The 108916-nt window shown below is 74.1% G+C and carries 116 protein-coding genes, 1 tRNA gene, 1 pseudogene and 2 riboswitches (1 of these 120 cut by a window edge); of the genes and pseudogenes, 70 read left to right on the top strand and 48 right to left on the bottom strand.

Going from position 1 to position 108916, the window contains the following annotated elements; genetic code table 11:
• Both LPA42_RS01445 and LPA42_RS01450 read right to left on the bottom strand, forming a co-directional pair.
• A protein-coding gene (locus tag LPA42_RS01445) for an NAD(P)-dependent oxidoreductase (RefSeq protein WP_077940264.1) crosses the window boundary here: on the bottom strand, nucleotides 1–327 show its start. Its footprint begins 339 nt before the window's first position; 327 of the gene's 666 nt are visible here — the first part of the coding sequence; the start codon lies at nucleotides 325–327; its stop codon lies beyond the left edge, outside the window.
• A 36-nt stretch (nucleotides 328–363) separates the two neighbouring features.
• Entirely contained in the window at nucleotides 364–1044 is a 681-nt protein-coding gene (locus LPA42_RS01450) for a DsbA family protein (protein ID WP_077940265.1), read from the bottom strand.
• Between the two features lie 105 nt (nucleotides 1045–1149).
• Here LPA42_RS01450 and LPA42_RS01455 point away from each other — a divergent pair, with 105 nt between their 5' ends.
• On the top strand, nucleotides 1150–1563 hold the full coding sequence (locus tag LPA42_RS01455) for a helix-turn-helix domain-containing protein (protein ID WP_096761750.1): 414 nt from the start codon (nucleotides 1150–1152) through the stop codon (nucleotides 1561–1563).
• A 186-nt stretch (nucleotides 1564–1749) separates the two neighbouring features.
• Complete coding sequence (locus LPA42_RS01460) at nucleotides 1750–2112, top strand: hypothetical protein (protein ID WP_077940267.1); 363 nt, start codon at nucleotides 1750–1752, stop codon at nucleotides 2110–2112.
• Between the two features lie 79 nt (nucleotides 2113–2191).
• On the opposite strand, the gene LPA42_RS01465 is transcribed toward LPA42_RS01460, so the two are convergent.
• Nucleotides 2192–3325 (bottom strand): peptidoglycan-binding protein, encoded by a 1134-nt coding sequence (locus tag LPA42_RS01465; protein ID WP_077940268.1) that lies wholly within the window; start codon nucleotides 3323–3325, stop codon nucleotides 2192–2194.
• A 331-nt stretch (nucleotides 3326–3656) separates the two neighbouring features.
• On the opposite strand from LPA42_RS01465, the gene LPA42_RS01470 reads away from it, so the two are divergent.
• The 3 genes from LPA42_RS01470 to LPA42_RS01480 all read left to right on the top strand — a co-directional run bounded on the left by LPA42_RS01470 (nucleotide 3657) and on the right by LPA42_RS01480 (nucleotide 7189).
• Nucleotides 3657–5357, top strand: coding sequence for a serine/threonine protein kinase (locus LPA42_RS01470; RefSeq protein WP_077940269.1), 1701 nt, complete (start codon nucleotides 3657–3659; stop codon nucleotides 5355–5357).
• 406 nt (nucleotides 5358–5763) lie between these two features.
• The gene (locus LPA42_RS01475; RefSeq protein WP_228986239.1) at nucleotides 5764–6150 is read left to right on the top strand and encodes a hypothetical protein; all 387 of its coding nucleotides are present in this window, start codon (nucleotides 5764–5766) and stop codon (nucleotides 6148–6150) included.
• A gap of 88 nt (nucleotides 6151–6238) precedes the next feature.
• Nucleotides 6239–7189 (top strand): hypothetical protein, encoded by a 951-nt coding sequence (locus LPA42_RS01480; RefSeq protein ID WP_228986240.1) that lies wholly within the window; start codon nucleotides 6239–6241, stop codon nucleotides 7187–7189.
• Nucleotides 7190–7226: 37 nt separating this feature from the next.
• Here LPA42_RS01480 and LPA42_RS01485 read toward each other — a convergent pair whose 3' ends face one another.
• The 5 genes from LPA42_RS01485 to LPA42_RS01505 form a co-directional block, all read right to left on the bottom strand.
• On the bottom strand, nucleotides 7227–7631 hold the full coding sequence (locus tag LPA42_RS01485) for a YchJ family metal-binding protein (protein ID WP_228986241.1): 405 nt from the start codon (nucleotides 7629–7631) through the stop codon (nucleotides 7227–7229).
• A 71-nt stretch (nucleotides 7632–7702) separates the two neighbouring features.
• Nucleotides 7703–8362, bottom strand: coding sequence for a C39 family peptidase (locus LPA42_RS01490; protein ID WP_228986242.1), 660 nt, complete (start codon nucleotides 8360–8362; stop codon nucleotides 7703–7705).
• Nucleotides 8363–8701: 339 nt separating this feature from the next.
• A complete protein-coding gene (locus tag LPA42_RS01495; RefSeq protein WP_228986243.1) occupies nucleotides 8702–9811 on the bottom strand; it encodes a magnesium and cobalt transport protein CorA in 1110 nt (369 codons plus the stop codon).
• 63 nt (nucleotides 9812–9874) lie between these two features.
• On the bottom strand, nucleotides 9875–10498 hold the full coding sequence (locus LPA42_RS01500) for a class F sortase (RefSeq protein ID WP_228986244.1): 624 nt from the start codon (nucleotides 10496–10498) through the stop codon (nucleotides 9875–9877).
• Nucleotides 10499–10580: 82 nt separating this feature from the next.
• The gene (locus LPA42_RS01505) at nucleotides 10581–11066 is read right to left on the bottom strand and encodes a hypothetical protein (protein WP_228986245.1); all 486 of its coding nucleotides are present in this window, start codon (nucleotides 11064–11066) and stop codon (nucleotides 10581–10583) included.
• A gap of 196 nt (nucleotides 11067–11262) precedes the next feature.
• On the opposite strand from LPA42_RS01505, the gene LPA42_RS01510 reads away from it, so the two are divergent.
• Both LPA42_RS01510 and LPA42_RS01515 read left to right on the top strand, forming a co-directional pair.
• Complete coding sequence (locus LPA42_RS01510) at nucleotides 11263–12156, top strand: aldo/keto reductase (RefSeq protein WP_077940276.1); 894 nt, start codon at nucleotides 11263–11265, stop codon at nucleotides 12154–12156.
• A 68-nt stretch (nucleotides 12157–12224) separates the two neighbouring features.
• Nucleotides 12225–13415: a lycopene cyclase family protein gene (locus LPA42_RS01515; RefSeq protein WP_096761751.1), complete on the top strand. Its 1191-nt coding sequence runs from the start codon at nucleotides 12225–12227 to the stop codon at nucleotides 13413–13415.
• A gap of 15 nt (nucleotides 13416–13430) precedes the next feature.
• Here the strand turns inward: LPA42_RS01515 and LPA42_RS01520 are convergent, their stop codons facing one another.
• A complete protein-coding gene (locus tag LPA42_RS01520; RefSeq protein WP_077940275.1) occupies nucleotides 13431–14558 on the bottom strand; it encodes a serine hydrolase domain-containing protein in 1128 nt (375 codons plus the stop codon).
• Between the two features lie 78 nt (nucleotides 14559–14636).
• Between LPA42_RS01520 and rnhA the strand changes: the two genes are divergently transcribed.
• The 3 genes from rnhA to LPA42_RS01535 all read left to right on the top strand — a co-directional run bounded on the left by rnhA (nucleotide 14637) and on the right by LPA42_RS01535 (nucleotide 16655).
• Nucleotides 14637–15119: a ribonuclease HI gene (gene rnhA / locus LPA42_RS01525; protein ID WP_228986246.1), complete on the top strand. Its 483-nt coding sequence runs from the start codon at nucleotides 14637–14639 to the stop codon at nucleotides 15117–15119.
• A 94-nt stretch (nucleotides 15120–15213) separates the two neighbouring features.
• Nucleotides 15214–16434, top strand: coding sequence for a cytochrome P450 (locus LPA42_RS01530; RefSeq protein ID WP_228986247.1), 1221 nt, complete (start codon nucleotides 15214–15216; stop codon nucleotides 16432–16434).
• Nucleotides 16431–16655, top strand: coding sequence for a ferredoxin (locus LPA42_RS01535; protein ID WP_228986248.1), 225 nt, complete (start codon nucleotides 16431–16433; stop codon nucleotides 16653–16655). Before LPA42_RS01530 ends, LPA42_RS01535 begins: the two co-directional genes overlap by 4 nt.
• 105 nt (nucleotides 16656–16760) lie before the next feature.
• On the opposite strand, the gene LPA42_RS01540 is transcribed toward LPA42_RS01535, so the two are convergent.
• From LPA42_RS01540 to LPA42_RS01550, 3 genes are all read right to left on the bottom strand, one after another.
• A complete protein-coding gene (locus tag LPA42_RS01540; RefSeq protein ID WP_077940278.1) occupies nucleotides 16761–16991 on the bottom strand; it encodes a hypothetical protein in 231 nt (76 codons plus the stop codon).
• Nucleotides 16992–17086: 95 nt separating this feature from the next.
• Nucleotides 17087–17965: a pentapeptide repeat-containing protein gene (locus tag LPA42_RS01545; protein ID WP_077940279.1), complete on the bottom strand. Its 879-nt coding sequence runs from the start codon at nucleotides 17963–17965 to the stop codon at nucleotides 17087–17089.
• 123 nt (nucleotides 17966–18088) lie between these two features.
• Nucleotides 18089–18898 (bottom strand): SDR family oxidoreductase, encoded by an 810-nt coding sequence (locus LPA42_RS01550; RefSeq protein ID WP_077940280.1) that lies wholly within the window; start codon nucleotides 18896–18898, stop codon nucleotides 18089–18091.
• A gap of 88 nt (nucleotides 18899–18986) precedes the next feature.
• Between LPA42_RS01550 and LPA42_RS01555 the strand changes: the two genes are divergently transcribed.
• A complete protein-coding gene (locus LPA42_RS01555; RefSeq protein ID WP_077940281.1) occupies nucleotides 18987–20405 on the top strand; it encodes an RtcB family protein in 1419 nt (472 codons plus the stop codon).
• 8 nt (nucleotides 20406–20413) lie between these two features.
• Here the strand turns inward: LPA42_RS01555 and LPA42_RS01560 are convergent, their stop codons facing one another.
• Nucleotides 20414–20842 (bottom strand): archease, encoded by a 429-nt coding sequence (locus tag LPA42_RS01560; protein ID WP_077940282.1) that lies wholly within the window; start codon nucleotides 20840–20842, stop codon nucleotides 20414–20416.
• 123 nt (nucleotides 20843–20965) lie between these two features.
• Between LPA42_RS01560 and LPA42_RS01565 the strand changes: the two genes are divergently transcribed.
• From LPA42_RS01565 to LPA42_RS01575, 3 genes are read left to right on the top strand one after another with little or no spacing between them, the layout of a single operon-like run.
• On the top strand, nucleotides 20966–22480 hold the full coding sequence (locus tag LPA42_RS01565) for an NAD(P)/FAD-dependent oxidoreductase (RefSeq protein ID WP_077940283.1): 1515 nt from the start codon (nucleotides 20966–20968) through the stop codon (nucleotides 22478–22480).
• A gap of 25 nt (nucleotides 22481–22505) precedes the next feature.
• Nucleotides 22506–23441: an SDR family oxidoreductase gene (locus tag LPA42_RS01570; protein ID WP_077940284.1), complete on the top strand. Its 936-nt coding sequence runs from the start codon at nucleotides 22506–22508 to the stop codon at nucleotides 23439–23441.
• Nucleotides 23438–24289 (top strand): alpha/beta fold hydrolase, encoded by an 852-nt coding sequence (locus LPA42_RS01575; RefSeq protein ID WP_077940285.1) that lies wholly within the window; start codon nucleotides 23438–23440, stop codon nucleotides 24287–24289. The genes LPA42_RS01570 and LPA42_RS01575 overlap by 4 nt, the downstream gene beginning before the upstream one ends.
• Before the next feature lie 47 nt (nucleotides 24290–24336).
• Here LPA42_RS01575 and LPA42_RS01580 read toward each other — a convergent pair whose 3' ends face one another.
• Nucleotides 24337–25788 (bottom strand): cryptochrome/photolyase family protein, encoded by a 1452-nt coding sequence (locus LPA42_RS01580; RefSeq protein ID WP_077940286.1) that lies wholly within the window; start codon nucleotides 25786–25788, stop codon nucleotides 24337–24339.
• A gap of 146 nt (nucleotides 25789–25934) precedes the next feature.
• Here LPA42_RS01580 and LPA42_RS01585 point away from each other — a divergent pair, with 146 nt between their 5' ends.
• From LPA42_RS01585 to LPA42_RS01595, 3 genes are all read left to right on the top strand, one after another.
• Nucleotides 25935–27404: a nitrate/nitrite transporter gene (locus LPA42_RS01585; protein ID WP_228986249.1), complete on the top strand. Its 1470-nt coding sequence runs from the start codon at nucleotides 25935–25937 to the stop codon at nucleotides 27402–27404.
• 107 nt (nucleotides 27405–27511) lie between these two features.
• The gene (locus tag LPA42_RS01590; RefSeq protein WP_077940287.1) at nucleotides 27512–28600 is read left to right on the top strand and encodes an S-(hydroxymethyl)mycothiol dehydrogenase; all 1089 of its coding nucleotides are present in this window, start codon (nucleotides 27512–27514) and stop codon (nucleotides 28598–28600) included.
• Nucleotides 28597–29226 carry an MBL fold metallo-hydrolase gene (locus LPA42_RS01595; RefSeq protein ID WP_077940288.1) on the top strand — a complete coding sequence of 210 codons (630 nt, stop codon included), beginning with the start codon at nucleotides 28597–28599 and terminating at the stop codon, nucleotides 29224–29226. Before LPA42_RS01590 ends, LPA42_RS01595 begins: the two co-directional genes overlap by 4 nt.
• 42 nt (nucleotides 29227–29268) lie before the next feature.
• Here LPA42_RS01595 and LPA42_RS01600 read toward each other — a convergent pair whose 3' ends face one another.
• Nucleotides 29269–30114, bottom strand: coding sequence for an MEDS domain-containing protein (locus tag LPA42_RS01600; RefSeq protein ID WP_077940289.1), 846 nt, complete (start codon nucleotides 30112–30114; stop codon nucleotides 29269–29271).
• Between the two features lie 78 nt (nucleotides 30115–30192).
• Complete coding sequence (locus LPA42_RS01605) at nucleotides 30193–31608, bottom strand: FGGY-family carbohydrate kinase (protein WP_077940290.1); 1416 nt, start codon at nucleotides 31606–31608, stop codon at nucleotides 30193–30195.
• Between the two features lie 141 nt (nucleotides 31609–31749).
• Here LPA42_RS01605 and LPA42_RS01610 point away from each other — a divergent pair, with 141 nt between their 5' ends.
• The 12 genes from LPA42_RS01610 (at nucleotide 31750) to LPA42_RS01665 (ending at nucleotide 44128) form a co-directional block, all read left to right on the top strand.
• Nucleotides 31750–32889, top strand: coding sequence for a DUF3626 domain-containing protein (locus LPA42_RS01610; RefSeq protein ID WP_308291140.1), 1140 nt, complete (start codon nucleotides 31750–31752; stop codon nucleotides 32887–32889).
• 196 nt (nucleotides 32890–33085) lie between these two features.
• Nucleotides 33086–33790, top strand: a complete 705-nt coding sequence (locus LPA42_RS01615) for a hypothetical protein (protein ID WP_043969095.1) — start codon at nucleotides 33086–33088, stop codon at nucleotides 33788–33790.
• Between the two features lie 95 nt (nucleotides 33791–33885).
• On the top strand, nucleotides 33886–34194 hold the full coding sequence (locus tag LPA42_RS01620; RefSeq protein WP_077940294.1) for a MazG-like family protein: 309 nt from the start codon (nucleotides 33886–33888) through the stop codon (nucleotides 34192–34194).
• A 117-nt stretch (nucleotides 34195–34311) separates the two neighbouring features.
• Complete coding sequence (fdh, locus tag LPA42_RS01625) at nucleotides 34312–37644, top strand: formate dehydrogenase (RefSeq protein ID WP_228986250.1); 3333 nt, start codon at nucleotides 34312–34314, stop codon at nucleotides 37642–37644.
• A complete protein-coding gene (locus tag LPA42_RS01630) occupies nucleotides 37637–38566 on the top strand; it encodes a 4Fe-4S dicluster domain-containing protein (RefSeq protein WP_077940296.1) in 930 nt (309 codons plus the stop codon). Before fdh ends, LPA42_RS01630 begins: the two co-directional genes overlap by 8 nt.
• Nucleotides 38563–39576: an NrfD/PsrC family molybdoenzyme membrane anchor subunit gene (gene nrfD / locus LPA42_RS01635; protein ID WP_228986251.1), complete on the top strand. Its 1014-nt coding sequence runs from the start codon at nucleotides 38563–38565 to the stop codon at nucleotides 39574–39576. The genes LPA42_RS01630 and nrfD overlap by 4 nt, the downstream gene beginning before the upstream one ends.
• A 53-nt stretch (nucleotides 39577–39629) precedes the next feature.
• Nucleotides 39630–39725: transfer RNA gene (locus LPA42_RS01640), tRNA-Sec, on the top strand.
• 22 nt (nucleotides 39726–39747) lie between these two features.
• Entirely contained in the window at nucleotides 39748–41046 is a 1299-nt protein-coding gene (gene selA / locus LPA42_RS01645; RefSeq protein ID WP_077940298.1) for an L-seryl-tRNA(Sec) selenium transferase, read from the top strand.
• A 38-nt stretch (nucleotides 41047–41084) separates the two neighbouring features.
• Nucleotides 41085–42848 (top strand): selenocysteine-specific translation elongation factor, encoded by a 1764-nt coding sequence (gene selB, locus LPA42_RS01650; protein ID WP_077940299.1) that lies wholly within the window; start codon nucleotides 41085–41087, stop codon nucleotides 42846–42848.
• Nucleotides 42849–42891: 43 nt separating this feature from the next.
• A complete protein-coding gene (locus LPA42_RS01655; protein WP_144082820.1) occupies nucleotides 42892–43611 on the top strand; it encodes a hypothetical protein in 720 nt (239 codons plus the stop codon).
• 58 nt (nucleotides 43612–43669) lie between these two features.
• Nucleotides 43670–43867 carry a hypothetical protein gene (locus LPA42_RS01660; RefSeq protein ID WP_077940301.1) on the top strand — a complete coding sequence of 66 codons (198 nt, stop codon included), beginning with the start codon at nucleotides 43670–43672 and terminating at the stop codon, nucleotides 43865–43867.
• Nucleotides 43868–43942: 75 nt separating this feature from the next.
• Entirely contained in the window at nucleotides 43943–44128 is a 186-nt protein-coding gene (locus LPA42_RS01665; RefSeq protein WP_077940302.1) for a hypothetical protein, read from the top strand.
• A 24-nt stretch (nucleotides 44129–44152) separates the two neighbouring features.
• Here LPA42_RS01665 and LPA42_RS01670 read toward each other — a convergent pair whose 3' ends face one another.
• Nucleotides 44153–44803, bottom strand: a complete 651-nt coding sequence (locus tag LPA42_RS01670) for a hypothetical protein (protein WP_077940303.1) — start codon at nucleotides 44801–44803, stop codon at nucleotides 44153–44155.
• A gap of 194 nt (nucleotides 44804–44997) precedes the next feature.
• Between LPA42_RS01670 and LPA42_RS01675 the strand changes: the two genes are divergently transcribed.
• On the top strand, nucleotides 44998–45198 hold the full coding sequence (locus tag LPA42_RS01675; protein ID WP_077940304.1) for a hypothetical protein: 201 nt from the start codon (nucleotides 44998–45000) through the stop codon (nucleotides 45196–45198).
• On the opposite strand, the gene LPA42_RS01680 is transcribed toward LPA42_RS01675, so the two are convergent.
• The 3 genes from LPA42_RS01680 to LPA42_RS01690 all read right to left on the bottom strand — a co-directional run bounded on the left by LPA42_RS01680 (nucleotide 45195) and on the right by LPA42_RS01690 (nucleotide 46844).
• Nucleotides 45195–45674, bottom strand: coding sequence for a hypothetical protein (locus LPA42_RS01680; protein ID WP_043969109.1), 480 nt, complete (start codon nucleotides 45672–45674; stop codon nucleotides 45195–45197). The two genes, LPA42_RS01675 and LPA42_RS01680, sit on opposite strands and share 4 nt — an antisense overlap.
• Complete coding sequence (locus tag LPA42_RS01685; RefSeq protein ID WP_043969110.1) at nucleotides 45671–45880, bottom strand: hypothetical protein; 210 nt, start codon at nucleotides 45878–45880, stop codon at nucleotides 45671–45673. Before LPA42_RS01685 ends, LPA42_RS01680 begins: the two co-directional genes overlap by 4 nt.
• A gap of 82 nt (nucleotides 45881–45962) precedes the next feature.
• The gene (locus LPA42_RS01690; RefSeq protein WP_077940305.1) at nucleotides 45963–46844 is read right to left on the bottom strand and encodes a universal stress protein; all 882 of its coding nucleotides are present in this window, start codon (nucleotides 46842–46844) and stop codon (nucleotides 45963–45965) included.
• 126 nt (nucleotides 46845–46970) lie between these two features.
• Here LPA42_RS01690 and LPA42_RS01695 point away from each other — a divergent pair, with 126 nt between their 5' ends.
• The 14 genes from LPA42_RS01695 (at nucleotide 46971) to gcvP (ending at nucleotide 60109) form a co-directional block, all read left to right on the top strand.
• Complete coding sequence (locus tag LPA42_RS01695; protein WP_077940306.1) at nucleotides 46971–47717, top strand: SAM-dependent methyltransferase; 747 nt, start codon at nucleotides 46971–46973, stop codon at nucleotides 47715–47717.
• Between the two features lie 122 nt (nucleotides 47718–47839).
• Nucleotides 47840–49027: a PP2C family protein-serine/threonine phosphatase gene (locus LPA42_RS01700; protein ID WP_077940313.1), complete on the top strand. Its 1188-nt coding sequence runs from the start codon at nucleotides 47840–47842 to the stop codon at nucleotides 49025–49027.
• A gap of 40 nt (nucleotides 49028–49067) precedes the next feature.
• The gene (locus LPA42_RS01705) at nucleotides 49068–49535 is read left to right on the top strand and encodes a MarR family transcriptional regulator (protein WP_043969113.1); all 468 of its coding nucleotides are present in this window, start codon (nucleotides 49068–49070) and stop codon (nucleotides 49533–49535) included.
• A gap of 393 nt (nucleotides 49536–49928) precedes the next feature.
• Nucleotides 49929–50495: a CDP-alcohol phosphatidyltransferase family protein gene (locus LPA42_RS01710; RefSeq protein WP_096761752.1), complete on the top strand. Its 567-nt coding sequence runs from the start codon at nucleotides 49929–49931 to the stop codon at nucleotides 50493–50495.
• Entirely contained in the window at nucleotides 50492–51454 is a 963-nt protein-coding gene (locus LPA42_RS01715; RefSeq protein ID WP_077940308.1) for a DUF881 domain-containing protein, read from the top strand. Before LPA42_RS01710 ends, LPA42_RS01715 begins: the two co-directional genes overlap by 4 nt.
• On the top strand, nucleotides 51451–51783 hold the full coding sequence (locus LPA42_RS01720) for a small basic family protein (protein ID WP_007071104.1): 333 nt from the start codon (nucleotides 51451–51453) through the stop codon (nucleotides 51781–51783). The genes LPA42_RS01715 and LPA42_RS01720 overlap by 4 nt, the downstream gene beginning before the upstream one ends.
• Before the next feature lie 10 nt (nucleotides 51784–51793).
• On the top strand, nucleotides 51794–52747 hold the full coding sequence (locus LPA42_RS01725) for a DUF881 domain-containing protein (protein ID WP_077940309.1): 954 nt from the start codon (nucleotides 51794–51796) through the stop codon (nucleotides 52745–52747).
• A 65-nt stretch (nucleotides 52748–52812) separates the two neighbouring features.
• Nucleotides 52813–53193, top strand: a complete 381-nt coding sequence (gcvH, locus tag LPA42_RS01730) for a glycine cleavage system protein GcvH (protein WP_043969117.1) — start codon at nucleotides 52813–52815, stop codon at nucleotides 53191–53193.
• Nucleotides 53194–53403: 210 nt separating this feature from the next.
• Nucleotides 53404–53856: an FHA domain-containing protein gene (locus LPA42_RS01735; RefSeq protein WP_007071101.1), complete on the top strand. Its 453-nt coding sequence runs from the start codon at nucleotides 53404–53406 to the stop codon at nucleotides 53854–53856.
• 50 nt (nucleotides 53857–53906) lie between these two features.
• A complete protein-coding gene (locus LPA42_RS01740) occupies nucleotides 53907–54611 on the top strand; it encodes a MerR family transcriptional regulator (RefSeq protein ID WP_176734447.1) in 705 nt (234 codons plus the stop codon).
• Nucleotides 54612–54834: 223 nt separating this feature from the next.
• Nucleotides 54835–55302, top strand: a complete 468-nt coding sequence (locus LPA42_RS01745) for a bifunctional nuclease family protein (RefSeq protein WP_043969119.1) — start codon at nucleotides 54835–54837, stop codon at nucleotides 55300–55302.
• Between the two features lie 195 nt (nucleotides 55303–55497).
• Complete coding sequence (locus tag LPA42_RS01750; RefSeq protein WP_043969120.1) at nucleotides 55498–56082, top strand: MerR family transcriptional regulator; 585 nt, start codon at nucleotides 55498–55500, stop codon at nucleotides 56080–56082.
• Nucleotides 56083–56168: 86 nt separating this feature from the next.
• The gene (locus LPA42_RS01755) at nucleotides 56169–57053 is read left to right on the top strand and encodes an NAD-dependent protein deacetylase (protein ID WP_077940310.1); all 885 of its coding nucleotides are present in this window, start codon (nucleotides 56169–56171) and stop codon (nucleotides 57051–57053) included.
• A gap of 58 nt (nucleotides 57054–57111) precedes the next feature.
• A riboswitch (glycine riboswitch) is annotated at nucleotides 57112–57210 on the top strand.
• Between the two features lie 76 nt (nucleotides 57211–57286).
• Nucleotides 57287–60109, top strand: coding sequence for an aminomethyl-transferring glycine dehydrogenase (gene gcvP, locus LPA42_RS01760; protein ID WP_077940311.1), 2823 nt, complete (start codon nucleotides 57287–57289; stop codon nucleotides 60107–60109).
• Nucleotides 60110–60274: 165 nt separating this feature from the next.
• Here gcvP and LPA42_RS01765 read toward each other — a convergent pair whose 3' ends face one another.
• Nucleotides 60275–60475: a DUF5999 family protein gene (locus LPA42_RS01765; RefSeq protein ID WP_074476393.1), complete on the bottom strand. Its 201-nt coding sequence runs from the start codon at nucleotides 60473–60475 to the stop codon at nucleotides 60275–60277.
• 147 nt (nucleotides 60476–60622) lie between these two features.
• Here LPA42_RS01765 and LPA42_RS01770 point away from each other — a divergent pair, with 147 nt between their 5' ends.
• Both LPA42_RS01770 and def read left to right on the top strand, forming a co-directional pair.
• Complete coding sequence (locus LPA42_RS01770) at nucleotides 60623–61792, top strand: chorismate-binding protein (RefSeq protein ID WP_228986252.1); 1170 nt, start codon at nucleotides 60623–60625, stop codon at nucleotides 61790–61792.
• 9 nt (nucleotides 61793–61801) lie between these two features.
• A complete protein-coding gene (gene def / locus LPA42_RS01775) occupies nucleotides 61802–62305 on the top strand; it encodes a peptide deformylase (RefSeq protein ID WP_077940314.1) in 504 nt (167 codons plus the stop codon).
• Between the two features lie 12 nt (nucleotides 62306–62317).
• Here the strand turns inward: def and LPA42_RS01780 are convergent, their stop codons facing one another.
• Together LPA42_RS01780 and LPA42_RS01785 are read right to left on the bottom strand one after the other, a co-directional pair.
• On the bottom strand, nucleotides 62318–63088 hold the full coding sequence (locus LPA42_RS01780) for a GNAT family N-acetyltransferase (RefSeq protein ID WP_228986253.1): 771 nt from the start codon (nucleotides 63086–63088) through the stop codon (nucleotides 62318–62320).
• Nucleotides 63089–63096: 8 nt separating this feature from the next.
• Entirely contained in the window at nucleotides 63097–63447 is a 351-nt protein-coding gene (locus LPA42_RS01785) for a helix-turn-helix domain-containing protein (RefSeq protein WP_043969645.1), read from the bottom strand.
• Between the two features lie 99 nt (nucleotides 63448–63546).
• Here LPA42_RS01785 and LPA42_RS01790 point away from each other — a divergent pair, with 99 nt between their 5' ends.
• The gene (locus LPA42_RS01790; RefSeq protein WP_228986254.1) at nucleotides 63547–64158 is read left to right on the top strand and encodes a malonic semialdehyde reductase; all 612 of its coding nucleotides are present in this window, start codon (nucleotides 63547–63549) and stop codon (nucleotides 64156–64158) included.
• Nucleotides 64159–64334: 176 nt separating this feature from the next.
• The gene (locus LPA42_RS01795) at nucleotides 64335–65114 is read left to right on the top strand and encodes an endonuclease/exonuclease/phosphatase family protein (protein WP_228986255.1); all 780 of its coding nucleotides are present in this window, start codon (nucleotides 64335–64337) and stop codon (nucleotides 65112–65114) included.
• On the opposite strand, the gene LPA42_RS01800 is transcribed toward LPA42_RS01795, so the two are convergent.
• Complete coding sequence (locus tag LPA42_RS01800; RefSeq protein WP_228986256.1) at nucleotides 65111–65995, bottom strand: bifunctional 5,10-methylenetetrahydrofolate dehydrogenase/5,10-methenyltetrahydrofolate cyclohydrolase; 885 nt, start codon at nucleotides 65993–65995, stop codon at nucleotides 65111–65113. The genes LPA42_RS01795 and LPA42_RS01800 overlap by 4 nt on opposite strands.
• A gap of 117 nt (nucleotides 65996–66112) precedes the next feature.
• Nucleotides 66113–67123 (bottom strand): tyrosine-type recombinase/integrase, encoded by a 1011-nt coding sequence (locus tag LPA42_RS01805; RefSeq protein ID WP_228986257.1) that lies wholly within the window; start codon nucleotides 67121–67123, stop codon nucleotides 66113–66115.
• Nucleotides 67124–67838: 715 nt separating this feature from the next.
• Here LPA42_RS01805 and LPA42_RS01810 point away from each other — a divergent pair.
• Nucleotides 67839–68168, top strand: coding sequence for a TraR/DksA C4-type zinc finger protein (locus LPA42_RS01810; protein WP_043969132.1), 330 nt, complete (start codon nucleotides 67839–67841; stop codon nucleotides 68166–68168).
• 72 nt (nucleotides 68169–68240) lie between these two features.
• On the opposite strand, the gene LPA42_RS01815 is transcribed toward LPA42_RS01810, so the two are convergent.
• Nucleotides 68241–68969 (bottom strand): SDR family NAD(P)-dependent oxidoreductase, encoded by a 729-nt coding sequence (locus LPA42_RS01815; RefSeq protein ID WP_091286253.1) that lies wholly within the window; start codon nucleotides 68967–68969, stop codon nucleotides 68241–68243.
• A gap of 117 nt (nucleotides 68970–69086) precedes the next feature.
• Here LPA42_RS01815 and LPA42_RS01820 point away from each other — a divergent pair, with 117 nt between their 5' ends.
• Together LPA42_RS01820 and LPA42_RS01825 are read left to right on the top strand one after the other, a co-directional pair.
• A complete protein-coding gene (locus tag LPA42_RS01820; RefSeq protein ID WP_228986258.1) occupies nucleotides 69087–69539 on the top strand; it encodes a peroxiredoxin in 453 nt (150 codons plus the stop codon).
• 66 nt (nucleotides 69540–69605) lie between these two features.
• Entirely contained in the window at nucleotides 69606–70322 is a 717-nt protein-coding gene (locus tag LPA42_RS01825) for a hypothetical protein (RefSeq protein ID WP_077940317.1), read from the top strand.
• Between the two features lie 97 nt (nucleotides 70323–70419).
• Here LPA42_RS01825 and cydB read toward each other — a convergent pair whose 3' ends face one another.
• Both cydB and LPA42_RS01835 read right to left on the bottom strand, forming a co-directional pair.
• The gene (cydB, locus tag LPA42_RS01830) at nucleotides 70420–71418 is read right to left on the bottom strand and encodes a cytochrome d ubiquinol oxidase subunit II (RefSeq protein WP_228986259.1); all 999 of its coding nucleotides are present in this window, start codon (nucleotides 71416–71418) and stop codon (nucleotides 70420–70422) included.
• Nucleotides 71419–71432: 14 nt separating this feature from the next.
• Nucleotides 71433–72842 (bottom strand): cytochrome ubiquinol oxidase subunit I, encoded by a 1410-nt coding sequence (locus tag LPA42_RS01835; RefSeq protein WP_198956783.1) that lies wholly within the window; start codon nucleotides 72840–72842, stop codon nucleotides 71433–71435.
• Between the two features lie 189 nt (nucleotides 72843–73031).
• On the opposite strand from LPA42_RS01835, the gene LPA42_RS01840 reads away from it, so the two are divergent.
• The 4 genes from LPA42_RS01840 to LPA42_RS01855 all read left to right on the top strand — a co-directional run bounded on the left by LPA42_RS01840 (nucleotide 73032) and on the right by LPA42_RS01855 (nucleotide 76820).
• On the top strand, nucleotides 73032–73805 hold the full coding sequence (locus LPA42_RS01840) for a 1-acyl-sn-glycerol-3-phosphate acyltransferase (protein WP_077940320.1): 774 nt from the start codon (nucleotides 73032–73034) through the stop codon (nucleotides 73803–73805).
• Nucleotides 73806–73872: 67 nt separating this feature from the next.
• On the top strand, nucleotides 73873–74640 hold the full coding sequence (locus LPA42_RS01845) for a glycerophosphodiester phosphodiesterase (RefSeq protein ID WP_077940321.1): 768 nt from the start codon (nucleotides 73873–73875) through the stop codon (nucleotides 74638–74640).
• Between the two features lie 18 nt (nucleotides 74641–74658).
• Nucleotides 74659–76047 carry an MFS transporter gene (locus LPA42_RS01850; RefSeq protein WP_077940322.1) on the top strand — a complete coding sequence of 463 codons (1389 nt, stop codon included), beginning with the start codon at nucleotides 74659–74661 and terminating at the stop codon, nucleotides 76045–76047.
• Between the two features lie 86 nt (nucleotides 76048–76133).
• Complete coding sequence (locus tag LPA42_RS01855) at nucleotides 76134–76820, top strand: thymidine kinase (protein ID WP_228986274.1); 687 nt, start codon at nucleotides 76134–76136, stop codon at nucleotides 76818–76820.
• Nucleotides 76821–76839: 19 nt separating this feature from the next.
• On the opposite strand, the gene LPA42_RS01860 is transcribed toward LPA42_RS01855, so the two are convergent.
• Nucleotides 76840–77298, bottom strand: coding sequence for a hypothetical protein (locus LPA42_RS01860; protein ID WP_077940323.1), 459 nt, complete (start codon nucleotides 77296–77298; stop codon nucleotides 76840–76842).
• Between the two features lie 93 nt (nucleotides 77299–77391).
• Between LPA42_RS01860 and LPA42_RS01865 the strand changes: the two genes are divergently transcribed.
• Nucleotides 77392–79125, top strand: coding sequence for an acyl-CoA dehydrogenase family protein (locus tag LPA42_RS01865; RefSeq protein WP_077940324.1), 1734 nt, complete (start codon nucleotides 77392–77394; stop codon nucleotides 79123–79125).
• 4 nt (nucleotides 79126–79129) lie between these two features.
• On the opposite strand, the gene LPA42_RS01870 is transcribed toward LPA42_RS01865, so the two are convergent.
• The 4 genes from LPA42_RS01870 to LPA42_RS01885 form a co-directional block, all read right to left on the bottom strand.
• A complete protein-coding gene (locus LPA42_RS01870; protein ID WP_077940325.1) occupies nucleotides 79130–80131 on the bottom strand; it encodes a tyrosine-type recombinase/integrase in 1002 nt (333 codons plus the stop codon).
• A 13-nt stretch (nucleotides 80132–80144) separates the two neighbouring features.
• Complete coding sequence (locus tag LPA42_RS01875; RefSeq protein WP_228986260.1) at nucleotides 80145–81821, bottom strand: ABC-F family ATP-binding cassette domain-containing protein; 1677 nt, start codon at nucleotides 81819–81821, stop codon at nucleotides 80145–80147.
• A 256-nt stretch (nucleotides 81822–82077) separates the two neighbouring features.
• Complete coding sequence (locus LPA42_RS01880; protein ID WP_077940327.1) at nucleotides 82078–82503, bottom strand: Hsp20/alpha crystallin family protein; 426 nt, start codon at nucleotides 82501–82503, stop codon at nucleotides 82078–82080.
• A 110-nt stretch (nucleotides 82504–82613) separates the two neighbouring features.
• Nucleotides 82614–83402 carry a hypothetical protein gene (locus LPA42_RS01885; RefSeq protein WP_077940328.1) on the bottom strand — a complete coding sequence of 263 codons (789 nt, stop codon included), beginning with the start codon at nucleotides 83400–83402 and terminating at the stop codon, nucleotides 82614–82616.
• 144 nt (nucleotides 83403–83546) lie between these two features.
• Between LPA42_RS01885 and LPA42_RS01890 the strand changes: the two genes are divergently transcribed.
• Complete coding sequence (locus LPA42_RS01890; RefSeq protein WP_077940329.1) at nucleotides 83547–84254, top strand: dienelactone hydrolase family protein; 708 nt, start codon at nucleotides 83547–83549, stop codon at nucleotides 84252–84254.
• Nucleotides 84255–84305: 51 nt separating this feature from the next.
• Here LPA42_RS01890 and LPA42_RS01895 read toward each other — a convergent pair whose 3' ends face one another.
• On the bottom strand, nucleotides 84306–85172 hold the full coding sequence (locus tag LPA42_RS01895; protein WP_077940330.1) for an alpha/beta fold hydrolase: 867 nt from the start codon (nucleotides 85170–85172) through the stop codon (nucleotides 84306–84308).
• Between the two features lie 250 nt (nucleotides 85173–85422).
• Nucleotides 85423–86214, bottom strand: a complete 792-nt coding sequence (locus tag LPA42_RS01900) for an aminoglycoside phosphotransferase family protein (protein ID WP_228986261.1) — start codon at nucleotides 86212–86214, stop codon at nucleotides 85423–85425.
• Nucleotides 86215–86490: 276 nt separating this feature from the next.
• Here LPA42_RS01900 and LPA42_RS01905 point away from each other — a divergent pair, with 276 nt between their 5' ends.
• Nucleotides 86491–87225 carry an alpha/beta hydrolase gene (locus tag LPA42_RS01905; RefSeq protein WP_077940331.1) on the top strand — a complete coding sequence of 245 codons (735 nt, stop codon included), beginning with the start codon at nucleotides 86491–86493 and terminating at the stop codon, nucleotides 87223–87225.
• A gap of 131 nt (nucleotides 87226–87356) precedes the next feature.
• Here the strand turns inward: LPA42_RS01905 and LPA42_RS01910 are convergent, their stop codons facing one another.
• Entirely contained in the window at nucleotides 87357–87704 is a 348-nt protein-coding gene (locus tag LPA42_RS01910; protein ID WP_077940332.1) for a transcriptional regulator, read from the bottom strand.
• Nucleotides 87701–88396, bottom strand: coding sequence for a hypothetical protein (locus tag LPA42_RS01915; protein WP_077940333.1), 696 nt, complete (start codon nucleotides 88394–88396; stop codon nucleotides 87701–87703). Before LPA42_RS01915 ends, LPA42_RS01910 begins: the two co-directional genes overlap by 4 nt.
• 260 nt (nucleotides 88397–88656) lie before the next feature.
• Here LPA42_RS01915 and LPA42_RS01920 point away from each other — a divergent pair, with 260 nt between their 5' ends.
• The 3 genes and pseudogenes from LPA42_RS01920 (at nucleotide 88657) to LPA42_RS34325 (ending at nucleotide 91123) form a co-directional block, all read left to right on the top strand.
• Nucleotides 88657–89232: a maleylpyruvate isomerase N-terminal domain-containing protein gene (locus tag LPA42_RS01920; protein ID WP_077940334.1), complete on the top strand. Its 576-nt coding sequence runs from the start codon at nucleotides 88657–88659 to the stop codon at nucleotides 89230–89232.
• 140 nt (nucleotides 89233–89372) lie between these two features.
• Nucleotides 89373–89728, top strand: a pseudogene (locus tag LPA42_RS01925) (transposase); the annotation flags it as partial.
• A gap of 198 nt (nucleotides 89729–89926) precedes the next feature.
• A complete protein-coding gene (locus LPA42_RS34325; protein ID WP_158229515.1) occupies nucleotides 89927–91123 on the top strand; it encodes a WD40 repeat domain-containing protein in 1197 nt (398 codons plus the stop codon).
• 103 nt (nucleotides 91124–91226) lie between these two features.
• Here LPA42_RS34325 and LPA42_RS01935 read toward each other — a convergent pair whose 3' ends face one another.
• Nucleotides 91227–91730: an NUDIX domain-containing protein gene (locus tag LPA42_RS01935; protein WP_077940336.1), complete on the bottom strand. Its 504-nt coding sequence runs from the start codon at nucleotides 91728–91730 to the stop codon at nucleotides 91227–91229.
• Nucleotides 91731–91863: 133 nt separating this feature from the next.
• A riboswitch (S-adenosyl-L-homocysteine riboswitch) is annotated at nucleotides 91864–91938 on the top strand.
• Nucleotides 91939–91988: 50 nt separating this feature from the next.
• Here LPA42_RS01935 and LPA42_RS01940 point away from each other — a divergent pair.
• Nucleotides 91989–93059, top strand: a complete 1071-nt coding sequence (locus tag LPA42_RS01940) for an adenosine deaminase (RefSeq protein ID WP_077940337.1) — start codon at nucleotides 91989–91991, stop codon at nucleotides 93057–93059.
• Nucleotides 93060–93122: 63 nt separating this feature from the next.
• Here LPA42_RS01940 and LPA42_RS01945 read toward each other — a convergent pair whose 3' ends face one another.
• Nucleotides 93123–93737, bottom strand: coding sequence for a TetR/AcrR family transcriptional regulator (locus LPA42_RS01945; RefSeq protein WP_096761754.1), 615 nt, complete (start codon nucleotides 93735–93737; stop codon nucleotides 93123–93125).
• A 75-nt stretch (nucleotides 93738–93812) separates the two neighbouring features.
• On the opposite strand from LPA42_RS01945, the gene LPA42_RS01950 reads away from it, so the two are divergent.
• Both LPA42_RS01950 and LPA42_RS01955 read left to right on the top strand, forming a co-directional pair.
• A complete protein-coding gene (locus LPA42_RS01950) occupies nucleotides 93813–94961 on the top strand; it encodes an FAD-dependent monooxygenase (RefSeq protein WP_077940339.1) in 1149 nt (382 codons plus the stop codon).
• A gap of 73 nt (nucleotides 94962–95034) precedes the next feature.
• A complete protein-coding gene (locus tag LPA42_RS01955; RefSeq protein ID WP_077940340.1) occupies nucleotides 95035–96201 on the top strand; it encodes an erythromycin esterase family protein in 1167 nt (388 codons plus the stop codon).
• 9 nt (nucleotides 96202–96210) lie between these two features.
• Here the strand turns inward: LPA42_RS01955 and LPA42_RS01960 are convergent, their stop codons facing one another.
• Together LPA42_RS01960 and LPA42_RS01965 are read right to left on the bottom strand one after the other, a co-directional pair.
• Nucleotides 96211–96708, bottom strand: coding sequence for a DUF1992 domain-containing protein (locus tag LPA42_RS01960; RefSeq protein WP_077940341.1), 498 nt, complete (start codon nucleotides 96706–96708; stop codon nucleotides 96211–96213).
• 79 nt (nucleotides 96709–96787) lie between these two features.
• On the bottom strand, nucleotides 96788–97123 hold the full coding sequence (locus tag LPA42_RS01965; RefSeq protein WP_077940342.1) for a cupin domain-containing protein: 336 nt from the start codon (nucleotides 97121–97123) through the stop codon (nucleotides 96788–96790).
• Nucleotides 97124–97194: 71 nt separating this feature from the next.
• Here LPA42_RS01965 and LPA42_RS01970 point away from each other — a divergent pair, with 71 nt between their 5' ends.
• A complete protein-coding gene (locus LPA42_RS01970; RefSeq protein ID WP_077940343.1) occupies nucleotides 97195–98136 on the top strand; it encodes a GlxA family transcriptional regulator in 942 nt (313 codons plus the stop codon).
• A 16-nt stretch (nucleotides 98137–98152) separates the two neighbouring features.
• Here LPA42_RS01970 and LPA42_RS01975 read toward each other — a convergent pair whose 3' ends face one another.
• The 3 genes from LPA42_RS01975 to LPA42_RS01985 form a co-directional block, all read right to left on the bottom strand.
• Nucleotides 98153–98728 (bottom strand): GNAT family N-acetyltransferase, encoded by a 576-nt coding sequence (locus tag LPA42_RS01975; RefSeq protein ID WP_077940344.1) that lies wholly within the window; start codon nucleotides 98726–98728, stop codon nucleotides 98153–98155.
• Nucleotides 98729–98789: 61 nt separating this feature from the next.
• Nucleotides 98790–99617, bottom strand: a complete 828-nt coding sequence (locus tag LPA42_RS01980; protein WP_228986262.1) for an SDR family oxidoreductase — start codon at nucleotides 99615–99617, stop codon at nucleotides 98790–98792.
• Complete coding sequence (locus LPA42_RS01985) at nucleotides 99614–100933, bottom strand: NAD(P)/FAD-dependent oxidoreductase (protein ID WP_228986263.1); 1320 nt, start codon at nucleotides 100931–100933, stop codon at nucleotides 99614–99616. The genes LPA42_RS01980 and LPA42_RS01985 overlap by 4 nt, the downstream gene beginning before the upstream one ends.
• Before the next feature lie 148 nt (nucleotides 100934–101081).
• On the opposite strand from LPA42_RS01985, the gene LPA42_RS01990 reads away from it, so the two are divergent.
• On the top strand, nucleotides 101082–101828 hold the full coding sequence (locus LPA42_RS01990) for a cyclopropane-fatty-acyl-phospholipid synthase family protein (protein ID WP_077940346.1): 747 nt from the start codon (nucleotides 101082–101084) through the stop codon (nucleotides 101826–101828).
• Between the two features lie 20 nt (nucleotides 101829–101848).
• Here the strand turns inward: LPA42_RS01990 and LPA42_RS01995 are convergent, their stop codons facing one another.
• On the bottom strand, nucleotides 101849–102508 hold the full coding sequence (locus LPA42_RS01995; RefSeq protein ID WP_077940352.1) for a TetR family transcriptional regulator: 660 nt from the start codon (nucleotides 102506–102508) through the stop codon (nucleotides 101849–101851).
• A gap of 79 nt (nucleotides 102509–102587) precedes the next feature.
• Here LPA42_RS01995 and LPA42_RS02000 point away from each other — a divergent pair, with 79 nt between their 5' ends.
• Both LPA42_RS02000 and LPA42_RS02005 read left to right on the top strand, forming a co-directional pair.
• The gene (locus LPA42_RS02000) at nucleotides 102588–103928 is read left to right on the top strand and encodes an MFS transporter (protein WP_077940347.1); all 1341 of its coding nucleotides are present in this window, start codon (nucleotides 102588–102590) and stop codon (nucleotides 103926–103928) included.
• Between the two features lie 116 nt (nucleotides 103929–104044).
• Nucleotides 104045–105190 (top strand): hypothetical protein, encoded by a 1146-nt coding sequence (locus LPA42_RS02005; protein ID WP_077940348.1) that lies wholly within the window; start codon nucleotides 104045–104047, stop codon nucleotides 105188–105190.
• A gap of 31 nt (nucleotides 105191–105221) precedes the next feature.
• Here the strand turns inward: LPA42_RS02005 and LPA42_RS02010 are convergent, their stop codons facing one another.
• Nucleotides 105222–106103 (bottom strand): LysR family transcriptional regulator ArgP, encoded by an 882-nt coding sequence (locus LPA42_RS02010; RefSeq protein WP_077940349.1) that lies wholly within the window; start codon nucleotides 106101–106103, stop codon nucleotides 105222–105224.
• 69 nt (nucleotides 106104–106172) lie between these two features.
• Between LPA42_RS02010 and LPA42_RS02015 the strand changes: the two genes are divergently transcribed.
• Together LPA42_RS02015 and LPA42_RS02020 are read left to right on the top strand one after the other, a co-directional pair.
• Complete coding sequence (locus LPA42_RS02015; protein WP_077940350.1) at nucleotides 106173–106766, top strand: LysE/ArgO family amino acid transporter; 594 nt, start codon at nucleotides 106173–106175, stop codon at nucleotides 106764–106766.
• Nucleotides 106767–107097: 331 nt separating this feature from the next.
• Nucleotides 107098–107439 carry an RNA polymerase-binding protein RbpA gene (locus tag LPA42_RS02020; protein WP_007070998.1) on the top strand — a complete coding sequence of 114 codons (342 nt, stop codon included), beginning with the start codon at nucleotides 107098–107100 and terminating at the stop codon, nucleotides 107437–107439.
• Nucleotides 107440–107502: 63 nt separating this feature from the next.
• Here the strand turns inward: LPA42_RS02020 and LPA42_RS02025 are convergent, their stop codons facing one another.
• Nucleotides 107503–108024, bottom strand: a complete 522-nt coding sequence (locus LPA42_RS02025) for an FxsA family protein (protein WP_077940351.1) — start codon at nucleotides 108022–108024, stop codon at nucleotides 107503–107505.
• Nucleotides 108025–108085: 61 nt separating this feature from the next.
• Nucleotides 108086–108874, bottom strand: a complete 789-nt coding sequence (locus LPA42_RS02030) for a polyprenol monophosphomannose synthase (protein ID WP_043969651.1) — start codon at nucleotides 108872–108874, stop codon at nucleotides 108086–108088.
• Nucleotides 108875–108916: the final 42 nt, after the last annotated feature.

Below are 108916 nucleotides of genomic sequence, written 5' to 3' on the forward strand. Positions count from 1 at the left end.
GCGGCGGATGCCCTGCTCGCCCATGACGGTGAGAGTGTGGCGGGCGGCGACGGTCATGAACATCGGCGGGCTGACCGGCTTGGCCCACGGGTTGTCGGAGGCGCGGGCGTTGTTCAGGACGCTGATCACCCCCTCGGTGCCTTCGGCAGCCCGGCGGATGTCGTCGATGTTCGCAGGGGTGCCAGGGATCAGCTCGACGCCGGCCGGTGCCTGCACCTTGTCGGGGTCGCGGACGAGGGCGCGGACGCGGTAGCCGCGCTGAGCCGCGTACGCCAGCACGTGAGCGCCGGTGCGGCCGCTGCCGCCGAGGACGAGGAGGTTGCTCATGGTGATCAGGTGCCTTTCGCTCAGTTCAGGGGTGGATCAGGCGCGCTCGGGGACGGCGCAGCCGTCCGGTCCGCAGACCGGCTCATCGCCGGCGTGGTCGGCGAGGGTGCGGGGATGGCTGTCGCTGTCCTGGGCGCCGGGCACGCCGTAGCGGTCGTCGATGACGATGAACGGCGCGCCGGTCGCCCCCAGGCGCTGGGCGCGGGCCGCGTCGTCGCGGACCTGCTGGCGGTAGCGGCGGTCGGTGAGGGCCTGGCGGGTCTGCTCGCGGTCCAGGCCGAGTTCGTCGGAGAGCCCCAGCAGGTCGTCGGAGGAGAAGACCGGCTCGGCCCTGCCGAAGTAGGTGGTGAAGACCGCGTCCCAGGCCTCGCGGTTCTTGCCCTGGGCGCTGGCGTGGGCGAGGAACTCGTGCGCCAGATCGGTGTTACCCACCTTGTTGTCCAGCACCTGGTACGGGATGAGTCCCTCGCTCTCGGCGAGCTTCTCGATCCGCCGGGTCGAGGTCTCGGCCTGGCTGCCGCCCATACCGTGCCGGCGGAGCAGGGCCTCGCGGACGGAGAAGGTGTCTCCCTCGGGGAAGCTGCTGCTGAGCGGGAACGAGTGGTGGACCAGTTCCACCTCGTCCGCGTGCTCGAACCGCTCGATGGCCTTGGCCACCCGGTAGTTCCCCAGGCCGCACCAGGGGCAGGTCACTTCGGCCCAAATGTCCACCTTCATCACTAACCTCCTTTTCTTACGACTTGTTTGTAACGCAACGATAGGCCAGCATGGAAGGCGGTACAAAAGGCACACCGGTGTTCGTGTCGGAGAGGAATGTGCGTCATGGAGACGGTCGACGGAGCAGAGGCGACGGCAGGAGCGGCGGCGATCGGGCCGTGCGCGGCCATCCCTGTCGAGCACATGGACTTCATCCGCCAGACCCTCGACCGCGTCGGCGACAAGTGGAGCCTGTTGATCATCGCGGTCCTGGAGTCCGGGCCGCTGCGCTACACCGACCTGCAACGGCAGGTCCCCGGCATCTCCCAGCGCATGCTCAGCCTGACCCTTCGCCAGCTCGGGCAGGACGGGCTGATCACCCGCACCGCCTACGCCGAGGTCCCTCCGCGCGTCGAGTACACCCTCGCCCCGCTGGGCCGCGGGCTACACGAGATCGTCACCTCGCTGATCGGCTGGGCCGCCGACCACCACGACGAGATCCGGGCCAATCGCGAGCGCGCCGCCACGACCGGATCCTGACCGCTACGCAGGCGGTCGCGGACGCGATGCGTCTCATCGGCGTTCGCCTGCGCAAGGTCGTCATCCAGTACGACACCGCTCGCTTCCGGCTCGTACCCCACCTGGCCAAGACGCTCAACGTCGCCACCCCCGAGTCCGCAAGCCGGGGTCGATCTGGATCGAACTGCCCCGCCCTCCCGACGCGAAGTGGGGTCGGCCTGCCACGTCCGCATCGGCCACGCCCGTGCCTCCACGGGCCGGCAATCCCGTGACACCCGGCTCGACTCACCGCACTGCGCCGGCATCACCCGGATCTTCTCCGAGAAGATCTCCACCCGCGCGGCGACGCGGCCCGCGCTCGACCAGGCCGTTCATCTCGCCCAGGAGCTCCGCGCCTCCGGCGCCGCGGTCACCCTCGTCGGCCACGAGCACAAGCACCTGTGCCGCGGGCTGGAACTGGCCGCCCTCGCCATGCTCGCCATGGCACTACACCTGCGCAGTGACGAGATGAGCCTGCGCGACATCGCCTCGCAGCTCGTCGTCACCAGGGGAAAGAAGAACAACTGTTGACCCCTGGTCGCGCATCCGTTGGCAACGCCTCGACGCGGCCGGGCGGGTCGGCCGTCGCCGGCCCGCCCGGCCGGGTCCGTCAGGGCCGCCGGAACGACTGCCGGACCACTCCGCCGACGATCGCGCACCACGTGCCCGTGCCGACCTTGCCGTTGGGCGGCAGGCCGTGCAGCCGCTGCACGTCCTGCACGGCCAGGCGGGTGGCGTGGTCGAACTCGCCGGTCACCGCCACGTCGGCGTAGCCCTTCCAGTTGAGGATGAACTGCACGGCGCTGACCGGCGCGCCGCTGGCGTCCCGGCCCAGCTCGGGGGCGAGGGTCTCCCAGGTCGGCGTGGTGAGGGTGGCGTCCACGTCGACCGGGATGCCGTTGCGGGCCTGCCAGTCCTGCACGGCGGCGACGGTGGCGGCGTCGAACGTGCTGTTGACGGGCACCGCGTAGCCCCGGTGGGTGAGCAGGTACTGCACCACCCGCACCGAGGGGGAGCTGACGAACCGCCACAGGTCCGGCCAGCGCCGGGCCGGCACGTCGCCGAGGCGGGTGCCCAGCTCGCGGGCCACCCGCCTGCGCAGATCCGGGAACTGCCGGTAGAACGCCGTCCCGGGGCACGCGGTGGTGCGGAAGTCCCAGTGGCCGAAGATGTCGTGGGCGTGCAGGCCGTACTGCCGGCCGATCGTGGCGCAGAGCCTGACCAGCGAGTCCAGCAGCGACTCCGGCGGGGTCTCGTCGACGTACGTGCCCTCGTTCTCGATGCCGATGGCGCGCCCGTTCTCGCCCGGGCAGTGCGCGGAGACCATCTGCCGGTCGCCGGCGGCCAGCCGTTCGAGGCTGCCGTGCCGGCCCTCCAGCACGTAGCCGCCGCGGCTGACGGTGAAGTGCTGGCCGGTGTCCGACCAGCCGTTGCCGTCCATGTGCAGGTCCTGGCAGTCCCGGGCCAGCTTCACGGCCTGCTCGCGGGAGTAGTCGGTGACGTTCGGGAACGCCATGTGATGCACGATGATCTTGTTGGTGGCGATCTCGCTGACCGAGAGCGGATCGGCCGGCGGCCGGGCGTCCCACTCGTCGCAGCCGATGATCCAGTCGAGGTCCGCACCGGACGCCGCCCGCGCGGAGGCGGGGGTCGCGAGCTGCGTGCCGACGACGGCGACCGTGGCCGCGCCGAGCCCGGCCCGCAGCAGGGTGCGGCGGTCGAGCTCCGGATGGTCGAAGTGCATGGCATCTCCTCTGTGGCCGACGGCGGCGCATGAGTGAAAAGGAGCTCCAGGAGCAACGCGTGATGTGGAGGATATTGCCAACGCGGGTCGCGCGCCAGGGGTCAGTCGCCGCCCCGACGGTCCGGCCCACTTCACCTAGCCTCCTAGGATGCCTTACGCGACGTGCGCCACGTCGCCACAGCCGACCGACACCGGCGCAACGAAAGCACGCCCGGGGAAGGGGATGCAGCCGTTGCGCCGATGGCCCACTGGACGGCGCCGGTCACAATGAGCGGCGTCGGATTCGGGTGTGGGCGGGCCAGCGGCCCGGGGGAGCGGTGGAGACCGTCGAATGAGCGCCAACAGCTGGCTGGTGTCCGGCTACACCGAGGTCCGTGAGCTGGGTTCGGGTGCGTCGGGTCGGGTGGTGCTGGCCACCCACGACGCGACCGGCACCCCGGTCGCCGTGAAGTACCTCGTCGGTGGCCTCGGCGGTGACCCGTCGTTCCGTGAGTCCTTCCGCGCCGAGGCCCGCCTGCTGGCCGACATCGACGACCCGCACGTTTCCCGCCTCTACGAGTACGTCGAGTCGCCCACCGGGGCGGCGATCGTCATGGAGCTGGTCAACGGCGTCTCGCTGCGGCAGATGCTGCGGGCCAACGGGCCCACCGGGCCGGAGGCGGCGCTCTGCGTCCTCAAGGGTTCGCTCGCCGGCCTGGCGGCCGCGCACGACCGGGGCGTGGTGCACCGCGACTACAAGCCGGAGAACGTGCTGGTCACCGCTCAGGGGGAGAGCAAGCTCGCCGACTTCGGCATCGCCATGCCGATCGGCGGGGAGTCGACCACCATCGTCAGCGGCACGCCCCGCTACATGGCGCCGGAGCAGTGGACCGGCGCGGCGGCGGCCCCGGCCTGCGACATCTACGCCGCGACGGCGACCTTCTTCGAGTGCCTGACGGGCCGTCCCCCGTACGACGGGCGGAGCCTGCTGGCCCTGCGTGACCAGCACGCCAGCGCGCCGGTGCCCACCGATCCGGCCCCGCCGCCGGTGCACGAGCTGCTGCGCCGGGGGATGGCCAAGCGGCCCGACGACCGGCCGCAGCCGGCGCAGGTCTTTCTCGGCTTCCTGGAGCAGATCGCGGGCGGGGCGTACGGGCCGGACTGGGAGGAGCGCGGGGTGCGGGAGCTGGCCCGGCGGGCCGCCCTGCTGGCCGTGTTCTTCCCGTTTCCGGATTCCTCGGGCGGCAGCACGAGCGTGGCCAGCACGGTCCTTGGGTCGGACGCCGGGTTCGGCAGGGGGCGGGAGATCCGCACCGGTCGGCGGATGCGGACGGGGCGGGCGCGTACGGCCCTGGTCGGTGGGGCGTTGGTGGCGGCGGTGCTGGTCGGCGGTGCCGGTTACCGGTACGCCTCGGGTGCGGAGCCCGACGTCGCGGCGCCGGTGGAGGCGAAGGATCCGACCGGGGCGGTGACGCCGGTTTCGGGCGGTGGTTCCGCGTCGGTCGCGCCGGAGGTCACGGTGAGTCCGTCGGGCGGTACCCCGACGCCCGCGCCGACGTCGGCGAGTCCGACGGTGGCGGCCCCGACCACGGGTGCGCCGGCCACGACGCGTCCGCCGTCGTCGACGCCGACGAGCCGGCCCACCCGGACGGCGTCGGCGACTCCCAGCCCGAGTGCGAGCACGTCGTCCCCGCCGTCGGATGTCACCGCGCCCTCGGTGGGGTCGCCGAGCACCGGGGTGACGACGTTGGAGCCGGAGAGCTGCAAGTACGGGCCGAGGTCGACGTCGGTGACGGTGAGTGTGACCGACGATCGTTCGGAGGCGGGGGAGTTGCGGGTGACGTTCCGGTACACCGTGGGTCGGTTGTCCACGTCGGTGGGCATGGAGTCGGTGGGGAAGGGCGTCTTCCAGGGCACGTTGGGTCCGTTCGCGGCGCCGGAGACGACGGTTCGTATCCCGGTGTCCGTCACGGCGGTCGACGCCGCGGGGAACTCGGCCGGGCCGGTGGGGCCGGTGTATGTGAGCCTGCAGTCGTTCTGCACGCCGGGTTGATCGCGGGTGGGGTCGAGGTTGATGGGGGGCGGCGGTGAGTAGTCCGAACGAGCCGACGGCGGCGTTGCCTGCCGATGGTGCGCCGACGGAGGCGTTTCCGGTTGGGGGCGCGTCGGTGGGGGAGCCGACCGTGGACCTGGGTAGCACCGTGGGTCTGGGGCGGACGGTGGGTGTGGGGCGGACGCAGGTGTCCGGGGCCGGTTCGGAGGCGACGGTGGCGGGGGCGGGGGCGGGGGCGGGGGCGGTGTCGTCTCGTACCGTCGGGGTTTCCACCGCGCCGGTGGCCGCGGCCGGGGGTGAGACGCGGTTTGGTCCGGGGGTGCCGGTGGGGCCGCCGGCGGCCCCGGCGTGGCCGCAGTCGGGCGCGGGGGTGCGTTCGCGGTCGGTGTGGCGTCGGGTGGTTTCCGTGCTGTCCACTCTGCTGACGGTGGTGTTGCTGGTGGCCGTGGGGTTGTTCCTGTGGCAGCGGCTGAGCCCGTTGGAGATCGAGGGGGTCACGGTGGCGGTGGTCGAGCCGGCTGGGACCCGGTGTGACGTGACGGTGGAGGTGGCGGCGACGGTGCGGACGAACGGCAACGCCGGGACGATCCGTTACCAGTGGTTGCGTTCCGGTTCGCCGCCCGGTGCGTTGGTCAGCGAGCGGGTCGGCCGGGGGCAGCGGTCGGTGAGTCTGCCGTTGAAGTGGTCGTTCACGGGTGTGGGCACGGCTCGGGAGACGGCGACGGTCAACATCGTGGAGCCGTCGGTGACGCAGGCGGGTACGGAGGTTCGGTACGCCTGTCGTCGTCGTTGACGGTCGGCCGGGGGTGCCGTTTTCGCGCGGGTGGGTCAGGGTAGAGCGGACGGGTTGTTCGCTGTCCCTGGTGTGAAGGATCTGTGCGATGAGAGACGATTTCGGCGACGCGGTGGGCGACGTGCTGCGTGGGGTGTTGCTTTTCCTGCCCAGGGCCGTGGGTTTCGTGGTGGTCCTGGTGGTCGGGTGGTTGGTCGCCAAGGCTGTGGTGCGGGTGGTGGGCAGGGTGTTGGCGCGGGTCGGGTTCGACCGGGCGGTGGAGCGTGGGGGGATCAAGACGGCGTTGGCGCGGTCGGGGTACGACGCGAGTGAGATCGTGGCGAAGCTGGCGTACTACGGGGTGCTGTTGGTGACGTTGCATGTGGCGTTCGGTTTGTGGGGGCCGAATCCGATTTCGGATCTGATCGCTGCGGTGGTGGCCTGGTTGCCGAGGGCGTTCGTGGCGATCGTGATCGTGGTGGTGGCTGCCGCGATTGCTCGGGCGGTGAAGGACATCATCAGCAGTGCGTTGGGTGGGTTGTCGTACGGGCGGGTGTTGGCGGGCGTGGCGTCGGTGTTCATCGTCGGGTTGGGGGTGATCGCGGCGTTGAATCAGGTGGGCGTGGCGACGGCGGTGACGACGCCGGTGTTGGTGGCGGTGTTGGCGACGGTGGGCGGGATTCTGGTGGTCGGTGTCGGTGGTGGGTTGGTGCGTCCGATGCAGAGTCGGTGGGAGTCGTGGTTGAGTCGGGCGGAGCGGGAGTCGCGGGTGGTGGCGACGCACGCGCGGGCGTATCGGGCGGGGCGGCGGGATGTGGAGGAGCGGTTGGCTGCGGCGGCTGCGCCGGTGGCGGGGGAGGATGTGGATCGGACGCAGGTGGTGCCTCGGGTGGGTGAGGAGTCGGAGCGTACCCAGCCGGTGGGTCCGTATGCGGGGTCGGAGGTGACGCGGCCGGTTCCGCCGTTGGCGCAGCGTGGTGGCGGGCACGAGGCGGTGGTGGGTGACGATGAGGCGACGGTGGTGATTCCTCGGCCGGACGGGGGTGGTGTCGGCCGGTGAGGTGGGGGCTGTTGGCGTCGGCCCGGGGTGGTGCGGTTCAGTCGGGTTGGGCGTCGAGGTAGACCCAGCGGCCGTTCTCGCGGGTGAAGCGGCTGTGTTCGGTGAGGGTTTCGGGTCGGCCGGCCTGTCGGTAGTGGGCTTGGAAGGTGACGGTGCCGGTGGTGTCGAGCAGGCCGCCGCGTTCGGTGTGGAGGATGTCGAGTCGGGTCCATCGTTGGCCGGGTTCGGGGTGCAGGTGGGTGGGGCGGGTGGAGGTGTGCCAGCTGCGCAGCAGGTAGGCGGTGTCGCCGATGGCGTAGGCGCTGTATCGGGAGCGCATGAGTGCTTCGGCGGTGGCGGCGTCGGCTTGCCCTCGGTGGAGTTTGCCGCAGCAGTGGGGGTAGGGCTGGCCGGTGCCGCACGGGCAGGGGTGGGTTGCCGGGTTGCGGTGTCGTTTCGCCACGTGGTCATCCTGCCGTAGTGGTGCGGAAAGGGCCGGCCCCGGTGGGGCCGGCCCTTTCTGGTGGTTGTGGGTCAGGAGGTGGCGTAGCCGCGGGTGGCGATCCAGTCGGCGAGGTGGTCGACGGTGATCCAGTAGCTGGCCTGGTCGGGGTTGGCCGAGTCGGCGATCTTGACGGTGTGGCCGTTGTCGCGGTAGCCGACGACGCTGATGTAGTGGCCGCCCTCGAAGGAGTGGGTGACGCCGTCGGTGTCGGTGGTGGTGCCGGCGATGTTGGCGACGACTGCGCGGCCGTTGTCGACGGTGCGGACGATGTCGGCCCGCAGGGTGTCGGTCTGCTTGTCGTCGGCCTTGTGGGTGCGGATCTCGACGCTGCGGTAGGCGTCGGGCTTGCCGGTCTCCTTGTTGAGCACGGGGGTGATGTCGTTGATGGAGTTGGTGCCGGCCTCGGTGGTGCCCATCTCCTTGGCCATGGTGTCCACGTCGATGTTCTTGCCCTGCACGCTCAGCGCGTTGCGCGCCGCGGCCGGGCCGCAGTAGTAGAAGTTGGGCTGCGCCTCGTAGCGCACGTCCAGCTGACGCTCACCCGCCGGGCGGCGCTCGGCCTGCACCGACGCGGCGGCCCGCTCCGCGGGAGCGGCCTGCGCGGCCAGCGCCGGACCCGCGATCCCACCAGCGGTGGCGGCGATACCAGCAACGGTCAGAGCGGTACGACGAATCAGATCGGTACGCATGACAGCGTGCTCCTCTGCTCGGGGGAAAGACACGGCGTCACCACAGGGGAAGGGCGGCACCGCGAGAAGACTGGGGGACACACACCCGGCGGCCGGGGGGCGGCCTGCTCGGGGCGTCGGGAGGATGTAACGACCCCGGCCCGTCCGCCATTCCCCGACCCGGGATCCGGGCTGACGGGGCGGGGCTGACCGGGCGGCAGAGCCCCGGTCGCATGCCAGTTACAACGCCCCGACCCCCCACGCCGATTCCGCCACCGCGGTGAGGCGGGCCACGGGACGCCGTGGGATGGACCGGACAGGTGGGTGGTGGGTGGCGTGCCGGGTTGTCGTGGTGGGTGGTCAGAGCCAGCCGGAGCGGCGGAACAGTCGGTGCAGGGTCAGTGCGGCGGTGGCCATGAGCAGGAGTGCGGCGCCGTAGCCGTAGCGCCAGTGCAGTTCGGGCATGTGGGTGAAGTTCATCCCGTAGATGCCGGCGACGGCGGTTTGGGTGGCGGCGATGGCGGCCCAGGCGGCGATCTTGCGCATGTCGTTGTTCTGTTCGACGGCCAGTTGTGCCAGTCGGGTCTGCAGGATCGAGTTGAGCAGGTCGTCGTAGGCGTTGACGCGGTCGACTGCTCGGGCGAGGTCGCCGTCGACGTCGGTGAACCAGCGGCGTAGCGCGGGGGGTGGGCCGTCGGTGGGTGGTGTGGCCAGGGTGCGCAGTGGTGCCTGTGCGGGTAGGACGGCGCGTTTGAGTTCGACGATTTCTCGTTTGAGTTGGTAGATGTGCGGGATGTCGGCGGTGCGCTCGCGGGCGAAGACGGTTTCTTCGAGTTGTTCGAGGTCGGTTTCGACGTGGGTGGCGACGTCGAGGTACTGGGTGACCATGCGGGCGCAGATGGCGTATGCGACGGCCCAGGGGCCTTCGGCGAGGATGGCGCGACGTTGTTGGAGGTCCTGGCGGACGGTGGTGAGTGCGCCGGGTGCGCCGTGGCGGACGGTGACGACGAAGCGGTCGCCGATGAAGATCATGACGTCGCCGGTGTCGACGACTTCGGAGGTGTCGGTGAGTTCGGTGTGTTCGACGTATGCGGCGGTGCGGAGGACGAGCAGGGTGACGTCGTCGTGGCGTTGCAGGGTGGGTCGGTGTCCGTCGGTGAGGGCCTGGGTGATGTGGAATTCGTCGAGGCCGAAGGTGTGTCCGACTGCGGTCATGACGGCGGGGGTGGGGTCGTGCAGGCCGAGCCAGACGAAGGAGTGTCGGTTGCGGCGGCTGTGGGTGTGGGCGTCGGTGTAGTGGGGGCGGCCGGGTTGGCGTTGGCCGTCGACGTAGACGGCGCAGTCGACGACGGCGTCGGGGTTGGTCGGTCCGGTGGCGGGTGGTGTGGCGCGGGTGGGGCGGCGCAGTGCGCGTCGGAGCAGGTCGGGCAGGGTGGTGCGCTGTCGGGTCGGTGCGGGTCGTTGGTCCACCGGTCACCTCCGCCTTGCGGGGACTGACGGCAACCGTAGGGGATCTTCGGGTGGGGTGGTGGGTCAGGGCACGGCGGTGGCGAAGACGATGAGGTTGTCGGGGTAGGTGTGGTGGCGTTGGTCGAATGGGCCGCCGCAGGTGATGAGGCGGAGTTGGGGTGTGGGGCTGGTGCCGTAGACGAGGGCGGTGGGGAAGCGGGTCTTGGGGTAGGCGCGGATGTCGTCGACGGTGAAGGTGGCGGTGCGGTTGTCGGCGCGGGTGATGTGGATGCGGTCGCCGGGTCTGAGTCGGCCGAGGTTGAAGAAGACGGCGGGGCCGGTGTCGCGGGAGTCGACGTGTCCGACGATGACGGCGTTGCCGGCTTCGCCGGGGCTGACGCCGGGGCGGTACCAGCCGGCGGTGGGGGGTGGGCCGGCCGGGGGGACTTCCAGTTGGCCGTCGGTGGTGGTGGCGACGGGGACGATGTCGGCGTGTACGTCGATGGTGGGGATGGTGATGTGCAGGGGGGTGGCGTGGGGCAGGGGTGGTGCGGGGCTGGTGGTGCTGGTGGTGGTGGGCTTGGTGTCGGGTTGGGGTGGTGGGGGTGGGGTGTGGGTTGCGGCGGTGGCGAGGAGGCCGAGTCCGGCGGCGGCGGTGAGGGTGGTCAGTGTGATGGCGGCCCGGTGGGTGTGGTGGGGGGCTGCCACGGTGTCTCCTTTCGGGCAGGTGGGGGTGCCCGCGTCGGTGGTGGCCGGCGCGGGCACCCGTGGCAGGGATGGGTGGTGTGGTTCAGGCTGGTGCGGTGGTGCGGCGGCGTCGTCGGCGGGTGAGGATGAGTGCGCTGGTGGCGGCGGCGGCGACGAGGGTGGTGCCGGTGGCGAGGAGGCCGGTGGTGTCGCTGTCGGTGCCGGTGCCGGCGGGTGCGGCGCCGATCGGGGTGACGGTGAAGGTGGCGCTGCCTGAGGTGGTGCCGTCGCCGCAGGTGGCGGTGACCGTGTAGGTGCCGAGGGTGAATCCGGCGGTGAACAGTTCCGCGCTGAGTCCGCCGCCGGCTGCGGCGGTGGTGGATCGGACGTTCTGGTCCCGGTCGGGTCCGGTGACGTGGAAGAGCGCGTCGCCGGATTTCGGGTTGCAGGTGGAGGTGAGCACGACGGTGCCGCCGACCGGGGTGGTGGCTGGTGAGACGGTGGTGTCGGCGAGGGCGGCGGCGGGGAGCAGGAGTGTGCCGAGGCCCGCGCCGAGCGCTGCCGATCCGAGGATTGTCTGTGCCTTCATACGCGTCTTCCCTCACTTTTCGTCCGCTGTCGCGTGGGACGTCGTTCGGGTGGCCAGCTCCGTGTGTAGCACCGGTGTGTCCCACACTAGGAGGGTTGGGTCCTCGATCCGGTGGGATTGAGAATTCTTCGTTGCCGTCCTGTGGCGGGGGCTGGTGGGGCGGTGTGGGTGGTCCGTCCGTGCCATGATCGTGATCATGAATACGGGGACTGTTACCGCGGACGCCGCGGGCACGTGGACGCTGGGCGATCTCACGGTCAACCGGATGGGTCTGGGCGCGATGCGGTTGACGAAGACGGCGGATGGTCGACCCAGCGACCGGGGGCGGGCGGTCGGGGTGTTGCGCCGGGCCGTGGAGTTGGGTGTCAACCACATCGACACGGCCTCGTTCTATTTCTCGGCGTTGCGTTCGGCGAACGAGCTGATCAATACGGCTCTCGCCCCGTACCCGGAGGATCTGGTGATCGCGACGAAGGTCGGGCCGTCGCGGGACGCGTCGGGGGAGTGGTTGCCGTTGGCGCGGCCCGAGCAGTTGCGGGGGCAGGTGGAGGAGAACCTGCGGCAGTTGGGCCGTGACCACCTGGACCTGGTGTATCTGCGGCAGGATGGTCTGGAGTCGGTGGCGGAGCATTTCGGCGCGTTGGCCGAGCTGCGTGAGGCGGGTCTGATCCGGCAGCTTGGCATCTCCAACGTCCGTCCGCATCATCTGCCGCAGGCGCAGGCCGTCGCGCCGGTGGTGAGTGTGCAGAACGCGTACGGGCTGGGGTACCGGCCGCGTCACGACCAGTTCCTGCGGGACTGCGCCGCGCAGGGTGTGGCGTATGTGCCGTTCTTTTCCCTGGCGACCACGGGCCGGGAGGCGGGCGCGAGCGGCGTGGAGGACGCGGAGGTGCGGGCGGTCGCCGCGGCGCACGGGGTGTCGCCGGTGCAGGTCCGGCTGGCGTGGACGTTGGGGCGGGGCCCGAACGTGCTGGCGATTCCCGGCACGGGCGATCCGGATCATCTGGTGGCGAACGTGGCGGCGGGGGCGTTGCGGTTGACCGACGGGGACCTGACCCGGTTGGAGGCCGTGCACCGGCGCGGCGAGTGATGGTGACGGTGGCGTTGTCGCCGCCGGCCGGTGTCGGGTGGCGGCGGGTGGTGTGACAGCGTGTCGGGGTGAACGATGGCGTGCCGGTCGACGTCGACGTCGCCCTGGTCGGCGGTGGGGGTGCCGCGTCGCTGGTCCTGGCGGCGCTGGACCGGCACGGGCTGGCGGGGTTGCGGGTCGCCGTGGTGGATCCGGTGCGCAGGCGCGGCCAGGATCGCACGTGGGCGTTCTGGGGTCGCCCCGGTGGTGAGCTCGACGGGGTGCTCAGCGCCAGTTGGGGGCAGGTGGAGGTGGTCACGCCGGCTCGCCGGCGGGTGCTGGACCTGGCGCCGCTGCGGTATGCGATGGTGCGGTCCGCTCCGGTGTATGCGCGGGCGGCGGAGGCGGAGCGGCGGCTGGGGGCGGTGCGGTTCGACGCGGCGGTGGCGGGGCTCGACGACGACGGCACGCGGGTGGTGGTGCGCGGCGGGGACGGTGCGCCGCTGGTGCGGGCGTCGTGGGTGCTCGACTCGCGTCCCCGGCCGCCGGCGCGGCCGGGCCGGACGAGCTGGTTGCAGCATTTCCGGGGTTGGTGGGTCGCCTCGGAGGCGGCGTTGTTCGATCCGCGGCGGGCGGTGTTGATGGATTTCCGCACCCCGCAGCCGGGCCGGGGGGTGTCGTTCGGTTACGTGTTGCCGGTCAGCGACCGGTTCGCGCTGGTGGAGTACACCGAGTTCTCCCCGGCCCGGTTGACGGGCGACGAGTACGACCGGGCGTTGCGCGGCTATCTGGGTCGGCTCGGGTGGGATCCGGCGGCGTTGGTGGTGCGGGAGGTGGAGGACGGGGTGATTCCGATGACCGATGCGCCGTTTGCGCGTCGTCCCTCGCCTCGGGTGGTGCGGTTGGGCACAGCGGGTGGCGCGACCCGCCCGTCGACGGGGTTCACGTTCTCGGCGATGCTGCGGCAGGCCGAGCAGGTAGCGGCGGCGTTGGCGGGTGGGCGGGCGCCGGTGCCGGCACCGGCGTATCCGCGTCGGCACCTGTGGATGGACGCGGTGGCGTTGCGGGCCCTGGACACGGGTCGGGTCGGTGGTCCGGAGTTCTTCGACGGGTTGTTCGACCGTAATCCGGCGTCGCGGGTGCTGCGGTTCCTCGACGGTGACACCGGGGTGGTGGAGGATCTGGCGGTGATGCGGTCGAGCCCGTTGGCGCCGATGACGTCCGCGGTGCTCGGTGACGCGGTGGGGCGGTTGCGTGGTCGGCTGCGCCGGCCCGGGTGAGCGCGGGCTCGCCGGTCAGCCGGCGCTCGCGGCGACGGTGTCGCGGATGCGGGCCCGCAGGTGCTGCAGGGGGTCGCCGTCGCCGACGGCGAGACGGTTGCGGGTCGCGGCGACGGTGAGGCCCCACCGGGGGTAGGCGAAGGCGAGGCTGCCGCCGCTGCCGGCGGCGCCGAAGGACCCGTCGTCGTCGATGGAGTAGCCGAGACCCCAGGTCGTTTCCCGGCCGAAGACCCATTCGGTGCCGCGGACGGCGGGGGAGGACACGGCACGCAGCCGGTGCGGTGAGATCAGCCGTACGCCGTCGACGGGGCCGAGGAGCGCGGCGTACATGCGGGCGGCGGCGCGGGCGGTGAGGGTGCCGACGGCGGGCACGTCGACGGCGAGCACGTCGGGTCGGGTGGCGAGGGTGACGTCGGGGCGGACCCCGGGCGGGACGACCCGGTCGAGGTGGGGTAGTTGACCGGCGAACACCTCGAGCATGGTCGACAGGTTGCCGTCTTCCATGCGGGCCAGGCCGGGTTGGGCGGTGGGGTGGACGCCGCAGAGCAGTTCCCCGGCGACGCCGAGGGGCGCGGCGACATCCTCGGTGAGGATGTCGCCGACGCGGCGGCCGGTGACGCGGCGGATCACCTCGCCGACGATCCAGCCGAACGTCCACGCGTGGTAGGCGAGTTGGTGGCCGGGTGTCCACAGGGGGCGGGCGTCGGCGACGATGCCGCACATGCGGTCCCAGTCGGCGAAGTCGTCGAGGGTGACGTCGGCGGGTAGCGCCGGTATCCCGGCGGTGTGGGTGAGGGCGTGGCGCAGGGTGATGTGGTCCTTGCCGTGGCGGGCGAACTCGGGCCACACGTCGGCGATGCGCAGGTCGTAGTCGAGGTGCCCGCGTTCGGCCAGCACGTGTACGACGGTGGCGGTGAGTCCCTTGCCGGTGGAGACGCCGTAGACGCCGGTGGCGGCGGTCATGGGCCGGCCGGTGGTGGTGTCGGCGACGCCGGCGTGGGCGTCGACGATCGGTTCGCCGTGCAGGTAGGCGGCGACCTGTACGCCTGCCTCGCGGCCGGTGCAGACGAGGTCGTCGATGGTGGCGTGGATCTCGGCCCGGAGGTTGTCGAGGCGGTCGGTCACGGTGAGCCACCCTGCCATGCCGCCGGTGGTGGCGCCGCCGGTTTTCTGCCGGCGGGGGTGGTCGGTGCCGGTCGGGGCGGCCGGTAGGTTGCGGGCATGGTGGATGCGGCGGCCGGTGGGGTCGTGGAGATCTGGACCGACGGGGCGTGCAGCGGCAATCCGGGTCCGGGTGGGTGGGGTGCGGTGCTGCGGTACGGCACCCACGAGCGGGACCTGTGCGGGGGAGAGGCGACGCCGACGACCAACAACCGGATGGAGCTGATGGCGGCGATCCGGGCGTTGGAGAGTCTGACCCGGCCGGTGTCGGTGCGGTTGCACACCGACAGCACGTATGTGCGTAACGGCATCACGGGTTGGTTGGCCGGGTGGAAACGCAACGGGTGGGTGACGGCGGCGCGGCAGCCGGTCAAGAACGCGGACCTGTGGCAGCGGTTGGAGGCGGCCTGCGCCCGGCACGAGGTGACCTGGTTGTGGGTGAAGGGGCACAACGGGCATCCGGAGAACGAGCGGGCCGACGCCCTGGCCGGCCGGGGCATGGCGCAGGCGCGGGCGGAGGTGGGGGCGGCCCGACTGGGGTGACGTTGCGTCACGGGGTGGGGTTGTGCCGGGGCACACCGGTGGGTAACGTTGCGGATCGATGGCGTTACTTTCAGTTGTCACGGGAGGTGTCCGCGTGACCGCGACCGCCGCTACCGACCTGCCGCTCTGGCCGGCGTCCACTCTCGATCACGGCCCGTTCGCGCTGCTCGACGAGGAGCAGCGGCATCGGCTCGCGGGGCCGGTGACCCGGGTCCGGCTGCCGACCGGCGCGCCCGCCTGGCTGGTCACCCGGCACGCCGACGTGCGTCAGGTGCTGCGTCACCCCGGGTTCAGCGCCGACCTGGAGCGTCCCGGGTTTCCGCTGCTGCGTCCGCTGCCCCCGCAGTCGGAGTCGGACCGGCAGGGCGGCTTCATCCGGATGGACGGTGAGGAACACTTCCGGCTGCGTCGGATGCTCACCGCCGAATTCATGATCAAGAATGTGCGGCGGATCGAGCCGTTGATCCAGCAGACCGTCGACGCGGCGTTGGCCGACCTGGCCGCGGCGGGTCCACCCGCGGACCTGGTCGAGACGTTCGCCCTGCCGGTGCCGTCCATCGTGATCTGTCACCTGCTCGGTGTCCCCTACGCCGACCACGACTTCTTCCAGGTCCGCAGCCGCACCCTGCTGGACCGCACGACGTCGATGGAGCTGGTCCGGGCCCACGCGCAGGAGCTGCGCGACTACCTGCGTGAGCTGGTCGTCGCCCGGCACCACGACGCCGACGGCGACGACCTGATCAGCCGGCTGGTGCGCGACCGGGTCGCCACCGGGCAGCTCACCGTCGACGAACTGGTCGGCATGGCCCTGCTGCTGCTCGTCGCCGGCCACGAGACCACGGCCAACATGATCGGCCTGAGCACCCTGCTGCTGCTGCGCGAGCCGGGCCGCTTCGCGGCGCTGCGCGAGTCGCCGCACCGGGCGGCCGAGCTGGTCGAGGAGCTGCTGCGCTACCTCAGCGTGGTGCGCACGGGGCTGCCCCGGCTGGCCCTGGTCGACGCCGAGATCGGCGGCCAGGTCATCCGGGCGGGGGAGGGCGTCATCGCGGTGTTGTCGCTGGCCAACCGCGACCCGGAGGTCTTCGACGACCCGGAGGAGTTCGACCCGTACCGGCAGGCCCACCAGCACCTCGCGTTCGGCTTCGGGGTGCACCAGTGCATCGGTCAGCCGCTGGCCCGCGCGGAGCTGCGTATCGCCCTGGTGGGGTTGGCCGACCGTTTCCCGACCCTGCGGGCCGCGGTCGTGCCGCAGCAGGTGTCGACCCGCGACACGTCGGTCGTGTTCGGCCTCAACAACCTGCAGGTGACCTGGTGAGCCAGGTGGGCGTGGTGCGGGTGGCGGTGGACCGGGGCAGGTGCTGCGGGTCCGGCAACTGTGTGGTCGCCGCGCCGGAGGTCTTCGACCAGGACGACACCGACGGGCTGGTGCTGCTGCGGCGGCCCGAGCCGCCGCCGGCGGCGGCCGAGCGGGTCCGCCGCGCTATCGAGGTCTGCCCGGCCGGCGCCATCCGCCTCACGTCGACGACGCAACCCTGACCGGCCGGGCCCGCCGGTGCGGGGGCGGCGGCCCAGGCCGCCCCGCACTCCTCGACGACCCACGACGACGGTTGACGTCGCCGACACCGCCCGCCGGGTGAGAGGTCAGGGTTCGCGGGAAGGGTCGGCGGCGCCGGAGACGGCGTCGACGTCGTAGCCGGCCCGGCTGGTGTCCCGGGCCGGGCGGGCCTGTTCGGCCGGCAGGTCGGCGAAGTCGTCCCCGCTGTCGGTGCTCGTGCGCACCGAATCGCCCGGCGGGCGCAGGGAGGCCTCCATGGCCGGCACGCCGTCCGGCTCGTCGGTGCTGGCACGGTCGTAGCGTCGCTCACTGGTCATGGGGCCCTCGTGCCCGGCTGGCCGGCCCGCAAACGTCCCCCGGGCCGGCGGTGAGCGCCGCCCGGGTCGAGCGTCGGCCGGTCAGCGTCGGCCGGTCAGCGGCGGCGGACCCGGCCTGCCGGGTTCGCGCCGCGGCGGCGGACCGGGACGACCGGCAGCGACCAGTGCGCGGGGCGGGTCACCGTCGCCGGGAGACCGGTGCGGTGGTCGCCCCGGGCCGCGTCGACCTGCGACTGGTGCACGAACAGCGCCCCGCGCATGTCCGCGCCCCGCAGATCCGCGCCCCGCAGGTCGGCGCCGGTGAGGTCGGCCAGCGTGAGGTCCACGCCCCGCAGGTCCGCCCCGAGCAGCACCGCGCCGCGCAGGTTCGCCCCCACCAGGTCGGCCCGGCGCAGGTCGGCGGCGACCAGCGCCGCCCCCCGCCGGTCCGCGCCGGCCCGCTCACCCCGGACCCGTTCGCTCACCCGCACCAGCAGCGGGTTCACCCGCCCCCGGTGCGCGTCGACGTCCACGGCCAGCAGCTGCGCGGCGGTGCCGCCGGCCAGCCGTCGGGTCTGCGCCAGCGCCGCGTCCAGCTCGGCGCGCAGCGGCCCCGGCGCGGTCAGCGTCACCGCCTGCGTCAGGTACCACAGCAGCTCGTGCAGCGGCCGCATCACGGCGAACACGTCGAACATGCGGGTCGCCTCGCCGGGAGCCGCCCGCCAGTCCCGGCCGGCGAAGGTGACCTGGGCGACCCGCTGGCCCGCCCCGAAACAGTCGAAGACGGTGCACCCGGGGAAGCCCCGGGCCCGCAGGTCCCGGTGGATGCCGCAGCGGAAGTCGTCGCCGAGGTTCGGGCACGGCCGCCCGGCCGGCTTGTCCACGGCGAAGTCCGACGAGGCGGCGAAGGCGGGCGCGACACAGCACAGCCCGACGCAGCGGGCGCAGTCGGCCCGCAACTCGTCGCCGGAGTCGGGCGGGTCGGTCTCGGACACGTCGGGCCCTCCTCGAAGACGCCGCAACAGCGCCGGGACACGCCCGGGCCCCGCCCATTGTCGCGTCGGCGGCCACCCACCCCGGACACAGGGTGGGGCCGCCGGCGGCCAGTGTCGTGGCCGTCAGCCCTGCCGCCAGTCGTCGGCGCTCAGGTGCGAGCCCGCCTGCGGGCCCATCAGCAGCATCCCGCCGTCGACCGGCCACGACGCCCCGGTCACGTACGCGGCGGCGGGGGAGGCCAGCAGCGCCACCACCGCCGCGACCTCCCGGGCGTCGCCGGGCCGCCCCACCGGCACCCCGGGGCGCGCCTGCGTCAGCGGGTCGACGTCCTCCTGCCCGGTCATCGGGGTGGCGATCTCACCGGGGGCGACCGCGTTGACGGTGATCCCGTCGGCGGCCAGTTCCTGCGCCATCACCCGGGTCAGCAGGCCCAGCCCGCCCTTCGCGGCGCAGTACGCCGACGAACCCACCCGGGGGGCGTGCTCGTGGACGCTGGTGATGTTGACGATCCGGCCCCCGGTGCCCGCCGCCCGCATCCGCCGGGCGGCCCGCTGACCGCACAGGAACGGCCCGTCCAGGTCCACCGCCAGCACGTCGCGCCACTGCTGCCAGCTCGTCTCGACGAACGGCGCGGACGCGCCCGTGCCGGCGTTGTTCACCAGCACCCCGAGCCCGCCGAGCCGGTCGGCCAGCTCGTCGACGACGGCCGCCGCGTCCGGCAGCCGGGTCAGGTCCAGCTCGGCGGTGGCGCAGCGGCGGCCGGCGGCGCGTACCTCGTCGGCCGTGCGCCGGGCGCCGTCGGCGTCGCCGTACCAGGTGATGCCGATGTCGAAGCCGGCGTCGGCGAGCGCCACCGCGCACGCCTTGCCGATGCCGGAGTCGGCGCCGGTGATGATCGCGATGCGGGGGTAGTCGTCGTAGCGCTGAGGCATGCGGGGGCACTACCCCCGTTGGCGGCGTCGAACCGCCGGGGTGCGGCCGCGACGTGTAGCCGGCCGCCGGGCGGGTAGCCGCAGCGGCATGGAGCTGGTCGAGGAGTCGCCGTACCGGTTCCGGATCGACCGGCGCGACCCGATGCGGGTGCCGGGGGTCGTGTTCGCCTCCCGGGAGCTGATCCCGCACCTCGACGAGGACCGGTGGCCGCAGCAGGTGGCGAACGTGGCGACCCTGCCCGGGATCGTCGGCGCCTCGTACGCGATGCCCGACGTGCACTGGGGGTACGGGTTCCCGATCGGCGGCGTCGCCGCCACCGACGTGGCCGCCGGCGGCGTGGTCTCCCCGGGCGGCGTCGGTTTCGACATCTCCTGCGGGGTGCGGCTGCTCGCCGCCGACCTCGACCGGACCGACCTGCCGAGGGTGCGCGACGCGCTGATGGACGGCCTCGACGCGGCGATCCCGCGCGGCATGGGCCGCGGCGCGGTGTGGCAGCTGGCCGACCGGGCCGAACTGGACGCGGTGCTGCGCGGCGGCTCCCGCTACGCCGTCGAACGCGGCCACGGCGTGCCCCGCGACCTGGCGCGCTGCGAGGACGCCGGCGTGGTCGACGACGCCGACCCCGGGCAGGTCAGCGACCGCGCCGTGCAGCGCGGCCAGCAGCAGGTGGGCAGCCTCGGCTCCGGCAACCACTTCCTGGAGGTGCAGGCGGTCGACGAGGTGCACGACGAGGCGGTCGCGGCGGCGTTCGGGCTGCGCGCCGGCCAGGTCGTCGTGATGATCCACTGCGGGTCGCGGGGCCTGGGCCACCAGATCTGCACCGACCACGTCCGGGCGATGGAACGGGCGATGCCCGGCCACGGCATCGAGGTGCCCGACCGGCAGCTGGCCTGCGCGCCCGTGCGGTCGCCGCAGGGCCGGGCGTACCTGGGGGCGATGGCCGCCGCCGCGAACTACGCCCGCGCCAACCGGCAGTTGCTCACCGCCGCCGCCCGCCGGGTCTTCGCCCGCACCGCCGGCAGCGGCCTGCACCTGGTGTACGACGTGTCGCACAACCTCGCCAAGATCGAAACGCACGGGGTGGACGGGGCGGACCGGCGGCTGTGCGTGCACCGCAAGGGCGCCACCCGGGCCCTGCCGCCCGGGCATCCGCAGCTGCCCGCCGACCTGCGCGCCGCCGGGCAGCCCGTGTTCGTCCCTGGCTCGATGGGCACCGCCTCGTACGTGCTCACCGGCGTGGCCGGTGCGCCCGCGTTCGCCTCGACGTGCCACGGGGCGGGCCGGGTGCGCAGCCGCGCGCAGGCGGGGAGGTCGGTGCGCGGGCAGGAGCTGCGCCGGGAACTCCAGGCGCGGGGCATCGCGGTGCGGGGGGCGTCGTGGCGGGGGCTGGCCGAGGAGGCACCGCAGGCGTACAAGGACGTGTCGGCGGTGGTCGACGTCGCCGAGGCGGCCGGGTTGTGCCGCCGGGTGGCCCGGCTGGTGCCGCTCGGCGTGGTCAAGGGCTGAGCGGGCGCTCACACGTCGAGGGTCACCGCGCAGGACCAGCCGCGCGGGCCGGGGCCGAAGCGCAGCTCCTGCAGGGCCACCGCCTTCGGCACCGCGCCGACCAGTTCCACCGCGCCGGTGTCCACGAGCCGCCAGCACACCCGCAGGCCGCCGGAGCCGGTGGCGCTCACCCGTGTCGTGACCGGCAGCGTCCCCCCGGTCTCCAACTGGAAGATCACCTCGTCGAGGACGCCCACCAGCAGGTCGGCGTCGTCGCCGGCCGGCACGTCGAACGCCGCCTCGACGCCCGCGCCCGCGCCGGTGGTGTCGGCGAACGTCTCCACCATCGCCGCCACGGCCTCGGCCACGCAGCCCTCCCGGTCCGGCGCCCACGCCTCGATCCGCACGTCGGCGGTGTGCGCGACACTGCGCCTGCCCCGCCCCGATCCTGACCGCATGCCCCGATCATGCCGGCCGTCGGGCCCGCCCCGGTCCCGATCGCGCCACCCGAGGCCGGGCGTTGACCGCCGTCGACGGCGGTGGATAGTGTCCGTTTCACCGCCTGCGACGGGAGACACGTCATGGCCTGCGAGCACGTCGACGTGCTGATCGTCGGCGCCGGCCTCTCCGGCGTCGGCGCGGCCTGCCACCTGCGCCGCACCTGCCCCGACAAGACGTACGCGGTGCTGGAGGCCCGCGACGCGATCGGCGGCACCTGGGACCTGTTCCGCTACCCGGGCATACGGTCGGACTCGGACATGTTCACCCTCGGCTACGCGTTCAAGCCGTGGACGAACCCGCGCGCCATCGCCGACGGCGAGTCGATCCGCGCATACGTGCGCGACACCGCCCGCGAGTACGGGGTGGACCGGCACATCCGGTTCCACCACCGGGTCCTCGCCGCGCGGTGGGACAGCGCCACGGCCCGCTGGACGGTGCGCGCCCACCGCGACGACACCGACGAGGACGTCACCGTCACCTGCGGATTCCTGTTCGTCTGCTCCGGCTACTACCGCTACGACGCCGGCTACACCCCCGACCTGCCGGGCGTCGACTCGTACACCGGGCGGCTGGTCCACCCGCAGCACTGGCCGGCCGACCTCGACCACACCGACGCGCGGGTGGTCGTGGTCGGCAGCGGCGCCACCGCCGTCACCCTCGTCCCGGCCCTGGCGCGGCGGGCCGCCCACGTGACGATGCTGCAGCGTTCACCGACGTACGTCATCGCGTTGCCGTCGCGCGACGTGCTCGCCGACGCGTTGCGGCGCTGGCTGCCGGCGAAGGCCGCGTACCCGGTGGTGCGGTGGAAGAACGTGCTGCTCGGCACCGCCAACTTCCAGCTCAGCCGCCGCGCCCCGACGCTGGTCAAGCGGTTCCTGCGGCGCGCGGCGGCCGGCCGCCTCCCGGCCGGCTACGACGTCGACCGGCACTTCTCCCCCCGCTACGACCCGTGGGACCAGCGGCTGTGCGTGGCCCCCGACGGGGACCTGTTCGCCGCCCTCGGCACCGGCCGCGCCGACGTGGTGACCGACCGGATCGACACGTTCACCCCCACCGGCATCCGGCTCGCCTCCGGCGTCGAGCTGACCGCCGACGTCGTCGTCACCGCCACCGGTCTCGACCTGCTCGCCCTCGGCGGCATGACGCTCACCGTCGACGGGCGGGACGTCGACCTCGGCGCGACGGTCGCCTACAAGGGCATGATGCTGTCGCAGGTGCCGAACTTCGCGATGACCATCGGCTACACCAACGCCTCCTGGACGCTCAAGGCCGACCTCGTCGCCACGTACGTGTGCCGGCTGCTGCGGCACCTGGACGCCACCGGCCAGCAGATCGTCACCCCGCTGGCCCCCACCGGCGGCCCGCTGGAGCCGATCATCGACCTCAAGGCCGGTTACGTGCTGCGCAGCGTCGACGCGCTGCCCAAGCAGGGCGCGTCCGCGCCGTGGCGGCTGTACCAGAACTACGTCCGTGACGTGCTGCTCATGCGGCACGGCCGGCTCACCGACGCCGGCGTGCGGTTCTCGCGCGCCCCGCAGGTGTCCCCGACACAGCGACGCGACCCGGCCCACCCGGCCGGCAGCGGCGTCGGCTGACCGGGCGGGGCGAAGGGAGATCGACGTGCGCAGGTTCGACTTCACGGCCGGCACGGCCGTGGTCACCGGGGCGGCCGGCGGCATCGGCGAGGCCGTCGCCCACGGCCTGGCCCGGCGCGGCACCGACCTGGTGCTGCTCGACCGCGACGCCGACCGGCTCGCCGCCGTGGCCGCCGCGCTGCGCGCCGCCCACCCCGGCCGGCAGGTCGACACCGTCGTGGTCGACCTGGCCGACGCCGCCGCCACGGCCCGGGTGGCCGAGGAGCTGCGGCGGCGCCACCCGCGGCTGCGGCTGCTGGTCAACAACGCCGGTGTCGCGCTGGGCGGCCGCTTCGACCAGGTCACCCTGGACGAGTTCGGCTGGGTGGTCGACGTCAACTTCCGGGCCGTGGTGCAGCTCACCCACGCCCTGCTGCCCGCCCTGAAGGCCGAGCCGGGCGCGCACCTGGTCAACGTGTCCAGCCTCTTCGGGCTCATCGCCCCCGCCGGGCAGGCCGCCTACGCGGCCAGCAAGTTCGCCGTGCGGGGCTTCACCGAGGCGCTGCGCCAGGAGCTGGCCGGCGACGGCATCGGGGTGACGTGCGTGCACCCCGGCGGCATCCGCACCCGCATCGCCGCCGACGCCCGCGTCGGCAGCGGGGTGCCCGTCGAGGAGTACGAGGCCGCCCGCCGCCGCTTCGAGCGGCTGCTGTCCATCGACCCGGCGACCGCCGCCGAGGCCATCCTGCGTGGTGTGCAGCGGCGTCGGGGGCGGGTGCTGATCGGCTGGTCGGCGCGGCTGCCGGACCTGCTGGCCCGGCTCGCCCCCGCAGGGTATGGCCGGGTGCTCGCCCTCGCCGTGAACCGGCCCGCCGCCGCGCCGGCACCCGCCGCGAACCGGCCTGCGGTGCCCGGCCCCGCCGCGCCGGCCGGCAACCGGGGCAGCGGGGCCGCCGACGGGCCGGCGGGGGAGCCGGGGTGAGCGGACCGGCCGACACCATCGTCACGGTGCGGGGGCGCGTCGCCCGGTGCCGGGTCACCGGCGACGGCCCGCCCGTGGTGCTGCTGCACGGCATCGGCCGCACCCTCGCCGACTTCGCCGAGCTGCACGGGCGGCTCGCCCGCGACCACCGGGTGATCAGCCTCGACCTGGCCGGGCACGGCGGGTCCGCGCCGCTGGACGAGCCGCACACCCTGCCGGCGTTGGCCCGGGCCGCCGCCGACTGCCTCGACGCGCTCGGCGTGACCGGCCCCGCCCACCTGGTCGGCAACTCCCTCGGCGGGGCGGTGGCCATGCGGTTGGCCGTCGACGACCCGGCCCGCGTGGCCAGCCTGGTGCTGGTCGCCAGCGCCGGCTTCGGCCGCGAGGTGACCATCGGGTTGCGGCTGCTGGCGGTGCGACCGCTGGCCCGGCTGCTGCTGCGGCCGAGCCGGGCCGTGGCCCGCCGCACCGAGCGGGCCCTGTTCCACGACCGGCGGCACGTCACCGCCGCCCGCCTCGCCGAGGCGCTGGCGGTGGCCCGCCGCCCGCACGCCGCCCGGGTGATGGGCGAACTCGTCGCCAGCCTCGGCACGGTGCGGGGCGTCGCCGCGCCGTGGCGTCAGGAACTGCTCGACGCGGTGGCCCGGCTGGACCTGCCCGTCCTGGTCGTCTGGGGCGACCGGGACCTGATCCTGCCCGCCGCCCACCTCGACGCCGCCCGGGCCCGGCTGCCCCGGGCCCGCACCCACCTGTTCGCCGACACGGGGCACCTGCCGCAGATCGAGCGGGCCGAGGAGTTCCACCGCCTCGTCACCGGCTTCTGGGCGGGCCGCCCCGCCGACCACTGACGCACGCCGACCGGCGGCGCGGGTGAACCGACGCGCCGCCGTCTGCGTCAGGGCGGGCTGCTGCCGCGCTTGTCCTCCTGCGCCAGCACCGCGTCGCGTAGCTGCGGATCGTCGCGTTCGGCCAGCTCCGCGGCCAGCCGCGCGTCGCCGACGAGCCGGTCGTGGTTGCGGTGCAGGAACGCGTCGAACCCCCCGGTGTACGGGCAGGCCAGGTCGCCCAGCGTCGTCTCCGGCTGGTAGCGGCACCCGGTGCAGTAGTCGCTGAGCTCGTCGATGTAGCGGCCGTCGACGGCGTACGGGCGGGTGTCGATGCGGCCCAGGTCGGCGTACTGGCTCATGCCGATGACGGTCGCGTTCATCACCCAGTCGGTGCCGTCGACGAAGCAGTCCCGGAACCAGTCCGCCAGCTCCGCCGGCCGCCAGCCGCGCTGCAACGCGTAGTTGCCGAGCACCAGCAGGCGCTGCGCGTGGTGCGCCCAGGCGCGGTCGCGGACCCCGGCGAGCACGTCGGCCAGGCAGCGCGCCTCCACGGCGTCGGCGTCGAGCCCGGCGAACCAGTCGGGCAGCGGCTCGGTCGCGGCCAGCCAGTTGCCGCCCCGGTAGCCCGGCTCGTAATACCAGTAGAGCTGCCAGAGGAACTCCCGCCAGCCCAGCAGCCCCCGGATGAACGGCTCCACCGCCGACAGCGACGCGGCCCCCTCCCGCCAGGCGCCCTCGGCGGCCCGGACCGCCTCCGCCGGGTCGAGCAGCCCCAGGTTGAACGACGACGACAGCACACTGTGGGTCAGCAGCGGGTCGCCCGCGCTCATCACCTCCTGGTAGCGGCCGTAGTCGGGCAACCGGTGCGCCACGAAGTGCCGCAGCCTCGCGTCGGCCTCGGCGTGGGTGGCCGGGTAGCGGCGCGGGCCGTCGCGGCCGACGAACCGCACGCCGTCGCGCTCCCAGCCGTCCAGCTCGGCGCGGACCTCCGCGTCGATGTCGTCCTCCACGATCGGTGGGGGAGCCGGCGCCACCAGCCCGGCGGTGGCGGCGCGGCGGGGACGGCGGGGAACCCGCCCCGGCGGGCCCTCGAACACGCCGTGCTCGCGCCGCGCCCAGCGGTAGAAGTCGGACACCCGCAGCGGCCCCCGGCGGTCGGCGTCTGCCCACGCCGCGAAGTCCTCCCGGCGGACGAGGAAACCACGCGGCGGCAGGACGGTCAGCCCCGGCACCGAGCGGGCGAAGGCCAGCCCGGCCCGCGACGGCGGGTGGCAGACCTCGACCGGCCCGTCGACGCGCTCCAGCGCCTGCCGGAACGTGTCGGCGCGCACCAGCAGGGCCCGGTCGCCCAGCTCGGCGGCGCGGTGCCGCAGCGCGGAGAGCAGCAGGTGCGCCTTCTGTCGGTGCATCGGGCGGCGCCGGAACAGCTCCCGGGCCTCCACGAGCAGCACCGGCTGCGCCGCGTCGTCGAGGAAGTGGGGCCCGAGTTGATCGGCGAGCAGCCACCGGCGGGAAGACATGTGTCGATTCTGCCCAGTCCGTTCCGACGCCGCCGCCCGGCACCGGCGTGTCCATCAGGTGGCGCACGCCACAGCGCCGCCCGGGTGGGCCGCGCCACGTTCCGCCCGCCCGTGGCGGACACCGGCGCGAGCGACGCCCATCATGGATGGATGACGCATCCCAGCCCGGTGGCGGGCGCCGCCGCGCGACGGCCGGCGACGTCGCCGCGCTGATGGCCGCCGACCGGGCGTTGCACGCCACCGCCGTGGAGGCCGCCGCCGCGGTCGAGGCGACCGCCGCGCCCGGCCGGCGGGCCGTCGGGGTCTGGGCCGTCGCCCTCAGCGCGTACGTGGCGGCGGTGTTCCACCGCGGCTCGCTCGGCGTCACCGGGGTCGACGCGGCGCACCGCTTCGACATCAGCGCGGCCACGCTGGCCACCTTCACCGTCGCCCAGCTCGCCGTGTACGCGGCGATGCAGGTGCCCGTGGGCGTGCTGCTCGACCGGTACGGCTCGCGGCGGCTGCTCCTCGCCGGCGGCGCGTTGATGGTCGCCGGTCAGCTCTGCTTCGCGGTCGCCACGGACGTCGGCCTCGCCGTCGCCGCCCGGGTGCTGGTCGGCCTGGGCGACGCGATGACGTTCATCAGCGTGCTGCGCATCGTCGCGTTCTGGTTTCCCGGCCGGCGCAACCCGATGATGGTGCAGCTCACCGGCACCCTCGGTCAGCTCGGCGCGGTGCTGGGCGCCGTGCCGCTGGTCGCGCTGCTGCACCACGCGGGCTGGACCCCGGCGTTCCTCGGCGCCGCCGGGCTCGGCGCGACCGTGCTCACCATGGTCGTCGCGGTCGTCCGGGACACCCCGCACCGCGGGCCGGCCGCCGTGCCGGCCCCCGACCTGACGACGGTACGCCGACAGCTCGCCGCGGCCTGGGCGCAGCCCGGCACCCGGCTGGGACTGTGGACGCACTTCGTCGCCCAGTTCTCCGGCTCGGTGTTCGCCCTGCTGTGGGGGTACCCGTTCCTGGTGCAGGGGCAGCAGATGGCACCCACCGCCGCCGCGTCCCTGCTCACCCTGATGACCCTGGCCAGCCTGGCGGCGGGCCCGGTCGTCGCCCATCTGTGTGCCCGCTACCCGCTGCGCCGCTCGGTGCTCGTGCTCGCCGTCACCGCGGCCACCGCCGCGGTGTGGGCGGTGGTGCTCGCCTGGCCGGGCCGCGCCCCGGGCTGGCTGCTGGTCGTGCTGGTGCTGGTGCTCGCCGCGAACGGCCCCGGCTCCGTCATCGGCTTCGACTACGCCCGCACGTTCAACCCGGCCAGCCGGATCGGCAGCGCCATCGGCATCGTCAACGTGGGCGGTTTCGTCGCCTCGATCGCGCTCGTGCTGGCCGTCGGGATCGTGCTGGACCTGGCGACCCCCGCCGGCCGGGCCGCCCCCGACCTGGCCGCGTTCCGGTGGGCCTTCGCCGTGCAGTACGCCCTCTGGGCGCTCGGCGCGGTCCAGGTGCTGCGCTACCGCACCGCCGCCCGCCGGGTCCTCGCCGCCGCGCAGAGCATCGGCCGACCGGCCGAACCGGTCCAGGCCGCCCCGCCGGTGGTAACCCCCGCACGTCGGTGGGTCCGGCGAGGTGATCGGCGGTAGTTTCGCCGGGGAACGTGATCGGCGCGGGCAGCCCGCCGGCGCGTACCGCGTCGTCGGCCGGGGCCCGGTGGCGGCGACACCGACAAGCGCGTGGACCAGGAGGAATCGTGAGCCAGGAAGTCCGGGGAGTCATTTCACGGCGCAAGGGCGCGCCGGTCGAGGTCACCACCATCGTGGTGCCCGACCCGGGGCCCGGCGAGGCGGTGGTCCGCGTCCAGGCGTGCGGGGTCTGCCACACCGACCTGCACTACCGCGAGGGCGGCATCAACGACGAGTTCCCGTTCCTGCTCGGCCACGAGGCCGCCGGGATCATCGAGCAGGTCGGCGACGGCGTCACCGACGTCGCCCCCGGCGACTTCGTGGTGCTCAACTGGCGGGCCGTGTGCGGGGTCTGCCGCGCCTGCCGCCGGGGCCGGCCGTGGTACTGCTTCGCCACCCACAACGCCGCCCAGAAGATGACGCTCACCGACGGCACCGTCCTGTCGCCGGCGCTGGGCATCGGCGCGTTCGCCGAGAAGACCCTCGTGCACGCCGGGCAGTGCACGAAGGTCAACCCGGCGGCCCGGCCCGCCGCCGTGGGCCTGCTCGGCTGCGGGGTGATGGCGGGTCTCGGCGCGGCCATGAACACCGGCGGTGTCACCCGCGGCGACTCCGTGGCTGTCATCGGCTGCGGTGGGGTCGGTGACGCCGCCGTGGCCGGCGCGGCCCTGGCCGGCGCGACGACGATCGTCGCGGTGGACACCGACTCCCGCAAGCTCGACTGGGCCCGCAGGTTCGGCGCCACCCACACCGTCAACGCCTCCGAGGACGACCCGGTGGAGGCGATCCGGGCCGCCACCGGCGGATTCGGCGCGGACGTCGTCATCGACGCCGTCGGCCGGCCCGAGACGTGGAAGCAGGCGTTCTACGCCCGCGACCTCGCCGGCACGGTCGTGCTGGTCGGCGTGCCCACCCCGCAGATGAGCGTGGAGCTGCCGCTGCTGGACGTGTTCGGCCGCGGCGGCGCCCTCAAGTCCAGCTGGTACGGCGACTGCCTGCCCAGCCGCGACTTCCCCCTGCTCACCGAGCTGTACCTGCAGGGCCGGCTCGACCTGGACGCGTTCGTCACCGAGGAGATCGCCCTGGACCAGGTCGAGGAGGCGTTCACCCGGATGCACCACGGTGACGTGCTGCGGTCGGTGGTGGTCTTCCCGTGACCGCCCGCGTCGACCACACCGTCACCTCCGGCACGTTCTCCCTCGACGGGCAGACCTTCGACGTCGACAACAACGTGTGGGTGATCGGCGACGACAGCGAGTGCGTCGTCGTCGACGCCCCGCACGACGTCGACGCGATCCTGCGTACCGTCGGCGGCCGGCGGGTGGTGGCGATCCTGGCCACCCACGCCCACGACGACCACGTGCGGGTCGCCCCGCAGCTCGCCCGGGCCACCGGCGCGCCGGTGCTGCTGCACCCCGACGACCGGGTGCTGTGGGACATGGTGCACCCCGACGTGGCCCCCGACGGCGAGCTGCGCGACGGCGCGACGGTCGAGGTGGCGGGCACCGAACTGCGGGTGCTGCACACCCCCGGCCACAGCCCCGGGGCGTGCAGCCTGCACGCCCCGGCACTCGGCGTCGTCTTCACCGGCGACACCCTCTTCGCCGGCGGGCCGGGGGCGACGGGCCGCTCGTACAGCGACTTCGGCACCATCATCGAGTCGATCCGGACCCGGCTGTTCACCCTGCCCCCGGAGACGGTCGTGCACACCGGCCACGGCGACAGCACCACCATCGGCGCGGAGGAGCCGCACCTCGCGCAGTGGCTGGCCCGGGGCCACTGACGGTCAGCACGCGGCCGGCCGGGGATGCCCGGCCGGCCGGCGTCAGTCCTCGTCGGCCAGGCCGCCGCGCACCAGCTCCAGCAGCCGCGCCAGCCCCGGCCGGCAGCCGACCAGCCGCACGCCGCGCGGGCCGGCCCGCACGAGCGTCGCGGCCGAGCGCACGTCGACGAAGGTCAGCCCGGACAGGTCCAGCACGACGGGCTGCCGCGCCGGCGTCTCCTCGGTGACCGCGGCGAGCAGCGCCGCGAAGGCGTCCCGGTTGCTGCGGTCGACCTGCCCCACCAGCCGCAGCCCCGCCGGGTCGGCCGTGCGGTGGGCGCGCAGCAGCGGTGTCCAGCGCGGCCCGCACGCCGGGGCGGCGGCGGCCGGGTGCGCGGACATCATCGTCTGGCACCACTCGGTGGAGAAGATCCGCCGGTCGTAGAGGCACAGGCCGGCCGCCCGGCCGTCGAGAAAGAGCGCGCTGGCGGCGGCCTCGTAGCGGCGCAGCGTGTCGATGCCGACCTGCCGGCGCGCCGCCCAGGCCATGTCCCCGACCAGCCGTACGCCGGGGTGGCCCTCGCGGTGCGCCGAGGCGATCTCGGCGGCGAGGGCGTCGACGACCCGTTCGGGCTGGAACCGGCCCCCGGCGAGGTAGCTGTCGCCGCAGGGCACGATGCGCAGCTCACCGGCGTGCGGCGCGGGCCCGGGGGTTGCGCCGTGGCGGGCGGCGGACGCCCGCACGTCATCGGCGGACAGCACGTCGAGGAAGCAGACGACCCGGTGGCCGAGCCGCAGGCCTGCGGCGGCGAACCGGCCCACGGCGTCAAGGCCGTCGGTCTCGTCGTCGTGGAACCAGCAGACGTGGTCGCCCAACTCCATCTGGTCCACCACCGCGGACGTGGTCACCTCATCGCCTTCCGGTCGACGCACCTCCCACTGTAACCCCGCAGCGGTGCGGCGACCGGTGTCGCGGCGGTGCCGCCGTCAGTCGGCGCGGTCGACGATGTTCGCCCTGGCGGCCGCGTACCGTTCGCGGATCGCCGGCACGACGTCCGCCTCGTGCTTCTCCGCCTGCCCGATCGTCCACCGTGGCGGCTGTGGCCCGCCCGACAGCATCCAGGCCGCCTGGCGGGCGGCGCCGTCGGCGACGTACTCCCCGGGTGGGGGGACGAGCACGGGGCGGCCGAAGACGGCGGGCGCGATCCGGCGTACCCCCTCCGAGCGGGCACCGCCGCCGACCAGGATGACCCGGTCGACCGTCGCGCCCTGCGCGAGCATCGCGTCCAGCCCGTCGGCGAGCGCGCACAGCATGCCCTCCACCGCCGCGCGGGCCAGGTGCGCGGGCGTGGAGGTCCGCAGGGTCAGCCCGTGCACGGCGCCGGTGGCGTGCGGGCGGTTCGGGGTGCGCTCGCCCTCCAGGTAGGGCACCAGGACCAGCCCGTCGGCGCCCGCCGGGGCCGACAGCGCCAGCGCCGACAGCCCCGCGTGGTCCACCCGCAGCATGGCCGCGGCCGCGTCCAGCACCCGGGCGGCGTTGAGCGTGCACACCAGCGGCAGGAACCGGCCGGTCGCGTCGGCGAACCCGGCGACGATCCCGCTCGGGTCGGCGGCCGGCACGTCGGAGACGGTGGACACGATGCCGGAGGTGCCGATTGACACGATCACGTCGCCCGGCCCGGCGCCGACACCCAACGCCGCCCCGGCGCAGTCGCCGGCGCCGGCGCCCAGCGGCGCGCCGGTGCGCAGCCGACCGGCCCGGCCGGTCGGCGCGAGCACCTGCGGCAGCAGCACGTCGTCGCGGCCGAACGCCAACCCGAACAGGTCCCGGCGGTAGTCGCCGGTGGCGGCCGACCAGTATCCGGTCCCGCTGGCCTCGCTGCGGTCGGTGCGCAGCGCGTCGAGCCCCGGCGCGCCGGACAGCCGCCAGGTCAGCCAGTCGTGCGGCAGGCACACCGCAGCGGTACGGGCGGCGTTGCGCGGTTCCGCCGAGGCCAGCCAGCGCAGCTTGGTGACGGTGAAGCTGGCCACCGGCACCAGGCCGACCGCCTCGGCCCAGGCCCGCCGGCCCGCCTCGCCGCCGCCGAGGTCGGAGATCAGGTCGGCGGCGGCACCGGCCGAGCGGGTGTCGTTCCACAGCACGGCGTCCCGGACCACCGCGCCGTCGGCGTCGAGGCACACCATGCCCTGCTGCTGCCCGGCGATCGAGGCGGCCGCCACGTCGTCCAGGCCGCCGGCCCGCGCGACGGCGTCGGCCAGCGCGGCCTCCCACGCGGCCGGCGGCACCGCCGTGCCGGCCGGGTGCGGCGCGCGCCCCTCGCGTACCAGCCTGCCGGTGTCGGCGTCGCGGACGACGACCTTGCACGACTGGGTCGACGAGTCGACTCCGGCCACGAGCGGCACAGGTCCTCCTGCGGCTCGGGGACACGGGCGGGAATTTGTTCAGCAGATGAATTATTCGAATCGGGCCCGGCCCGTGTCAACCGGCCGCCGGCGCGAAATGCGCTACGAGCCTCGGGTGCCGGCCAGGCACAATCGGCGCTTGTGTCCCACCCACCCCGAACGGCGCGCCCCGCCCCTGCCACCGGCCACCCACCGCTGACCCCGGCGCAGGCCGCCGCCCTGGCGCACGTACGCCGGTCGGCGCTACGCCGGCGCCCGGCGGCCCGCGCCGTGATCGCGCGGCACCTGGCCGCCTCCGGCGTCGGCCGCCGGCCACAGGAGCTGGTCGCGGCGGTCGGCGCGCACGGCCGGCTGACCGTGAACTTCCACCCCGACCGGCTGCTCGCCGACGGACGGACGGTGGCCGACGCGCTGGCCGCGCAGGGCGTCTACCGCAGCCAGTTCGCCACGGGCATCTCCAACGGCGGCCTGACCGCGTTCCCCGGCGGCGACCGGGACCGCTGGGAGGAGGCGATGTTCGGCGGCGCCTACCAGGAGGCGGGCGTGCTTCCGGCCGACCGCCCGACGTACGGCGGGCTCAACCTGCTCGACCACCCCGACGGCGCGTGTCCCCGGTTCGGCTCCTGCCACCTGCGGCTGAGGCCGCAGGTGCTGGCCCGCGCCACGTTCTGCTTCGGCGACAGCCACCTGGAGCCGCCCCACCTCGGCACCGTCGACGTGCCCGAGCCGGTGCTGGCGGAGCTGCTCGACGCCACCGCCGGCACGGGCGTCAGCCTCGGCGTCGCCGGGACGGACCCGGCCACCCTGCTCGGGGCCCTGCTGCGCCGCCGCGACCGGGACGCCTGGCGCGCCGGCCCGGCCGTCCGCGCGCTGGACGACTACGTCGAGGCGCAGATCCACGGTGCGGTGGACCTCGGCCGCGACGTCGAGGCGTTCGTGCTCGACCCGTCGTTCGCGGGCACCCGGGTGGGCCGGGTGCTGGCCGACCTGGCGGCCCGCCACGGGGCGGCACTGCACTGGCACGCGGGCTTCGAGCTGCCGGTCGACGGGGTCGACGCCGAGTTCCGGGGCCCCGGCATCCCGCCGCTGGCCGCCCGGATCCACGCCGAGTTCGCCCGCCCCGGCGAGCCGGTCGACGCCGCGCTGATCGGCCGGGCCGCCGCCTCGGCGGTCACCGAGCCCGACCGGTGGGCCGACCGCGGCCCGCTGGCGGCCACGCTGCAGGACCTCAAGATGCTCTGGCACGTCCTCGTCCGGTTCGGGGCGCCGCGCGCCCGCTGACCGGTGCCGGCCGTCGTGTCCGGCTCCGGGCGTGGCCGGGGCCGCAACCCGGCCGCCTGCACCCGTATCCGGAATGACGGACACGTGAAGCTGGTTGTGTCCCCCGTACCGCCCGCCGGTAAACCCCACCGGCCGGGGCGGGTTCGGAGGGGCGCTCACCCCGGAGCGCGTCGTGTCGACCGAAAGGGCAACCATCGTGAAGGCTGACTTCACTCGATGGCTCCCGGCCATCGCGAAAACCACGAACCGCAGGACCGTCCTGACCATCAGCGGCGTCGCCGTCCTCGGCGGCCTGGCGTTCGGCCCCACGGCCGTCGCCGCCCCCGTCACCACCGGCCCGCACGCGGGCGCCGTCGCCGCCATCGACCTGGCCACCGGCAAGACCCGGGAGGGTGCCACCGCCGAGTCCGCGTTGACCACCGGCGCGGGCGCCGGCACGTCGACCCCGTCGACGGGCAAGCCGAGCCGCGACGAGCTGATCCCGCACGGCGTCGAGGGCGCGCAGTCGCGCATCCCGCTCGACGACGCGCAGGTGGCCAACGCCAGGGCCATCGTCGAGGCCGCCAAGGAGAGCGGCGTCGGCGAACGGGGCGCGGTGATCGGCGTGGCCACCTCGCTGCAGGAGTCGAAGCTGTACAACCTCGGCCACCTCGGCGCGTACAACGACCACGACTCGCAGGGCCTGTTCCAGCAGCGCCCGTCGTCCGGTTGGGGCTCGCCCGATCAGATCACCGACCCGGAGTACGCGTCGAAGGCGTTCTTCGGGGCGCTGAAGAACGTCGGCGGCTGGCGGGAGCTGCCGCTGACCGCCGCGGCGCAGACGGTGCAGGTGTCGGCGTACCCGTACGCGTACGCCCAGTGGGAGGAGCAGGCCGCCGACATCGTCGCGCAGCTGTGGTGAGGTGACAACACCCGAACGCCCCCGTGCCGATCTGGCACGGGGGCGTTCGCCTCCCCGGGTGCGGCCCGGCGCGGCCGTCGGGGTTCACTTCCTGCATGGACGAGCCGATCTGGGATGCGGTGCGGGCGGCGCGCGGGTGGCTCGACGCCGCCAACGGCGCCGGGGACGCGGAGTTGACCTGCCGGATCCTCAAGCTGACCGAGGAGGCGGGTGAGGCAGCCGGGGCGTGGATCGGCGTGCTCGGGCAGAACCCCCGCAAGGGGGTCACCCACACCCGCGACGACGTGACCGCCGAGCTGGCCGACGCGGCGTTCACGGCGCTGGTGGCCATCGAGAGCCTCGGCGGCGACGCGCGGGCCGCGCTGCTGGCGTGCGCCGAGAAGGTCCGCTCCCGGCAGCGGTGAGCAGCGGTGAGCACCGCCCCCGGCGGCGGAAAAAGATCCGCTGAGGGTCGCGGCGCGGCGGGCGCTGGCCTATGTTCAGAACGTCAGCTTCTGTCGACGGGGAAGGGGTGCGCGCCGATGGGCCTGCGGACGTTCCTCGCGGGCTGGCCCGTCTACCGGCAGCTCACCGGCACCGACCCGCTCGGCCGGGGCGCGGCGGCCCAGTCGGCCCGCTCGGCGGCGCTGACGGCCCGCACCGAGACCGCCGACAGCGTGGCCCGCTCGGTCTGCCCCTACTGCGCCGTCGGCTGCGGTCAGCGGGTCTTCGTCACCGACGGCCGGGTCACCCAGATCGAGGGCGACCCGGACAGCCCGATCTCCCGGGGCCGGCTGTGCCCGAAGGGCTCGGCCAGCAAGAGCCTGGTCACCAGCCCGCTGCGGCAGACGACGGTGCGCTACCGCCGGCCCTACGCGACCGAGTGGGAGGACCTGGACCTCGACACCGCGCTCGACATGATCGCCGACCGGATCCTCGCCGCCCGCGAGGACACCTGGGAGGACGTCGACGACGCGGGCCGGCCGTTGCACCGCACGCTGGGCATCTCCAGCCTCGGCGGGGCGACGCTGGACAACGAGGAGAACTACCTCATCAAGAAGCTGTTCACGGCGATGGGGGCGCTCCAGATCGAGAACCAGGCCCGCATTTGACACTCCGCCACCGTCCCCGGTCTGGGGACCAGCTTCGGTCGCGGCGGCGCGACGGACTTCCAACAGGACCTGGTCAACGCTGACGTCATCGTCATCCAGGGCTCCAACATGGCCGAGGCCCACCCGGTGGGTTTCCAGTGGGTGATGGAGGCCAAGCGGCGCGGCGCGAAGGTCTTCCACGTCGACCCCCGGTTCACCCGCACCAGCGCGGTCGCCGACTCCTACCTGCCGATCCGGGCGGGCACCGACATCGCGCTGCTCGGCGGCGTGGTGCGCCACATCCTGGAGAACGAGCTGGACTTCCGGGAGTACGTGCTGGCGTACACGAACGCGGCGACGATCGTCAGCGACCAGTTCGCCGACACCGAGGACCTCGACGGCCTGTTCTCCGGCTACCGCCCCGACACCGGCTCGTACGACACGTCGAGCTGGCAGTACGCCGGCCACGAGGACCACGCCGAGATCACCGGCACCGGCAAGGAACGCGACAGCGCGGCCGGGCTGCGCCACGAGTCGCACGGCATGCCGGTGCCCACGCCGACCCAGCGCGACGAGACGCTGCAGCACCCGCGCTGCGTCTACCAGATCCTGCGGCGGCACTTCGCCCGTTACACCCCGGAGATGGTGGAACGGGTCTGCGGCATCCCGCAGGACAAGTTCCTGGAGCTGGCCGACGCGTGGGCGGCCAACTCGGGCCGGGAACGCACCGGCGCGCTGGTCTATTCGGTGGGCTGGACGCAGCACAGCGTCGGTGTGCAGTACATCCGCACCGGCGCGATCATCCAGACCCTGCTGGGCAACATGGGCCGCCCCGGCGGGGGCATCCTCGCGCTGCGCGGGCACGCCAGCATCCAGGGCTCCACCGACATCCCCACGCTCTACAACCTGCTGCCCGGCTACCTGCCGATGCCGCACCACGCCGACCACGAGACGTTCGACGACTGGGTCGACAGCATCCGCCACCCCGGCCAGAAGGGCTTCTGGGGCGACTCCCGGGCGTACGCGGCGAGCCTGCTCAAGGCGTACTGGGGGGACGCGGCGACGCCGGAGAACGACTTCTGCTATGACCACCTGCCCCGGATGACCGGCGACCACGGCACCTACCAGCAGGTCCTCAACATGATCGACGGGAAGATCCGGGGCTACTTCCTGCTCGGCCAGAACCCGGCGGTCGGCTCCGCGCACGGCCGCGCCCAGCGCCTCGGCATGGCCAACCTCGACTGGCTGGTCGTGCGCGACCTGTTCCTCATCGAGAGCGCCACGTTCTGGAAGAACAGCCCCGAGGTGGCCACCGGGGAGATCGTGCCGGAGCAGTGCCGCACCGAGGTGTTCTTCCTGCCGGCGGCCTCCCACGTGGAGAAGGAGGGCACGTTCACCCAGACCCAGCGGCTGTTGCAGTGGCGGGAGAAGGCCGTCGACCCGCCGGGCGACGCCCGCTCGGAGCTGTGGTTCTTCTACCACCTCGGCCGGCGGCTGCGGGAGAGGCTGGCCGGGTCGCCGCACCCGCGCGACCGGGCGCTGCTCGACCTGACCTGGGACTACCCGACGCACGGCCCGCACGCGGAGCCGAGCGCCGAGGCGGTGCTGCGGGAGATCAACGGGTACGAGGTGGCCACCGGCCGCCCGCTGTCGGCGTTCACGCAGGCCCGCGACGACGGGTCCACCGCGATCGGCTGCTGGATCTACACCGGCGTGTACGCCGACGGCGTCAACCAGGCCGCCCGCCGCCGCTCCCGCCACGAGCAGGACTGGGTGGCCGCGCAGTGGGGCTGGGCGTGGCCGGCGAACCGACGCACCCTCTACAACCGGGCCTCCGCCGACCCGCAGGGCCGCCCGTGGAGCGAACGCAAGAAGTACGTGTGGTGGGACCCGGACGCGGGGGAGTGGACCGGCTACGACGTGCCGGACTTCGAGAAGACGAAGCCGCCGACGTACCGGCCGCCGGAGGGGGCCTCCGGGGTGGCGGCCATCGCCGGCGACGACGCGTTCGTCATGCAGGGCGACGGCAAGGCCTGGCTGTACGCGCCCAGCGGCGTGCTCGACGGCCCGCTGCCGGCGCACTACGAGCCGGCCGAGTCCCCGATGCGCAACCCCCTGTACGGGCAGCAGGCCAACCCGACCCGCAAGGTCTACGAGCATCCGGTCAACTCGGTCAACCCGAGCCCGCCGGAGGCGCACAGCGCCGTCTTCCCGTACGTGTTCACGGTCAGCCGGCTCACCGAGCACCACACGGCCGGCGGGATGAGCCGCACGGTGCGTCCGCTGGCCGAGTTGCAGCCGGAGATGTTCGTGGAGGTGTCCCCGGAGCTGGCCGCCGAGGCGGGACTGACGCACCTGGGCTGGGCGCACCTGGTCAGCGGCCGGGCGGCGATCGAGGCGAAGGTGCTGGTCACCGACCGGCTCACCCCGCTGCGGGTCGACGGGCGGATCATCCACCAGCTGTGGCTGCCGTACCATTTCGGCACGGAGGGGCTGGTCACCGGCGACTCGGCCAACGACCTGTTCGGCATCACCCTGGACCCGAACGTGCTGATCCAGGAGAGCAAGGTCGGCACCTGCGACGTGCGGCCCGGCCGCCGGCCCACCGGGCCGGCCCTGCTCGACCTGGTCGCCGACTACCGGCGGCGGGCCGGGATGACCCCGCAGCGCCGCGTCCCGATCGTCACCACCGACGCGGCCGGCGGCGACGACGCGGCCGGTAGCACCGACGAACGCTCGCCGCAGGCGTCGGCCGACGAACAGAACAGGGGCGGGGATGCCTGACGCCAACAGCCTCTACGGGCCGCTGGACCCGGCCCCGGACGCCGGCTGGACCGACGCCCAGCCCCGGATGGGTTTCTTCACCGACACCAGCGTCTGCATCGGCTGCAAGGCGTGCGAGGTCGCCTGCAAGGAGTGGAACGACGTGCCCGGCTCCGGGCTGGACCTGCTCGGCATGTCCTACGACAACACCGGCGCGCTGACGGCGAACTCGTGGCGGCACGTGGCGTTCGTGGAGCAGCCCCGCCCCGCCGCCCCGGCCGCCGACGCGCCGGGCAGCATCGTCGCCGGCCCCCAGTTCCTCGGCATGCCCGGGGCGCGGCCGCCCGGCCGCGGCACCGGCGCGGAGACCCGCTCCGACTTCCGCTGGCTGATGATGTCGGACGTGTGCAAGCACTGCACCCACGCCGCCTGCCTCGACGTGTGCCCCACCGGGTCGCTGTTCCGCACCGAGTTCGGCACGGTCGTGGTGCAGGAGGACATCTGCAACGGCTGCGGCTACTGCATCCCCGCCTGCCCGTACGGGGTGATCGACCAGCGCAAGGGCGACGGCCGGGCCTGGAAGTGCACCCTGTGCTACGACCGGCTCGGCGCGGGCGGCACACCGGCCTGCGCGCAGGCGTGCCCCACCGAGTCCATCCAGTACGGCCCCCTCGACGAGCTGCGGGAACGGGCCGCGCACCGGGTCGCCACCCTGCACGAGCGCGGCGTGCCGCAGGCCCGGCTCTACGGCCACGACCCCACCGACGGCGTCGGCGGCGACGGCGCGTTCTTCCTGCTGCTCGACGACCCCGAGGTGTACGGGCTGCCACCCGACCCGGTGGTCACCACCCGGGACCTGCCCCGGATGTGGAAGCGGGCCGGGCTGGCCGCCCTGGCCATGGCGGCGGCGGCCGTCGCCGCGTTCGTCGGAGGGTCCTCGTGAGCACACCCCAGAAGCCGGTCGGTGACCGGTTCCGCCGCTACCGCAGCGGACGCGGCGGCGGGGAACAGCTGACCGTCCCGCCGGCCGAGTTCACCTCCTACTACGGCCGCCCGATCCTGAAGCCGCCGGTGTGGAAGTGGGACATCGCGGCGTACCTGTTCACCGGCGGGTTGGCCGCGGGGGCGTCGCTGCTGGCCGCCGGTGGGCAGCTCACCGGCCGGCCGGCGTTGCGCCGCGCCGGCCGGGTCACCTCGCTGGCGGCGGTCACCGCCAGCGCGTACTTCCTCGTCAACGACCTGGGCCGGCCGGCCCGCTTCCACCACATGCTGCGGGTGGCGAAGCCGACCTCCCCGATGTCGGTGGGCACCTGGATCCTCACCGTCTTCGGCCCGGCCGCCGGGGTCGCCGCCGTCGCCGAGGCCGCGCCGTGGCTGCCCGAGCGGGGCGTGCTCGGCGTGGGGCGACGGCTGCTGCCCGCCGCCGGGCGGGCCGCCGGACTGGTCGCCGCCGCCACCGCGCCGGCCCTGGCCACGTACACGGGGGTGCTGCTCGCCGACACGGCCGTGCCGTCGTGGCACGAGGCGTACCCGGAACTGCCGACCATCTTCGCGGGCAGCGCCCTGGCCAGCGGCGCCGGCGTGGGCCTGCTCGCCGCGCCCTGCGCCCAGGCCGGCCCGGCCCGGCGGATGGCCGTGGCCGGCGCGGCCCTGGAGCTGTGGGGCGCGCACCGGGTGGAGACCCGCCTGGGCCTGCTCAGCGAGCCATACCGCACCGGCGTGCCCGGCCGGCTGCTGCGCGCCGGCCGGACGCTGACCGCCGCCGGGGTCCTCGGCGCGCTGGTCGGTCGCCGCAGCCGGCTGCTGTCCGGCCTGTCCGGCGCGGCGCTGCTCGCCGCGTCGGTCGCCACCCGCTTCGGCATCTTCCACGGCGGTGTCGCCTCCGCCCGCGACCCGAAGTACACGGTGGTGCCGCAGCGCGCACGCGTCGACCGCCGCGCCGCGCAGGGCTGACGCCTGACGCCCTCCCCGCACGCCGGGCGGGGTGCTGTGGTCAAATGGCCGGTGGAGGCGTTCAGGCGGCTGGTGCCCCTCCCGGTCTTCAAAACCGGTGTGGTCCGGGACCCGGGCCAGGCGGGTTCGATTCCCGTCCGTCTCCGCCAGGCAACCCGTGGGAAGGACGCGATGCGCGACGCCGATCCCCGACGGCGGGTCCCGCGCACCGACGTCCTGCTCGCCGACCCCCGGCTGGCCGCCGCCGTCGACCGGCTGGGCCGCGACCGGGTCAAGGCCGCGATCGGCGCCGCGCAGGCCCGCGCCCGCGCCGGTGAGATCACCCCCGATCGGGTACGCGACGCCGCCCTCGCCGCGCTGCCCGCCGCGACGCCGGCGGCGGTGCTCAACGCCACCGGCGTCGTCCTGCACACCAACCTGGGCCGGGCCCCGCTGTCGGCCGCCGCCGTGGCCGCCGTGGCCGCCGCCGCCGGGCACACCGACGTGGAGCTGGACCTGGCCACCGGCCGGCGGGCGAGGCGGGGCCGCGACGCCCTCGCCGCGCTCGCCGCCGCCGTGCCCGACGCGGGCGGCGTGCACGTGGTCAACAACGGCGCGGCGGCCCTCGTCCTGGCCGCCACCGCCCTCGCGGCCGGGCGCCAGATCGTGGTCAGCCGCGGCGAGCTGGTGGAGATCGGCGACGGGTTCCGCCTGCCCGACCTGCTGGCCAGCACCGGCGCGCGGCTGCGGGAGGTCGGCACCACCAACCGCACCAGCCTCGCCGACTACGCCGACGCCGTCGGCCCCGACACCGGGTTCGTGTTGAAGGTGCACCCGTCGAACTTCGTGGTCACCGGCTTCACCAGCGCCGTCGGCGTCGACCGGCTGGCCACCCTCGGCGTGCCGGTCGTCGCCGACATCGGCTCCGGGCTGCTCGCCGCCGACCCGCTGCTGCCCGCCGAGCCCGACGCGGCGAGCACCCTGCGCGCCGGCGCGCACCTGGTCACCGCCAGCGGCGACAAGCTCCTCGGCGGCCCGCAGGCCGGGCTGCTGCTCGGCGACGCCGACCTGGTCGACCGGCTGCGCCGCCACCCCCTGGCCCGCGCCCTGCGGGTCGACAAGCTGACCCTCGCCGCGCTGGCGGCCACCCTGCACGGCCCCGACACCCCCACCCGGGCGGCCCTGCACGCCGACCCGGCTGCCCTGCGGCGGCGCACCGAGCGCCTGCGCGATCGGCTGGCCGCCGACGGCTGCAAGGCCGAGGTGGTGCCCACGGCCGCCGTGGTCGGCGGCGGCGGGGCGCCCGGCGTCGAGCTGGACTCGTGGGCCCTCGCCCTGCCCGAGCGGTACGCCCGGCCGCTGCGCCTCGGCGACCCGCCGGTGCTCGGCCGGGTCGCCCGGGGCCGGCTGCTGCTGGACCTGCGCTGCGTCCCCGCCGCCGCCGACGACGCGCTGCGCGCCGCCGTGCTGGCCGTGCCGGCGGAGGACTGACGTGCCGGCGGAAGCCGACCTGCGGGCGGTGGGCTGACGTGCGGGTGGTGGCCACCGCCGGGCACGTCGACCACGGCAAGTCCACCCTGGTGCGGGCGCTGACCGGGATGGAACCGGACCGGTGGGCCGAGGAACGCCGCCGCGGCATGACCATCGACCTCGGCTTCGCCTGGACCACGCTGCCCTCCGGCGGCACGGTCGCGTTCGTCGACGTGCCCGGCCACGAGCGGTTCGTGCCGAACATGCTCGCCGGGGTCGGCCCCGCGCCCGCCGCGCTGTTCGTCGTCGCCGCCGACGAGGGCTGGATGCCCCAGTCCGCCGAGCACCTGGCCGCGCTGCACGCGCTCGGCGTGGCGTACGGGCTGCTGGTGGTGACCCGCGCGGACCTGGCCGACCCGGGGCCGGCGCTGGCCCGGGCCCGCGCGGAGATCGCCGCCACCTCGCTGGGCCACGTGGAGGCCGTCGCGGTCAGCGCCGTCACCGGCGCCGGCCTGCCCGATCTGCGGGCGGCCCTGGACCGCCTGGCGGCCCGGCTGCCCGACCCGCCGGCCGACGCGCCGGTGCGGCTGTGGGTGGACCGGTCGTTCACGATCACCGGTTCCGGCACGGTGGTCACCGGCACCCTCGGCGGCGGCCGGCTGGCCGTCGGCGACCACCTGGAGCTGGCGGGCACCGGCGAGCAGGTGCGGGTGCGGGGCCTGCACCGCCTCGGCGTCGCCCGCGACCGGGTCGACGCGGTGGCCCGGGTCGCGGTGAACCTGCGCAACGTGTCCCGCGACCGGCTGGGCCGCGGCGAGGCGCTGCTCACCCCCGGCCGGTTCGGCCGCACCGACCTGCTCGACGTGCGCGTCACCGGGGAACCGGCGGCCGACCTGCCGGCCACCCTCACCCTGCACGTCGGCTCCGCCGCCGTGCCCGCCCGGGTGCGCCCGCTCGGCATCGACACCGTCCGGCTGCGGCTGGCCCGGCCGCTGCCGCTGCTCGTCGGCGACCGGGCGCTGCTGCGCGACCCCGGCCGGCACCTGATCGCCGGCGGGGTCACCGTGCTGGACGTGGCCCCGCCGCCACTGACCCGCCGTGGGGCCGCCGCCGCCCGCGCCCGGGTCCTCGCCGACCTCGACGGCCGCCCCGACCTGGCGGGGGAGCTGCGCCGCCGCGCCCTGGCCCGGGTCGGGGAGCTGACCCGGATGGGGGTGCCCGTCACCGCCGCCCCCGTCGCCGGGGACTGGCTGGCCGACCCCGAGCACTGGCGGTCCCTGGCCGCCCGGCTGACCGCCGAGACCACCCGGTACGCCGCCGCGCACCCCCTGGAGGCGGGCGTCCCCGTCGACGTGCTGCGCCACCGCCTCGGCCTGCCCGACCGGGCCCTGGTCGAGGCCCTCGTCCGCCCGCCGCTGCGGGTGGCCGGCGGGCGGGTCACCGCGTCGGCCGGCGACGCGTTGCCCGAGCCGGTGGCCCGCGCGGTGGCCCGCGTCCGCGCCGAGTACGCCGACCGGCCGTTCCAGGCCCCGGAGGCGCACCGCCTCGCCGAGTGGGGGCTCGGGCCCCGGGAGCTCGGGGCGGCGGTGCGGGCCGGGGCGCTGCTGCGGCTGGCCGACACGGTGGTGCTGCTGCCCGGCGCCGTGGACGCCGCCGCCCGGGTCCTCGCCGGGCTGCCGCAGCCGTTCACGCTCAGCGCCGCCCGGCAGGCCCTGGACACCACCCGCCGGGTGGCGGTGCCGCTGCTGGAGCTGCTGGACCGCCGGGGCGTCACCCGTCGCCTGCCCGACGACGCCCGCAGCGTCGTGTCCCCGCCGCCCTGACCGGCCGGGGTGCTTTGTTGCGCGGTGCTGCGATCGTGGCGTGGTGACCGATTCGGCTCCCGCCTCCGCCAGCGGGGGCCGGTGGGGCCGGGTGTTCCTCCTGACGATGGCGCTGGGCTGGTCGGTCTGGGCGGTGCTGGCCTGGTGGGCCGCGCCCCGCGAGTCCGACGTCGGGCAACTGGGGCGGGACGTGGCCGCCGGCCGGGTCGTCACCGTCCAGCGCGGCGACGGCTGGCAGCGCCCGGGTGCCTTCTGGGGCACGACGCCGAACCTGCGGCCCGGCCCGCGGGGCCCGACGCTCGCCTGGAGCCTGCCCGATGGCCGGATCCGCTACGCCGACGTGGGGGTGCCGCTGGGCGACCCGGAACCCACGCCGGACGGGACGGACGGTCGCCTGGCCCGCGTCGCGGAGGCCTGGCCGAGCACCTCCGCGCCCGCGCACCGGATCGCCGCCGCCGCGGAGGTGCTCGCCGCCGCCGTGACGCTGGGCTGGCTGGCGATGCTCGTCGTCGGCCCCGACCCGGTCGTCGGCACCCGCTGGTTCTGGTTCTGGCTGGGCTCGCTGCCGTTCGGGCTGGGCGTGCTCGCCTGGCTGCACCGGGAACGGTGGCGCCCGTCGCGCCGGCACGGGTCCACGCCGCCGGCCGTGGCCCGCCGGTCCGGGTGGGTCGGCCTGGGGTGGAGCCTGCTGGCCACGGTGGGGCTGTCCCTCGCGGTGGTGGCCCTGCGCGGGCTGCTCGGCGGCGCGCTCGTCCCCGGCTGACCGGGCGGGTTTCGCAGGCGCGGCCCCGGCGGGCAACGGGTGGCCTAGCGTGGCGGTCATGGACCCTTCGGCGGTCTGGCGGGACAAGAGCCACCGGTGGCGGATCGAGGCGTACCGGGCACCGGACCTGCGCTTCGCCATCGTCGCCACGAACGGCCCCACCGAGTCGGCCCCGCTGTGGCTGTTCGGGATGGCCGCCCTGGCCCGCTGGCTGATGACCCACGCGATCTCCCTCGACGACCTGGAGACCGACTGACCGGCACCACCCCGGTCGGGTGAAAAGCGGCTTTCACCCGCTTATGCGCGAATGGGGCTCCGTACCGTGCGGGGGATGAAGGACCGGGGAATGCGGACGGTCGTGGCGGTGCTCGCCGGCCTCGCGGTCATCTACTTCGGCAGCAGGGGCCGCAGCGCCGACGACGGTGGCGGCGTGTCCGGCGGGGTGGTGATCCTCGCCGTGCTGGCCGCCGCCCTGGCCTGGCACCTGACCAAGCCGAGCGACACCGCGGCCAAGTGACCCCACCGCGCCCCGGCTGCGGTCTCAGCGGGCGGCGGCCCGCCTGACCTCCCGCGCGGAGTCCTCGTCGAGGGCCACCCGGACCAGCGCCGAGGCGAGCCGCCCGAAGTCCGCCCCGTCGACCAGCCCGCCGAGCCCACGCGGGTCGGCCGGCAACCCCAGCAGCCCGGCGCCGGCCAGGGCCCGCCGGTCGGCGTACGGGCGCACGTCCGGCCAGACCGACTGCGCCTCGCGCAGGAAGATGTCCGCACCGGTCGGCCCGATCCCGGGGAACTCGGTGAGCAGCCGCCGCAGCGCCGCCGGTGACCCGCCGGCCTCCCGGTGCAGGCGGCGCAGGTCGCCGTGCCAGCGGTCCAGGCACAACCGGGCGCCGGTGCCGAGCATGGTGGCGGTCCGCTCGTCGTAGCGGCGGTAGTGCCCGCGGCCCAGCGCGTCGACGCGGGCCTGCCAGCTCGCCGCCTCCATCGCCTGCGGCGTGCGGTAGCCGCAGGCGAACAGCTCCCGGGCCGCCGCCACCGCCACGCCCGCCCGGATCCGGGTGCTCAACAGCGTGGCCAGCACCAGCAGTTGGTAGAGCGGGCCGGGCCGGTCGGCGAGCCGGATGCCGGCCTCCTGCGCGTACGTGCGGCCCTGCTGCTCCAGCAGCGCCCGGGCGGTCCTGCGATCGTCTGCCACGCCTTCGGGATACCCACGCCGCAGCCGCCCACCCGTGCGGACGCGTGGGGTGTGCACGTGGTTAGGAAGGGCCCCTTGTACAACAGAATGCGTTAACAAGGGGCCCTTCCTTGCGCCGCATGCGGGGTGCCGTGGCAGGTAGACGCGACGTGGCGCGGCCCACGCCGCGCCGTCCACCCGGAAGGGAGAATCCCGTGACGAACCCGCAGCAGCCGGAGCTGCGCCGCAACGCGCGCAACGACGCGGTGCAGGACGCCAAGGGCCCCGGAGCGTCCGGCCATCCCCGCCACGGCGGCGCGTCGCCCGGCGACCGGGGACGCACCGTCCCACGGGGCCAGGTGTCGAAGTACGGGCCGGCGGGGGCGCGGGTCGCCGACGACGACAGCGACGACTAGCCCCGCCGCGACGAGGGCGGCCGCAGCCGGTTCCAGGTGGCTGCGGCCGCCATCCCGTACGCCAGGTGCGGCACGACGTCCGACAGCCAGTCGGTGCGGCTCCACCGACGCGGGTCGGTCACCCCCAGCGCCGTCATCGACGCGTCGGAGGCGGCCATCACGCCCCCGCCGAGCAGCAGGACCGCCACCGGCAGGGGCGGGGTGCGCCGCCGCGCGACCAGCACGGCGAACGCCGCGCCGGCGGCGATGCCCAGCCCGTACCCGAGCAGGGGCCCGAGGCCCGCGCGGCGGTTGGCCGCCCGGTCCTCGGGTCCCAGGTCCACGTGCGCCAGCCCGGCCACGCGCCGGGCGCTCTCCTCGGGGGTGCTGCTCGCCGGTCGGGCGCGCAGCACCATGTCGACGTAGCTGACCGCGTTGAGCGCGACGCTGCCGACCGCGCCGGCGACGGCCCCGTCGACCAGTGGCGTCCGGTTCACTTCGGGTCGCCCGGTTCGCGTTCGCCCTTCGGGCCGTACGTCCGTTCGCCCCGCACGATGCCGCGTTGTCCCCGGTCGTCCTGCAGGATCCGGTTGGCGACCTGGTTGGCCTCGGAGTCGGCCGCCCGTCCGGAGTTCTCGATCAGGTCGCGCAGTCGCGCCCGCTCCTTGTCGTACGCGTTGCTGCCCGGTCGTGGTCCTGGCATCGCCGCCTCCTCGCGGTGGTGGGGCCGTTGGCGCAGGTCGTCTACCCGCCTGCGTCGCGGCCAACCGTCCCTCGGCCGCCGCTCAGGCCGGTGCGCGCACCACGGCGACGGGGCAGCCGGCGCGGTGCAGCACGGCGTGGCTGACCGAGCCGAGGAGCAGGCCGGTGAACTCGCCGTGGCCGCGCCCGCCGACCACCAGCAGTTGGGCGTCGCGAGAGGCGTCGGTGAGCGCCGCGACGGGCCGTCTGCGCACCACCTGCGCCTCGACGGGCACCTGCGGCCAGCGTTCGCCGAGACCGGCCAGGGAGTCGCCCAGCACCCGCTGTTCCTCCCCGCGCAGGCGGTCCTCGTCGTACACGAGGGGCTGCATGTCGCCGGGCCCGGCGGAGGCCGGGTGCCGGTAGGCGTGCACCGCGCGCAGTGCGACGCCGCGCGCCGCCGCGGCCTCGGCGGCGAACTCCACGGCCACCCGCGACAGCGCGGAGCCGTCCACCCCGACCACGACCGGCCCGCCGGGGCGCGCCGCGCCGCGCGCCACGAGCACGGGACAGTCGGCGTACGCGGCGACCTGCACCGCCACCGAGCCGAGCACCAGCGTCGCGAACCCGCCCAGCCCCCGGTCGCCGACGACGACCAGCGCGGCGGTGGGGGACTCGCCGACCAGCACGGCCGCCGCCTCCCCGTCGATGATCTCCCCGGTGACCCGGACGTCCGGCGCGGCCTTCTCGGCCTCGGCGACGGCGTCGGCCACGAGCTGTTCGGCCTGCTGGCGCAGCCCGGCGCCGGGCGGGGCGCCGGCCGCCGGGCCGAGCGGCACCCGCAGCAGCGGCCAGATGAAACCGTGCACCACCCGCAGCGGTCGGTCCCTGCGGGCCGCCTCCGCGGCGGCGAGCCCCACGGCCCGCAGGGACGACGGCGAGCCGTCCACGCCGACCACCACCGCCGCGCCGTTGGCCGCGTTCACCGTCGTACCTCCTTCGCCGTGCGCCCCGCGGTCAGTATCGCGGCCCGCCGGCCGTCGCCGAGGCGATACCGCCCACGCCCCGGGGGCCGATACGGTGACCGGACATCTCCGCAGGAAAGGACGCCGATGGACGACGCCGCGCAGCCGAGCACCGCCCGCATGATCGACTTCTGGCTCGGCGGGGAGCACCACCTCCCGGTCGACGTGACGGCGGCCCGGGCCTTCGAGGGGGCGTACGGGCCGTGCGCCCCGCTGTTTCGCGACCTGCGGGCGTTCCTCGGCCGGGCCGTGCGGGCGATCGCCGCCGCCGCGGTGGACGCCTTCCTGGTCTTCGGCGCGGGCGTGCCCACCCGCGGCAACGTGCACGAGGCGGCGCCGCAGGCGACGGTGCTCTACACCGACGTGGACCCGGTCACCGTCGGCATCGGGCAGCGGATCCTGGCCGGCAGCGACCGGGCCGGCTACGGCTTCGGCGACGCCACCGACCTCACCACGATCGACCCGGCGCTGCTGCACCGGTTCGTGCCGGGGTGGGGCAGCCGCCCGGTCGGCGTGGTCTTCCTCGGCCTCGCGGCGTTCCTCGACGACGCGACGCTGCGGCGCACCCTCGACGACCTGTACGCGGCCACCGCCCCCGGCAGCCTCCTCGCCGTGGACTTCGACAGCGAGGAGTTGGCGGCGTATCCGCAGGCCCTGGCGATGATGGGCCCGACGTTCCGGATGCGGCCGCCCACGGCGTTCGGTCCGCTTCTCGGCCGGTGGACGCCGACGCCGGAAGGGATCGTCCCGGTGGCCCGGTGGCGTCCCGACGGCCCGCCGGCGGACCTGCCCGACGCCTTCCACGGCGGGCTCGCCGTCCGGCACGCCGACTGAGACGGCGGCTGCCACAGCGCCCGGTGACGCGCCCGACGGGGTTCGGGGTGACCGTGCCCGCCGGCTGGCCGGAGCCCTCCGTATGATGCTTGCCCTACAGCAAGAGTTGTCGGAGGGTGATCATGCCGGAGGCGTCCGGAACGGTGTCCCGCGCGCTGCGCGAGGCGCCGCCCGACCGGTTGGCGGAGGCCGCCGACCGGGCCATCCGTGCTGCTCTCGGTGCGTCCCGCACCGACGTGTTCGTCGCCGACTACCGCATCAGCGGCCTGTGGCCGGTGCTGGACCCGGACCTGCCCGACGCCGGGTTCCTCGCCTGCCACGGCGTGGCGCAGCGCTGCTTCAGCAGTCAGCAGCCGGTCCTCGACGGCGGCGACGACGGCCGCTGCCGGGTCTACCTGCCGCTGACCGTGTGGGGCGAGCGCCTCGGCGTGCTCCTGGTCGAGCTGCCGGCTACCCCGGCCGCGTCGACCGTGGAGGCGGCCCGGGACATCGCCGGTGAGCTGGCGCTGGCGCTGCGCGCCGCCGACCGGGGGACCGACCGGTACCGCCGGGCCCGCCGCCGCGAGCGGCTGAGCATGGCCGCCGAGATGCAGTGGGACCTGCTGCCGGGCCGTAGCGTCACGCACGGCGCGTTCCTGCTGGCCGGGCAGCTGGAGCCGGCCTACACCGTGGGCGGCGACCACTTCGACTGGTCCGTCGACGGCGACCGGCTCGCGCTGACCGTGCTCAACGGCGCGGGCACCGGCCTGTCGGCGTCGCTGCTGACGGCGGTGGCGGTCAACGCGATGCGCAACGCCCGCCGCTCCGGCGGCGGCCTGGTCGAGCAGGCCGAACTGGCCTCGGACACCGTCTTCTTCCAGCACCGCGGCGAGCGGCACGTGGCGACGCTGCTGCTGGAGTTGGACGCCACCGACGGGCGGGTCCGCGCGGTGGACGCGGGCTCGCCCCACGTGCTGCGGCTGCGGGGCGGCTCGGTGCAGCGGGTGCCGCTGGAGCAGCAGTTGCCGCTGGGCATGTTCGCCGAGACCCGCTACGAGGTGCAGGAGTTCACCGTCGAACCGGGCGACCGGCTCTTCGTGGTCAGCGACGGCGTGTACGCGGCGGCGCCGGACGGCGGCGAACCGTACGGCGAGCGGGCCATGGCGCGCTCGATGCGCGCGACGCGCTTGCAGCCGGCGACCGAGGCAGTTGGTACGGTGATGCGCGGGCTGCAGTCCTACCACGCCGACGCCGATCTGCGCGACGACGCGGTGGTCGTCTGCCTCGACTGGCACGGCCGGGCCGGCGGTCAGGGCGGCGGGGCGCGGTGACGGGGCGGTAGCGGGACACGGACATCGCAGGGGACGTCGGGTGGAGCAACCGGATCTCGCCGCGGCGATCGACGCCGCAGCCGAGGCGCTCGTGCGCGTGCTCGACCCCACGGGCTCCCGCCACCAGATGACGGTCTCACCCACGCAGCTGCGGGTGCTGTCGCTGATCAGCGCCCGCCCCCGCACCAACGTGAACCGCCTCGCCGAGCTGCTCGACGTGGTGCCGTCGTCGGCGAGCCGGCTGTGTGACCGGTTGGAGGCGATCGGGCTGCTGCGCCGGGTCGCCGACCCGCGGGACCGGCGGGAGGTGCGGCTGGTGCCGACGGCGGCGGCCGAGGCGCTGCTGCGGGAGCTCACCGAGCGCCGGCACCGGGCGGTCCGCGCGGTGCTGGAGCGGATGCCGTCGCGTACGCAGCACGAGCTGCTGTTGGCGCTGCTGGCGTTCGGCCAGGCGGCGGCCCCGGCGCCGGCGGTGGCCCAACCCGAGCCGGGCGCCCGGACGGCCTGACCGCGCCCCCGGCCCGCGCTGCGGCATGATCGGCCGCGGGGTGGTCGCGCCGCGACGACCAGCGCGACGTGAGCTGAGCCACATTGACGCGACCGGCCCGGCGAGGCGAACGCGGGCCGCCGGGAGCCGGAACCAGGCCCGATATAGTGGCAGCGCAACTCACCGGCCCCTGATCCTGCGATCGGGGGCCGCACCAGGGGAGGTCCCAGCCCGGGATCCGAGGGCGCCGGCGGCGGCCGGCCCGGCAACGCGCACGTCCCTCCGCAGCGCCCGTCCCGGGCGCCGGACCGTGCTGCGGAGGGAGGTTCGGTGTCGCGTCGGCCGGCGGGGGGCCCACCCCCGGATGAGACCCACGGCCCGCACGCCGCGCCGACCGGGGACCGCGTCCTCACCCTGCCCAATCTGATCAGCTTCGTCCGGCTGCTCGGCGTGCCGCTCTTCCTCTATCTGCTGCTGGTCGCCCACGCCGACGTCGCCGCGGTGGTGGTCCTGGCGCTCGGGGGCACCACGGACTGGGTCGACGGCTGGATCGCCCGCCGCCTGCGGCAGGTCAGCCGGCTGGGCGAGCTGCTGGACCCGCTGGCCGACCGGCTCTACATCCTGGCGACCCTGCTGGCGTTCACCGCCCGCGAGGTGGTGCCCTGGCAGTTCACCGTGGCGCTGCTGGCCCGGGAGCTGCTGCTGCTGGGGTCGCTGGGGGTGCTGCGCCGGCACGGGTACGGCCCGCCGCCGGTGCACTACGTCGGCAAGACCGCCACGTTCCTGCTGCTGGCCGCCTTCCCGGTCCTGTTGCTGGCGCACGCCACGTCGGCGGTCACGGCGACGGTGGCCGGGGCGGTCGGCTGGGGGCTGGCCTGGTGGGGTCTGGTGCTGTACTGGGCGGCCGGTGCGCTCTACGTGCTGCAGGCGGCGCGGCTGGTGCGGGCGGTGCGGTCCCCGGCGGCGGGGGCGGCGGCGTGACCGCCCCGCAGCGGCGGCCCGACGCCCCGCAGGGCGACGGCCCGGCGGCCCGGGTGTACGCGCCGGACTTCCTCACCGAGCTGTTCCGCAACCCGCTGGACCCGGGGTACGCCGACGCGGCGGCCCGGCGCCGGGACGCGCCGCCGTCGGGGTGGCGCAGTGGGTCGGCGCGGTCGGTCAGCCTGGTGGTGCTCGTGGCGTTGGGGTTCCTGTTCGCGGTGGCGTACCGGCAGACGATGGCGGAGGAGCCGGGGCGCAGCAAGGCGCGGGCCGACCTGGTGGCGCAGATCAAGGAGCGCGAGGCGGAGACCGACGAGATGGCGGCCCGGGCCGACCGGCTGCGGGAGGAGGTCGGCCGGCAGCGGGACGCGGCGCTCAGCGGATCGCAGGCGTCGCGGTTGCGGCGGCTGGAAGCGGGCACCGGCCTGGGGCGGGTGCGCGGCGACGGCGTGGTGGTGCGGTTGGCGGACGCGCCACCGAAGGACGACGGGACGGTGACCGGCTCCGCGGGCGGGCCGCCGCAGGTGTTGTACACGGATCTGCAGAAGGTGGCCAACGACCTGTGGGCGGCGGGCGCGGAGGCGGTGGCGATCAACGGCCAACGGCTGACGGCGACGTCGACGATCCGGTCGGCGGGCGCGGCGATCCTGGTGGACTTCCGGCCGGTGACGGGGCCGTACGAGGTGTCGGCGATCGGGCCGGGCTCGCTGCGGGACCGGTTCGACGACAGCCGGGCCGCGTTCCTGATGCGGGAGCTGGTGAACTCGGTCGGGCTGTCGTTCCAGGTCCGGGAGGTGGAGGACCTCACCCTGCCGGCGGCGCCGGAGCCACGGCTACGCTACGCCGAGCCTTCGGTCAGTCCGAGTCCGTCCGTGTCGGGTTCGGGCGTCGAGGGTTCGTCCGGTCCTGAGCCGTCCGGCTCTGGTTCGTCTCCCAGTCCTTCCGGAGGTGGCCGATGATCGCGGTGCTGGCGTTGCTCGCCGGGGTGGTGCTCGGGGTGTACCTCGATCCCACGGTTCCCGCGGCGTTGCAGCCGTATCTGCCGATCGCGGTGGTGGCGGCGTTGGACGCGGTGTTCGGCGGGGTGCGGGCGAAGCTGGACCGGATCTTCGACGACAAGCAGTTCGTGGTGTCGTTCATCTCGAACGTGCTGGTGGCGGGTCTGATCGTGTATCTGGGTGACCAGTTGGGCGTGGGTGGGCAGTTGTCCACCGGCGTGGTGGTGGTGCTCGGGGTGCGGATCTTCGGCAACGTGGCGGCGATCCGTCGCCACCTGTTCCGGGCGTAGGCTCGAGGCGATGAGCGAGGAGCAGTCCGAGACGGGCACGGGATGGCCGCAGCCGGCGGTTCCGGGCCGGCCCACCGGGCCGGACCCGCGGCCGGGGGCACCCGATTCCGACGAGATGTCGCCGCTTTCGCCGCAGGGTGAGCCGCCGGGCCGCCAGTCGCCGCCGGACGAGCCGGATGCCGGCGACGCGGTGACGGTGGACCTGTCGTCGGTGACCGCGCCGGCGGGCGCGGAGCAGACCCCGCCGGCGGGGCCGGCCGCGGTGGCGCGGCGCTTCACGTCGGCCGGGGCGATGATCGCGTTGTTGCTGGGCCTGTTGGGGTTCACCCTGGTGGTGCAGTTGCGCACGACGTCGACGGATCCGACGTCGGCGGCGACCCGCCAGGAGGACCTGGTGCGGATCTTCTCGGATCTGGATTCGCGGGAGAAGCGGCTGCGCCAGGACATCGAGGCGTTGGAGGAGAGCCAGCGGCAGTTGCGCTCGGGTGAGCAGGGGCGGCAGGCGGCGCTGCAGGAGGCGACGCGGCGGGCCGACGAGTTGGGCATCCTGGCGGGGACGCTGCCGGCGCGGGGGCCGGGGTTGAGCGTGCGCTTCGAGGCCGGGTCGAAGCCGATCTCGGCGTACCGGGTGCTGGACGCGGTGCAGGAGCTGCGGGGTGCGGGCGCGGAGGCGATGCAGATCTCGGGCGGCGACGGCGCGGCGGTGCGGATCATCGCCTCGACGTACTTCCTGGACGGCTCGGGCGGGGATCTGGTGGTCGACGGGCGCCGGTTGTCGGGTCCGTTCACGATCACGGTGATCGGTGATCCGACGACGATGGCGACGGCGTTGAAGATTCCGGGCGGGGTGGCCGCGTCGGTCGCCGGTGACGGCGGTAACGTGATCGTCGAGGATCGTGAGGTCGCCGACGTGTCGGCGCTGCACGCGCCCGTGAAGTTGGAGCACGCCCGTCCGGTCTCCTGACCGGTGCGGCCCGCGCCGGTCCGCCGGCGCACCACTGGTCGGCACGACGATGAAGGACGCGTCTGGTGATTCCCGAGGATCTGCGGTATACCGCTGAGCACGAGTGGGTGGCGGGTGACGGTTCGGGCGCGGTCCGGGTCGGCATCACGCACTTCGCACAGGACGCGTTGGGTGACATCGTCTTCGTCCAGTTGCCCGAGGAGGGCGCGGAGGTGGCCGCGGGCGACTCGTTGGGTGAGATCGAGTCGACCAAGAGCGTGTCCGAGATCTACGCCCCGGTGAGCGGGGTCGTGGCGGCGCGGAACGAGGCGTTGGTGGACACTCCGGAGGTGATCAACTCTGATCCGTACGGTGCGGGTTGGCTGGTGGAGATCACGCCGGGTGATCCGGCGGCGGTGGACGGGCTGCTGACCGCCGGGGCTTACCGCGAGCTCACCGAGAGCTGAGTGCCCGTTGGGCGTGTGGTGTTCGTGCCGCGCGTCCGGTTGCCCTGCATTTCGGCGCTGGCTAGGCTCGCCCAGTCGACCGAGAACCCATAAGTTGAGCGTTGCGGAATTGCCTTTCCGGGCACGGGGAGCCAGCCGCCGGGTGTGCTGCCCGGCGGCCAGACCCGAATCACCCGACGCCGACGCGAAACAGATCCGTGAGGTGGTCCCATGACGCGGCCAGACGACGAGTTCCCCCCGCTCGACGTCACTTCGACGCTCAATCTCGGTTCGCTCGACGAAGTGCTGGAGGGGCCGGACACCGATGTGGTGCCGAGCCGGATGTCCGGTTCGTTGCCGCCGGGTATGGCGCTGCTGGTGGTTCGTCGGGGCCCGAACGCGGGCGCCCGGTTCCTGCTGGATCACGACGTGACGACGAGTGGCCGGCATCCGGACAGTGACATCTTCCTGGACGATGTGACCGTGTCGCGTCGGCACGCGGAGTTCCACCGGGACGGCGGGACGTTCACGGTGCGGGACGTGGGCAGCCTGAACGGCACCTACGTCAACCGGGAGCGGGTCGAGGCGGCCACGTTGAGCAACGGTGACGAGGTGCAGATCGGCAAGTTCCGAGTGGTGTTCATCGCCGGTCCGCGCCCGGAGGAGGAGGCCGGCCGGGGGTGAACGAGCCTGCGGCTTCGACGCCGCCCGGTGCGGCCCGCGCACAACCGCTGATGAGCATCGGCGAGGTGCTGGGGCAGTTGCGGGTGGAGTTTCCCGACGTCACGATTTCGAAGTTGCGGTTCCTGGAGGCCGAGGGCCTCGTCGAGCCGCAGCGCACCGCTGCGGGCTACCGGAAGTACAGCTGGGACGACGTGGCGCGGTTGCGGTTCGTGCTGACCGCGCAGCGTGACCAGTACCTGCCGTTGCGGGTGATCCGTGAGCAGTTGGCGCAGTGGGACGCGGAGGACGGGCCGGCGCCGTCGCGGCCGACGCTGGTGGCGGTGGGCCCGGGCGGTGAGGTGCCCGGTCGTTCCGCGCCGGCGGATCAGCCGGTGGATTCGGCCCAGGTGCGGTTGGGCCGGTCCGACCTGGTCGCGCGCAGCGGGATCGACGAGTCGACGTTGGGCGAGTTGGAGCGGCTCGGGGTGTTGGTGTCCGATCCGCCGGGTTGGTACGACGGGGACGCGTTGATCATCGCGCGGGCGGTGGCGGGTCTGGCGGCGTACGGGCTGGAGCCTCGGCACCTGCGGGGTTACCGGACGGCGGCGGACCGGGAGGTGGGTTTGTTCGCGCAGTTGGTGGCGCCGTTGGTGCGGCAGAGCGACCCGGCGGCGCGGGCGCGGGCGGCGGAGACGGCGCGGGAGTTGGTGGCGTTGTCCCAGCAGTTGCACGCGGCGTTGGTGCGCGTGGGCCTGCGCTCGACGTTGGGTCGGTGACCCTGGGGTGGTGCGCGCGGCCCGGGCGTTGGCCCGGGCCGCGCGGCGTTTGGCGGGCGCGGTGGGCGGGATCGGCTTCCGGGGGCGTGTCGTAGGCTTGCCGGGGTAACCCTTCTCTGGCGCGGGGCGTGCGGGTAGCGCATGGGATGTGCGTGTCGCGGTCCGTGTACCGTGCAGGGAAGGTCGCGGTACGGGCGTAGGTGACAACGACACGGAGGCGGCGGTGCGCGAGCTGAGCGTGGTCGGGGTTCGGGTGGAGCTGCCCAGCAACCAGCCGATCGTCCTGCTGCGGGAGGTCGAGGGGGATCGCTACCTGCCGATCTGGATCGGTGCGGTGGAGGCGACGGCGATCGCGTATGAGCAGCAGGGGGTCAAGCCCGCCCGGCCGTTGACGCACGATCTGTTGCGGGACGTGCTGGCGGCGCTGCAGGCGCCGCTGCGGGCGGTGGAGATCACCGAGCTGAAGGAGAACGTCTTCTACGCCGACCTGCTGATCGGCGACGACGGGGTGCGGGTGTCGGCGCGGCCGAGTGATTCGATCGCGTTGGCGTTGCGGGTCGGTGCGCCGATTCGTTGTGCCGAGCAGGTCCTCTCCGAGGCGGGGATCGTGATCCCGGACGAGCAGGAGGACGAGGTGGAGAAGTTCCGCGAGTTCCTGGAGCAGGTGCGTCCGGAGGACTTCGCGGGCTGACCGCGTTTCCCGACCCACCGGATGGTGGTCACTGTGGGTGACCTGCCGGCGTGTCGGTGATCTTTGCCGTGGCTGCGCGGCGTGTCGCGACCGTTCCTGCGCGGTAACTCTTCAAGGGCGCTATAGGGTTGCCGTGTCGAGGGGTGCACGTCCCGGATGCGACGTGTCACCGCACTGGCGGGGAGGTTGGTCCGGATGCACGAGCCGCGAGATCCCGAGCCTGGCACGCAAGCGCAGGAGACGGGTGTGGTGCCGGCGGGGCCGGCGACTGAGGGTGACGGTGCGGTGGGCTACCGGGGTGTGACCGCGTGCCACGCGGTGGGCATCACCTACCGGCAGCTGGACTACTGGGCGCGCACGACGCTGGTGGTGCCGAGCGTGCGGGACGCCTCGGGCTCGGGGACGTCCCGGTTGTACTCGTTCCGCGACCTGGTGGTGTTGAAGGTCGTGAAGCGCCTGCTGGACGCCGGGGTGTCGTTGCAGAACATCCGCAAGGCGATCGAGGCGCTGCGCTCGCGCGGGGTGGCCGACCTGGCGGGCATCACGCTGATCTCGGACGGCACGACGGTGTACGAGTGCCGCTCGCCGGAGGAGGTGGTCGACCTGTTGCAGGGCGGCCAGGGCGTGTTCGGCATCGCCATCGGCGGCGCGTTCAAGGAGATCGAGGGTTCGTTGTCGCACCTGCCGGCGGAGCCGGCCGAGCCGGCGCCGGGGGCGGCGGGCGACGACGCCGTGCAGGACGAGTTGGCGGCCCGCCGGGCGCGCCGCCGGGCGGGCTGACCCCGCCCCGGGTTCGCGACCCGCACAGCGGTGGCGAGCAGCGTCACGGGGCCGGCGGTCGCCGCCGCGACGCACGCCGAGGCAGCATGGACGACGTGACGCAGACGATCGACGCGGTGGCGGGCCTGCTCGCCGGCGGTGGTGTCGTGGTGCTCAGCGGCGCCGGCCTGTCGACGGACTCGGGCATCCCCGACTATCGGGGGCCCAGCGGCGTGGCCCGCCGGCACACCCCGATGACGTTCCAGGCGTTCACCGGGGACCCGGCGGCGCGGCGCCGCTACTGGGCACGCAGCCACCTGGGGTGGCGCACGATCGCCCGGGCGGCGCCCAACGACGGGCACGCCGCGGTGGCCCGGTTGCAGCACGCCGGCCTCGTCGACGCGGTGATCACGCAGAACGTCGACGGTCTGCACACGGCCGCCGGGTCGACGCCGGTGGTGGAGCTGCACGGGAGTCTCGACGCGGTGGTGTGCCTCGACTGCGGCGACCGCACCGCCCGCGAGGAGCTGGACCGGCGGCTGCGGGAGGCGAACCCGGGGTTCTCGGCGGCGGTGGCGGCGGTCAACCCGGACGGTGACGTGGACCTGCCCGACGCGCAGGTGGCCCGGTTCCGGCCGGTGGACTGTGAGCGGTGTCGCACCGGCATGCTGAAACCGGACGTGGTGTTCTTCGGGGAGACGGTGCCGCCGGCGCGGGTCGCCGCGTGTTTCGACCTGGTGCAGCGGGCCCGGGCGGTGCTGGTGCTCGGCTCGTCGTTGACGGTGATGTCGGGGCGCCGGTTCGTGATCCGGGCGGCGAAACAGGGCATTCCGGTGGCGATCGTCAACCAGGGGCCCACCCGGGGCGACGGGTACGCCACCGTGCGCGTGGACGCCCCGCTGGGCGGGGTGCTGCCGGAACTCGCCGACCGCCTCACCACCCGCGCGCCCCTGGCCGTGTCGGGCGCCGACGCCGCGGTTACGCGCGGGTGATCCCCGCCGGGGACGACATCCGCCGGAAACGGTGGCGCTGGTAGCGTGGTCGGTGCCGGTACCCCGCGTGGGAGAGACCGCCCGAGCTGTTCGGGGCGGCGCCGAAGGGGCAGCTTCCTCCCCGGAACCTCTCAGGCAGAAGGACCACGTGGGCAGGCACTGTGGAGCGCCCTGCCCGGGGTGCGACTCAGGGGGAGGCCGACCTGTCGACCTCACCCCGGGGAGCGCCGCCCATGACCGCAGAGCAGTTCGCCGCCCGCCACATCGGCCCCGACGGCGACGACGAGCGCCGCATGCTCGACGTCGTCGGCTACGACTCGATCGACGAGCTGATGGACGCGGCGATCCCCGAGGTGATCCGCTGGCACGGCACCCTGGACCTGCCGGAGCCGGCCAGCGAACACGATGCCCTCGCGCAGCTGCGCGAGATCGCCGGCCGCAACACCGTCGCCGTGTCCATGATCGGCTTGGGGTACCACGGCACGCACACCCCGGCGGTGATCCGCCGCAACGTGCTGGAGAACCCGGCCTGGTACACGGCGTACACGCCGTACCAGCCGGAGATCAGCCAGGGCCGGCTGGAGGCGCTGCTGAACTTCCAGACGATGGTGACGGACCTGACGGGGCTGGCCACGGCGAACGCGTCGATGCTCGACGAGGCCACGGCCGCGGCGGAGGCGATGACCCTGGCCCGGCGGGCGTCGAAGTCCCGCAGCAGTGTGTACGTGGTCGACGCCGACGCGTTGCCGCAGACCGTCGCCGTGATCACCAGCCGGGCGCAGCCGTTGGGCATCGAGGTGCGGGTGGTGGATCTGGACGCCGACGACCTGCCGGGGGAGTTCTTCGGCCTGCACCTGCAGTACCCGGGGGCGTCAGGGGCCGTACGCGACCACACGCCGCTGGTCGAGGCGGCCCACGCGGCCGGTGCGCTGGTGACGGTGGCAGCGGACCTGCTGGCGTTGACGCTGCTGCGCGCGCCGGGGGAGATCGGCGCGGACATCGCCGCCGGCACCACCCAACGGTTCGGGGTGCCGATGGGCTTCGGCGGCCCGCACGCCGGCTACCTGGCGGTGCGCGCCGGCCTGGAGCGGATGCTGCCCGGCCGGCTCGTCGGGGTGTCCCGCGACGCCGCCGGCAACCCGGCGTACCGGCTGGCGTTGCAGACCCGCGAGCAGCACATCCGGCGGGAGAGGGCGACCAGCAACATCTGCACCGCGCAGGTGCTCCTGGCGGTGATGGCCGGCATGTACGCCGTCTACCACGGCCCCGACGGGCTGCGGGCGATCGCGCGGCGTACCCACGCCATGGCGGCGCGGCTCGCGGCCGGGTTGCGCGCGGGCGGGGTGGGCGTCGCGGACGTCGCGTTCTTCGACACGGTCGTGGCGACCGTGCCGGGCCGCGCCGCTGAGGTGGTCGCCGACGCGCAGCGGCGGGGGGTGAACCTGCGGCTGGTCGACGCCGACCGGGTGGGGGTCTCGTGCGACGAGACGACCACCGCGGCGCACCTGGCGGTGGTGTGGGCGGCGTTCGGGGTGCCCGCGTTCGACGGCGCCGTCGACGCGGCGTGGCCGGCGGGGTTGGCGCGCACGTCGGCGTTCCTGACCCACCCGGTGTTCGGCGCGCACCGCTCCGAGACGGCGATGCTGCGCTACCTGCGGCGGCTGGCGGACTTCGACTACGCCCTGGACCGGGGCATGATCCCGCTGGGCTCGTGCACGATGAAGCTGAACGCGACCACCGAGATGGAGCCGGTGAGCTGGGCGGAGTTCGCCCACGTGCACCCGTTCGCGCCGCCGTCGCAGACGGCCGGCTACCGCGAGCTGATCGCCCAGTTGGAGGGGTGGCTGGCGGAGGTGACCGGCTACGACGCGGTCAGCGTGCAGCCCAACGCCGGGTCGCAGGGGGAGCTGGCGGGGCTGCTGGCGATCCGCGCCTACCACGCCGACCGGGGGCAGGGGCACCGCGACGTGTGCCTGATCCCGTCGTCGGCGCACGGCACGAACGCCGCGTCGGCGGTGATGGCGGGGATGCGGGTGGTCGTGGTGGGCTGCGACGACGACGGCAACGTCGACCTGGTCGACCTCGACGCGAAGATCGACAAGCACCGGGACGCGCTCGCGGCGATCATGGTGACGTACCCGTCGACGCACGGGGTGTACGAGACGGGCATCGGGCAGTTGTGCGCGAAGGTCCACGACGCCGGCGGCCAGGTGTACGTCGACGGGGCGAACCTCAACGCCCTCGTCGGGTTCGCCAAGCCGGGCCGGTTCGGCGCGGACGTGTCGCACCTCAACCTGCACAAGACGTTCTGCATTCCGCACGGTGGTGGCGGGCCGGGGGTGGGTCCGGTGGCGGTGCGGCAGCACCTGGCCCCGTTCCTGCCCGGCGACCCGTGCGGCGACGGCGGCGACGGCCGGCCGGTGATCTCGGCCGCCCGGTACGGGTCGGCGGGGATCCTGCCGATCCCGTGGGCATACCTGCGGATGATGGGCGCGGCGGGCCTGACCCGGGCCACGGGGGTGGCGGTGCTCGCCGCGAACTACGTGGCGGCGCGGCTGCGGGAGCATTTCCCGGTGCTGTACGCGGGCAACAAGGGCCTGGTGGCGCACGAGTGCATCCTGGACCTGCGGCCGGTGACGAAGGCGGCGGGGATCAGCGTCGACGACGTGGCCAAGCGGCTCATCGACTACGGGTTCCACGCGCCGACGATGTCGTTCCCGGTGGCGGGAACGCTGATGGTGGAGCCGACCGAGAGCGAGGACCTGGCCGAGCTGGACCGGTTCTGCGACGCCATGATCGCCATCCGGGCGGAGATCGACGCGGTGGCGTCGGGGCGGTGGCCGGCCGGCGACAACCCCCTGGCCAACGCGCCGCACACGGCGGCGATGGTGTCGGCCGACGAGTGGCCGCACCCGTATCCGCGGTCGGTGGGTGGCTACCCGGTGGGCGTGGACCGGGCCGGGAAGTACTGGCCGCCGGTGCGGCGCGTCGACGGCGCGTACGGCGACCGGAACCTGGTCTGTTCGTGTCCGGCGCCGGAGGCGTTCGAGGACTGAGCGCCGCGGGCGCGCGGGGCAGTGGAGCGGTTCGAGGACCTGCGCGCGACGCCGGGGCGGTGCACGTGGCCGCCCCGGCCGGTGCGTCGACCTGGGGAGGGCGGCCCCGACAGCGGGGACTAGCCTGAGGTCGACGTGTGCGTCAGGTTGACGCTGGGTGAACGGTCAGGCCACGAGGGCGTGTCGGGCGGGGCCGCGGTGGGGGGCGATGGTGCTGCCGTCGGGAAGGAGCTCGCCGGTGTCCTCGAAAACGATGACACCGTTGCAGAGCAGGCTCCAGCCCTGCTCAGGGAAGCAGGCGAGGATCCGGGCGGCTTCCCGGTCGGTCGCTTCGGCGGAGGGGCAGGTGGGTTGGTGCTGGCACATCGGGTTCTCCGGACTGTGGGGGCACTGTGTCATGGTTCACATGACCAGTGACGCACAGTACCAAGCTACAGTGAGCCGCATCGAGCAGGTTCACGCCATGTTGCCGGGAAATCCACTGAACGGACGAGGCGGAATGGGCCGGACGGCGTGGAAGCGCTCCCACTGAGGCGGGTCGACGCCCCCGCCGCCCCCGCGCACTGCCGCGACCGCCTCGCCGAACGCGACCGCCTCGAATGGCGCCTCACCGACGGCGGCGACCCCGCCGCCCTCGCCCAGGACTTCCTCACCGCCCACGGCCTCGGCGCCGACGACCTCACCCGCCCCGCCACCCACCGCCCCGACGGCCCCTGCGGCGCCGCCCTCTACCTCTCCGCCGCCGCAGCCGCCACCATGACCGCCGCCGCACCCGGCGCACCCACCCCCGCCCCCGCCCTGCCCGACCTCGCCATCGTCGTCTACGACCACACCGCCACCGACCCCACCGGACCACCACCACCCGACACCACCTGGTGGGTCGGCGACTGGACCCCCAGCTGGACCCCCCACCAACACGCCGCCGCCGTCACCGCCGTCCGCGCCGCCATCGGCCGCGGCGACGTCTACCAGACCAACCTCGTCGGCCACGCCGCCGCCCCCTACACCGGCAACCCCCACCCCGCCCTCGCCAGACTCGCCCGCCTACCCGGCGCCCGCTACGGCGGCACCCTGCACGGCCCCGGCTGGGCCATCGGCTGCGCCTCCCCGGAAACCCTCATCGCCGTCGAAGCCGGCCGCCTCGTCACCCGCCCCATCAAAGGCACCCGCCCCGCCACCCCCGCCGGCCGCACCGAACTGCTCACCTCCGCCAAGGAACGCGCCGAACACATCATGATCGTCGACCTGGAACGCAACGACCTCGCCCGCGTCGCCGCCACCGGCACCGTCACCGTCGACGAACTGTTCGCCGTACGCCGCTGGTGCGACCTGTGGCAGGCCGAATCCACCGTCTCCGCCGCCCCCGCCGACGGCCTCGGCCTCGCCGACCTGCTCCACGCCATCTGCCCCGGCGGCTCCGTCACCGGCGCACCCAAACTCGCCGCCTGCGACGTCATCGCCACCTGCGAACCCGTCGGCCGCGGCGCCGCCATGGGCGCCCTCGGCTGGATCGCCCCCGGCCACCTCGACCTCGGCCTCACCATCCGCACCGCCGCCGCCGACGCCCATCACCTGCACACCTGGGCCGGCGGCGGCATCACCTGGGACAGCGACCCCGACGCCGAAGTCGCCGAAGCCGCCGCCAAGGCCCACCCCGTCCGCGCCGCCCTCACCAACCGATAACCTGATCACATGACGATGCGGCCCATCCGGATCATCGGCGACCCGGTGCTACGCGCCGCCTGCGAGCCGGTCACCACCTTCGACGCCGACCTCCGCGCCCTGGTCACCGACCTCATGGACACCCTCCTCGGCGCCCCCGGCCGCGCCGGCGTCGCCGCCAACCAGATCGGCGTACCCGCCCAGGTCTTCGTCTACGACGCCGACGGCCACCGCGGCCACATGATCAACCCCACCCTGGAACTGTCCGACGACACCCAGGACGACGACGAGGGCTGCCTGTCCATCCCCGGCCTCTACTTCCCGACCCCCCGCGCCCTGCACGCCACCGCACACGGCTTCGACCAGCACGGCGAACCACTCACCATCTCCGGCAGCGGATTCCTCGCCCGCGCCCTGCAACACGAGACCGACCACCTCCACGGCCGCCTCTACGTCGACACCCTGCGCGGCGACACCCGACGCAAGGCCCTGCGCGAAATCCGCGCCGGCCGCTTCGACACACCCCGCCGCTGACCGCCACCGCCCTCAGCCCAACCGGGCCGTCAACGTGTACTCCCCGTACTCCGCCACCGCCGTGAACCCCAACCCCCGGTACAGGCGCAACGCCGCCACGTTGTCACCCCGCACGTTCAACGTCACATGCTCCACCTCACCGACCAACCGCCCACACAACGTCGCCACCACCGCCGCACCCAACCCCCGCCCCCGAAACCCCGGATGCGTCGTCACGTTCCCCAACGCCGCCACCTGCCACGTCGGCGAATACACGTGCACCCCCGCCACCGCGACCAGCGCACCACCCCGACGCACCCCCACATACCGGCCCGTGTCGAGCATCCGCGCGTCGAACCAGTTCCCCGGATACGCCACCGCGTACAGACCCCGCAACTCCGGCAGGTCCGCCACCGTCAACGGCCGCCCCTCGGCCACCACCCCCGCCAACCGGGCCCGATCCGTCAACGCCATCTTCACGTGCCCCACACCACCACCGACGTCGAACCCGCCACCCACCGCCGCCACCAGACCCGGCGACAGATGCGCGTGCAGCCGCGCCGGCAACACCGGCGTCAGATCCGCCAACAGCCCCGCCAACTCCGCCCGCCCACCCGGCCCGGCCAACGCCAACAGCGTCGGCGGCACCGCACCGTGATACAGCAACGCCACCTGCCCACCACGACGAAACCACGACGTGTAAGGCCAGAAGAAGTCGTCGAGATCACCCAACTCGTACGCGTGCAACGCCGGATCCCGACCCAGCAGCCGACCCAACAACCCACGGTCGTGCTCGGCACGCACCAACCCGCTCAGCGGCACCCCTCGGCCGGCAGATTCTCGTGCGCCCACCGCGCCAACGCGTCCAACGCCGGCAACACCGCCGCACCCCGCTCCGTCAGCTCGTAACTGACCCCCACCGGCGGACCCTCCCGCACCGTGCGACTGACCAACCCCACCCGCACCAACTCGCCCAACCGGTCCGACAACACCGACTCGCTGATCCCCGGCAACGCCCGCGCCAACTCCGCGAACCCCGCCGGCCCCAGCCCCAGCGTCCCCAGCAACACCCCGTTCCACCGCTTACCCAGGAACGCGAACGCCCGCGTCAGACCCCGGTCACACACACGGGGAGCCTCGTCGGCGGGGGAGCGCAGCGTCATGACCCCAGGATACGTGGCATCCACCACGACCACAGCAGCTTTGAAAAAGCTAGCTGCTACCGTAGGCGCAGCAACAACCCCACACCCCTGGAGGACACCATGACCGACACCACCACAACCCCGATCACCCTCCACCCCGACGCCCAAGCCCAACTCTTCACCGACGCCCGCACCGCCAACACCTTCACCGACGAACCCGTCACCGACGAACACCTGCGCGCCATCTTCGACCTCGCCAAGTACCCACCCACCGCCGCCAACACCCAGCCCCTCCGCGTCCTCTACATCCGCCCCGGCGACGCCCGCGACCGCCTCCTCACCCACATGGCCGAAGGCAACCGCACCAAGACCGCCAACGCCCCCGTCGTCGCCGTCCTCGCCGCCGACACCGACTTCCACGACCACATCCCCCGCATCTTCCCCATCCGCCCCGAACTGCGCGACGGCCTCGCCGCCGACCCCGCCGCCCGCGACACCATGGCCCGCTTCAACGCCACCCTCCAGATCGCCTACTGGCTCCTCGCCGTCCGCGCCGCCGGCCTCGCCGCCGGACCCATGGCCGGCTTCGACGCCGTCGGCGTCGACCGCGAATTCTTCACCGACAGCAGCTGGCGCTCCCTGCTCGTCGTCAACATCGGCAAGCCCGGCCCCGACGCCTGGTTCCCCCGCCTGCCCCGCCTCGACTACGACGACGTCGTCCGCCACGCCTGACCCACCCCACCGGGCCGGCGCGCGCCCACCGCACGCCGGCCCGGCACCACCCTCACAACCCCCGACGCCGCCGCAACCACACACCCACCCAACCCACCACCACGAACACCACCATCGAACACACCAACATCCTCAGCACCCCACCACCCTCCCCTCACCCACGTAGGCTGCACAGAGTGCGCCTGGCCACCTTCAACCTGCTCCACGGCCGATCCCTCACCGACGGACTCGTCGACCCACACCGACTCACCGCCGCCGTCGCCGCCCTCGACGCCGACGTCCTCGCCCTGCAAGAAGTCGACCGCGACCAAACCCGCAGCGGCAACCACGACCTCACCACCATCGCCGCCCACGCCCTCCACGCACCCGAACACCGCTTCGCCGCCGCCCTCGTCGGCACCCCCGGCGAACACTTCCGCCCACTCCGCCACGACGACGACGGACACGGCGAACCCCGCTACGGCATCGGCCTCATCACCCGCCACCCCGTACGCACCTGGCAGGTCACCCGCCTCAAACCCGCCCCCGTCCGCTCACCCGTCTACATCCCCGGACCCGACGGCGGCCTCCTCCTCCTACAGGACGAACCCCGCGTCGTCCTCGCCGCCGTCCTCGACACCCCCCACGGCGACATCACCGTCGCCGCCACCCACCTCTCCTTCGTCCCCGGCTGGAACGCCCACCAACTCCGCCAAACCGTCCGCGCACTCCGCGCCCTACCCGCCCCCCGCATCCTCCTCGGCGACCTCAACCTCCCCGCCACCCCCGCCCGCCTCATCGCCGGCTGGACCCCCCTCGCCCGCCGCCCCACCTACCCCGCCACCCACCCCCGCATCCAACTCGACCACATCCTCGCCGACCGCCACCTCCGCCACCGACTACCACCCGTCACCGCCACCGCCACCCCCCTCTCCACCATCTCCGACCACCGCCCCCTCCTCGTCGACCTCGGCTAACCACCCACCGCCCGCCGCACCGCCCCCACCGCATTACGAAACAACATCGCCACCGTCGTCGGACCCACCCCACCCACCCGCGGCGTGATCGCCCCCGCCACCCGCGCACACGACGGATCCACATCCGGCAACAACCGCCGCCCCGCATACCGCACCCCACCACCCACCACCACCGCACCCGGCCGCACATGCTCCGGCCGCACGATCCCCGGCACCCCCGCAGCCGCCACCAACACCTCCGCCCGACGCGCAAACCGCGGCCAATCCGCCACCCCCGTGTGCACCACCGTCACCGCCGCATTCGCCGTCGCCCGCTTCTGCGCCAACAACATCGCCAACGGCCGCCCCAACGTCGCACCCCGACCCAGCACCACCACCTCCCGACCCGCCACCGACACCCCGTGAAACGCCAACAACGCCTCGATCCCCGCCGGCGTACACGGCACCGGCCCCGGCAACCCCAACGCCAACCGCCCCAGACTCACCGGATGCATCCCATCCACATCCTTGTCCGGATCCAGCACCTGCAACGCCCGCCCGTAATCCAGCCCACCCGGAACCGGATGCTGCACCAACACCCCGTGCACCCCACGGTCGGCATTGAAATCCTCGATCACCCGATGCAGATCCACCTGCGACGCCGACGCCGGCAACCGCACATGCGGCGACACGAACCCCAACTCCGACGCCAGCCGCTGCTTGATCCGGATGTACCCGACACTCGCATCGTCGTCACCGACCAACACCGTCGCCAACGACGGCGTCACCCCCGCCGCCCGCAACGCGACGACCTCCGCCGCCACCTCACCCAACACCCGATCCGCCACCGGCCCACCCGGCAACAACCGAGCCACACCCACGGAATCCACGGAAGAGGACATGACACCACCCCGCCCGCAGGGGCCCAGGCGGACGACCCCCACGACGAGCTCCCCGATGGTCAAACCCATCCCCGGTGCCGCCAGTCGCGTACCACCCCATCCTGCCCCACCCACCCCTCACCCCACGTCCCCCCGCGCCGCCACCAACCCCCCCAACACCCGATTCGTACGGTTCGACCGCACCGCCGCCCGCTGCTGACCCGCCGTCACCTCGATATACGTCTGCGACGACGCCAACGACGCATGCCCCAACAACCGCATGATCTCCGCCGCGCTCGCCCCGTCCTCCGCCAACCGCGTCGCGAACGTGTGCCGCAACGCGTGCAACCGCGCCCCCCGCGGCACCCGATCGGCCACCCCCGCCCGCCGATAACAGGACTCCACCAGATACTGCAACCCACCCCGCCGCAACGGCTCACCCTGCCGATCCACCAGCAACGGCGACTCCGGCCGCACCGACCGCGACCCGAACCGCCGCGCCCGACTCTCCAGATACGCCACCAGCACCCCGTCCAGCTCCGGCTCGACCGGCACCACCCGCGGCCGACCCCCCTTGCCCGCCACCTCCACCCGACGCTCACCCGGCCGCCCCGCCAGCGACGCCACCCGCAGCGCCAACAACTCCGCCAGGCGCAGCCCCGCACACAGCGCCAACGCCAACACCGCCACGTCCCGCTCCGGCCACGGATCACGCTGCCGGCCGTCCTCCCGGGACACCGCCGCGAGCAGCTGCTCCGGGGTGTCCTCACCGCGCAGCGGCTTGGGCTGGGGGAGCGGGGCGCGGGGACGGCCCACCGCCGGCATCGGGTTGCCCGCCACCACGCCCTCCGCCACCAGGAACGAGAAGAAGCTGTTCCACGTCGACCAGGCACGGTGCACCGACGCCACGGCGCGGGGCGCGGCGAACCGGGCGAACGCGGCCCGCATGACCCTGGGGGAGAGGGCGGCGACGTCCAGCGCCTCGGCCGCCGGTAGGGCCGGGGTGACGACCTCCGCTGCCAGCGCCGCCACCGCCCGCAGGTCCCGCCGGTACGCCGCGAGGGTGTGCGGGGACGGCTTGCGCGTCGCCAGGGCGGTCAGGAACTCCTCGACGAGGCTCGTCACTGATTCGTCCTGTTTGTCATGCATAAGGGACATTATGCATGATTCTCGGGTTCGCGGCGACCCGCCGCGAGGGGGGAGCGGGACGATCTGCCCGGCCTGGTCGACACGGGAGCCGGCGTTGGCGCTGTCGGAGGCGTCGGTCGGTCCCGACCCGCGCGGGCCGCGAAGACGTCTCCGCCGGGCCTGGATGGCGGGCCGGGACGCGGCGGCCGGCCTGCAGGCGACCCGGCGAGGATGATCACCGGGCCCGGGTGGGCGCCGCCGACGGCGACCGGGGCGCGGGACAGGGCGACCGGCGGCGGCCACGGGCGGATGCCGGGCGGCGGCTACCGGCGGGCCGCCCGGCACACGGCTCGACCCCTCTCGGAGGAGCCCCGACCGGCCAACTTGACATAATGTACATTATCGAATCACCGCCGGGCGTGACCATTACCGCTGGCTTCCCCCTGATGATCAACCTATGCTGGTCCGATGTACCCGCCGTCGACCTGTGCGCCCGCCGTCACGTCCGTGACGCGGGCGCGCGTCGCGCGCTGTGCGGTCGTCCCGGCCGCGTCGGTCGTCGTCTGCCAGGCGAGCGCGGTGGTGACGTACGGGCTGCCGAGCCCGACCGGCCGTGGCCCTCCGGCGGCGGTCCCCTCCCCGAAACGACCGCCAGGGCGAAGCCGTAGAGCTTCGGCCCTTTTTCTTTTTCCCGGGTTTCTCGTTGTTCCCGGGTTTCTGATCGGAAGGATCGACCATGAGTCTGGATCATCGCACCGTCGACCAGCAGTGGCTGGCCGAGCTCCGCGTGTCGCTGGCGGACGAGTTCGCCACGCAGACGGCGCGGCTGCGGGAACTGACCGAGCTCAACGCCGACACGGGCGACCCGGGCGAGGCGCACACCCGGGCGGCGCTGGTGGTGGCCGCCCGGCGCGGCGTCGAGCAGGTCGCCGACGCGTTGCGGCGCATCGACGAGGGTGGGTACGGCGTGTGTGAGAGGTGCGAGCGGGCGATTCCGGTGCAGCGGCTGGAGGTGGTGCCGTACGCCCGCTTCTGCGTGCCGTGCCAGGAGAAGTCGGCCGGCTGACGTGGGTGTCGTGGGCCGCCACCTCGGTCTGGGGTGGCGGCCCACGCCGTGTCGGTGGGTGGGGTGTGCTGGTCAGAGGCCGCCGGAGACGCGTAGGACGGTGCCGGTGGCGTAGCTGGCTTCGGGGCTGAGCAGCCAGGCGATGGCGGTGGCGATCTCGTCGGGTTCGCCGGCGCGGCCGAGTGGGATGCGGCCGGCGGCGGTGTCGGCGCGGTCGGGTGCGCCGGAGAGGGCGTGCAGGTCGGTGCGGATGATGCCGGGGGCGACGCCGTTGACGCGGATGCCGTGGGGGGCGAGTTCCTTGGCGAGGCCGATGGTGAGGGTGTCGGTGGCGGCTTTGGCGGCGGCGTAGTGGACGTACTCCCCCGGGCTGCCGAGGGTGGCGGCGGCGGAGGAGACGTTGACGATGGCGCCGCCTCGGGTGAGGCGGCGGGCGGCTTGTTGGGCGCAGAGGACGTACCCGATGAGGTTGACGTCGACGACGTGGCGTAGGTCTTCGGCGCGCAGGTCGGTGATGGGGCCGATGGGGCTGGTGACGCCGGCGTTGTTGACCAGGCCGGTGAGGGGGCCGAGGGTGGCGGCGGTGTCGAAGAGGTGGGTGACGGCGTCGGGGTCGGTGGTGTCGGCCTGGACGGCGATGGCGTTTCGGCCGGTGGCCTGGATGTCGGCGACGACATCGGTGGCGGCGGTGTGGTCGCGGCGGTAGGCGATGGCGACGTGGTGGCCTGCGTGGGCGAGGCGGCGGGCGGTGGCGGCGCCGATGCCGCGGCTGCCGCCGGTGACGATGGTGACGGGTTGCATCGGGTGCTCCTCCCCCGGGTGTGGTGGTGACGTTACCGGTGGGGTGGGGGCGTTGGGCGGGTGTGATCGCTTACGCTGCCGGCGTCGGTTCGTGGCGAGGGGGTTGTGGTGGCGGGTGTGCGGGTCGGTGACCTGGTCGAGGATTTCGAGTTGCCGGACGAGACGGGTGCGTCGCGGCGGTTGTCGGAGTTCCTGGCGTCGGGGCCGGTGGTGTTGTTCTTCTATCCGGCGGCGATGACGCGGGGGTGCACGGCGGAGAGTAGTCATTTCCGTGATCTGGCGGCGGAGTTCGCGGCGGTGGGTGCGTCTCGGGTGGGGATCAGTCGGGATGCGGTGGAGCGGCAGGCGGAGTTTTCGCGGTTGCACGGGTTCGACTATCCGTTGTTGTCGGATGTCGACGGTGTGGTGGCGCGGCGGTTCGGGGTGTTGCGGCGGTTGCCGTTGGGGCCGTTGAGTACGCGGCGGATGACGTTCGTGATCGGTGTGGATCGGCGGGTGGTGGAGGTGGTGCACAGCGAGTTGGGGATGAACGAGCATGCGGATCGGGCGTTGCGGGCGTTGGGGGGTTGATCTTCGGGGTGTCGGGGTGGGCTGGTATCAAGGCAGGATCAAACAGGTGTACGGAAGAGGGTTGTGATGGTTGCCGCGGGCCAGGGTTTGTCCACTGACGAGGTGCAGAGCATCCGGGAGGCATTGGCGGCTGGCCGGAAGCCGAGGGTGGTGTTCACCTCGTCGGCTGGTCAGATCGCTGGTCAGGTGGGTCAGGTGGTGGAGTTGACGGATCCGGCGGTGTCGGACGAGTTCGTGGTGGTGCGGTTCGGGCGTGACGAGTTGCCGTTCTCCCCCGCTGATGTGGCGGTGGCGCCGAGGGGGGCGGGTCGGAAGGCGGCTGCGGTGGCGGTGGAGGCGCAGCCGGAGCCGGATCCTGAGCCGGTGGTGGTGGAGCCGGAGTTCGTGTTGGACACGCCGCGGGTGCCGGCGCAGCGGCGGGAGGAGCCGAGGGTGGAGCAGGAGCAGGAGTTGGCGGAGGTGAAGCCGGCGCGTAGGCCGGTGAAGGCGGCGAAGGTGGTGAAGCCGAAGGGGCCGGCGGGGTTGACGGTGACGTTGGCGTATGCGGATGGTGAGTGGACGGTGGCGGCGCAGCAGGGTGCGAAGGCGTTGGCGAAGCCGTATGTGGTGAAGCCGGCGGAGGCGTTGCGGATGGTGGCGTTGGTGGATGTTCCGGGGGTGCAGGAGGCGGTGGAGCAGATTCTGGCGGCGGAGCGGGCGGAGGCGGAGCAGCAGGCGGAGAAGTTGCGGGCGGAGTTGGCGGAGATCGAGGCGCGGTTGGCGGAGTTGCGCGAGGCGGGTTGATGGTGTTGGTCCTCCGCCCCCGTCGCTGTGTGCGGCGGGGGCGGTTTTGTGTGTGGGGCCGGCGCGTGGGGAGTCGCGCCGGCCCCGGGGTGGGTGGTCAGTGGGTGGGGATGTGGGCGATGCCGATGCGCTTGCGGAAGACCCAGTAGGTCCAGCCTTGGTAGGCCAGGACGATGGGGGTGAAGATGACCGCCACCCAGGTCATGATCTTGAGGGTGTAGGGGGTGGAGGCGGCGTTGGTGGCGGTGAGGGTGCCGGCGGGGTCCAGCGTGGAGGGCATGACGTTGGGGAAGAGTGCGGTGAAGAGGGTGGCGACGGCGAGGGCGATGGCGAGGGCGGTGCCGGTGAAGGCCCAGCCTTCGCGGCGGGCGCGGGCGGCGGCGAGGCCGGCGAGGAGGGCGATGGCGGCGCCGGCGGCGAGGGCGATGGCGGGGGTGTTGGCGCGGATGGTGAGCGTCCAGCTGAGGAAGGCGACGGCGACGACGGCGGTGCCGACGCCGAGTTTGAGGGCGAGGTTTCGGGCGCGGTGGCGGATGTCGCCGGTGGTCTTGAGGGCGAGGAAGACGGCGCCGTGGGTGAGGAAGAGGCCGAGGGTGGTGAGGCCGCCGAGGAGGGCGTAGGGGTGGAGCAGGTCGGTGAGGCCGCCGACGAATTCGTGGTCGGCGTCGAGGGGTACGCCGCGGAAGATGTTGGCGAAGGCGACGCCCCACAGGACGGCGGGGATGGCGGAGCCCCAGAAGATGGCCTGGTCCCAGCGGCGTTTCCAGGTGGGTTCGGGGCGCTTGTGGCGGTATTCGAAGGCGACGCCGCGGGCGATGAGGGCGAGCAGGATGAGCAGCAGGGGCAGGTAGAAGCCGGAGAAGAGGGTGGCGTACCACTCGGGGAAGGCGGCGAACATGGCGCCGCCGGCGGTGATGAGCCAGACCTCGTTGCCGTCCCAGACGGGGCCGATGGTGTTGATGAGGACGCGGCGTTCGCGGTCGTCGCGGCCGAGGACGGGCAGGAGCATGCCGACGCCGAAGTCGAAGCCTTCGAGGATGAAGTAGCCGGTGAAGAGCACGGCGACGAGGAGAAACCAGATGGTGGTGAGTTCCACGGTGGGGCTCCGGGTCAGTAGGCGAAGGCGAGCGGGCGCTCGGTGTCGTCGTCGGTGGGTTCGGGTTCGGGGCTGAGTTCGGGTACGCCGGCTTTGGCGTAGCGGAGGAGGAGTTTGAATTCGATGACGGCGAGGGTGGCGTAGATGAGGGTGAAGGCGGTGAAGGAGGTGAGGACTTCGGTGAGGGAGACGGTGCGGGAGACGCCGTTGCGGGTGAGCATTTCGCCGAAGACGATCCAGGGTTGGCGGCCCATTTCGGTGAAGATCCAGCCGAAGGAGTTGGCCAGCAGTGGCAGTACGGGCATGACCAGGCCGGCGCGGAGGAGCCAGCGGCTGGTGGGGGTGCGGCCCTTGCGTTGGCTCCAGAGGACCAGGAGGGCGATCGCGGCGGCGGCGAGCCCGAAGCCGATCATGAAGCGGAAGCTCCAGTAGGTGACGGGGATGATGGGGGCGTAGTTGCCGGGGCCGTACTGGGTGGCGTATTGGGCCTGGAGGTCGTTGATGCCCTGGACGGTGCCGTTGGGGTCGCCGGTGCCGAGGAATGACAGCAGGTAGGGGATCTTGAGGGCGAAGACCTCGCGGCTGCCGTCGAGGCTGCCGACGGTGAGCACGGAGAACGAGGCGGGGCTCTCGGTGGTGTAGAGGCCTTCGGCGGCGGCCATCTTCATGGGCTGCACCTCGGTCATGATCTTGCCTTGGATGTCGCCGGTGAGCAGGACGAGCGCCGAGGAGATCAGGACGACCCAGGAGCCGAACGTGGTGGCGAAGCGGTATGCGCCGGTGTCGGCGCTGCCGCGGTTGCGGATGACGTGCCAGAGGCCGACGGTGGTCACGAGGGAGCCGGCGACGAGGAACGATCCGGCGAGGGTGTGCGGGAAGGTGACGAGGGCGACCTTGTTGGTGAGGACGGCGACGAAGTCGGTGAGTTCGGCGCGGCCGCTGTCGGGGTTGATCCGGAAGCCGACGGGGTTCTGCATGAACGAGTTGGCGGCGAGGATGAAGTAGGCCGACAGGTTGGTGCCGATGGCGGCGGCCCAGATCGCGGCGAGGTGCAGTCGTTTGGGCAGTCGGTCCCAGCCGAAGATCCACAGGCCGATGAAGGTGGATTCGAGGAAGAAGGCGACGAGGGCTTCGATGGCCAGGGGTGCGCCGAAGATGTCGCCGACGAAGCGGGAGTAGTCGCTCCAGTTCATGCCGAACTGGAATTCCTGGACGATGCCGGTGACGACGCCCATGGCGAAGTTGATGAGGAAGAGTTTTCCGTAGAATTTGGTGAGTTTGAGGTAGCGCTCGTTGCCGGTGCGGTGCCACATGGTCTGGAGGATGGCGACGAGTACGGACAGGCCGATGGTCAGCGGCACGAACAGGAAGTGGTAGACGGTGGTGACACCGAACTGCCAGCGGGCGACGTCCAACGCGTCCACCTGGAACCCCCAGCCTTTCATACTACGAGACGTAGTAGATACTACTCGTCGTCGTAGAAGATCCGGCAGGGGCGGAGGTCCCGACCCGGCCCGGGACCAATGACCTTGATCACCTCGGCCGGGCGGCCCCCGCCGGCGCACTCCCCTGTCCCCCCGGGCCTGGCGCGGGCGTGCGACCATCGACCGCTGATGGACACGCCCACCGCCCGCTGGCGCCCGCCCCTGATCTGGCGCGGCGCCCAGCTGCTCGCCCGCGCCGTCGTCGGCGCTCTGGCCCGCCTCGAGGTCACCGGCGACGTGCCCGAAGGGCTGCGCCGGGGGCCGCTGATCCTGGCCGCCAACCACCTGAGCCCCTTCGACCCGCTCGTGCTGGCCGCCGCCTGCCGCGCCCGCGGCGTCTCCCCCCGGTTCATGGCCACCGGCGGGCTGTTCCGCGCCCCGCTGCTGGGGGCGGCGATGCGCCGCGCCGGGCACCTGCGCGTCGACCGGGGCACCGCCGCCGTGCACCGGGCCCTGGACGACGCGGCGTGCGCCGTGGCCGCCGGGTCGGTGATCCTGGTGTATCCGGAGGGCCGCATCGGGCTGGACCCGGGCCTGTGGCCCGAGCGCGGCAAGACGGGCACCGCCCGGCTCGCCCTGGCCAGCGGCGCGACCGTGGTGCCGGTGGCCCAGTGGGGCTCGCACGAGGTGCTGCCGTACCGGGCGCCGAAGGGCATGCTGCGGGCGGTGGCCCGGGCGGTGTGGCGGCGGCCGGTGCTGCGGGTGCACTTCGGCGACCCGGTAGTGCTGGGCGACGTCGCCGCCGACGCGCCGGGCGCGGCCCGGCGGGTCACCGACCGGATCATCGACGCGATCACCGACGCCCTGGTGCCGCTGCGCCCCGACGAGCCCGACGTGCCGCGCCACGTGGACCCGGGCCGTCCCGTCGACACCTCCCGGGCGCACCGCCGCCGGCTGCCCTGACGCCCCTGACGCGTGGGGGTGGCGGGCCGCTCACCTGCCGGTCACCCGGCGGGGCATACTGCCGGGCGTGCCCTCCCCCTCCGCCTACCTCGACGCGCCCGCGCCGCTGGCGTTCGCCCACCGCGGCGGCGCGGCCCACGGCGACGAGAACACCGCCGAGGCGTTCGCCCGCGCCGTCGGCCTGGGCTACCGGTACGTCGAGACCGACGTGCACGCCACCGCCGACGGGGTCGCGGTGGTGTTCCACGACGCGACCCTGCGGCGGGTCACCGGGCAGCCGGGGCGCATCGCGGATCTGCGCTGGGCTGACCTGGCGTCGGTGCGCGTCGGCGGGGCCGCCGTGGTGCCGCGCCTCGACGACGTCCTCGGCGCGTGGCCGCAGGTGCGGTTCAACGTCGACGTGAAGGCCGACGGGGCGATCGCGCCGACCGTCGCCGCGCTCGATCGGGTCGCCGCCGGCGACCGGGTGCTGCTGGCCTCGTTCAGCGACGCCCGGCTGGCCCGGCTGCGGGCGGCCACGCACGGGCGGGTCGCCACGGGGCTGGGCGCGCGCGGGGTGGCCCGGCTGCGGGTGGCGTCGCTGCACGGACGGCCGGTGCGGCTGCACCCGTCGGTGGTGGCGGTGCAGGTGCCGCCGCGCTACGGCCGGCTGCCGGTGGTCGACCGCCGGTTCCTGGCGTACGCGCACGGGCTGGGGTTGCACGTGCACGTCTGGACGATCGACGAACCTGCCGAGATGCACGAGTTACTTGATCTTGGTGTGGATGGCATCATGACCGATCACGTCGGCGTGCTGCGCGACGTCTACCGCAGCCGCGGCCACTGGGCCGCCTGAGATCGGCGGAGGAAACCGATGGCCGAGACGGTCACCCCCGACGTGGCGACCCCGCCGCCTGCCAGCACCGCCCGGGAGCGGCGCGGCTGGTACCTCTACGACTGGGCGAACTCGGCGTTCCAGACGACAGTCATCACCGTGTTCCTCGGCCCGTTCCTGACCACCGTCACCGAGCTGGCCGCCGGCTGCGCGCTGGGCGCCGACACCTGCGACGGGTACGTGCACCCGCTGGGCATCCGCGTCGCCGCCGGCTCCTACTACCCGTACCTGATCTCCCTGTCGGTGTTGCTGACCGTGTTCGTGCTGCCGGTGGTCGGCGCGGTGGCCGACCGGTCGGCGCACAAGAAGCGGCTGCTGGGCGCGGCGGCGTTCACCGGCGCGGGGGCGACGATCGCGTTCGCGTTCGTTACCGGCGAGCGGTACCTGCTCGGCGGGGCGCTGTTCCTGGTGGCCAACATCGCCTTCGGCGCGGCCGTGGTGGTCTACAACTCGTTCCTGCCGCAGCTGGGCGGCCCCGACGAACGCGACGGCATCTCCAGCCGCGGCTGGGCCATCGGCTACCTCGGCGGCGGGCTGCTGCTGGCCGCGAACCTCGTCGCGGTGACCATGCTCGCCGAGGACGGCAACTCGCAGCGCACCCTGGACCTGGCCCGCTGGTCGATCGTGTCGGCCGGCGTGTGGTGGGCGGCGTTCACCCTCGTGCCGCTGCGCTGGCTGCGCGAGCGCCCGCCCGTCGCCGCGCCGGCCGGCGGCGGCAACGTGCTCACCGACGGGTTCCGGCAGCTCGGCCGCACCCTGCGCGAGGTCAAGGCGTACCCGCTGACGTTGTTCTTCCTGCTGGCGTTCCTGGTCTACAACGACGGCATCCAGACCGTGATCACCCTCGCCAGCCAGTACGGCACCGAGGAGCTGAAGCTGGGGCAGAGCACCCTGATCACCACCATCCTGCTGGTGCAGTTCCTCGCCTTCGGCGGGGCGCTGGGCCTGGGCGCGCTGGCCCGGCGCATCGGGGCGTGGAAGACGGTGCTGCTCAGCCTCGTGCTGTGGACCGGCGTGATCATCGCCGCGTTCCGGCTGCCCGCCGAGGCGCCGCTGCCGTTCATGATCCTCGGCGGCTGCATCGGCCTGGTCCTCGGCGGCAGCCAGGCGCTGAGCCGGTCGCTGTTCAGCCAGCTCATCCCCGCCGGCAAGGAGGGCGAGTACTACGGCTTCTACGAGATCAGCGACAAGGGCACCAGCTGGCTCGGGCCCCTCGCCTTCGGGCTGGTGTTCCAGCTCACCGCGTCCTACCGGGTGGGCCTGGTCTCCCTGCTGATCTTCTTCGTGGTCGGGTTCGCGCTGCTGGCCGCCGTGCCGATCCGCCGCGCGATCGTCGCCGCCGGCAACACCCCGCCGAGGGTGCTGTAGGCCGACACGCACCCGACTGATCGGCGGCGCTCGATCGGCTAGGCTGCCCCGACGTGACCGACGACGCCGCTGCCACCCCGATCTGCCTGGCCCGGCCCCTCCCGGGCCCGGACGACGACCCCCGCCGCGGCTGCGCCGCGACCCGGGGCGCCGACGGCCGGCCGCTGCACGCCGCCGCCCTGCGGTTCTTCTGGGGGCCGATGGACTGCGGCAAGTCCACGATGGCCCTGCAGATGAACCACAACCACGCCCGGCAGGGCCGCCGCGGCCTGGTCACCACCCGCATCGACCGGTCCCTGGGCCCACAGGTCACCACCCGCATCGGCCTGGCCCACGCCGCGATCGAGGTCACCGACGGCCTCGACCTGCGCGACCTGGTCCGCGACGCCTGGGCCGACGGGGTACGCGTGGACTACCTCATCTGCGACGAGGCGTCCTTCTACAACCTCGAACACATCGAACAGATGGCCGACCTCGTCGACAACGACGACGTCGACGTGTACGCGTTCGGCCTGGCCACCGACTTCCGGTCCAGCCTGTTCCCCGCCGCCCGGCGGCTGTTCGAACTCGCCGACTCCGTCGCCCGCATCCAGGTCGAGGTGCTGTGCTGGTGCGGCCGCGAAGGGCTGCTCAACGCCCGCGTCATCGGCGGCCGGGTCGTCCGCGAAGGCGAACAGGTCGTCATCGGCGACACCGTGGACACCGCCGACGTGCGCTACCAGGTGCTGTGCCGGCGGCACTACCGCGCCGGTGAGCTGGGCCCCCGCGACTGACCCGGCAGGCGGCAGCGGCTCAGAACGGGTCACCGCAGACCCGCCACCGGCCGTCCTCCTTCACCATCGGCACCGTGCGGTCCTCCCCCGCGCCGCCGTCGCGGATCAGCCGCGCCCGCACGGTCCCCGTCGGCCGGCCCCCCTTGGTGCGCACCGACACGTCGACGATCTCGTAGCCGGTGACCACCGGCGGCGTGCGCACCCAGCCGGCGAAACCGACCGCGCTCCACCGGCTGCGCGACTGCGCGCACAGCCGCTCGTAGGCCCGCTCCACGTCGCCCGCGGCGACCTCCCGCAGGAACCCGTCGGCGCTGTCGCGGACCTGGTCGCCGGCGCCGGCCAGCATCTGCACGTTCCACGCGCCCAGCCCGGCCACCCCCACCAGGCACAGCCCCAACCCCGCGCCGGCGGCCAGCAGACCGGTGCGCGCCGGCCGGCCCCGCCGCGCCGGCCGCGTCCACGGCTGCTCACTGCCCATCACGTCGACCGTAGGCCCACCCGCCGCCGCCGCGCAGGCACTCGCCCCGGGTCGCCCCGCCCGGCCGCATCGTCTACGGTCGGCGGCACACGGATGGCAACCCGCGGAGGCGAGGCGACGATGACCCGTTACGTGCAGCCGGTGCCCACCCCCGACGACCCGTACACCGGTGACCGGCTGCTGCGGTCCTGGCTGCGCCGCCTGCTCGGCCCCGCCGGGCACGACGCCGCGCAGCCCCGGCTGGTCGACCTGGCCGCCGACGTGGCCGGGCCGCTGCGCGCCGCGCACGCCGACGCCGAGGCCCACCCGCCGGTCCTGGTCCGCTACGACGGGTGGGGCGCGCGCGTCGACCGCATCGACACGTCCGCCGGCTGGCGGGCCCAACGCGCCGCCGCCGCCCGCCACGCCGTGGTCGCCCTGCCCTACCAGGCGTCCGCGCGGCAGCGGTGGGGGGCCGGCGCGCGGGTCGTCCAACACGCCCTGCTGCACCTGTACGGGCCGGAGTCGGCCACGTTCTCCTGCCCGGTGGCCATGGCCGACGGCGCGGCGGCGCTGCTGAGCCTGCCCGACGTCGACGCGGCCGTGCGCGACGCGTGGCTGCCCCGGCTGACCTCCACCGACCCCGACACGGCGATCGTGTCCGGGCAGTGGATGACCGAGTCGCAGGGCGGCTCCGACCTGTCCGGCTCCGGCACCGTGGGCCGGCCCGCCGCCGACGGGTCGTGGCGGCTCACCGGCCAGAAGTGGTTCTGCTCCGCCGCCGACGCGCCGATGGCGGTGGCCCTGGCCCGCCCCGAGGGCGCCGGGCGGGGCAGCCGCGTGCTCGCCCCGTTCCTGGTGCCCCGCTACGCCGCCGACTCGCCCCTGGCCGGGGTCACCGCCGCCGCCGACGCGCCCGCCCCCGGCGTCACCGTGCACCGGCTCAAGGACAAGCTGGGCACGTGGGCGCTGCCGACCGCCGAGATCGGCCTGACCGACGCGTACGCGCTGCCGCTGGGCGACCCGGCGGTGCCCGGCCTGGCCCGGGCGATGACCCTGGTGGTGGTGACCCGGGTGCACAACGCCGCCGCCGCGGCCGGCGGGATCCGCCGCGGCCTGGACTACGCCCGCGCCTACGCCACCGCCCGCACGGTCGCCGGGGGACGCCTGGCCGACAGTCCGCTGCACCGGGCCACCCTCGGCGCGCTCGCCGTCGACGCCGCCGCCGCGTTTGCCCTGGCCGGGCACGCGTTCGCGCTGCTCGGCCGCGTCGAGACCGACGCCGACGTGGACGCCGCCGCCGAGCTGCGGGTCGTCGCGCCCCTGGCGAAACTCGCCACCGGCCGCCTCGCCGTGGCCTGCGCCAGCGAATACGTGGAGGCGTTCGGCGGCGCCGGATACGTCGAGGACACCGGAGTGCCCCGGCTGCTGCGCGACGCGCAGGTCCTGCCGATCTGGGAGGGCACCACCAACGTGCTCGCCCTGGACGTGCTGCGCGCCGTCGCCCGCGAGAACGCCGACGCGCCCCTGCTGCGCCGCCTCGGCGCCGCCGCCGACCTGGCCCGGCCGCTGTCGCCGGCCCTGGCCGACACCCTCGCCACCGTCACCGGCCAGTTGACCGCCGCCCTCGCCGACGTCACCGCCGACCCGCGCGCCACCGACGTCGTCGCCGGCGCCCGCGCACTGGCGTTACGCCTGGCGGCGGCGCTGACCTGCGCCCTGCTCGTCGAACACGCCGCGTGGGGCGACGAGCAGGCCCGCGTCGCCGCCGAGCTGTGGGCGCGGCGGCGGCTGCGCCACGAGGACATCTCCGCCGACGCCCACCGCCACCTCGACCTGCTCTGCTGAGCAGCTAGGCGCGCCGCCGGGCCCGCGCCGCCCAGATCGCGTACGCCGGGTCGCGGTCCAGGTTGTGCCGGTCCCGGTCGTAGCGGCGGGTCGTCCGCGGGTCCGCGTGCCCCATCGCGTCCTGCACGTCCTCCAACGGCACCCCCTCCGCGCGGGCCGTCGTGGCGAACGCGTGCCGCAGCGAGTGCGGCGACAACTTCTCCCACGCCGGGATGCCCGCCGCGCGGGCCAGCCGCCGCACCAGCCGGAACACCGAGTGCCGGTCCAGGCGCGCGCCGGTCGCGGTGACCAGCAGCGGCCCGGTCACCTCGTGGACGCCCACCCCCTGCGCCGCCGCCCGCTGCGCCAGGTAGGCGTCCACCTCGTACGCCGTGGACGGGGTCAGCGCCCGCCGCCGCGGCTTGCCGCCCTTGCCGACGAACCGGACACTGCGGTGCCCCCGCTCCGCGCCCAGGTCCGCCACGTCCAGCGACACCAACTCCCCCACCCGCAGCCCGAGGTCGGCCAGCAGCGCCACCGCCGCCCGGTTCCGGGCCGCCGTCGGCCCGGTCTCGGCCTGCGCGGCGGCCAGCAGAGCGTCCACCTCCTGCGGCGTCAACCCGATCGTCGAGGAGTGGTCCCGGTCGACGCGGGGCCGGTCCGCCGCGGTTACCGGGTTCGCCTGCACCGCCCGCAGCTTCACCAGGAAGTCGTACCAGCTCGACAGGGCCGACAGCTTGCGGGCCACCGTCGCCGGGGTCAACGGCCGGCCGCTGCGCGCCGCCGGGGTGGCCTCCAACTCCCGGCCGTAGGCGTTGACGTCGAGGAAGTTCGCCCGTAGCGGGTCCAGCTCCCGGGCCCGGCACCACGCCAACCAGCCGGCCACGTCCCGCCGGTAGGCGTCGCGGGTGTGCTCGGACAACCGGCGGTTACGCAGCCACGCCTCGGTGAAGTCGCCCGGACCGGCCCCGCGCAGGGCCGGCCGGGCCGCGCCACGCGGCAGCACCGGAAACTCGGGACGAAGCATGGGTGAAAGGTTCTCAGTCTCCGGGCGCGTCGGCGGTGAGGCGCGCCCGGGGGCTTTCCCGCCCCGGCCACCCGCCGCCGGCCGGCTCCTCGTGAACCCCGCCGCCGGTGACCCGCCAGCACCGGTCGTAGCCGACGGCGTCGGCGAACCACACGTCGTGGGTCACCAGCACCACCGTGCCCCGGTACGCGCGCAGCGCCTCCTCCACCACGTCCAGGGAGTCGAAGTCGAGGAAGTTCGTCGGCTCGTCGAGCAGCAGCACCCGCGCCGGACCGTTCACCATGACCGCCAGCAGCAGTCGGCGCAGCTCCCCGGCCGACAGCAGCCGCAGCGGCTGGTGCCACTGCTCCGGGCCGAACAGGTGCGCGTCGAGCAGCCGCTCGGCCTCGTCGACGTACACGGGCACCTGGGAGCGGAACCACGTCAGCACCGGGACGTCGGTGCGCAGCGCGTCGTGGGTCTGCGGCAGCAGCGCCACCGGCGCACCGCAGGTGACCTCCCCCGCGTCGGGTTCGCGCAGGCCGGCGAGGATACGTAGCAGCGTGGTCTTGCCGGTGCCGTTGTCGCCGGTGAGCAGCACCCGGTCGCCGGCGCGCACCCGCAGGTCCACGCCCGAGAACAGGGGCCGGTCGCCGGCGCGGGCGGCCAGGCCCCGCGCGGCGAGCACGTCCCGGCCGTCGTCGCCGGCCGGGTCGGGAAACGCCAGGGTCAGCGTCGGGCGGGTCTGCGGCTGTGCCAGCCACCGCAGCGACTCCATCTGCCGGCGTAGCCGCCGCTGCCGCGCCGTGGCCTTACGCGCGACCTTCTTCGCGTAGCGGCGCGCCTGGTCGGCGCCGAGACCGCGGCGCACCGTCAGCTCCACCCCGCGCGCGTGTTCCTTGGTGCGCGCGATGTCGGCCAGCAGCCGCTGGTGGGTCTTCTCCTGCGCCTCGTAGTCCAGCAGCAGCCGCTGCCAGCGGCGCGTCTTCTCCGCCCGGTAGTCGGTGTACCCGCCGGCGTACGTCTGCGGTGTGTCGTGGATGCCGTCGAGTTCCACGACGCGGGTGACGGTGCGGTCCAGGAACGCCCGGTCGTGGCTGACCACCAGCACGCCGCCGCCGAACGCCGCCAGCCAGCCGCCGAGCCAGGCGATGCCGTCGGCGTCGAGGTGGTTGGTCGGCTCGTCGAGGATCAGCAGGTCCGGGGTGTCCAGCAGCACCCGGGCCAGGGTCAGCCGGGCCTGCTCTCCGCCGCTGACGCGGTGCAGCGGCGCGTCGTCCGGCAGGCCGGCCACGTCGAGGCGCTGGCGGACCTCGGCCAGCCGGGCCTGCGCCCGCCACCCGTCCAGGGCGGCGAAGCGGTCCTGGACCTCGCCGTAGGCGTCCAGCGCGGTGGTGTCCCCGCCGGCCAGCCGCCGCTCCAGGGTCCGCAGCCGCCGGTCGAGCCGGCCCAGTTCGCCGAGGCCGGCGGCGAGGAACTCCCCGACGGTGACCGTCGGGTCGGGCGGCTGCTGGGCGAAGTAGCCGATCCGGGTGCCGGGGGCGAGGCTGACGTGCCCGGTCGACGGCGGCTCGGCCCCGGTGAGCACCCGCAGGAGGCTGGACTTGCCGACCCCGTTGGGGCCGACCAGGCCGACCCGGTCACCGGCGTTGACGACGAGGTCGACGCCGGTGAACAGCGGCTCGGCGTCGTACTGCAAGCTGACGGACACGACCTTCAACACGGTGATCCTCCGCGGGACGGCAGGCGGGCCGGGACGCCCACGACGGGCGGCCGGTCGGTGCGCGTGGCGGCGGGGCGGTCGGCCCGGCCGCGGCCTGCGGGATCACATGTGCTGGTCGGCTCCGGTGTCTCGGCTGCGGGGACGTCGTCGAGTCTGGCATCCCCCGCCGCCGCCCGCGACCGGTTTACGTGTCGTTGCGATCAGGGCACCCCGCCGTGGGGTGCCCTGATCGCGTCGGGTGCCGTCAGGCGTCGATCTGCCGGTGGCCGGTGCCGCCGGTGGCGATGGCCACCCGGCGGGGCTTGGCCCGCTCGGCCACGGGGATGCGCAGGGTCAGCACCCCGTTGTCGTAGCCCGCCTCGAGGCGGTCGGTGTCGAGGGTGTCGCTGAGGAACAGCTGCCGGCTGAACGTGCCCATGGGGCGCTCCGCCGCGACCAGTTCGACGTTGTCGCCGGTCGGGCGGCGGCGCTGCGCGCGGACGGTCAGCACGTTGCGCTCGACGGTGCAGTCGATGCTGTCCGGGTCCACCCCGGGCAGGTCGAACGCGGCGTAGAAGTAGTCGCCGTCGCGGTAGGCGTCCATGTGCATCACGGCGGGGCGGGAGTGGGTGCCGAGCAGCTGCTCGGCGAGCCGGTCGATCTCCCGGAACGGGTCGGTGCGCATCAGCATCGTGGTTCCTCCTCGGTTCTCCTGGCCGAAGACGTCAAGTTGAGTCTGGGTGACTCAAGTCCTGGTTCTTTGATAGCGCGCGCCGGCGGCCGTGTCAACCTGACGCCGCCTCACCCGGCCGGGAAGTCGGCCAGCTCCCGCACCGCCGTCTCCAGCGCGGCGTCGATGCCGTGGTCGACCATCGCCCGGTACGCGGGGTCGCCCGCCGCCGCCGTGCGGCGGATGCCCTCGGCCGAGGCGGCCACCCGCTGGCGGACCACCTCGACGAACGGCCCCACCGGCCCGGCGTGACCGTAGGCGTCGAGGAACAGCCGCAGCCGCCGGGGCCGGTCCGCGAACGCCGTGAACCCCTCGGCGGCGACCACGTGCCGGGCGTGCAGCGGCACCCACGCGAACGCGGTGAACGCCAGGTCCCACTCGCGGGTGACCGGGGCCGCGAGGTCCCAGTCGAAGAACCCGACGAGCCGACCGTCGGCCCAGGCCGCGTTGTACGGGGCCGCGTCGTTGTGCCCGACGATCAGGCCCGGCCGCCAGACGCCGCCCTCGCGCCACCGCGCCCCCGCGGGCGGCACGAAGCCCGCCACCGCGGCGTGCAGGTCCCGCAGCCACCGCGCGACCTGGCGCAGCGCGTCGTCGCTGTGCGCCCAGGCCGGCCACGGCCGGGTGACGCCGACCGTCTCCCCGGGCAGGAACGACAGGACCTCCCGCCCGTGCTCGTCGAAGCCCCGCGCCCGGGGCGCCCCGTCGAAGCCGACCGTCTCCAGATGCCGCAGCAGCGCGTGCACCGACGGCGTCCACGGCCCCGGCGTACGCCGCACCGTGTCGCCGATGCGGACCGCGCCGCCGGTGTTGCCCCCGGCCAATCGCTGTTCCTCACCCACGGTCCCATCCTCGCGCACGGGCGGATGATACGGTCACCCCGCCGTGCACGAGCACTGTCCGAGGAGGTGAGTCCGATCAACGCTGCGACCGGTCGGGGCTCCCTCCCCCGCATGGCCTAGGGAGCGCCCGCACAAGGCATCCCTGAAAGGCGCGTATTCGGCATGCGCATCCACGAAGAACACTTCACTGTCGACGGTGTGCCCGCTGTCCGGTGGACCCCGCCCGACAGCACCACCGGCCCCCGCCCGCTGATCCTCATCGGCCACGGCGGCGGCCAGCACAAGACCGCCCCCGCCGTCGTGCACCGCGCCCACCGGTTCGCGGCCAGCGGTTTCGCGGCCGTCGCGGTGGACGCCCCGAACCACGGCGACCGCCCCAGCGACGACCGCTACCAGCGCATCGCCACCGAGATCCGGGCCCGCGCCGACACCGGCGACGACCCGGCACCCCTGCTCGCCGACTTCCAGGCGCTCGTCGCCGCGCAGACCGTACCGGAATGGCGGGCCGTCCTGGACCACCTCGATCCCGGACCGGTCGGCTACTGGGGCGTCTCGCTGGGCTGCGGGCTCGGCGTGCCGTTCGTGGCCGCCGAACCCCGGGTCCGCGCGGCGGTCCTCGGCCTGGGCGGAGCGTCGGCCCCCGCCGCCGTCGAGGCTGCCGCGCGGATCACCGTGCCCGTCGAGTTCCTGGTCCAGTGGGACGACGAGCGGGTCCCCCGCGCGCAGAGCCTCGCCCTGTTCGACGCGTTCGGCTCGGCCGAGAAGACCCTGCACGCCAACCCGGGCCGGCACGGCGACCGGCTGCCCGAACACGAACTGGACAGCGCGGTCCGGTTCTTCACCCGGCACCTCACGCCCCCGCCGCACTGACCGACGGTCGCCGCCCGCCCCGCACCGGGCGGGCGGCGACGTCCGCCCTGATCAACCGCCCCGACGGGCCTGCCTGCCCACCGCGGCGCGGAACACCGCGGCGAACCGCTCCGGCGCCTCCAGCCAGGGATGGTGACCCGCGTCCGGCACGACGGTCACCTCGCAGCCGAGGCATGCCCCCAGCCGGCGCAGCGCATCGGCGGGGCGGCTGTCGCCGGCACCGCCGATGATCATCGCGTCGGGCGGTAGCCGCTCGCGGAGTTCGTCCACGCGCGATTCGAGCGGGTCGGTCTTCGCCGCCGCGTTGAGCTGGTGGTTCATCGCGTAGTTGACGGGCCGCAGCGTCCGCGCCGCCGCCGACGCCCACTCCCATGCCCGGTCCCGGTCGGCGTGGTCGGTGCACCACGACAGCGTCAGGTACTCGATCTCCTCGGCGTCGGTGCGGGACTCCACCGCGTCGAGGGCGTCGAGCCTGGCCTGCTGCGCGTCGGTGCGTCGGGCCCGCTGGGCTGCCCGGTCGGCCTCCCGCCACGGCCCCAGGAAGGGCCCGGCGAGTTGCACCAGCCCGGCCACCCGATCGGGATGGGCCAACAGGAAGTAGCTGGCCAGGTGGGCGCCGAACGAGTGCCCGACCAGCACCACCCGGTCGTGTCCCCACGTGTCGAGCAACAACGCCAGGTCGCGCACGTGGCGGGCGATCGTGTGCTGCCCGGTCCAGGAGGACCCGCCGGTGCCGCGCTGGTCGTAGCGGTGCACCCGACACCGGTCGTCGACGATGCCGGCGACCGGGGCCAGATAGTCGCGGATCCCGGGGCCGCCGTGCAGCATCACCAGGGGCAGCGTCTGTGGGTTCGTCGGGCCTGTGGTCCAGGTCCGTAACCGCGTACCGTCATCCGCCTCGATCAAGGCTTCGGTCATGGACGTGAGCGTAGTGGGATCGTTCCGATACCGAGCGTGCGCGCCGTGCGCCCTGACACGGCGTCGAGATGGGCTGCTGCGTCGACGGGGAGGTCGACAACCCGGCAAGGATCGTTGCCCGCTGCCGGGCATGCCGCTGGTCGTGCGGCAGGGGTCGCCGGCGGTCCCACTCGTCGCGGACTGACGCCGGCCGGCAGCATGCCTGCCCGCGGCGGAGGCTGAGCTGTCCGGTCCCGAATCCGGAGTCGGCTTACTCGTCCAGGGCGGCCGCTGTCCTGCGGAGTTCGTTCAGCCACTCGATGCCGAGCCGGCGGCCGTCGGGGAACTGGTCGTCGCGATCCCAGCGCCACGCGGTGATCATCGCCAGTACGAGGGTCCGGCAGTCTCGGAGCAACCGGCGATCGACGCCCGGGTAGTGGTCGCCGACCTCGTCGGGCGCGTGGGCCAGGTCGAACTCGACCGGCCCCCGGCAGCACGTCTCGAAGTCGATGAAGAGCGGGCCGGCCCGGGTCGAGAGCAGGTTGCCCGGATGGGGTTCGCCGTGCAGGAGCTGCTCGGGCCGGCCGCTGTCGGTGACCGCTCGGCGCATCCGGGCCAACGTGCCGGCGAGGAGAGCCCGGTCCGGGGCGGTCAGTTCCGGCGTTCGGGCGTGGTCGGCCACCAACCTCTGGGCCGCAGAGACCCGGTCGGTGAAGTGCGGGGCGGGCAGGGCGATCCTGCGCATGCCGGCGTGCAGGCGTTCGAGCGCGCCGACGTATCCGGCTCGGGAAATCGGCTGGGCGGCCACCGGTTCGTAGTAGGTCCAGAGGGTGACGACGTAGTCGCTCAGGATGAAGACCTCGGGCGACTCCAGCGTGGCCACCGGGCTCCCGGCCTCGGCCAACCCCCGAGCGACGTCCACCTCGAGCTGGGCGCGCTGGTGTGCGACCGGCACCACCCGGGCGAGCACGTCGCAGGGCTGTAGACGCAGGGTGAGCGCGTTCGAGTTGTGCAGGACCGCGGCGTCGTGGACGGCCAGGCCGAGCTGTGAGCCGATCGACATGGCTGCCCGGGTTGCCTGCTGAGTCTCGTACGCCCGCATCGCCACCACCGTAGTTCAGTACTTCGACGTCCGGTCCCCGACGACGGCCGGCTCCGGGAGCACGGCAGAAACACGTTGGCGGGTCACGGCCGCCACTGCTAGCTTTCTGGCGGCCGTGCGAGAGACCGAGGAGGTGGTACCCGTGAACGTTTCGACATGGGTGCTCCCCTCCGGTGCCACGGTCGGGCGGTAGGTCGTCCGGGAGCGCCGTTACGAGCGATCCCGAAAGGCACGACCATGCGATTCACTACCGAACAGCGCCTCGACGACGGCGTCCTCGAACGCGAGTTCACCCTCGGCGAGATCCCCGGCGTCCTGTGGACGCCCGCATCCGCATCCGCGCCGGTCCCGCTGATCCTGCTCGGCCACCCTCCGCTCGGACTGCGCAAGATGTACCCCCGTCTGGTGGCCCGGGCCCGGCGCGCCGCGGCGGACGGCTTCGCCGCGGCGACCATCGAGCTTCCCGGCAGCGGTGACCGGCCCCGTTGGGCCGCCGCCGAGCAGGCCCGCGCCGACCTGCGCCGGGCACTGGAGGCCGGCGAGCCGGCCAGCGACGAGATCGTCGACGCCCTCGTCCTCCCGCTCGTCGACAGGGCGGTCCCGGAAACGCAGGCCGCCCTGGATGCCCTCCTGTCGCTGCCCGAGATCGGTGGTCCGGTCGGGTACTCGGGTGGTGTGATCTCCGTCGGCATCCGGCTTGCGGTGGTCGAGCCCCGCATCGCGGCCGCCGGTCTCTTCGCCGGGAGTCTCGTGCCTCGCACCATGTTCGAGGAGGCCCGACAGGTCACCATTCCGCTGCATGTCCTGCTGCAGTGGGACGACGAGGGCAACGACCGCCAGGCGGCCCTGGACCTGTTCGACGCCTTCGGCTCCACGGAGAAGACGCTGCACGCCAACATGGGCGGGCACACCGGTGTCCCGCAGTTCGCCGGGGAGGACGCGGCCGGGTTCTTCGCCCGGCACCTGCGCTAGCCGCCGCAGGCCGGAAGGCGGTACGGGCCGCCGGCCCTCCTGCACAGCGGTGGCCAGCAGAGATGCGCAACCGCCCGATCGCGTCAGCTGGCAGACCCGGTCCTGTTCGGGTCAGCCAGCTGACGCTACGGTCAGTTGGTCGTCTCAACGCGGGCGATGAGTTGCTTGAGTCGCGCGATCTCGTCGGCGAGCGCGGTGGCTCCGGCGGCGGTGAGGGTGATCCAGGTACGGCCGCGCCGCCCCTCGTAGCCTTTCTGGATCTCGATCAGGCCGGCCGTTTCCAGCACACTGAGGTGCTTGGAGAGGTTGCCGGCGGTCAGCTCGAGGTGGGTGCGCAGGTAGCCGAACTCGACCCGGTGGGCCTCGTGCGCGATGGTCAGGATGCCCAGCCGTGCCCGCTGGTGCACCACTTCGTCCAGCCCGGTGACCGGGTGCCCCGGGCCCGGGTCCGGGTCCGGGGTGCCGATCGTCGCCGTCACCGCTGCCGCCTGCGGGCTGCTCTGAAGAACCCGGCCGCGCCGAGCAGCAGCAGCGCGCCGCTGACGACTTGCGGTGCCGCGAATCGGGCCTGAATTCCCCAGCCGGCCAGTCCCCAGCCCTCGTTCGTCGGCAGCACCAGCAGCACCAGGGCCAGGTAGGCGAGGGTGAACAGCAGCAGCCCGATGTTGCGCTCGATGCGGGCCAGCACCACCAGCGCGATCCCGATCATGCCCCAGGGCGAGACCAACCGGTCCAGGACCAACCACCAGTACGGCAGCGGCTGGTACGGCAGCGGGTGATGCGGAAAGTACAGGGCTGCGGCTACCCACGCGGCGGTGAACACGACGGTCGTCGCGGCGCCGACGATCGCGTACGGCAACGTCCGGGCACCCAGGCCCCGGGACCGGGCGGCCCGCGAATAGCAGACGGCGATCGCCGTGTAGGCCAGCAGGAGCGCCGAGGGCCAGTAGAACAGCACGCCCCGCCGCGCGAACTCGCAGCTGGTGTCGGGGTGGCAGCGCACCGTCATGGCGAGCCAGTCGAACGGGATTCCGGCGAGCGTCACCGCGCCCAGCACCAGCAGGGCGACCCAGGTCATCCGTTGGTCGAGGCGCACCTGGTGCGCCAGGGAGCGAATGTCGGACAGCAGTCGGCGGGGATCGCCACCGGCAGCAACCGGCTCAGTAGTCATGCCAATAGGTTTCCACAGCAAACCTATTGGCGCTAGTGCCGAGTTCGCGGCTCTTCCGGCAGCGCCGGCACACCCGGCGGCTCGCTGGCCACCGCATCCGTCGACCCGCAGGATGCGTGACGTCGACGCGCACATAACTGTCATTATGGTGCGCTGGTGATTCGCCCCTTTTGTCGCATCAAATTATCGGATTAGTGTTACCGGTAATGCGATAATCGGGGTGGGTTGTCGGCGGGGGCGACGGCTGGCACGGTCGGGGCATGACGGACACGGGTGGGGCCGGCGTGCGCGCCGCGATCGGCGAGATGGGCCGGATCCTCGGGCCGCACGCCGACGCCGACTGGACGGTGCCGGCGGGAACGCTGGAGTGGAGCTGCTGGACAACGGCGGCGCACGTCGCGCACGACCTGCTCGCGTACGCGGGGCAGCTGGCCGGCCGTCCCGCCGACGGCTACCTGCCGTTCGACCTGCGCGTCTCCCCCACCGCGACGCCCGCCCAGGTGCTGACCGTCGTCGCGGCCTGCGGTGGCCTGCTCGCCACCGCCGTCGACGCGGCCGACCCGAACCTGCGGGCCTGGCACTTCGGCCCCTGCGACCCGGCCGGGTTCGCCGCCATGGGCGTGGCGGAGACCCTGCTGCACACCCACGACATCACCCGGGGCCTACGCGTCGACTGGCAGCCGCCCGCCGCGCCCGCCGCCGCCGTGCTGACCCGGCTGTTCCCGGACGCCCCGCCCGGCCCGCCGGCCGAGGTGCTGCTGTGGATGACGGGGCGGGCCGAGTTCGACGGACGGCCCCGCCGCACCTCGTGGACGTGGCAGGCCGCACTGACCTGACCCCACCGGCCGATCAGCCCCCGGGCCCCTCGTCGCCGGCCTGCCACCGACTTGCTAGTGCTCTGACCGCATAGTTCGCCGCGTTGGACGTCATGGCGGTTGGATGTGCGGTGACGTCCGATCCGACCGCTGGAGGAGCGGTGGCCGAGCCTGTCCGTGTGCGCAGACTGACCGACCAGGAAGGGCAGAAACTGCAGCAGATCGTCCGCCGCGGCAGCGCGATTCGGTGCGCTACCGGCGCGCGATGATGCTGCTGGCCTCGGCCGGCGAAAACCGGGTGCCGGTGATCGCCCAGCTGGTACAGGCCGACGAGGGCACCGTCCGCGACGTCATCCACCGGTTCAACGAGATCGGCCTGGCCTGCCTGGACCCTCGGTGGGCGGGAGGCCGTCCCCGCCTGCTCAACCGTGACGACGAGAACTTCGTCGTCCAGACGGCCACCACCCGCCCCACCAAACTCGGCCAGCCCTTCACTCGCTGGTCACTGCGCAAACTCACCGCCTACCGGCCCACCGCAGGCTCCGGCTGGGCCCGCCAGAAAAGCCTCTCAAGAGCGCAGCTTGATCCAACCTGGCGGACGACTGTCCGGCCGCATCACTAGAGTTTCGGCCATGAGAGTGACGACGTTCATATGACCACTTCGGCGACGGATCCGTCGGGGCGGAAGGGGTGGTGGACGGACCTGCGATGGCTGGTGAACGCTGATCCGGAGCGGGTTCTGGGGTTGCTGGCTTCCGATGAGGATTCCGATGCGCGACTGATGGCTGCGGTTTACCGGGCGTCGGTGGACGTACACCGGGACGTGCCACCGTGGGTGCGGAGGCAGCTGCTGGCCCTGGACGCGGCTCGGTACGGGGACCGGGAGTTGTCGGCACAGATTGCCGCCGTGTCAGTGGAGGATGTCGACGCCGAGCCATGGCGGGTGCTGTGGTCCACCGACGCGCAGAGTGACCCGCGCTTCCAGATGAACCCGTCCGGTCACACCGGCGGTGTTGACGCGGTGGTGACAGCCTTCTCGGACGGCCGCCACGTCGTGGTCACCGGCAGCAAGGACCAGACGGTCCGGGTGCGGGACCTTGAGACCGGCCAACCGGTCGGCGGGCCCATGAGCGACCTCAACGGCAGAGTGTGGGCGGTGGCGACGGAGGTCGTGGACGGTCGGCCGTACGTCGTCACGGCCAGCGACTGGGCGGTACTCGCGTGGGACCTGGCCACCCGACAGCAGACGGGCGAGCTGCCGGGGATCAACGGTGAGGTGTGGTGTCTGGGCACGGCTGTCGTCCAGGGGCGACCGTGTGCGCTCGCCAGCGACGACGACCTGTCCGTGCGGGTCTGGGATCTGGCCAGTGGGGAACAGGTCGGCGAACTCACCGGACACGACGACTTCCTGATGGCCATCGACACGCTGGTGATCGATGACAGGCCCCATGCGGTGGGCTGTATGAGCGGCGGCAAGGTCTGGCAGTGGGACCTGACCACCGGACAACCGGTCGGGGAGCCCCTGTCGGGCCACGACGGCGAGGTGTGGGCAGTCGCGACAGCGGTCGTCGACGGCAGAGCACACGCGATCACGGCAGGTTACGACGCCACCGTGCGCGTGTGGGACCTGGTCATGGGACGGGAAGTCGGCAGGCTGGTCGGCCACCAAGGCACCGTGTCCGCGGTGGTGACCGCGGTGATCGGTGGAGAACTCCGGGTCGTCACCGGTGGTTCGGATGGAACGGTGTGCCTGTGGGAGCTGGCCGCCGGGCGGCAGATCGGCCGGGAGCTGGCGTTTCCCGCGCCAGTCCATGCGCTGACCGTGACCCCGGAAGGCTCGCTCGTGGTGGGCTTCGGCGGCGACGTCGCGGTCCTGTCCCTGCATGCCGACCCTGCCTCTACGGGACCGTGAGCCGTTGGTGCGGTGACCGGATGGTTGCTGGTTCCGCCCCGGCGATGAGGACCAGAACACCGCCAGCGGCTGCGCAGCCCGGCGAACCTATGCGGTCAGAGCGCTAGAGGCCCAGTTGGACCGGCTGGTCCGGCGTGCCCGCGGTGAGAAGCGCGGTCAGGGGTGTGGTGAGGTCGCGGGGCGAGAACAGCTCAGGTCCCCGGTAGGCGGCGATCTCCGAGAGCTGCCACCACCGGAACGCGGCCAGGTTCTCCGCCGCGAGTTGGTCGTCGGTCAGCTCACCGCGGGGCTGGAAATGGTTCGTGCGGACGAGGAAGTAGTCGTTGACGACGCCGTCGAAGCCCGGCGCGATGTCGGCGGCCACGACTTCCTGGTGCCAGACGTGCGGCGGTTCGGCGACGATCGCCAGACCGGTCTCCTCCCGCAGTTCACGGCGCAGAGCCGTCAGCCGGTCCTCGCCGGGTTCGACGCCGCCGCCCGGGGCCGCCCAGACGGCCTTCGACTGCTGCGGCACGACCGGGTGGGGAAAGTCGAGCCGGCAGAGCAGGATGCGGTCGTTCTCGTCAAGGACGATCGCGCGGACGGAGGGACGCAGGTGTGGCGTCATGCCGTGTCGGAAGCGGCGACGAGGCGCATGATCGGCATTGGCGCAGGTTATCAACCGCCCGCTTACCCCTCGGTCAGCCCCGGCCCGTCGCGGAGGGTTGTCGTCACCGAGCGCTCTTGCTAGCGTGCCGTTGCGGGTCGAGAGGCGCTGCGACGGATGACCATCCGCCACGCTCGGCCTGTTCCTTGGTCCAAGGGCGCCTCCCGCTGGGAGGCTGCCGTCCCTCCGGCGGATCACTCGCACGGTGAGGGTTGTGCAATGGCAACGGACCTGACTGACTTCATCGCCGGCTTGCCCAAGGTGGAACTGCACGTCCACCACGTCGGGTCGGCGACCCCGCACACCGTGGCTCGGCTGGCCGAACGGCACGCCGGGACCACCGCGGTGCCGGCCGACCCGGCGCTACTGGCCGAGTACTTCACGTTCACCGACTTCGCGCACTTCGTCGAGGTGTACCTGTCGGTGGTGGACCTGATCCGCGACGCCGAGGACCTGGCCACACTCACCTACGACATCGGCGCCGACCTGGCCGCCCAGTCGGTGCGGTACGCCGAGCTGACGCTGACCCCGTACTCGTCGATCGTGCGTGGTGTCCCGGCCGAGGCGTACTGCGAGGCGGTGGAGGACGCCCGGCTGCGGGCCGCCCGTGACCACGGCATCCAGCTGCGCTGGTGCTTCGACATCCCGGGCGAGCCCACGATGACCGGCGCCGACGTCACCCTGGAGGTGGCGCTCAAGCAGCGCCCGGACGGGCTCGTCAGTTTCGGGCTGGGCGGCCCGGAGTCCGGAATCCCCCGCGCCCGCTACGCCGGGCACTTCGCCGCCGCGCGGGCAGCCGGGCTGCGCAGCGTCCCGCACGCCGGTGAGTCGACCGGCCCGCAGACCGTGTGGGATGCCGTACGCCATCTCGGCGCGGAACGCATCGGCCACGGCATCGCCGCCGCCCGCGACCCCGAGTTGATGGCCTACCTGCGCGAGCACGACATCGCCCTGGAGGTGTGCCCGACCTCCAACGCCTGCACCCGCTCTGTGCCGTCGCTGGCCGAGCATCCGCTGCCGCAGTTGGTGGCCGCCGGTGTGCCGGTCACCGTCAACTCCGACGACCCGCCCATGTTCTCCACCACCCTGAACAGGGAGTACCAGGTGGCCGCAGACCTGCTCGACCTCGACGAGCACGGCGTCGCGGAGCTGGCCCGCCAGGCCGTGCGGTACTCGTTCCTCGACGCTGCGGACAAGGCCGCCGTGCTGGCCGAGATCGACGGCTATCTCCAGGTGTTCTCGTCTCGCGAGGCCGCGCCGACCAGCCCGATCGCGGAAGAACACCGGTGACCGCCCCGGCTTTCCCCCTCGGGTACGCACACGTCAACATGCGGGGCCGCTGCCGTCTCCCCGCTAGCGGGCGACCGACAGCCAGGGGCGCAGCGCTGCCGCGGTCACCTCGCGCATGCGCCCCTGGAGCTTGCGCGGATCGTCCAGCGCGCCCGGTTCGTCGAGGAGGACCTGAAGCGCGCCCGTTACCGCGCCGATGAACGCCCCGACCAGGGCACCCGCCTGCACGGCGTCGAGTTCGTCGGGGAATGCCGCCTGAAGGTGGCGGGCGATCTCGCGCTGCGCGTCGAGCTGGAGCTGCAACCCGCGGCCCCGGACGGCCGGAACGGTCTGGATGAGCCGCATCCGCAGCAGCGCGGTGGGGCTCGCCAACTCTGTGCTGTTCTCGTTGGCGTCGCGCAGCGCCCGGACGAGCAGGTCGGCGGGGCGGTCGCCGGGCTTGCGGCTGGCGATCGCGGCGATCGCGGCGACGACGCGCGCGTCGTTCTCGGGGAAGAGCAGTTCCTCCTTGCTGGCGAAGTAGCTGAAGAACGTCCGGGTTCCGATCTCCGCCGCGGCGGCGATGTCTGCGATCGTCGTGCCCTCGTAGCCATGGCGTTCGAAGAGGTCGACCGCCGCGTCGACGATGGCCTGCCGGGTCCGTTCGCGCTTGCGTTCGCGCAGGGAAGGTTCCGCCATGGCCGGCAGCCTACTGCATCCAGTGCCCATCTGCACTGGTTGCATACTTGCACTGAGTGCAGATAGCCTCGTGGCATGACAGACATGAAGACCGTGCTGATCTCCGGCGCCGGCATCGCCGGCCCCACTCTGGCCTACTGGCTGGCCCGTCACGGGTTCCGGCCCACCGTCGTCGAGCGGGCGCAGGGCCTGCGCTCCAGCGGCAGCCCCGTTGACGTGCGCGGGCCCGCCGTCCCGATCGCCGAGGCGATGGGCATCATGCCGAGGCTCCGCGCCGCGGCGACAGACGTGACCGCGCTCACCTTCGTGGACGACAGCGGTCGCCGGGTCGGCGGCATGCGGCTGGGTCAGACACGCGGCGAGGTGGAACTGCCCCGCTTCGACCTCGCGACGCTCCTCCACGAGGCGGCCCGCGATGAGGCGGAGTACCTCTTCACCGACTCGATCGCCACGCTCGCGCAGGACGAAGCTGGCGTCGACGTCACGTTCGAGCAGGCCACGCCGCGCCGGTTCGACCTGGTCGTCGGTGCCGACGGCCTGCACTCGCGCACGCGGCGGCTCGTCTTCGGGGACGAGGGCCGGTTCGTGCGTCACATGGGCCTCTGGATCGCGACCCTTCCCGTCGACGGCCTCGACCTCGCGCCGCACGAGGTGCTGATGCACAACGCGCCCGGCCGCGCTCTCGCGCTACACCCGAACCGCGGGAACGCGGGAGCGGCGTTCATCTTTCGCGGCCTCTGGGAGCCCGGCTTCGACCACCGCGACACCGCCGAGCACAAGCGCCTGCTCACCGCCGCCTACTCCGGCGGCGGCTGGCGGACACCTGAGCTCCTTCAGCGAGTACGCGCAAGCGACGACCTCTACCTCGACTCGGTGAGCCAGGTCCGGCTGGACCGGTGGTCGTCCGGCCGGGTGGCGCTGCTCGGTGACGCGGCCACCTGCGTGTCCCTCTTCGGCGACGGGTCGACCCTGGCGATGGCGGGCGCGGCGACGCTCGCAGAGTCGCTGGCCGCGACGCCCGGCGATGTCGCGGGGGCGCTGCGCCGCTACGAGCAGACCCACCGGAAGCTGGTGGCACCGAAGCAGCGCAACGTCGCGCGGGCCGCGTCGCTCCTCGTGCCCACCACGCGGTTCGGGATCGCGGCCCGCAACGCCGCCACCCGGCTGCTGCCGCTCCGGCGGGCGAGGGCGGTCGGCGAGCAACCGCATCCCCCTCGTTCTTGAAGGTCGACCTCCGACGGGAGCTGCTGCTCTCGGAGAAAGTTCACACCGTTCGTTCAACGATACCGTTGAGGGAATGACTGTCCGGAACATCGCACGGAAACTCGACGGGGCCGCCATCTCGGCCTTCCTGCGTTCCCTTCCCGCCCGGCCTGCGCTGCTCGGGCTCGGCGAGGCCCGACACTTCGTGGGGGAGCTGGGCGCGTTGCGCAACGAGGTCTTCCGCCACCTCGTCGAACACGAGGGCTACCGGTCGTTCGCCATCGAAAGTGACTGCCTGATGGGCCTGGTGGTGGACGACCACATCGCGACCGGCGCCGGTGACCTCGACGACGTCATGGCGCGCGGCTTCAGCCACGGCTTCGGCGCGTCGGCGGCCAACCGGGACCTCGTGCGCTGGATGCGCACCTACAACGAGGCCCACGACGATAAGCTGCGGTTCTTCGGGATCGACGGCCCCCTGGAATACTGGGCGGCCAGCCCGCGTCAGGCGCTCACCGCGCTGCACGGCCTCCTCGACGGCCCGCTGCCCTGCACCCGGGAAACCCTCGATGCGCTGCTCGGCCCCGACGAGCGGTGGTCGAACGAGGCCACCGTCATGGACCCGTCCCAGTCGATCGGCCGGTCCGCCGACGCCCAGCGGCTGCGGGTGATCGCCGACGACCTGCTGGCGCTGCTCGACACGCAGCTGCCGCAGCTGTGCGTGCGCGACCGGGAGCGGGCGGAACTGTACGGGCGTACCGCCGTCGGTCTGCTCCGCTACCACCATGCGATGGCCGACACCGCCGCGGACCGGATCTCCCGGCTGTCGGGGCTGCGGGACGCGATGATGGCCGCGAACCTGCATGCTGTCGCCGCGCACGGCCCGGCGCTGGTCTTCGCTCACAACCTGCACCTGCAGCGCCACCACAGCCGCATGTCGCTGGGCGACCTGGAGGTGCGGATGTGGAGCGCGGGAGCCATCACCGCGGCCCGCCTCGGCGACCGGTACGCCTTTCTCGCCTCGGCCTTCGGCGCGATCGGTGGCGACGCCCCGGCTGCGGACACCGCCGAGGGCATCCTGGCCGCCCTGCCGTGGGACGCTTGCGTGGTCGACGGCCGCCGCCTGGCCCGGGCGGTGACCGCAGCCGCCCCGCGGGTCTCCCGGGACTTCGCCTACTTCCCGCTGGACCCGACCCAGCTCGACACGATCGACGGCATCGTCTTCGTCAGAGAGGCCGTCGATCTGGGTGCCCCCGGCTAGCAGCAGGCGTCAGGGCCGCCGCGGTCGCCGCGGTCCCCGCCACGGCCACTGCCACCGGCGGCGGGGACCGTGCTGCGGCCCAGGTGCCGACCGCGCCGCCGCCACCGCCTCCGCGTGGGCCCGTTCCCGGGCGGCGCGCCACCCGGCCACCACCTCGTCGGCGTTGGCGGGACGCACGACGACCTGCGGGCCGGTCGGGTTGCGCAGCCAGGCGACGACCTCCCGGTTGAGATCGGCGACGTACGCCCGCACGGCCGCCTCGGTGGGCAGGTCCCGCACCTCGTCGGGCACCCGTTCGATCCTGCGGCGCAGCAGCAGCGGCGTGGGCAGCAGCAGGTCGCTGGGCAGCTTCTCGCGCTCCAGGAAACTCTTGATCCACCACGACTCGTCGTAGGGCGTGCCCCGGCCCGGCAGTGGTTTGCCCGCCCCGGGCAGGTTGTCGAACTCGCCGCGTTCCTGGGCGGTGCGGATCTGCGCCTCGGCTGCGGCCTCCCACCTGTCGCTCACCCCGGCACCTCCCGGATCCACGGTACCCGCCCGGCCGTGCCAGCGACGGGGACGTGGTGATCACCATCCGGTGCCGGTCCTAGCCCGCCGGGTAGAAGAGAAACAGCCTGCAACCGGTGACGGTCGAGGGCACGTGCCACGACCCGGCCGGGGCGTGCAGGAACGTCCCCGCCGGGTAGTCGCGTGCCCCGTCGTGGAACGTGCCGTCGAGCACGTACACCTCTTCGGGGCCGGGCGCGTGGACGTCGCGGCGCGGCCACGACGAGCCGGGGTCCATCTCGAGCACGGCGGCCTGCGCGCCGTGTGGTCCCCGCCACAGCGGACGCAGCCGGATGCCGGGGAAGAGTTCGCGGACGGGGGCCGACTCGACGCGTACGGCGGCGTAGCCCTCCTGGGTCAGGATCTCTGGATGCATGCCCTCCACGGTGCCGCCGGCGCGCCCCGCACGACAGCGGCGACGAGGACACCGTGGGGTACTTTCTCGCCATGCATCGCGTGGTCGCCCTGGTACGACCGGTGCAGTCGACGTTCGCGCTGGGCTGCGCCGCCGAGGTCTTCGGCACGGTGCCCCCTGGCACGCCCCGCCACTACGAGTTCGGGGTGTGCACGGAGCGGCCCGGGCAGGTGCCCACGTCAGCCGGGTACGCGCTGTCGGTGTCGCGGGATCTTTCGGCTCTCGACTCCGCGGACACCGTGGTGATCCCGGGCTGGGCGCCGGTGGAGGCGCCGCTGTCGGCGCGGGTGCGCCGGGCGCTGCTGCGGGCCCACGCCCGGGGGGCGCGACTCGTCACGATCTGCGGCGGCGTGTTCGCGCTGGCCCGCACCGGCCTGCTGGACGGCCGCTCGGCCACGACGCACTGGGCACGCGCCGAGCAGCTGCGGCAGGAGTTCCCCCGGGTGCGCGTGGAGGCGGAGGTGCTCTACGTCGATCACGGCGACGTGGCCACGAGCGCCGGCGCCGGCGCGGGCATCGACCTGTGCCTGCACCTTGTCGGGAAGGACCACGGTGTCGGGCACGCGGCGCTTGTCGCGCGGTACATGGTGATGCCGCCGCACCGCGACGGCGGCCAGACACAGCACGTGCTGGCCGCGCCGGCCACGGACAGCCTGGACGGGCTCCTGGAGTGGGCCGAGGCGCGCCTGGGAACGTCGTTGTCGGTGGGCGACCTGGCAGCGTATCTGCACGTCTCGCCCCGGACGCTGGCCCGGCGGTTCGCCGAGCAGCTCGACACGAGCCCGGGCGCGTGGCTGCTGGCTCGCCGGGTGGCGCGGGCACGCACCCTGCTGGAGGAGACGGACCTGCCGGTGGAGGCCGTCGCGGCCCGCGTCGGCCTCGCCTCGGCGGCGAATCTGCGCCGTCGCTTCCGCGTTCGGGTGGGCACGACTCCGGGCGCCTACCGGCGGGCGTTGCGGGCCTGCGCGACCTGACGCCGCCCGCTGCCGCTCACCCTCGGTCTCCGCCGGGGTGCGGGGCGGCGTGGCGGGCGTGGCGGTGCCCGTCGCGGGGGAACGGCGCCCGGGCGGGAAGTGTCTCCTGGAACGGGTAGCCGGCCTTCTCGGCGACCCGGCAGGAGGCGGTGTTGTCGACCTGGTGCAGCAGGTCCAGGCGGGTCAGGCCGGTCGCGGTGAACCGGGTGAACGCCCAGTCGGTGACCGCCTGCACGGCGCGCGGCGCGACGCCGCGCCCGCGGGCCCAGGCGGCCGTCCAGTAGCCGACCTCGGCGTGTGGACGCCCGGGCAGGACGTCCTTGAGCACGACCGTGGCGACGAGGCGGTCGCCGCCGTCGCGGCGGGGCTCGCGTACGGCGAAGGCGAACCGGCGGCCGGCGGCCCAGCCCTGCCGGCTGCGGACCATCCACCGGTGGGCGGCGCGGGCGTCGTCGACCGGATGCCGGGTCCACTGGCGCAGCACCGGGTCGCGGTAGACCTCGATCAGTTCGGGGATGTCGCCGTCGCGCCAGGGGCGCAGCTCCAGCTCGGGATGGTGGGGGGTCGCGGGGGCCCGCAGGAGCACCGACATCCCCGTAGTGTCGCCCATCGCCGCCGCCGGTGCCGGCCCGCGAGCGGCGCGGGGCCCGCGTTCAGGGGGTCCCGGGGTGGCGGTGGCGGCGCACGAGGCCGGCGGCCAGGGGCGCGGCGTCGAGGTCACCGGCGGCGATGCGCCCGGCGACGGTACGCCGCACGAGGCGGTCGGCCAGGGCGGGCGCGTGCCGGGCGACGGCCAGTTCGAGGCGGCCCCGGGCGGTGGTGGCCACGTCACGCGGGGCGCGGCGGGCGGCGGCGGCGCGCAGGATCGCCGCGACGACGCCCTCGACGGGTTCGGGCCGGGACACCCCGGTCAGGGAGAGCCCGGCGCGGGCGGTGCTGTCGTGGATGGGTGAGGCGACCATGCTGGGGTAGACGACGGTGACGCCGACGTGGGTGCCGACCTCCAGGCGCAAGGCGTCGGCGTACGCGACGAGGGCGCGTTTGCTGACCCCGTACGCGGCGGCCAGGGGCAGCGGCAGCACCGCCATCCGGCTGGCCACGAAGATCACCCGGCCGCGGTCGGGGACGAGGGCGGGCAGGGCGGCGGCGGTGGTGCGCCAGGCGGCGAGCAGGTTCACCTCGATCTGCTGGCGCACGGTGTCGTCGGGGGGCAGCTCGGCGGGGGCGGGGCCGCCGACGCCGGCGTTGTTGACCAGCAGGTCGAGGCCGCCGAGCCGGTCGACGGCGGCGGTCACGGCGGTGGCGGTGGCGGCCGGGTCGGTCAGGTCGACGCCGAGCACGGGGGCGTCGGGGTCGTCGTGGGCGTGCAGGTCGAGGCCGACGACGCGGGCGCCGGCGGCGTGCAGGGCGGCGCACAGGTGCCGGCCGAAGGTGCCGCGCGCGCCGGTGACGAGGGCCCGGCGGCCGGTCAGGGCGCTCACGTCGCGTCCCGGGCGGCGCGGCGGGTGCCGGCGGCGAGTTCGCGGCCCAGCTGCGCCAGGTACGTGTCGAAGTCGACGCGCATCGCCGGGCGGCGGTCTCCCCAGCGGGCGGTGGCGGCGCGCAGTTCGGCACGGCATGCGGCGCGTTGGGCCGCCGGGGCCGGCGGAGCGTACCGGCCGGCGAGGCGGGCGGCGACGAGGCGGGCCTGCGCCTCCAGCAGGGGGAACGCGGCTCCGGTGGACTGCATCAGCCCGACGAAGGCCAGCCCGGGGGCGTCGAGGTGGAACACGTGCCGGTACAGCGGCAGGGTGTCGGGGCCGGCACCGAGCAGCGCGGGGTCGAGGAACGGCACCTCGACGCGGTAGCCGGTGCACCAGACGACCAGGTCGACGGCGTCGACGCGGCCGTCGGTGAACTCGACCTGGTCGCCGTGGAACGCGGCGATGCCGGGGCGGGCCTCGATCTCGCCGTGGGCCAGCCGCGACAGCAGCCCGTCGGAGAGGGTGGGATGGTCCTGGAGGAAGCCGTGGGTGGGTGCGGGCAGCCCGTAGCGGGTGGGCGGGCCGACGGTGGCGGTGAGCAGGGTCTGGCTGATGCGCTGCCGCAGCCGCCAGGGCAGCCGCCGCGCGAGCGCCCCGTTGAGGGTGTCCGAGGGGCGGCCGAGCAGGTGCTTGGGCACCACCCACACGCCGCGGCGCAGCGACAGCAGCGTACGCCGGGCGGTGTGGGAGGCGTCCACGGCGATGTCCATGGCGGAGTTGCCGCCGCCGACGACGAGGACCCGCCGGCCGGCGAGCTGCTCGGGGCCGCGGTAGGCGTGGCTGTGGAGCTGTTCGGCGGTGCAGTCGCCGGCGGGCGGGGGCGCAGGTGGGCGGGGCACCCGGTTGTGGCCGTTGGCGACGACGACGGCGGCGACGGTGACGTCGCTGGTGCCGTGGGGGCCGGTGGTCCGCACGGTCCACCGGTCGTCGGGGCCGCGGGTGACCCCGACGACGGTGTGCCGCAGCCGGACGGCGTCGAGGAGACCGAAGCGGTGGGCGTAGTCGCGCAGGTAGCCGGCGACGCGGGTGTGGTCGGGGTAGTCGGGCCAGTCGGCGGGCATGGGGTGGTCGGCGAACTGGGTGCGGGTCCGGCTGGTGTTCAGGTGCAGGGTGCGGTAGGCGGGCGAGTCGGGTGCCCCGTGCACCCACAGGCCGCCGACGGTGTCGGTGGCCTCGAAGGCCACGGCCGGCACGCCGGCGTCGGCGAGGGCTTTGAGGGTGGCCAGGCCGGCGGCGCCGGCGCCGATCACCGCGACCCGTGGGGGTTGCCCCATGTCGTCGTCCTCCCCCACGTTAATCCAACACTCGATGGATAATGCGGGGGGTGGTGGCCCGGCGTCAAGGCGTCCGGCCCGTAATGCGGTCGACGGCGCCGCGCGCCGCGGTTACCTTACGGACCTCACGTCCCGGGAAGGTGTTTCGGTGGACCTGCCACGCAGCTTTGTCATCCGCGAACGCGACCACCGCATCCACAACCCCTTCACCGCCGGGAAACTCGCCACCCTCGGCCGGGCCCTGCGCCTGCGGCCGGGCACGACCCTGCTCGACCTGGCCTGCGGCAGCGGCGAGATGCTCTGCCAGTGGAGCCGCGCGCACGGCGTGACCGGCACCGGGGTCGACATCAGCACCGTCTTCGTCGACGCCGCCCGGGCCCGCGCGGTCGAGCTGGGCGTCGCCGGGCGGGTGGCGTTCGTGCACGGCGACGCCGCCACGTACACCGCCGAGGTCGAGGTCGACGTCGCCGCGTGTGTCGGGGCGACCTGGATCGGCGGCGGCGTCGCGGGCACCATCGGGCTGCTCGAACGCGCCCTGCGCCCCGGCGGCCTGCTGCTGATCGGCGAGCCGTTCTGGCGGGTCGACCCGCCCGATGAGGCGACGGTGACGGCCTGCCACGCCACGGCCCGGGAAGACTTCCACGACCTGCCGGGCCTGGTCACCCTGTTCGGCAGCCTCGGCTTCGACCTGGTGGAGATGGTCCTGGCCGACGAGGACAGCTGGGACCGGTACGTCGCCGCGCAGTGGTTGTCGGTGCGCCGCTGGCTCGACGCCCACCCCGACGACGAACTGGCCGGCGAGCTGCGCGCCGAACTCGACACCGCGCCGCTGCGCTACGTCCGCTACCAGCGACCCCACCTGGGGTGGGGGGTGTTCGCGCTGATGCGGCGCTGACGCCCGCCGGCCGGTGCGCGTCAGGCGTGTGCGCCCGGCTGCCCGCCGGCCCAGTAGAGGCCGTCGAGGAACCGGTGCACGAAGGCGCGGAACTCCTGGCGTTCCCGCTGCGCCGAGGCCGCGTCGGCGGCCAGCGCCACCACGTGCGCGTGCACGGCCCAGACCAGGCTGCGCACCGTGATGTGCGGGGTGGGTTCGACCAGCGCCCCGGCGGCGGCCGCCGCCCGCAGCAGCTGCTCCACCAGCTCGTACAGCGGCGCGGAGTACCGCTCGTCGAGGTCGGCGTGCCGGTGCGGCTCCAGCCAGCGGCGCAGCCACAGGGCGGTGGTCTGCGGGTGCTCCTGTAGGAAGTCGACGAACACGTCGACCAGGTCGTGCAGCGCCCCCCGGGCCGCGGCGGGCCCGGTGTCGAGGGCGTCGTGGGCCGCCCGCGTCGCGGCCTGCAGGGCGTCGCGTTCGGCGACGAACACCCGGGCGAAGCAGGCGTCGTAGAGCTGCGCCTTCGTACCCGTGTGGTGGGAGACCGTGGCGACGTCGACGCCGGCGGCGGCGGCGACCTGCCGCAGCCCGACGGCGTCGAAGCCCCGGGCGGCGAACAGCGCGGTGGCGGCGGTCAGCACCACCTCGCGGGTGTCCCGGCTCTCGGAACGCCGGGGTCGGCCGGGACGCCGTCGGGGCATGGTCATGGGCGCCATTGTCCCCCTACAATCCAGCAACCGTTGGATTTGCGGGCGGCGTGCCGCCGAAAGGACACCCACGATGACCCAGCCGGCCCCCGCGCCCCCGACGGACCTGCCGCGCGGCCCCCTGCTCGGCTTCGCCGCCGGCTCCCTCGGCATGGGCGTGTGGGTCACCGTACCCGGGCTGCTGCTGCTGTACTTCCTCACCGACGTGCTCGCCGTGGCGCCGTGGCTGGCCGGTCTGGCGCTGCTGGCCCCGAAGGTCGTCGACGTGCTGGTCCACCCGTGGGTCGGCCACCGCAGCGACGCCGAGTCGGCCCGCCGCGGCGACCGGCGGCGGCTGCTGCTGGCCGGCTGCGCGCTGCCCGCGGCGTTCGCCGCGCTGTTCGCGGTGCCCGGCGGTCTCACCGGCGTGGGCGCGGCGGCGTGGGTCGCGGCCTGGTTCGTCGCCGGGAACCTGCTGTTCGCCGCCTACCAGGTGCCCTACCTGGCGACCCCGGCGGACCTGCGGATCGGCTACCACGAGCGGACCCGGCTGATGGCGTTCCGGATGGTGGTGCTCACCGCCGGGATCCTGGCCTCCGGGCTGCTCGCGCCGCTGCTGACCGGCGGCGACGCCGCGACCCGCGGCGGCTACCAGCGGATGGGCCTGCTGCTGGGCGGCGGTGCCCTGGCCGCCATGCTGGTCGGGGTCGCCGGCATCGGCCGGCTACGCCGGACCGCCGGCACCACCGCGCAGCGCCACGCACCGGGCGGCTGGCGGGCGCTGACGGCGGCGCTGCGCGACGGACAGTTCCGCTGGCTGGTCGCGGCCTACCTGGCCATGTCGACCACGACGCACCTGGTGCTGGCCGGGGTGCCGTACTACGCCGAGTACGAGCTGGGCCGGCCCGCGCTGACCACGGTGCTCGTCGCCGCGTTCGTGGCGCCGGCGCTGCTGGTCACCCCGGGCTGGCTGGCCGTGGCCCGCCGCGCCGGCAAGCAGCGGGCCCTGCTCGTCGCGCAGGGCGCGTTCGCGGCCGGGTCGCTCGTCCTCGCCGTGGGCGCCCCCGCCGGCCTGCCCGTCCTGGTCGCGGCGGTGACGGTGCTCGGGATCGCGTTCGCCGGCATGCAGCTGCTGCCGTTCGCGATGATGCCCGACGTCGTCCGCGCCGCCGGCACCACCGGCGCGGGCACCTACACCGGGGTGTGGACGGCCACCGAGGCCACCGGCGCGGCGCTGGGCCCCTACGCGTACGCGGTGTGCCTGACCGCGGGCGGGTTCGTCGCCTCGACCGGCGGCCAGGTGATCGACCAGCCGGACACGGCGGGGGCGGCGATCCGCTACGGCTTCGGGTTGCTGCCGGCGGCGCTGATGCTCGCCGCGGTGCTGCTGCAACGCCGCTACACCCTCGACGGCGCCGCCCGCTCCGCCGGCTGACGCGCAAGCAGGGGCCCCTTGTTATCGCCTCCGGTAGCGCAAGGGCCCCTTGTTAACCACCTGCCGCCGCAGGCACGGCCGGGCCGGGTGGCCACCGTCGCTAGACTTCCGCCTCGATGGACGACCAGCCCTCCCCCACCGCCGACACCCGCCCCTGCGCCCACTGTGGGCGCGACGTGCCGCAACGGGCCGGCGCGGGCCGGCCGTTCCGCTACTGCCGCGACAACGACGGCGCCTGCCAGCGGGCCTCGCGCAACAGCCGGATGCGGCACCGCAACGCCCCCGGCCTGCCCGGTCAGGTGGCCCGCACGTGGGAGGCGGTGGACCGCCTCGACCAGATCGTGCAGACCCTCACCGAGGCGCTGCACGACGAACTGTCCCCGGCGGGGGTGCAGCGGCAGCTGGCGCAGCTGCGCGCGGAGACCGCCGCGGAACTCGCCCAGGCCCACACCGAACGCGACGACGCCCGCCGCGACGCCCAGGACGCGGCGGCAGCCGCGGCCCGCGCCGGCCAGCAGGCCCGCACGGCCGCCGCCGAACGCGACGCCGCCGTCGCCCGCGCCGACGCGGCGCAGGCCGACGCGGCCGCCGACCGGCAGCGGGCCGAGCAGGCCGAGACGGCCCGCGACGACGCCCGCCGCGACGCGGGCGCGGCGCAGGCGCTGCGGGTGCAGGCCGAGCGGGACCGCGACGCGGCCCGCCACGAGCTGCGCACGATGCGCGGCGAACGCGACGCGCAGCGGCAACGCGCCGCCGACCTGACCACCGAACGCGACGCCGCCCTGCAGGCCGCGCGCCGCGACGCCGAGGCCGCGGCGCAGGCCCGCCAGCGGGCCGAGCAGGCCGACGCGCAGGCGCAGCAGGCCCTCGCCGACGCCCGCACCGCCGCGGCGGGCGCCGACGCCGCCCGCGCCGACGCGCAGCGGGCCCGCGAGCAGGCCGACCGGCTGCGCGCCGACACCGCCGACGCCCGCCGCGACGCCGAGGCCGCCCGGGCACAGGCGCAGGCCGCCCGCCAGGAGGCGGCGGCGCTGGCGGCGCGGCTGGCCGAGGCCACCGCCGCCCACGACACGGCCGCCGCCCAGGCGGCGGCCGCGCGGGAGGCCGCCGCCGCCGTCGAGGGCCGCCTCGGCGAGCTGGAGGTACGGCTACGCGCGGCCGAGGCCGAACGCGACGCCGCGCTGCGCCGCTCGGCGCAACTGGTCGACCAGGTCAGCGACCTCGCCACCGCGCTGGCCCGGCTGGGCGCCCCGCCGCGCTGACGGTACCCTGCGGCGGGCCGCCGGTGGCGGGTCAGCGCAGCGCGGTGGCGGCGGCGGTCCGCACCGCGGCGGTCAGCGCGCTCAGCGCCGCCGACTCCAGCCGCCAGCACTGCCAGTACAACGGCACGTCCAGGTGCCGGCCGCCGGCCAGCGCGACGAGCCGACCGGCGGGGACGTCGACGTCGGCGACGGCCTCGGGCACCAGGCCCCAGCCGAGGCCGAGGCGGATCGCCTCGGTGAAGCTCGCCGACGCCGGCACGTACGACGTCGGGGGGTCGACGGGCCCGGCGGCGACCGCGCGGGCGAAGCGGTGCTGCAGGGTGTCCTTGCGGTTGAAGCAGACCATCGGCGCGGCGGCGAACGCCTCGCCGGGGTCCCGCCCGGCGAACCACGCCGAGGCCACGGCGGGCGCGGCGACGGCGACGTAGCGCATCGCGCCGAGGCGCTGCACCCGGCAGCCCTGCACGGCGACGCGTTCGGCGGTCACCGCCGCCATCACGGTGCCGTCGCGCAGCAGGTCGGCGGTGTGCCCCTCGTCGTCGGTGTGCACCTCGAACGCGACGTCGGGCACGGCGGCCAGGACCGGCAGGAACCAGCCGGCCAGGGAGTCGGCGTTGACGACGACGGCCACCCGGGTGCGCGCGTGCGCGCCGAGCCCACCCCGGGCGGCGGCGAGGGCCTCGTGTTCCAGCAGCGCCACCTGACCGCCCAGGCGCACCAGGGGCCGCCCGGCGGCCGTCGGCACGCACGGCCGGCCCCGGCGCACCAGCACCTGACCGACGGCCTGCTCCAACGCCTTGACGCGTTGGCTGACCGCGGACGGGGTGACGTGCAGGACCCGCGCCGCCGCGTCGAAGCTGCCCTGCTCGACGACCGCCTGGAACGTCGCGAGCTGCACCGGGTCGAGGGCCATAAGCGATGCTAACGGTACTGAAGAATCCTTAGCTGGAGTGTGGCCGCGCATCGCCCTACGGTCGCTGCCATGGGTTCCGTGCTGGCCGGGTTCGGCTTCTCCCTCGCGTTGATCGTCGCCATCGGCGCGCAGAACGCCTTCGTGCTGCGCCAGGGGCTGCGCCGCGAACACGTCGGTGCGGTCGTGGCGGTCTGCGCGGCCGCCGACGCCGCGCTGATGGGCGCCGGCATCGCCGGCCTGGGCGCGGTCCTCACCGACGCGCCGGCGGTGGTGACGGTGGCCCGGTGGGGCGGCGCGGTGTTCCTGTGCGGGTACGCGCTGCTGGCGGCCCGCCGCGTCCTGCGCCCCACCGCCCTCACCCCGACCGACCGTCCGCCGGCCACGCTGCGCGCGACGCTGCTGACCTGCCTGGCGTTCACGTTCCTCAACCCGCACGTCTACCTCGACACGGTGGTGCTGCTCGGCACGGTCGCCCACCACGACCCGAACCGGTGGGCGTTCGGCGCCGGCGCGGCGACGGCGAGCCTGCTGTGGTTCACCGGCCTGGGTGTCGGCGCCCGCCGGCTGGCCCCGCTGCTGGCCCGCCCGACGGCGTGGCGGTTCGTGGACGCGGCGATCGCCGCGGTCATGGTCGTTGTGGCGGTGTCGCTGGTCACCGGCTGAACCGCACCGCCAGCGCGCCCGCGCCCGTGGTGCGCGTCGACCGGTGGCCAGCGGCATCCCGGCGGCGTGGCCGGCGCGTCACCGGGCGTCGCCGCCCGCGCCGGCGCGGGAGTGGGTAGCATGCCCGGTGAGCCGCCGAACACCTCCACCGATTCGCCCGGCCGGGACGACCCCGCCGGGCAGCTGGCGTGGCCGGCTACCCTTGCAGGGGCGGCGGGGCTCGCCGCGTCCCGCCCGCACGGCGGGGTGCGGCCCGGCGGGGCGGGAATGACCCGGCCGACAGACACCGTTGGACCTGAAGACCAGCACCACGAACGAGGGGAAGTCGATCATGGGCGAGCGTATGCTGCGCGGAAGCCGTCTGGGCGCGGTCAGCTACGAATCCGACCGCAACACGGAGCTCGCGCCGCGTCAGACCCGCGAGTACCTCTGCGCCAAGGGCCACCAGTTCGAGGTGCCGTTCGCCGTCGACGCCGAGGTCCCCACGACCTGGGAATGCAAGTTCGACGGCAGCGTCGCCCGCCTGGTCGACGGCACCGAGCCGGAGCAGAAGAAGGCCAAGCCGCCGCGCACCCACTGGGACATGCTGCTGGAGCGCCGCTCCATCGCCGAGCTGGAGGACATCCTCGCCGAACGGCTCCAGGAGGTCCGCACCCGCCGGGGCCGCGCCTGACCCCACACCCACGACGACGCCCCCGCAGGGATCATCCTTGCGGGGGCGTTTCGCGTGGCCGCTCTACCGTTCGACGATCTCGCCCTCGATGGCCCGGCCACCGTCGACCACCGTCGACGCCGGCTCCTGCGGCTCCGGCTGCGCGGACGGCGCCGCGTCGCCACGGCGCACCCGCACCCGACGCGGCCCGAACAGGTCACCGGCCACCATCGACGACACCCGCCGCTCCGTGGCCCGCCGCACCCCCGCACCCGCCAGCCGCCGCACCGGCGGCACCAGCAGCAGCAGCCCCACCACACCGGAAACCAGACCCGGCACCGCCAGCAGCAACGCCCCCAGTAACCCCACCAGCCCGTCGGTGACCTGCGGGCCCGGCGGCGCGCCCGCTTGCGCGGCAGCGCGGAACCCCCGCCACGCCCGCATGCCCTCCCGGCGCAACAACACCAACCCCAGCAGCGACGCCGCGAACACCAGCAGCACCGCCGAGCCGAACCCGACCGCCCGGCCGACACCCACGAACACCGCCAGCTCCGCCACCACGGCCGCCAGCGCGGCCACCGGCACGAACCTCAGTCCTCGGCGCATCTCACCCCATCGCCTGCGTCGCGTCCCACCACCTGCCGCAGCAAGCATGACACGCCGCCGCTCACGGCCACCGCACCTGACCGTCACCGGTGCCGTGCAGACCCCGCCGCCACGCCGTCCGCCGATCCTGCACCGCCCACACACTGACCCGCCACAACGCCTCCGCCACGATCAACCCGCTCATCTTGCTCGCCCCCCGCTGACGCTCCGCGAACGTGATCGGCACCTCCACGATCCGCGCCCCCGCCCGATGCGCCAGCCGCGACAACTCCACCTGGAACGAATACCCCTGCGAACACACCGACCCCAGGTCCACCGCGTCCAACACCGCCAACCGGTACACCCGGTATCCGCCCGTCGCGTCCGTCACCGGCATCCCCAACGCCATCCGCGCATACAGGTTCCCGCACCGCGACAGCAGCAGCCGCCGCAGCGGCCACCCCACCACCCGTGCGCCCCGGCACCACCGCGACCCGATCACCACGTCCGCGTCGGCCGCCGCGGCCAACAACCTCGGCAGGTCCTCCGGCGCGTGGGAACCGTCGGCGTCCATCTCCACCACCGCGTCGTAGCCGCGTTCCCGCGCCCACGCGAACCCCGCCAGATACGCCGCGCCGAGCCCCTCCTTACCGGCCCGGTGCAGCACGTGCACCCGCCCGTCGCAGGCCGCCAGGGCATCCGCGAGGACCCCCGTGCCGTCGGGGCTGGCGTCGTCGGCGACCAACACGTCCACCTCGGGCGCGGCGGCCCGCACCCGCGCCACGATCGACGTCACGTTGTCGGCCTCGTTGTAGGTGGGGATGACCACCAGCACCCGCCGCAGCGGCGCCCGGCCCGCCCGCGCTCGCACGCCCACCGCTGCACCCACCGTTCCCCCCGCCCCGGGCGCCCG

Origin of the sequence: Micromonospora sp. DH13 (genome assembly GCF_020873825.1) — a bacterium.
GTDB classification, from domain to species: domain Bacteria; phylum Actinomycetota; class Actinomycetes; order Mycobacteriales; family Micromonosporaceae; genus Micromonospora; species Micromonospora haikouensis.

Coding starts and splice junctions, on each gene's coding strand:
- LPA42_RS01450 (WP_077940265.1), bottom strand. CDS start 1,044: ATGAAGGTGGACATTTGGGCCGAAGTGACCTGCCCCTGGTGCGGCCTG.
- LPA42_RS01455 (WP_096761750.1), top strand. CDS start 1,150: ATGGAGACGGTCGACGGAGCAGAGGCGACGGCAGGAGCGGCGGCGATC.
- LPA42_RS01465 (WP_077940268.1), bottom strand. CDS start 3,325: ATGCACTTCGACCATCCGGAGCTCGACCGCCGCACCCTGCTGCGGGCC.
- LPA42_RS01470 (WP_077940269.1), top strand. CDS start 3,657: ATGAGCGCCAACAGCTGGCTGGTGTCCGGCTACACCGAGGTCCGTGAG.
- LPA42_RS01480 (WP_228986240.1), top strand. CDS start 6,239: ATGAGAGACGATTTCGGCGACGCGGTGGGCGACGTGCTGCGTGGGGTG.
- LPA42_RS01490 (WP_228986242.1), bottom strand. CDS start 8,362: ATGCGTACCGATCTGATTCGTCGTACCGCTCTGACCGTTGCTGGTATC.
- LPA42_RS01505 (WP_228986245.1), bottom strand. CDS start 11,066: ATGAAGGCACAGACAATCCTCGGATCGGCAGCGCTCGGCGCGGGCCTC.
- LPA42_RS01510 (WP_077940276.1), top strand. CDS start 11,263: ATGAATACGGGGACTGTTACCGCGGACGCCGCGGGCACGTGGACGCTG.
- LPA42_RS01520 (WP_077940275.1), bottom strand. CDS start 14,558: ATGGCAGGGTGGCTCACCGTGACCGACCGCCTCGACAACCTCCGGGCC.
- rnhA (WP_228986246.1), top strand. CDS start 14,637: ATGGTGGATGCGGCGGCCGGTGGGGTCGTGGAGATCTGGACCGACGGG.
- LPA42_RS01540 (WP_077940278.1), bottom strand. CDS start 16,991: ATGACCAGTGAGCGACGCTACGACCGTGCCAGCACCGACGAGCCGGAC.
- LPA42_RS01550 (WP_077940280.1), bottom strand. CDS start 18,898: ATGCCTCAGCGCTACGACGACTACCCCCGCATCGCGATCATCACCGGC.
- LPA42_RS01555 (WP_077940281.1), top strand. CDS start 18,987: ATGGAGCTGGTCGAGGAGTCGCCGTACCGGTTCCGGATCGACCGGCGC.
- LPA42_RS01560 (WP_077940282.1), bottom strand. CDS start 20,842: ATGCGGTCAGGATCGGGGCGGGGCAGGCGCAGTGTCGCGCACACCGCC.
- LPA42_RS01565 (WP_077940283.1), top strand. CDS start 20,966: ATGGCCTGCGAGCACGTCGACGTGCTGATCGTCGGCGCCGGCCTCTCC.
- LPA42_RS01580 (WP_077940286.1), bottom strand. CDS start 25,788: ATGTCTTCCCGCCGGTGGCTGCTCGCCGATCAACTCGGGCCCCACTTC.
- LPA42_RS01585 (WP_228986249.1), top strand. CDS start 25,935: ATGGATGACGCATCCCAGCCCGGTGGCGGGCGCCGCCGCGCGACGGCC.
- LPA42_RS01620 (WP_077940294.1), top strand. CDS start 33,886: ATGGACGAGCCGATCTGGGATGCGGTGCGGGCGGCGCGCGGGTGGCTC.
- LPA42_RS01630 (WP_077940296.1), top strand. CDS start 37,637: ATGCCTGACGCCAACAGCCTCTACGGGCCGCTGGACCCGGCCCCGGAC.
- selA (WP_077940298.1), top strand. CDS start 39,748: ATGCGCGACGCCGATCCCCGACGGCGGGTCCCGCGCACCGACGTCCTG.
- LPA42_RS01660 (WP_077940301.1), top strand. CDS start 43,670: ATGGACCCTTCGGCGGTCTGGCGGGACAAGAGCCACCGGTGGCGGATC.
- LPA42_RS01665 (WP_077940302.1), top strand. CDS start 43,943: ATGAAGGACCGGGGAATGCGGACGGTCGTGGCGGTGCTCGCCGGCCTC.
- LPA42_RS01685 (WP_043969110.1), bottom strand. CDS start 45,880: ATGCCAGGACCACGACCGGGCAGCAACGCGTACGACAAGGAGCGGGCG.
- LPA42_RS01695 (WP_077940306.1), top strand. CDS start 46,971: ATGGACGACGCCGCGCAGCCGAGCACCGCCCGCATGATCGACTTCTGG.
- LPA42_RS01700 (WP_077940313.1), top strand. CDS start 47,840: ATGCCGGAGGCGTCCGGAACGGTGTCCCGCGCGCTGCGCGAGGCGCCG.
- LPA42_RS01720 (WP_007071104.1), top strand. CDS start 51,451: ATGATCGCGGTGCTGGCGTTGCTCGCCGGGGTGGTGCTCGGGGTGTAC.
- LPA42_RS01725 (WP_077940309.1), top strand. CDS start 51,794: ATGAGCGAGGAGCAGTCCGAGACGGGCACGGGATGGCCGCAGCCGGCG.
- LPA42_RS01735 (WP_007071101.1), top strand. CDS start 53,404: ATGACGCGGCCAGACGACGAGTTCCCCCCGCTCGACGTCACTTCGACG.
- LPA42_RS01740 (WP_176734447.1), top strand. CDS start 53,907: ATGAGCATCGGCGAGGTGCTGGGGCAGTTGCGGGTGGAGTTTCCCGAC.
- LPA42_RS01750 (WP_043969120.1), top strand. CDS start 55,498: ATGCACGAGCCGCGAGATCCCGAGCCTGGCACGCAAGCGCAGGAGACG.
- LPA42_RS01755 (WP_077940310.1), top strand. CDS start 56,169: ATGGACGACGTGACGCAGACGATCGACGCGGTGGCGGGCCTGCTCGCC.
- gcvP (WP_077940311.1), top strand. CDS start 57,287: ATGACCGCAGAGCAGTTCGCCGCCCGCCACATCGGCCCCGACGGCGAC.
- LPA42_RS01765 (WP_074476393.1), bottom strand. CDS start 60,475: ATGTGCCAGCACCAACCCACCTGCCCCTCCGCCGAAGCGACCGACCGG.
- def (WP_077940314.1), top strand. CDS start 61,802: ATGACGATGCGGCCCATCCGGATCATCGGCGACCCGGTGCTACGCGCC.
- LPA42_RS01785 (WP_043969645.1), bottom strand. CDS start 63,447: ATGACGCTGCGCTCCCCCGCCGACGAGGCTCCCCGTGTGTGTGACCGG.
- LPA42_RS01790 (WP_228986254.1), top strand. CDS start 63,547: ATGACCGACACCACCACAACCCCGATCACCCTCCACCCCGACGCCCAA.
- LPA42_RS01800 (WP_228986256.1), bottom strand. CDS start 65,995: ATGTCCTCTTCCGTGGATTCCGTGGGTGTGGCTCGGTTGTTGCCGGGT.
- LPA42_RS01805 (WP_228986257.1), bottom strand. CDS start 67,123: ATGCATGACAAACAGGACGAATCAGTGACGAGCCTCGTCGAGGAGTTC.
- LPA42_RS01810 (WP_043969132.1), top strand. CDS start 67,839: ATGAGTCTGGATCATCGCACCGTCGACCAGCAGTGGCTGGCCGAGCTC.
- LPA42_RS01815 (WP_091286253.1), bottom strand. CDS start 68,969: ATGCAACCCGTCACCATCGTCACCGGCGGCAGCCGCGGCATCGGCGCC.
- LPA42_RS01825 (WP_077940317.1), top strand. CDS start 69,606: ATGGTTGCCGCGGGCCAGGGTTTGTCCACTGACGAGGTGCAGAGCATC.
- LPA42_RS01840 (WP_077940320.1), top strand. CDS start 73,032: ATGGACACGCCCACCGCCCGCTGGCGCCCGCCCCTGATCTGGCGCGGC.
- LPA42_RS01850 (WP_077940322.1), top strand. CDS start 74,659: ATGGCCGAGACGGTCACCCCCGACGTGGCGACCCCGCCGCCTGCCAGC.
- LPA42_RS01860 (WP_077940323.1), bottom strand. CDS start 77,298: ATGGGCAGTGAGCAGCCGTGGACGCGGCCGGCGCGGCGGGGCCGGCCG.
- LPA42_RS01865 (WP_077940324.1), top strand. CDS start 77,392: ATGGCAACCCGCGGAGGCGAGGCGACGATGACCCGTTACGTGCAGCCG.
- LPA42_RS01870 (WP_077940325.1), bottom strand. CDS start 80,131: ATGCTTCGTCCCGAGTTTCCGGTGCTGCCGCGTGGCGCGGCCCGGCCG.
- LPA42_RS01880 (WP_077940327.1), bottom strand. CDS start 82,503: ATGCTGATGCGCACCGACCCGTTCCGGGAGATCGACCGGCTCGCCGAG.
- LPA42_RS01890 (WP_077940329.1), top strand. CDS start 83,547: ATGCGCATCCACGAAGAACACTTCACTGTCGACGGTGTGCCCGCTGTC.
- LPA42_RS01895 (WP_077940330.1), bottom strand. CDS start 85,172: ATGACCGAAGCCTTGATCGAGGCGGATGACGGTACGCGGTTACGGACC.
- LPA42_RS01900 (WP_228986261.1), bottom strand. CDS start 86,214: ATGTCGATCGGCTCACAGCTCGGCCTGGCCGTCCACGACGCCGCGGTC.
- LPA42_RS01905 (WP_077940331.1), top strand. CDS start 86,491: ATGCGATTCACTACCGAACAGCGCCTCGACGACGGCGTCCTCGAACGC.
- LPA42_RS01915 (WP_077940333.1), bottom strand. CDS start 88,396: ATGACTACTGAGCCGGTTGCTGCCGGTGGCGATCCCCGCCGACTGCTG.
- LPA42_RS01920 (WP_077940334.1), top strand. CDS start 88,657: ATGACGGACACGGGTGGGGCCGGCGTGCGCGCCGCGATCGGCGAGATG.
- LPA42_RS01935 (WP_077940336.1), bottom strand. CDS start 91,730: ATGACGCCACACCTGCGTCCCTCCGTCCGCGCGATCGTCCTTGACGAG.
- LPA42_RS01940 (WP_077940337.1), top strand. CDS start 91,989: ATGGCAACGGACCTGACTGACTTCATCGCCGGCTTGCCCAAGGTGGAA.
- LPA42_RS01945 (WP_096761754.1), bottom strand. CDS start 93,737: ATGGCGGAACCTTCCCTGCGCGAACGCAAGCGCGAACGGACCCGGCAG.
- LPA42_RS01950 (WP_077940339.1), top strand. CDS start 93,813: ATGACAGACATGAAGACCGTGCTGATCTCCGGCGCCGGCATCGCCGGC.
- LPA42_RS01955 (WP_077940340.1), top strand. CDS start 95,035: ATGACTGTCCGGAACATCGCACGGAAACTCGACGGGGCCGCCATCTCG.
- LPA42_RS01965 (WP_077940342.1), bottom strand. CDS start 97,123: ATGCATCCAGAGATCCTGACCCAGGAGGGCTACGCCGCCGTACGCGTC.
- LPA42_RS01970 (WP_077940343.1), top strand. CDS start 97,195: ATGCATCGCGTGGTCGCCCTGGTACGACCGGTGCAGTCGACGTTCGCG.
- LPA42_RS01975 (WP_077940344.1), bottom strand. CDS start 98,728: ATGTCGGTGCTCCTGCGGGCCCCCGCGACCCCCCACCATCCCGAGCTG.
- LPA42_RS01985 (WP_228986263.1), bottom strand. CDS start 100,933: ATGGGGCAACCCCCACGGGTCGCGGTGATCGGCGCCGGCGCCGCCGGC.
- LPA42_RS01995 (WP_077940352.1), bottom strand. CDS start 102,508: ATGCCCCGACGGCGTCCCGGCCGACCCCGGCGTTCCGAGAGCCGGGAC.
- LPA42_RS02000 (WP_077940347.1), top strand. CDS start 102,588: ATGACCCAGCCGGCCCCCGCGCCCCCGACGGACCTGCCGCGCGGCCCC.
- LPA42_RS02005 (WP_077940348.1), top strand. CDS start 104,045: ATGGACGACCAGCCCTCCCCCACCGCCGACACCCGCCCCTGCGCCCAC.
- LPA42_RS02010 (WP_077940349.1), bottom strand. CDS start 106,103: ATGGCCCTCGACCCGGTGCAGCTCGCGACGTTCCAGGCGGTCGTCGAG.
- LPA42_RS02015 (WP_077940350.1), top strand. CDS start 106,173: ATGGGTTCCGTGCTGGCCGGGTTCGGCTTCTCCCTCGCGTTGATCGTC.
- LPA42_RS02020 (WP_007070998.1), top strand. CDS start 107,098: ATGGGCGAGCGTATGCTGCGCGGAAGCCGTCTGGGCGCGGTCAGCTAC.
- LPA42_RS02025 (WP_077940351.1), bottom strand. CDS start 108,024: ATGCGCCGAGGACTGAGGTTCGTGCCGGTGGCCGCGCTGGCGGCCGTG.